The sequence below is a fragment of the Knoellia sinensis KCTC 19936 genome, from assembly GCF_000768705.1.
GTDB classification, from domain to species: domain Bacteria; phylum Actinomycetota; class Actinomycetes; order Actinomycetales; family Dermatophilaceae; genus Knoellia; species Knoellia sinensis.
In genome coordinates, this window is sequence record NZ_AVPJ01000003.1 from 167,993 (window position 1) to 281,106 (window position 113,114).

General features: G+C 68.6%; 113 protein-coding genes, 4 tRNA genes and 1 pseudogene (2 of these 118 running past the window's edge). 28 read left to right on the forward strand and 90 right to left on the reverse strand.

Annotation, left to right across the window (positions count from 1 at the left end; genetic code table 11):
* From N802_RS05495 to N802_RS05550, 12 genes are all read right to left on the reverse strand, one after another.
* A protein-coding gene (locus N802_RS05495; protein WP_035913390.1) for an ABC transporter ATP-binding protein crosses the window boundary here: on the reverse strand, positions 1-63 show its beginning. Its footprint begins 933 nt before the window's first position; 63 of the gene's 996 nt are visible here — the first part of the coding sequence; the start codon lies at positions 61-63; the stop codon falls past the left edge of the window.
* Positions 64-389: 326 nt separating this feature from the next.
* Positions 390-1,112: a 50S ribosomal protein L1 gene (rplA, locus tag N802_RS05500; protein ID WP_035913391.1), complete on the reverse strand. Its 723-nt coding sequence runs from the start codon at positions 1,110-1,112 to the stop codon at positions 390-392.
* Between the two features lie 146 nt (positions 1,113-1,258).
* A complete protein-coding gene (rplK, locus tag N802_RS05505; protein ID WP_035913393.1) occupies positions 1,259-1,693 on the reverse strand; it encodes a 50S ribosomal protein L11 in 435 nt (144 codons plus the stop codon).
* Positions 1,694-1,763: 70 nt separating this feature from the next.
* Positions 1,764-2,696 (reverse strand): transcription termination/antitermination protein NusG, encoded by a 933-nt coding sequence (gene nusG / locus N802_RS05510; protein WP_035913396.1) that lies wholly within the window; start codon positions 2,694-2,696, stop codon positions 1,764-1,766.
* A gap of 73 nt (positions 2,697-2,769) precedes the next feature.
* A complete protein-coding gene (gene secE, locus N802_RS05515; protein ID WP_035913398.1) occupies positions 2,770-3,045 on the reverse strand; it encodes a preprotein translocase subunit SecE in 276 nt (91 codons plus the stop codon).
* Positions 3,046-3,076: 31 nt separating this feature from the next.
* Positions 3,077-3,149: transfer RNA gene (locus N802_RS05520), tRNA-Trp, on the reverse strand.
* Between the two features lie 144 nt (positions 3,150-3,293).
* On the reverse strand, positions 3,294-4,115 hold the full coding sequence (locus tag N802_RS05525) for an alpha/beta fold hydrolase (RefSeq protein WP_035913399.1): 822 nt from the start codon (positions 4,113-4,115) through the stop codon (positions 3,294-3,296).
* A 55-nt stretch (positions 4,116-4,170) separates the two neighbouring features.
* Positions 4,171-4,773 (reverse strand): hypothetical protein, encoded by a 603-nt coding sequence (locus N802_RS05530; protein WP_035913401.1) that lies wholly within the window; start codon positions 4,771-4,773, stop codon positions 4,171-4,173.
* Entirely contained in the window at positions 4,770-5,711 is a 942-nt protein-coding gene (locus N802_RS05535) for a hypothetical protein (protein WP_035913403.1), read from the reverse strand. Before N802_RS05535 ends, N802_RS05530 begins: the two co-directional genes overlap by 4 nt.
* Positions 5,711-6,583, reverse strand: coding sequence for an ATP-binding cassette domain-containing protein (locus N802_RS05540; RefSeq protein ID WP_035913407.1), 873 nt, complete (start codon positions 6,581-6,583; stop codon positions 5,711-5,713). The genes N802_RS05535 and N802_RS05540 overlap by 1 nt, the downstream gene beginning before the upstream one ends.
* Positions 6,580-7,434 carry an anti-sigma factor family protein gene (locus N802_RS05545; RefSeq protein WP_052109462.1) on the reverse strand — a complete coding sequence of 285 codons (855 nt, stop codon included), beginning with the start codon at positions 7,432-7,434 and terminating at the stop codon, positions 6,580-6,582. The genes N802_RS05540 and N802_RS05545 overlap by 4 nt, the downstream gene beginning before the upstream one ends.
* Positions 7,431-7,985: an RNA polymerase sigma factor gene (locus N802_RS05550; protein WP_035913409.1), complete on the reverse strand. Its 555-nt coding sequence runs from the start codon at positions 7,983-7,985 to the stop codon at positions 7,431-7,433. Before N802_RS05550 ends, N802_RS05545 begins: the two co-directional genes overlap by 4 nt.
* A gap of 128 nt (positions 7,986-8,113) precedes the next feature.
* Here N802_RS05550 and N802_RS05555 point away from each other — a divergent pair, with 128 nt between their 5' ends.
* The 4 genes from N802_RS05555 to N802_RS05570 all read left to right on the forward strand — a co-directional run bounded on the left by N802_RS05555 (position 8,114) and on the right by N802_RS05570 (position 11,876).
* Positions 8,114-9,409 carry an aspartate aminotransferase type Ic gene (locus tag N802_RS05555; RefSeq protein WP_035913834.1) on the forward strand — a complete coding sequence of 432 codons (1,296 nt, stop codon included), beginning with the start codon at positions 8,114-8,116 and terminating at the stop codon, positions 9,407-9,409.
* A 31-nt stretch (positions 9,410-9,440) separates the two neighbouring features.
* On the forward strand, positions 9,441-9,944 hold the full coding sequence (locus N802_RS05560; protein WP_035913411.1) for a DUF5709 domain-containing protein: 504 nt from the start codon (positions 9,441-9,443) through the stop codon (positions 9,942-9,944).
* Positions 9,941-10,981: an adenosine deaminase gene (locus N802_RS05565; RefSeq protein ID WP_035913415.1), complete on the forward strand. Its 1,041-nt coding sequence runs from the start codon at positions 9,941-9,943 to the stop codon at positions 10,979-10,981. The genes N802_RS05560 and N802_RS05565 overlap by 4 nt, the downstream gene beginning before the upstream one ends.
* Positions 10,982-11,342: 361 nt before the next feature.
* Positions 11,343-11,876, forward strand: coding sequence for a hypothetical protein (locus N802_RS05570; protein ID WP_156971295.1), 534 nt, complete (start codon positions 11,343-11,345; stop codon positions 11,874-11,876).
* A 111-nt stretch (positions 11,877-11,987) separates the two neighbouring features.
* Here the strand turns inward: N802_RS05570 and N802_RS05575 are convergent, their stop codons facing one another.
* The 7 genes from N802_RS05575 to N802_RS05605 form a co-directional block, all read right to left on the reverse strand.
* Positions 11,988-13,061, reverse strand: coding sequence for a UDP-N-acetylmuramate dehydrogenase (locus N802_RS05575; protein WP_035913422.1), 1,074 nt, complete (start codon positions 13,059-13,061; stop codon positions 11,988-11,990).
* Positions 13,061-13,483 carry a MaoC family dehydratase gene (locus tag N802_RS05580; protein ID WP_035913425.1) on the reverse strand — a complete coding sequence of 141 codons (423 nt, stop codon included), beginning with the start codon at positions 13,481-13,483 and terminating at the stop codon, positions 13,061-13,063. Before N802_RS05580 ends, N802_RS05575 begins: the two co-directional genes overlap by 1 nt.
* Entirely contained in the window at positions 13,480-13,929 is a 450-nt protein-coding gene (locus N802_RS05585; protein WP_035913430.1) for an FAS1-like dehydratase domain-containing protein, read from the reverse strand. The genes N802_RS05580 and N802_RS05585 overlap by 4 nt, the downstream gene beginning before the upstream one ends.
* A 111-nt stretch (positions 13,930-14,040) precedes the next feature.
* On the reverse strand, positions 14,041-14,208 hold the full coding sequence (gene rpmG, locus N802_RS05590; RefSeq protein ID WP_035913435.1) for a 50S ribosomal protein L33: 168 nt from the start codon (positions 14,206-14,208) through the stop codon (positions 14,041-14,043).
* Between the two features lie 124 nt (positions 14,209-14,332).
* Positions 14,333-14,406 (reverse strand) — tRNA-Met (locus tag N802_RS05595).
* Between the two features lie 42 nt (positions 14,407-14,448).
* Positions 14,449-14,521, reverse strand: a tRNA-Thr gene (locus N802_RS05600).
* Positions 14,522-14,637: 116 nt separating this feature from the next.
* Complete coding sequence (locus N802_RS05605) at positions 14,638-15,690, reverse strand: zinc-dependent alcohol dehydrogenase family protein (RefSeq protein ID WP_035913437.1); 1,053 nt, start codon at positions 15,688-15,690, stop codon at positions 14,638-14,640.
* A gap of 33 nt (positions 15,691-15,723) precedes the next feature.
* Between N802_RS05605 and N802_RS05610 the strand changes: the two genes are divergently transcribed.
* The gene (locus N802_RS05610; protein ID WP_035913439.1) at positions 15,724-16,266 is read left to right on the forward strand and encodes an ASCH domain-containing protein; all 543 of its coding nucleotides are present in this window, start codon (positions 15,724-15,726) and stop codon (positions 16,264-16,266) included.
* A gap of 19 nt (positions 16,267-16,285) precedes the next feature.
* Here the strand turns inward: N802_RS05610 and N802_RS05615 are convergent, their stop codons facing one another.
* The 8 genes from N802_RS05615 to N802_RS05650 all read right to left on the reverse strand — a co-directional run bounded on the left by N802_RS05615 (position 16,286) and on the right by N802_RS05650 (position 22,207).
* Positions 16,286-17,899, reverse strand: a complete 1,614-nt coding sequence (locus N802_RS05615; protein ID WP_084071895.1) for a polyamine aminopropyltransferase — start codon at positions 17,897-17,899, stop codon at positions 16,286-16,288.
* Between the two features lie 12 nt (positions 17,900-17,911).
* Positions 17,912-18,343 carry a DUF350 domain-containing protein gene (locus N802_RS05620; protein WP_245613840.1) on the reverse strand — a complete coding sequence of 144 codons (432 nt, stop codon included), beginning with the start codon at positions 18,341-18,343 and terminating at the stop codon, positions 17,912-17,914.
* A 66-nt stretch (positions 18,344-18,409) separates the two neighbouring features.
* Entirely contained in the window at positions 18,410-18,643 is a 234-nt protein-coding gene (locus N802_RS05625; protein ID WP_035913443.1) for a hypothetical protein, read from the reverse strand.
* Complete coding sequence (locus N802_RS05630; protein WP_052109463.1) at positions 18,640-19,200, reverse strand: DUF2617 family protein; 561 nt, start codon at positions 19,198-19,200, stop codon at positions 18,640-18,642. Before N802_RS05630 ends, N802_RS05625 begins: the two co-directional genes overlap by 4 nt.
* Positions 19,184-19,675, reverse strand: a complete 492-nt coding sequence (locus tag N802_RS05635; RefSeq protein ID WP_052109464.1) for a DUF4178 domain-containing protein — start codon at positions 19,673-19,675, stop codon at positions 19,184-19,186. Before N802_RS05635 ends, N802_RS05630 begins: the two co-directional genes overlap by 17 nt.
* Positions 19,676-19,855: 180 nt before the next feature.
* Positions 19,856-20,614 (reverse strand): helical backbone metal receptor, encoded by a 759-nt coding sequence (locus tag N802_RS05640; protein ID WP_084071897.1) that lies wholly within the window; start codon positions 20,612-20,614, stop codon positions 19,856-19,858.
* Positions 20,611-21,426: a serine hydrolase gene (locus N802_RS05645; protein ID WP_035913445.1), complete on the reverse strand. Its 816-nt coding sequence runs from the start codon at positions 21,424-21,426 to the stop codon at positions 20,611-20,613. The genes N802_RS05640 and N802_RS05645 overlap by 4 nt, the downstream gene beginning before the upstream one ends.
* Before the next feature lie 19 nt (positions 21,427-21,445).
* On the reverse strand, positions 21,446-22,207 hold the full coding sequence (locus N802_RS05650) for an SDR family NAD(P)-dependent oxidoreductase (protein ID WP_035913447.1): 762 nt from the start codon (positions 22,205-22,207) through the stop codon (positions 21,446-21,448).
* Positions 22,208-22,533: 326 nt separating this feature from the next.
* On the opposite strand from N802_RS05650, the gene N802_RS05655 reads away from it, so the two are divergent.
* From N802_RS05655 to N802_RS05660, 3 genes are read left to right on the forward strand one after another with little or no spacing between them, the layout of a single operon-like run.
* Complete coding sequence (locus N802_RS05655) at positions 22,534-24,720, forward strand: DEAD/DEAH box helicase (RefSeq protein ID WP_035913448.1); 2,187 nt, start codon at positions 22,534-22,536, stop codon at positions 24,718-24,720.
* 33 nt (positions 24,721-24,753) lie between these two features.
* The gene (locus tag N802_RS20175; protein WP_156971296.1) at positions 24,754-24,900 is read left to right on the forward strand and encodes a hypothetical protein; all 147 of its coding nucleotides are present in this window, start codon (positions 24,754-24,756) and stop codon (positions 24,898-24,900) included.
* 50 nt (positions 24,901-24,950) lie between these two features.
* On the forward strand, positions 24,951-25,172 hold the full coding sequence (locus N802_RS05660; protein WP_035913450.1) for a hypothetical protein: 222 nt from the start codon (positions 24,951-24,953) through the stop codon (positions 25,170-25,172).
* 128 nt (positions 25,173-25,300) lie between these two features.
* Here the strand turns inward: N802_RS05660 and icmF are convergent, their stop codons facing one another.
* From icmF to N802_RS05685, 7 genes are all read right to left on the reverse strand, one after another.
* The gene (icmF, locus tag N802_RS05665) at positions 25,301-28,543 is read right to left on the reverse strand and encodes a fused isobutyryl-CoA mutase/GTPase IcmF (RefSeq protein WP_035913453.1); all 3,243 of its coding nucleotides are present in this window, start codon (positions 28,541-28,543) and stop codon (positions 25,301-25,303) included.
* A gap of 54 nt (positions 28,544-28,597) precedes the next feature.
* A complete protein-coding gene (locus tag N802_RS20180) occupies positions 28,598-28,762 on the reverse strand; it encodes a hypothetical protein (RefSeq protein WP_156971297.1) in 165 nt (54 codons plus the stop codon).
* Between the two features lie 2 nt (positions 28,763-28,764).
* Positions 28,765-28,935, reverse strand: a complete 171-nt coding sequence (locus tag N802_RS20185; RefSeq protein WP_156971298.1) for a hypothetical protein — start codon at positions 28,933-28,935, stop codon at positions 28,765-28,767.
* An 80-nt stretch (positions 28,936-29,015) separates the two neighbouring features.
* Positions 29,016-30,032, reverse strand: a complete 1,017-nt coding sequence (locus N802_RS05670) for a phosphotransferase (protein ID WP_035913456.1) — start codon at positions 30,030-30,032, stop codon at positions 29,016-29,018.
* A complete protein-coding gene (gene aroQ / locus N802_RS05675; protein ID WP_035913459.1) occupies positions 30,025-30,480 on the reverse strand; it encodes a type II 3-dehydroquinate dehydratase in 456 nt (151 codons plus the stop codon). The genes N802_RS05670 and aroQ overlap by 8 nt, the downstream gene beginning before the upstream one ends.
* 136 nt (positions 30,481-30,616) lie before the next feature.
* Positions 30,617-33,286, reverse strand: a complete 2,670-nt coding sequence (locus N802_RS05680; RefSeq protein WP_035913462.1) for a DUF4153 domain-containing protein — start codon at positions 33,284-33,286, stop codon at positions 30,617-30,619.
* On the reverse strand, positions 33,283-33,993 hold the full coding sequence (locus N802_RS05685; RefSeq protein WP_035913465.1) for a response regulator transcription factor: 711 nt from the start codon (positions 33,991-33,993) through the stop codon (positions 33,283-33,285). Before N802_RS05685 ends, N802_RS05680 begins: the two co-directional genes overlap by 4 nt.
* A gap of 223 nt (positions 33,994-34,216) precedes the next feature.
* Here N802_RS05685 and N802_RS05690 point away from each other — a divergent pair, with 223 nt between their 5' ends.
* Positions 34,217-35,986, forward strand: coding sequence for a vWA domain-containing protein (locus tag N802_RS05690; RefSeq protein WP_035913469.1), 1,770 nt, complete (start codon positions 34,217-34,219; stop codon positions 35,984-35,986).
* A gap of 45 nt (positions 35,987-36,031) precedes the next feature.
* Here N802_RS05690 and N802_RS05695 read toward each other — a convergent pair whose 3' ends face one another.
* The gene (locus N802_RS05695; protein ID WP_035913841.1) at positions 36,032-36,988 is read right to left on the reverse strand and encodes a GlxA family transcriptional regulator; all 957 of its coding nucleotides are present in this window, start codon (positions 36,986-36,988) and stop codon (positions 36,032-36,034) included.
* 90 nt (positions 36,989-37,078) lie between these two features.
* On the opposite strand from N802_RS05695, the gene N802_RS05700 reads away from it, so the two are divergent.
* Positions 37,079-37,279, forward strand: a complete 201-nt coding sequence (locus N802_RS05700) for a hypothetical protein (protein ID WP_035913472.1) — start codon at positions 37,079-37,081, stop codon at positions 37,277-37,279.
* 119 nt (positions 37,280-37,398) lie between these two features.
* Here N802_RS05700 and N802_RS05705 read toward each other — a convergent pair whose 3' ends face one another.
* The 9 genes from N802_RS05705 to N802_RS05745 all read right to left on the reverse strand — a co-directional run bounded on the left by N802_RS05705 (position 37,399) and on the right by N802_RS05745 (position 46,726).
* Complete coding sequence (locus N802_RS05705) at positions 37,399-38,097, reverse strand: SRPBCC family protein (protein ID WP_035913477.1); 699 nt, start codon at positions 38,095-38,097, stop codon at positions 37,399-37,401.
* Positions 38,098-38,104: 7 nt separating this feature from the next.
* On the reverse strand, positions 38,105-38,959 hold the full coding sequence (locus N802_RS05710) for an FAD binding domain-containing protein (RefSeq protein WP_035913482.1): 855 nt from the start codon (positions 38,957-38,959) through the stop codon (positions 38,105-38,107).
* Positions 38,956-41,445, reverse strand: coding sequence for a xanthine dehydrogenase family protein molybdopterin-binding subunit (locus N802_RS05715; RefSeq protein ID WP_035913486.1), 2,490 nt, complete (start codon positions 41,443-41,445; stop codon positions 38,956-38,958). Before N802_RS05715 ends, N802_RS05710 begins: the two co-directional genes overlap by 4 nt.
* The gene (locus tag N802_RS05720; protein WP_035913489.1) at positions 41,442-41,924 is read right to left on the reverse strand and encodes a (2Fe-2S)-binding protein; all 483 of its coding nucleotides are present in this window, start codon (positions 41,922-41,924) and stop codon (positions 41,442-41,444) included. Before N802_RS05720 ends, N802_RS05715 begins: the two co-directional genes overlap by 4 nt.
* Positions 41,925-42,027: 103 nt before the next feature.
* Positions 42,028-43,143: an XdhC family protein gene (locus N802_RS05725; RefSeq protein ID WP_035913491.1), complete on the reverse strand. Its 1,116-nt coding sequence runs from the start codon at positions 43,141-43,143 to the stop codon at positions 42,028-42,030.
* Positions 43,136-44,245 carry a vWA domain-containing protein gene (locus tag N802_RS05730; protein ID WP_035913493.1) on the reverse strand — a complete coding sequence of 370 codons (1,110 nt, stop codon included), beginning with the start codon at positions 44,243-44,245 and terminating at the stop codon, positions 43,136-43,138. The genes N802_RS05725 and N802_RS05730 overlap by 8 nt, the downstream gene beginning before the upstream one ends.
* 7 nt (positions 44,246-44,252) lie before the next feature.
* Positions 44,253-45,128, reverse strand: a complete 876-nt coding sequence (locus N802_RS05735; RefSeq protein ID WP_035913495.1) for an AAA family ATPase — start codon at positions 45,126-45,128, stop codon at positions 44,253-44,255.
* A gap of 24 nt (positions 45,129-45,152) precedes the next feature.
* Positions 45,153-45,737 carry a nucleotidyltransferase family protein gene (locus N802_RS05740; protein WP_035913498.1) on the reverse strand — a complete coding sequence of 195 codons (585 nt, stop codon included), beginning with the start codon at positions 45,735-45,737 and terminating at the stop codon, positions 45,153-45,155.
* A gap of 266 nt (positions 45,738-46,003) precedes the next feature.
* Positions 46,004-46,726, reverse strand: coding sequence for a hypothetical protein (locus N802_RS05745; RefSeq protein WP_035913501.1), 723 nt, complete (start codon positions 46,724-46,726; stop codon positions 46,004-46,006).
* A 202-nt stretch (positions 46,727-46,928) separates the two neighbouring features.
* On the opposite strand from N802_RS05745, the gene N802_RS05750 reads away from it, so the two are divergent.
* The 3 genes from N802_RS05750 to N802_RS05760 are packed head-to-tail and all read left to right on the forward strand — an operon-like array spanning position 46,929 to position 50,703.
* Positions 46,929-48,929: a sensor histidine kinase gene (locus N802_RS05750; protein WP_035913503.1), complete on the forward strand. Its 2,001-nt coding sequence runs from the start codon at positions 46,929-46,931 to the stop codon at positions 48,927-48,929.
* Entirely contained in the window at positions 48,929-49,567 is a 639-nt protein-coding gene (locus N802_RS05755; protein WP_035913507.1) for a response regulator transcription factor, read from the forward strand. Before N802_RS05750 ends, N802_RS05755 begins: the two co-directional genes overlap by 1 nt.
* On the forward strand, positions 49,564-50,703 hold the full coding sequence (locus tag N802_RS05760; protein ID WP_156971300.1) for a zinc-binding dehydrogenase: 1,140 nt from the start codon (positions 49,564-49,566) through the stop codon (positions 50,701-50,703). Before N802_RS05755 ends, N802_RS05760 begins: the two co-directional genes overlap by 4 nt.
* A gap of 24 nt (positions 50,704-50,727) precedes the next feature.
* Here the strand turns inward: N802_RS05760 and N802_RS05765 are convergent, their stop codons facing one another.
* A complete protein-coding gene (locus N802_RS05765) occupies positions 50,728-51,210 on the reverse strand; it encodes a hypothetical protein (protein WP_156971301.1) in 483 nt (160 codons plus the stop codon).
* A 174-nt stretch (positions 51,211-51,384) separates the two neighbouring features.
* Between N802_RS05765 and N802_RS05770 the strand changes: the two genes are divergently transcribed.
* Positions 51,385-52,542: a sensor histidine kinase gene (locus N802_RS05770; RefSeq protein ID WP_052109466.1), complete on the forward strand. Its 1,158-nt coding sequence runs from the start codon at positions 51,385-51,387 to the stop codon at positions 52,540-52,542.
* Complete coding sequence (locus N802_RS05775) at positions 52,539-53,186, forward strand: response regulator (protein WP_035913513.1); 648 nt, start codon at positions 52,539-52,541, stop codon at positions 53,184-53,186. The genes N802_RS05770 and N802_RS05775 overlap by 4 nt, the downstream gene beginning before the upstream one ends.
* A gap of 41 nt (positions 53,187-53,227) precedes the next feature.
* Here N802_RS05775 and N802_RS05780 read toward each other — a convergent pair whose 3' ends face one another.
* The 5 genes from N802_RS05780 to N802_RS05800 form a co-directional block, all read right to left on the reverse strand.
* Complete coding sequence (locus N802_RS05780; RefSeq protein ID WP_035913516.1) at positions 53,228-54,511, reverse strand: sugar ABC transporter permease; 1,284 nt, start codon at positions 54,509-54,511, stop codon at positions 53,228-53,230.
* Positions 54,508-55,305, reverse strand: a complete 798-nt coding sequence (locus tag N802_RS05785; RefSeq protein WP_035913519.1) for an ATP-binding cassette domain-containing protein — start codon at positions 55,303-55,305, stop codon at positions 54,508-54,510. The genes N802_RS05780 and N802_RS05785 overlap by 4 nt, the downstream gene beginning before the upstream one ends.
* Before the next feature lie 94 nt (positions 55,306-55,399).
* On the reverse strand, positions 55,400-56,491 hold the full coding sequence (locus N802_RS05790; protein ID WP_035913523.1) for a substrate-binding domain-containing protein: 1,092 nt from the start codon (positions 56,489-56,491) through the stop codon (positions 55,400-55,402).
* Positions 56,492-56,603: 112 nt separating this feature from the next.
* A complete protein-coding gene (locus N802_RS05795) occupies positions 56,604-57,788 on the reverse strand; it encodes an ROK family transcriptional regulator (RefSeq protein ID WP_035913525.1) in 1,185 nt (394 codons plus the stop codon).
* A gap of 408 nt (positions 57,789-58,196) precedes the next feature.
* A tRNA-Tyr gene (locus N802_RS05800) sits at positions 58,197-58,280 on the reverse strand.
* 95 nt (positions 58,281-58,375) lie between these two features.
* Between N802_RS05800 and N802_RS05805 the strand changes: the two genes are divergently transcribed.
* A complete protein-coding gene (locus N802_RS05805) occupies positions 58,376-58,870 on the forward strand; it encodes a YajQ family cyclic di-GMP-binding protein (protein ID WP_035913528.1) in 495 nt (164 codons plus the stop codon).
* Between the two features lie 129 nt (positions 58,871-58,999).
* Positions 59,000-59,431, forward strand: a complete 432-nt coding sequence (locus N802_RS05810) for a nuclear transport factor 2 family protein (protein WP_035913531.1) — start codon at positions 59,000-59,002, stop codon at positions 59,429-59,431.
* On the opposite strand, the gene pepN is transcribed toward N802_RS05810, so the two are convergent.
* From pepN to N802_RS05860, 10 genes are all read right to left on the reverse strand, one after another.
* A complete protein-coding gene (gene pepN / locus N802_RS05815) occupies positions 59,411-61,870 on the reverse strand; it encodes an aminopeptidase N (RefSeq protein ID WP_035913534.1) in 2,460 nt (819 codons plus the stop codon). The two genes, N802_RS05810 and pepN, sit on opposite strands and share 21 nt — an antisense overlap.
* 45 nt (positions 61,871-61,915) lie before the next feature.
* Positions 61,916-62,482 (reverse strand): NADPH-dependent FMN reductase, encoded by a 567-nt coding sequence (locus tag N802_RS05820; protein ID WP_035913846.1) that lies wholly within the window; start codon positions 62,480-62,482, stop codon positions 61,916-61,918.
* Positions 62,483-62,670: 188 nt separating this feature from the next.
* Entirely contained in the window at positions 62,671-63,561 is an 891-nt protein-coding gene (gene htpX, locus N802_RS05825; protein ID WP_035913537.1) for a zinc metalloprotease HtpX, read from the reverse strand.
* A gap of 57 nt (positions 63,562-63,618) precedes the next feature.
* Positions 63,619-65,070, reverse strand: a complete 1,452-nt coding sequence (locus N802_RS05830; RefSeq protein WP_035913540.1) for an NADH-quinone oxidoreductase subunit N — start codon at positions 65,068-65,070, stop codon at positions 63,619-63,621.
* The gene (locus N802_RS05835; protein ID WP_035913543.1) at positions 65,067-66,557 is read right to left on the reverse strand and encodes a complex I subunit 4 family protein; all 1,491 of its coding nucleotides are present in this window, start codon (positions 66,555-66,557) and stop codon (positions 65,067-65,069) included. The genes N802_RS05830 and N802_RS05835 overlap by 4 nt, the downstream gene beginning before the upstream one ends.
* The gene (locus N802_RS05840) at positions 66,548-68,479 is read right to left on the reverse strand and encodes an NADH-quinone oxidoreductase subunit 5 family protein (RefSeq protein ID WP_035913545.1); all 1,932 of its coding nucleotides are present in this window, start codon (positions 68,477-68,479) and stop codon (positions 66,548-66,550) included. The genes N802_RS05835 and N802_RS05840 overlap by 10 nt, the downstream gene beginning before the upstream one ends.
* Positions 68,476-68,811, reverse strand: coding sequence for an NADH-quinone oxidoreductase subunit NuoK (gene nuoK / locus N802_RS05845; protein ID WP_052109468.1), 336 nt, complete (start codon positions 68,809-68,811; stop codon positions 68,476-68,478). Before nuoK (N802_RS05845) ends, N802_RS05840 begins: the two co-directional genes overlap by 4 nt.
* Positions 68,808-69,323 carry an NADH-quinone oxidoreductase subunit J family protein gene (locus N802_RS05850; RefSeq protein ID WP_035913550.1) on the reverse strand — a complete coding sequence of 172 codons (516 nt, stop codon included), beginning with the start codon at positions 69,321-69,323 and terminating at the stop codon, positions 68,808-68,810. Before N802_RS05850 ends, nuoK (N802_RS05845) begins: the two co-directional genes overlap by 4 nt.
* On the reverse strand, positions 69,320-69,961 hold the full coding sequence (locus N802_RS05855) for a 4Fe-4S binding protein (RefSeq protein WP_084071901.1): 642 nt from the start codon (positions 69,959-69,961) through the stop codon (positions 69,320-69,322). Before N802_RS05855 ends, N802_RS05850 begins: the two co-directional genes overlap by 4 nt.
* Complete coding sequence (locus N802_RS05860) at positions 69,958-70,914, reverse strand: complex I subunit 1/NuoH family protein (protein WP_035913552.1); 957 nt, start codon at positions 70,912-70,914, stop codon at positions 69,958-69,960. The genes N802_RS05855 and N802_RS05860 overlap by 4 nt, the downstream gene beginning before the upstream one ends.
* A gap of 226 nt (positions 70,915-71,140) precedes the next feature.
* Between N802_RS05860 and N802_RS05865 the strand changes: the two genes are divergently transcribed.
* Together N802_RS05865 and N802_RS05870 are read left to right on the forward strand one after the other, a co-directional pair.
* Entirely contained in the window at positions 71,141-71,626 is a 486-nt protein-coding gene (locus tag N802_RS05865; RefSeq protein ID WP_035913555.1) for a DUF6220 domain-containing protein, read from the forward strand.
* Positions 71,613-73,169, forward strand: coding sequence for a multicopper oxidase family protein (locus N802_RS05870; RefSeq protein WP_245613841.1), 1,557 nt, complete (start codon positions 71,613-71,615; stop codon positions 73,167-73,169). The genes N802_RS05865 and N802_RS05870 overlap by 14 nt, the downstream gene beginning before the upstream one ends.
* Before the next feature lie 138 nt (positions 73,170-73,307).
* Here the strand turns inward: N802_RS05870 and N802_RS05875 are convergent, their stop codons facing one another.
* Complete coding sequence (locus tag N802_RS05875) at positions 73,308-73,838, reverse strand: STM3941 family protein (protein ID WP_156971302.1); 531 nt, start codon at positions 73,836-73,838, stop codon at positions 73,308-73,310.
* The gene (locus tag N802_RS05880; RefSeq protein ID WP_035913563.1) at positions 73,835-74,386 is read right to left on the reverse strand and encodes an NADH-quinone oxidoreductase subunit C; all 552 of its coding nucleotides are present in this window, start codon (positions 74,384-74,386) and stop codon (positions 73,835-73,837) included. The genes N802_RS05875 and N802_RS05880 overlap by 4 nt, the downstream gene beginning before the upstream one ends.
* A gap of 38 nt (positions 74,387-74,424) precedes the next feature.
* Here N802_RS05880 and N802_RS05885 point away from each other — a divergent pair, with 38 nt between their 5' ends.
* Positions 74,425-75,504: an aminotransferase class V-fold PLP-dependent enzyme gene (locus N802_RS05885; RefSeq protein ID WP_084071903.1), complete on the forward strand. Its 1,080-nt coding sequence runs from the start codon at positions 74,425-74,427 to the stop codon at positions 75,502-75,504.
* Positions 75,505-75,568: 64 nt separating this feature from the next.
* Here N802_RS05885 and N802_RS05890 read toward each other — a convergent pair whose 3' ends face one another.
* From N802_RS05890 to N802_RS05905, 4 genes are all read right to left on the reverse strand, one after another.
* Positions 75,569-76,603 carry an SGNH/GDSL hydrolase family protein gene (locus tag N802_RS05890; RefSeq protein WP_035913566.1) on the reverse strand — a complete coding sequence of 345 codons (1,035 nt, stop codon included), beginning with the start codon at positions 76,601-76,603 and terminating at the stop codon, positions 75,569-75,571.
* A 172-nt stretch (positions 76,604-76,775) separates the two neighbouring features.
* Positions 76,776-77,330, reverse strand: a complete 555-nt coding sequence (locus tag N802_RS19345) for a DUF2568 domain-containing protein (RefSeq protein WP_052109473.1) — start codon at positions 77,328-77,330, stop codon at positions 76,776-76,778.
* Positions 77,330-77,932: an NADH-quinone oxidoreductase subunit B gene (locus N802_RS05900; RefSeq protein WP_035913855.1), complete on the reverse strand. Its 603-nt coding sequence runs from the start codon at positions 77,930-77,932 to the stop codon at positions 77,330-77,332. Before N802_RS05900 ends, N802_RS19345 begins: the two co-directional genes overlap by 1 nt.
* Before the next feature lie 131 nt (positions 77,933-78,063).
* Complete coding sequence (locus N802_RS05905) at positions 78,064-78,423, reverse strand: NADH-quinone oxidoreductase subunit A (protein WP_035913569.1); 360 nt, start codon at positions 78,421-78,423, stop codon at positions 78,064-78,066.
* Between the two features lie 242 nt (positions 78,424-78,665).
* Between N802_RS05905 and N802_RS05910 the strand changes: the two genes are divergently transcribed.
* The 3 genes from N802_RS05910 to rarD are packed head-to-tail and all read left to right on the forward strand — an operon-like array spanning position 78,666 to position 82,649.
* Complete coding sequence (locus N802_RS05910) at positions 78,666-80,534, forward strand: 2-oxoacid:acceptor oxidoreductase subunit alpha (protein ID WP_035913857.1); 1,869 nt, start codon at positions 78,666-78,668, stop codon at positions 80,532-80,534.
* A gap of 26 nt (positions 80,535-80,560) precedes the next feature.
* Positions 80,561-81,673, forward strand: a complete 1,113-nt coding sequence (locus N802_RS05915) for a 2-oxoacid:ferredoxin oxidoreductase subunit beta (RefSeq protein WP_035913858.1) — start codon at positions 80,561-80,563, stop codon at positions 81,671-81,673.
* A gap of 13 nt (positions 81,674-81,686) precedes the next feature.
* Positions 81,687-82,649, forward strand: coding sequence for an EamA family transporter RarD (gene rarD / locus N802_RS05920; protein ID WP_035913859.1), 963 nt, complete (start codon positions 81,687-81,689; stop codon positions 82,647-82,649).
* A gap of 19 nt (positions 82,650-82,668) precedes the next feature.
* Here rarD and N802_RS05925 read toward each other — a convergent pair whose 3' ends face one another.
* The 10 genes from N802_RS05925 to N802_RS05965 form a co-directional block, all read right to left on the reverse strand.
* Positions 82,669-83,124 (reverse strand): hypothetical protein, encoded by a 456-nt coding sequence (locus N802_RS05925; protein ID WP_035913571.1) that lies wholly within the window; start codon positions 83,122-83,124, stop codon positions 82,669-82,671.
* Between the two features lie 25 nt (positions 83,125-83,149).
* Positions 83,150-83,578: a PIN domain-containing protein gene (locus tag N802_RS05930; RefSeq protein WP_035913572.1), complete on the reverse strand. Its 429-nt coding sequence runs from the start codon at positions 83,576-83,578 to the stop codon at positions 83,150-83,152.
* Complete coding sequence (locus N802_RS05935) at positions 83,575-83,802, reverse strand: FitA-like ribbon-helix-helix domain-containing protein (protein ID WP_035913574.1); 228 nt, start codon at positions 83,800-83,802, stop codon at positions 83,575-83,577. Before N802_RS05935 ends, N802_RS05930 begins: the two co-directional genes overlap by 4 nt.
* Before the next feature lie 69 nt (positions 83,803-83,871).
* Complete coding sequence (locus tag N802_RS19860) at positions 83,872-84,114, reverse strand: DUF1272 domain-containing protein (protein ID WP_084071904.1); 243 nt, start codon at positions 84,112-84,114, stop codon at positions 83,872-83,874.
* A 69-nt stretch (positions 84,115-84,183) separates the two neighbouring features.
* Positions 84,184-84,450 (reverse strand): hypothetical protein, encoded by a 267-nt coding sequence (locus N802_RS05940; protein ID WP_035913575.1) that lies wholly within the window; start codon positions 84,448-84,450, stop codon positions 84,184-84,186.
* A gap of 4 nt (positions 84,451-84,454) precedes the next feature.
* Positions 84,455-84,631 (reverse strand): hypothetical protein, encoded by a 177-nt coding sequence (locus tag N802_RS20445; RefSeq protein WP_169743394.1) that lies wholly within the window; start codon positions 84,629-84,631, stop codon positions 84,455-84,457.
* Positions 84,632-84,882: 251 nt separating this feature from the next.
* Entirely contained in the window at positions 84,883-85,272 is a 390-nt protein-coding gene (locus N802_RS05950; RefSeq protein WP_035913578.1) for a hypothetical protein, read from the reverse strand.
* Positions 85,273-85,275: 3 nt separating this feature from the next.
* On the reverse strand, positions 85,276-86,604 hold the full coding sequence (locus N802_RS05955) for a D-arabinono-1,4-lactone oxidase (protein WP_035913580.1): 1,329 nt from the start codon (positions 86,602-86,604) through the stop codon (positions 85,276-85,278).
* Positions 86,601-87,773, reverse strand: coding sequence for an amino acid deaminase/aldolase (locus tag N802_RS05960; RefSeq protein ID WP_211254344.1), 1,173 nt, complete (start codon positions 87,771-87,773; stop codon positions 86,601-86,603). Before N802_RS05960 ends, N802_RS05955 begins: the two co-directional genes overlap by 4 nt.
* The gene (locus N802_RS05965; RefSeq protein WP_035913582.1) at positions 87,770-88,768 is read right to left on the reverse strand and encodes a GlxA family transcriptional regulator; all 999 of its coding nucleotides are present in this window, start codon (positions 88,766-88,768) and stop codon (positions 87,770-87,772) included. Before N802_RS05965 ends, N802_RS05960 begins: the two co-directional genes overlap by 4 nt.
* A 71-nt stretch (positions 88,769-88,839) precedes the next feature.
* Between N802_RS05965 and N802_RS05970 the strand changes: the two genes are divergently transcribed.
* The 5 genes from N802_RS05970 to ilvA all read left to right on the forward strand — a co-directional run bounded on the left by N802_RS05970 (position 88,840) and on the right by ilvA (position 96,677).
* A complete protein-coding gene (locus N802_RS05970) occupies positions 88,840-90,174 on the forward strand; it encodes an MFS transporter (protein WP_084071906.1) in 1,335 nt (444 codons plus the stop codon).
* Between the two features lie 120 nt (positions 90,175-90,294).
* Positions 90,295-92,424 carry a P-loop NTPase family protein gene (locus N802_RS05975; RefSeq protein ID WP_035913583.1) on the forward strand — a complete coding sequence of 710 codons (2,130 nt, stop codon included), beginning with the start codon at positions 90,295-90,297 and terminating at the stop codon, positions 92,422-92,424.
* A gap of 114 nt (positions 92,425-92,538) precedes the next feature.
* Positions 92,539-94,125 (forward strand): NAD(P)/FAD-dependent oxidoreductase, encoded by a 1,587-nt coding sequence (locus N802_RS05980; RefSeq protein WP_035913585.1) that lies wholly within the window; start codon positions 92,539-92,541, stop codon positions 94,123-94,125.
* Positions 94,122-95,015 carry an alpha/beta fold hydrolase gene (locus N802_RS05985; RefSeq protein ID WP_035913588.1) on the forward strand — a complete coding sequence of 298 codons (894 nt, stop codon included), beginning with the start codon at positions 94,122-94,124 and terminating at the stop codon, positions 95,013-95,015. Before N802_RS05980 ends, N802_RS05985 begins: the two co-directional genes overlap by 4 nt.
* Positions 95,016-95,138: 123 nt before the next feature.
* Positions 95,139-96,677, forward strand: coding sequence for a threonine ammonia-lyase, biosynthetic (gene ilvA / locus N802_RS05990; protein ID WP_035913591.1), 1,539 nt, complete (start codon positions 95,139-95,141; stop codon positions 96,675-96,677).
* A 76-nt stretch (positions 96,678-96,753) separates the two neighbouring features.
* Here the strand turns inward: ilvA and N802_RS05995 are convergent, their stop codons facing one another.
* From N802_RS05995 to N802_RS06055, 14 genes and pseudogenes are all read right to left on the reverse strand, one after another.
* Positions 96,754-97,398 carry a hypothetical protein gene (locus tag N802_RS05995; RefSeq protein ID WP_035913594.1) on the reverse strand — a complete coding sequence of 215 codons (645 nt, stop codon included), beginning with the start codon at positions 97,396-97,398 and terminating at the stop codon, positions 96,754-96,756.
* Between the two features lie 7 nt (positions 97,399-97,405).
* On the reverse strand, positions 97,406-98,392 hold the full coding sequence (locus tag N802_RS06000) for a polyprenyl synthetase family protein (protein ID WP_035913597.1): 987 nt from the start codon (positions 98,390-98,392) through the stop codon (positions 97,406-97,408).
* Complete coding sequence (gene nuoN, locus N802_RS06005; RefSeq protein ID WP_035913863.1) at positions 98,389-99,954, reverse strand: NADH-quinone oxidoreductase subunit NuoN; 1,566 nt, start codon at positions 99,952-99,954, stop codon at positions 98,389-98,391. Before nuoN ends, N802_RS06000 begins: the two co-directional genes overlap by 4 nt.
* 11 nt (positions 99,955-99,965) lie before the next feature.
* Positions 99,966-101,504, reverse strand: a complete 1,539-nt coding sequence (locus N802_RS06010) for an NADH-quinone oxidoreductase subunit M (protein WP_035913864.1) — start codon at positions 101,502-101,504, stop codon at positions 99,966-99,968.
* A complete protein-coding gene (gene nuoL, locus N802_RS06015) occupies positions 101,504-103,456 on the reverse strand; it encodes an NADH-quinone oxidoreductase subunit L (RefSeq protein WP_035913599.1) in 1,953 nt (650 codons plus the stop codon). Before nuoL ends, N802_RS06010 begins: the two co-directional genes overlap by 1 nt.
* A 12-nt stretch (positions 103,457-103,468) precedes the next feature.
* Entirely contained in the window at positions 103,469-103,768 is a 300-nt protein-coding gene (gene nuoK, locus N802_RS06020; protein ID WP_035903805.1) for an NADH-quinone oxidoreductase subunit NuoK, read from the reverse strand.
* Positions 103,765-104,661: an NADH-quinone oxidoreductase subunit J gene (locus N802_RS06025; RefSeq protein ID WP_084071908.1), complete on the reverse strand. Its 897-nt coding sequence runs from the start codon at positions 104,659-104,661 to the stop codon at positions 103,765-103,767. Before N802_RS06025 ends, nuoK (N802_RS06020) begins: the two co-directional genes overlap by 4 nt.
* The gene (gene nuoI / locus N802_RS06030) at positions 104,658-105,266 is read right to left on the reverse strand and encodes an NADH-quinone oxidoreductase subunit NuoI (RefSeq protein ID WP_035913603.1); all 609 of its coding nucleotides are present in this window, start codon (positions 105,264-105,266) and stop codon (positions 104,658-104,660) included. The genes N802_RS06025 and nuoI overlap by 4 nt, the downstream gene beginning before the upstream one ends.
* Entirely contained in the window at positions 105,259-106,713 is a 1,455-nt protein-coding gene (gene nuoH / locus N802_RS06035; RefSeq protein ID WP_035913606.1) for an NADH-quinone oxidoreductase subunit NuoH, read from the reverse strand. The genes nuoI and nuoH overlap by 8 nt, the downstream gene beginning before the upstream one ends.
* A complete protein-coding gene (locus N802_RS06040; protein WP_035913608.1) occupies positions 106,713-109,193 on the reverse strand; it encodes an NADH-quinone oxidoreductase subunit G in 2,481 nt (826 codons plus the stop codon). Before N802_RS06040 ends, nuoH begins: the two co-directional genes overlap by 1 nt.
* Positions 109,190-110,503 carry an NADH-quinone oxidoreductase subunit NuoF gene (gene nuoF / locus N802_RS06045; RefSeq protein ID WP_035913610.1) on the reverse strand — a complete coding sequence of 438 codons (1,314 nt, stop codon included), beginning with the start codon at positions 110,501-110,503 and terminating at the stop codon, positions 109,190-109,192. The genes N802_RS06040 and nuoF overlap by 4 nt, the downstream gene beginning before the upstream one ends.
* On the reverse strand, positions 110,500-110,859 hold the full coding sequence (locus N802_RS21150) for a sunset domain-containing protein (protein WP_483790091.1): 360 nt from the start codon (positions 110,857-110,859) through the stop codon (positions 110,500-110,502). Before N802_RS21150 ends, nuoF begins: the two co-directional genes overlap by 4 nt.
* A 327-nt stretch (positions 110,860-111,186) precedes the next feature.
* Positions 111,187-111,951: pseudogene (gene nuoE, locus N802_RS06050) on the reverse strand (NADH-quinone oxidoreductase subunit NuoE); the annotation flags it as partial.
* Positions 111,951-113,114: the 3' portion of an NADH-quinone oxidoreductase subunit D gene (locus tag N802_RS06055; RefSeq protein WP_035913614.1), read on the reverse strand. It continues 264 nt past the right edge of the window; the window shows 1,164 of its 1,428 coding nt (coding positions 265-1,428); the start codon falls outside the window, past its right edge — the gene reads right to left on this strand; the stop codon is at positions 111,951-111,953. The gene N802_RS06055 and the pseudogene nuoE, both read right to left, overlap by 1 nt.

The window sequence follows — 113,114 nt, forward strand, 5'->3', positions numbered from 1 at the left end:
GTTCCAGATCTTTTGCGAGCCAAAGGACTTCGTCAGTCCGGTGACCTCGATGGCGACACCCATGCAGCACTCACTCTCCAGCCCGTTGCGAAGCCGGGGACGCCGCCAGGGCAGGGGACCCGAGGCGGCGGTGCAACTGGGCTCCGGCGAAGTTACCCCGGGTTACTTCCGGGGGCAACCGCTGGGAGGCGAGACGAAGGACACGTCACACCGAGCCAAGCACGACAAGGGCCCTCACCCGAACGGACGAGGGCCTTCCTGACTCGAAATGGTCACATGCAGTCGGCGAATGTGGGCCACGCCCGGCGGCCAGTGGAGCCACGACCCTGGCTGCACACGACAACGGCCCCCGTTCCGGAGAACGGGGGCCGTTGTGCGAGGGGAGAGGATCAGGCGTCAGCCTGAGCGTCGTCCTCGAGGAGGTTGCGGGTCTTGGTGAAGTCCAGCGGGACACCCGGGCCCATCGTCGTCGACATCGTGGCCTTGCTGATGTAGCGGCCCTTCGACGACGCCGGCTTGAGACGGAGGATCTCCTCCAGAGCCGCGGCGTAGTTCTCGACCAGGGCCTTCTCGTCGAAGGAGGCCTTGCCGATGATGAAGTGGAGGTTCGAGTGCTTGTCGACGCGGAACTCGATCTTGCCGCCCTTGATGTCGGAGACGGCCTTGGCCGTGTCCATCGTGACCGTGCCGGTCTTCGGGTTCGGCATGAGGCCGCGGGGGCCGAGGACCTTTCCGAGGCGACCAACCTTGCCCATGAGGTCAGGCGTGGCAACGATCGCGTCGAAGTCGAGCCAGCCGCCGGCGACCTTCTCGAGGAGGTCGTCGGAGCCGACGAAGTCCGCACCGGCAGCGCGGGCGGCCTCGGCCTTGTCGCCGTTGGCGAACACGAGGACGCGGGCCGTCTTGCCCGTGCCGTGGGGCAGGTTCACGGTGCCGCGGACCATCTGGTCGGCCTTGCGGGGGTCGACGCCGAGTCGCATCGCGACCTCGACGGTCTCGTCGTACTTGGCCTTGGCGCCGGCCTTCGCGAGGCGGACGGCCTCGAGGGGGCTGTAGACCTTGTCGGCCGCGATCTTCTCGGCGGACGCGCGGTAGCTCTTGCTGCGCTTCATTTCTGCTCCTGGTGATTCAGGGGTGGAGTTGTGGTCCGGGCCTGCGCTGGCCCTCCCACGCGCTTCGCTCAGGTGAGAGAAGCTTTTCGGTATGCCGTCCGCTCAGCCGAGCGGACGGCATACCGAACGTTGTTGGTGACCGAAGGTCACTTGAGGTCGGTCGTGATGCCCATCTGGCGCGCGGTGCCGGCGATGATCTTCATCGCGGCCTCGACGTCGTTGGCGTTGAGGTCGGGCATCTTCTGCTCGGCGATCTCGCGGACCTGGTCGACCGTGAGGTTGGCGACCTTGGTCTTGTGCGGCTCGCCGGAGCCCTTCTGGACGCCCGCGGCCTTCTTGATCAGCTCGGACGCCGGCGGCGTCTTGGTGATGAAGGTGAAGGAGCGGTCTTCGAAGACGGTGATGACGACGGGGATGATGTTGCCCCGCTGGTGCTCGGTCGCAGCGTTGTACGCCTTGACGAACTCCATGATGTTGACGCCGTGCTGACCGAGGGCGGGACCGACGGGCGGAGCCGGGGTGGCCGCACCGGCCTGGATCTGCAGGTTGATGTAACCCGCGACCTTCTTCTTGGGAGGCATGCTCTGTGTTTCCTAACTTGGTGGTGGGCCTACGCCGTGGGCGATGACCCGGTTGCAGCGCCGACGAGCGTCAGATCTTGGCGACCTGGCTGAACGACAGCTCGACCGGGGTCTCCCGGCCGAAGATGGAGACGAGAACCTTGAGCTTCTGGCTCTCGGCGTTGATCTCGGAGATCGTCGCCGGAAGGGTCTCGAAGGGGCCGTCCATGACGGTGACCGACTCGCCGACCTCGAAGTCGACGACGGGAGCAGCCGAGGCAGCATCGCCGGCGGCGGGCGTCGTGCCGGGCGCGGCGGCGGCGGCCGCGGCGATCTCGAGGTCAGCAGGCTTGATCATGGTGTAGACCTCGTCGAGGCTCAGCGGCACCGGCTGGTGCGCGTTGCCGACGAAGCCCGTGACACCGGGCGTGTGGCGCACGGCGCCCCACGACTCGTCGGTGAGGTCCATGCGGACGAGGACGTATCCGGGCATCCGGACCCGGCGGACCAGCTTGCGCTGACCGCTCTTGATCTCGGTGACCTCCTCCATGGGGACCTCGATCTCGAAGATGTAGTCCTCCATGTTGAGGGACTGGATCCGAGTCTCGAGGTTGGTCTTCACGCGGTTCTCGTAGCCCGCGTAGGAGTGGATGACGTACCAGTCACCGAACTTGGAGGCGAGGTCGTCCTTGAACGCCTGGATCGGATCGACGTCGGTGGGGACGACGTCGCCGTCCTCGTCGGACTGGGTCGTCGCGGCGGCGAGAACACCCTCGCTGGGGGCCTCGTCCTCGTCGTCCTCGTCACCGGCGTCGTGCTCGGCGGCCGCGTCGTCGGCGGCTGCGTCGTCGGCGGCCTCGTCGGACGTGGAGTCCGCGGCCTCATCCGCCTCGGCGGTCTCGCCAGACTCAGTGGCCTCGCTGGTCTCTTCGGTCTCAACCTCCGCGTCGAGCACCTCGATCTCGGGGTCGCCAGAGGCTGACTCGGCGACGGAGTTGCCGTTGGACGTCCACTGGTCGGACACGTGCAGACCTACTTCCTGTGCAGCGTTTGTTTCAACGTGGTGCGGGGGCGACCTCGATGGAGGCAGCTGTCGTTCAGTCGCCGCCGTTGCCGAAGACGAGAGCGACGAGCTTCTGGAACCCGAAGTCCAGGCCGGAGACGAGCGCCATCATCACGGAGACGAACACGATGACCACGATCGTGTAGTTCCACAGCTCGGAGCGCGTGGGACGAACCACCTTGCGGAGCTCGGCCAGGATCTCGCTGATGAACACAGCCAAGGACCGGAAGAGCCGCGAAACGGGGTTGCCGCTCTTGCCGGCCGACTTGTTCGTCTGCCGCGAGCGGCGGGACTCGCCCACTTCCGTCACGATTCCTCTTCTCCGAAATGATCTGAACTTGCAGGGCAGGAGGGACTCGAACCCCCAACCGCCGGTTTTGGAGACCGGTGCTCTACCAATTGAGCCACTGCCCTAGGAACGCACCCGTTGGGTGGGAGGTTCCGCGGCGACCACAGGCATGACGAATCATGGTGCGTTCACCGAGGGAACAGCATACGTGACGCCCCGGCCCGACGCGAAACCGCGACGGGCAGGGCGCCGGCCGGCGCCTCAGCGCGTCAGCCCGGCTCGCCCGCCTCTGCCTCCACACGCTGCAGCCAGTCGCGGAAGAGGGACTCCGTCAGTCCACGCAGTTCGAACTGCGCGTTGTGCCCGGCCCGGTCGAGCACCGCGAAAGTCGCTCGCGGGTAGTGCTCGATGAGCTCCCACTGGTCGCGATACCCGACCGACGAGTCCTGGCGCCCGAGCAGCCACAACGTCGGACGGTCGAAGGTGCGCCCCTCCTCGGGAAGGTGGCCCAGATCCCATCGTTCGGCAATGCGCGCCATTCCCTGCTCGTCCGCGAGCGCGAGGCCAGGTGCCACGTCAGCGGCGAACGCGGCATACGTCTCTGGGGTCTGGATGACCGCGTTGTCCTCGAACTCGCGGCGGCTCTGCGCGTCGAGGGTGTCCAAGAAGACCTCGTCCCGCTCGAGCACGACTCCGGGCGCCCTGGAGCGGGAAGCACGCTCCACCACCGGTCCCACGGGGCACACGAGCGCGAGGCCGCGCACCTGCCCGGGGCGGCGACGCACGATTTCACGAGCGACGTAGCCGCCGTACGACTCCCCGACGAGGAGGAAGGTCGCGTCGCCCAGCCGCTCGTCGAGCATGGCCTCGACGCGGTCCACGACGTCCGCGCTCGAAGCCGCGTCACCAACGGGTGAGCGGCCCATCGCCGGAAGGTCCGGGTAGATGCGGCGGTAGCCGGACACCTGCGCAAACAGGGGCTCGAGGAAGCCGGTCATGATCCGGTGGTCCGGAGTCCAGCCATGGATTGCGACGACGGGGATGCCCTGAGCGGGGCCGCGCTCGACGACGTGAAGGGCCGGTGTTGACATGGGTCGATCCTCACATCGGGGATCGGGAGCCCAGAGGCCGGTGGCTACACGTGCCTCATGACCTGTCGCTGGCACCCCACAGGAGGGCCGCGAGACCCACACCGGCGACGACCAACCAGAACACGGTCGTCGACGCCTGCGTGCCCGACAGGTCGAAGGCCTCCACCCGCCACGGGAGTGGGACCACTCCGAGGCCCATGACGCTCAGCACCAGACCCGCTGTGACGCCGCCTGCCGGCTCGAGTTGTCCCCGCCGAACGAGCACCGCGGACAGCCCCACTCCGGCGAGGACCAGGCTGCACCCCACCAGCGCCTGGGCCCACCAGAGCGGGACTGCCACGGTCGGTTGGGAACGCCACACCACGGCATACGCCATCCAGACGGTCACCAGGACGAGGCCGAGAGTGGCGCGCACAGCCGTCCGCCGCGCATGACCGGTCGGCGTCGCGGCGACCACGATGGCCGCCGGCTGGTCCATCGCGAAGCACGCTGCGCCGGCCAGCAGCGCCGCGCCCAGCCAGCCCGGAAGGGCCCCGGGCCCGCGCGGCCACAGCGTGAGGTCGAGCGCGAGGAGGAGGGCTGCCGCGCCAGCCGCGACCGACAACGGCCCCCATGCCACCGCCCTCAACTCGGCCCGCGCTGCGTCGAGCGGGATCACGAGAGGGTCCAACGCGGATCCCACGGACCGTAGTGGCCCACCTGGCCGGTCAGGACCGTGAGGGCCAAGGCCAGGATGGTGAGGCCCCCCACGATCAGAGCTGCCCTGACGAGGGTTCGGCGCAGCTCACCCGTTGAGCCGTGCGCGCAGGCCGCGATCGCGGCGAGCAGGCACAGACCGACGAGGTAGGCGAAACGCCAGTAGTGGTTCCCGCCCTGGGTCCACGAGACGCCCTCGGTGTTGTAGGCCACCAAGGTGAAGGGTGCCGTGTGGTGGAGCAACCGCTCCCACACGGAGGTGTCCCGCACCACGCCGCTGAGGACCGACCACAGGATCAGACCGACGGCCGTGATGGCGCCGGCGGTCGGCCACCGCCACCAACGAGCCACGGCCACGCCGAGGAGGGGGCCACCGAGAGCAGCAAGGACACCCTGCAGGACGATCGCGGCCAGTTCGCCGCTGGTGAACTCGCCCCAACTCATGCTCTGAACCGGCGGGTCGACCATCCAGCGGGTGAACTCGAAAACACCTGCGAGCAGGGCGATCCCCGCGGGAACGAGACAGGCGAGGCACAAGGCCAGGCTGCGCTGGAAGGCGCTGGCCGGGGCGGCGAGCACCACGTCACCGGCGCGCGATGCCCCCTTGGTGACGCGGTTCATCGCGATGAGCCCTCCCAATCCGAGCATGAACGCCGGAAGTACCGGCCAGTCGAGGTTGGACTCGGTCCCGCCCCCCTCGGTGATGACGTAATCGGCGTTCGCGTACTCGTTGACGGAGCCCATCACCGCGGTGAGCACGAACAGGAGGACGGCGATGATGAACACCGGCTGCCGGAGCAGTCGACCGACCTCGATGCGCGTGAGGGTGCGCACCACGCCCTGCGCGCCCGCGGCCGGTTGCGGAACGGCGTCCAAGACGGGGGCGGATGCAGCAGACATCACGCCACCTCCATGTCGACGCTGTCGCGCTCTCCGCCGCGCAGCAGCAGATAGGCGTCCTCGAGCGTCGGCTCGGCGAGTTCGACACCCTGGGGTGCGTCCATGGCCACGTGGCGGAACCGACCCGTGCCAGTGCGCCAGGAACTGAGCGCATTCGGCGACTCGACATCGGCCAGCCAGACCCGACCGGCAGCCTGCGCCACCAGGTCTCGGACCGACCCGTCGTAGCGGATCCGCCCCGAGTCGAGCACGATGACCCGCTCGCACAGCGCCGCCACGTCCTCCGTCTGGTGCGTCGCGAGCAGAATCGTGGACCGCTGACCGGCCGAGGACAGCACCCCGCGCAGCGAGGCCCGCTGCTCCGGGTCGAGGCCGTTCGTGGGTTCGTCGAGGATGAGCAACTCAGGAGAGCCGATGAGCGACTGCGCCAGAGCGACTCGGCGGCGCTGCCCTCCCGAGAGACGCCGCATCTTCTTGCCCGCCAGATCAGCCATCCCCACCAGATCGAGGACGCGCCTGACCTCGGCGTGACGGCCGGGGCGGTCGCTCCACTCCTTGAGCGCGGCGACGTAGTCGACGAACTCGAACGCCGTGAAGCCCCTCGGATACCCCACCTCCTGCGGGAGGTATCCGAGCCGGCGACGGATCTCGATCCGATCGTCGGACGAGTCGGGGTCGAGGCCCAGGATGCGGCACCGCCCCTCGGTCGGGGGCAGGACGGTGGCGAGGAGCCGCAACAACGTGGTCTTGCCAGCACCGTTGGGGCCGAGGAGCCCGGTGACTCCGGGTTCGAGGGCCACGTCGACTCGGTCAAGGGCAATGCCCTTCCCATGGCGCCGGGTGACTCCTGTGAACGTGACGGTGGTACTCATGCCGTTCCTCCCATCTGGGACAAGCGATCCGACCGGAGTGCGACGACGACTGCCGCCGCGAGAGCGATGAGGACATAGATGGGGAGCACGCCCCCGGCCAGGAGGTCGATGGTGGCCTGACCCCCCGATGCGCGACGCCCCTGCGCGACGACCGTTCCGCTGACGACGATCCACGCGATGGCCACCCCAGCAGCCGCGCGCGCCACCGGCCACCATGTGGCAAGTGCGAGGGTCAGGGCGACACCCGCGAGCGACGGCACCAACCACGCGACCGCCTGCCACGCAGGACCCGGCAGCAACGCGCCGGCGAGGGCAGACAAAGGCAGTGCGGTCGCGATCACGGCCACGGACCTGAGCAGGACGAGTCGGAGCGGTGAGAACGGGCTCGCGACGACGATCTCCCAGCTCGGGTCAGCGTCCTGGCCGAACGCCGTCGACACTGCGAGGACGGGCACCAACGGTGCGGTCCAGAGGAAGAGCAGGGTCGCGCCTTCCCCGCCCGCTGCCGCAGCCAGGATCGCGAAGACCAGGCACAGCAGGATGCCGAGCAACCATGCGCCGCGCGCCGTCGGCGCCGATCGCACGAGGACGGCATCACGGTCGGTCAGGCCCAGCCGAATGAGGACGCGCTCGGCAAGCGACGTCGACGGCGCCGACACTTCGGTCGCGATGCGGTCCCAGACGCCCCTCAGGGGCTCGGGGTCGGTCAGCGTGGCCACGACTTCACGGCACTCCGCACACCGCACGAGATGCTGCTCGATCGACGCAGCGACGGTGGGCGTGCCCCTGCCTTCCATGTATGCCGTGAGCAGCTCTTCGTTCGCGTGCCACGTCCGCTGGTCCTGGCTCATGGAGTTCCTCCCGCGAGGTCGGCTCGTAGCTGCGCCTTGGCGCGGTGCAAGCGTGTCTTGACGGTGTTCTGGGGGATGCCCAGGAGGCTGGCGGCCTCACGGCTGGTGAGCCCGTCGAGGACTGTTGCTTCGACGACTGCGCGCATCTCGGGACTCAGCCGGTCCAGTGCTCCGCCGAGGTCGCCGTACTCGATGCCGAGGAGGACGCGTTCCTCGGCACTCTCTGTGACCCCCGACTCGGCCACGTCGTCGAAACCGCCCTGTCGCACTGCGCTCGGCGAGCGGAGCCGGGACACGAGTCGACGAATCGCGATCCCCCACAGCCACGCAGCCACCTCTCCGTCTCCACGCCAGGACCCGCTCGAGCGCCAGACCGCGGTGAAGCAGTCCTGGAGCGCGTCGGCCACGACGTCCGGGTCGCTGCACCGCCGGTGGAGCCGTGCGGAGAGCCAGGGGGCGTGCCGGTCGTACAACAGGCGCAGCGAGTCGAGGTCCCCCGACTGGAGGGCCCGGATCAGCTCCGCATCCGCGGGCCCGTCACCGTGCGCCATACAAAGACTGTCGCAGTGTCCGACACCAAGGGTTCCCTTCTCCGGAACTTTCCTTCGTGGACGACGCCACGAGTCTCGGAGGGTGGGGAGCCCTGTCCAGCCGATCCGAGGTCTGGGACGATGGCGCGGTGACCGAGCAGACCACCGTTGCCCCCCTGTCGTCCCTCTCCCCCGCTGAACTCGAGGCGTTCCTCGCAAGCCAGCGCACGGCATACACGGATCTTCAGAATCGCGGACTCAAGCTCGACCTGACGCGCGGGAAGCCGTCGGCCGAGCAGCTCGACCTCTGCAACGAGCTCCTCAGCCTGCCCAAGGGCCACAAGGACGCGAGCGGAACCGACGTCCGCAACTACGGCGGGCTCTCAGGTCTCCCAGAACTGCGTGCCATGTTTGCCGACCTCCTGTGGGTCGAGCCCGAGCAGGTCATCGCCGGCGGCAACTCCAGCCTGACGATGATGCACGACTGCCTCGTCCAGCTGCTGCTCCACGGCGGACCCGACTCCCCGCGGCCGTGGTCGCAGGAGGAGACGGTGAAGTTCGTCTGCCCCGTACCGGGCTACGACCGGCACTTCACGATGCTGGCGTCCTACGGCATCGAGATGGTCCCCGTCGCGATGCATGAGGACGGGCCCGACATGGCGGCCGTGCGCGAGCTCGTCAAGGACCCCTCGGTCAAGGGCATCTGGGTCGTCCCGACCTATGCGAACCCGTCCGGCGCGGTGTGCTCGCAGGAGGTCGCCAGCGAGCTGGCGTCGATGGAGACGGCGGCACCGGACTTCCGCATCTTCTGGGACAACGCCTACGCCTTCCACCACCTCACCGAGGACGAGGCCAAGAGCGCCGACATCATCACCCTGGCATCGGGGTCGGGGCACCCCAACCGCCCGCTGATGTTCGCGTCCACGTCCAAGATCACCTTCGCCGGTGCAGGCGTGGCGTTCTTCGCGGCGTCGAAGGCCAACGTCGACTGGTACCTCGGTCACCAGCAGTTCGCCTCGATCGGGCCCGACAAGGTCAACCAGCTGCGCCACATCCAGTTCTTCGGTTCGGCCGACGGCGTGCGCGAGCACATGGCACGGCACCGCGCGATCCTCGCTCCGAAGTTCGCTGCGGTCGACGATGCCCTGACGTCCGCCCTGTCCGGGCGCGACGTCGCGACGTGGTCAAAGCCGTCGGGTGGCTACTTCGTCAACCTCGACGTGCTGGACGGGACGGCATCGCGTGTGGTCGAGCTCGCCAAGGGCGCGGGCATCGCGTTGACGCCGGCCGGTGCGTCGTACCCCCACGGCAACGACCCGGACGACCGCAACATCCGCCTGGCGCCGTCGTTCCCCGTCCTCGACGAGGTCGAGACGGCCATGGCGGGGGTCGCGACATGCGTGCTCCTTGCTGCTGCCGAGAAGCTGTCCGGCACGCAGGGCTGACCTGACGGGTCGGTCCGTGCAAGGCTGGGGCATGAGCGATCAGTCCGAGCACTCCGGAACCGAGAACTTCGACACCGAACTGGGCTCGATGAGCCTGGATGACGCCGTGGATGCTGGCGACGGTCAGCCAGACCTCCTCGACTCGAGCGAGGGCGACAGCCTGCCCGTGAGCCCACCGGACCGCCAGCCGCGCGCCACCGAGTGGGGCACGACCGCGTCCGAGCAGGCGCAGGAGGAGACGATCGACCAGCGCATCGCGCAGGAGGAGCCGGATCCGGCCTCGGCCTACGGCGCGCCCGACAACGAGTCCGGGCTGGACGACGGCCCACGGGTCGGCGGTGACGACGAGGACGCGATCTCCGCGGACGACGACTTCCTCGGGGAGCCGAGCGAGGACCTCGATGGTGGTTCCCTGACCACCCCGGACGAGGGCGTCCGTCCTGATGACGAGGGTGCCCTCGTGGGCGACGAAGGCACCGGATCCGGCGGGGCCGAGACGGCCGAGGAGTCGGCCATGCGCGTCGTCGAGGAGTGAGCGAGCGCGACACCGCAGCGCTGCCCAAGGCGCACCTGCACCTGCACTTCACCGGCTCGATGCGCGTCGAGACCGTCCGCGAGATGGCGCGCGCCCACGGGCTCCGGCTGCCGTCCGCCCTGGAGGCCGACTGGCCGGTGACGTTCGAGACCCGCGACGAACGTGGCTGGTTCCGGTTCCAGAGCCTCTATGACGCCGCCCGACACTGCGTGCGAGGAGAGGCCGACATGCGTCGAATCGTGCGGGAGGCCGCACTCGACGATGGCGCCGAGGGGTCGCGCTGGCTGGAGCTGCAGGTCGACCCCACGTCCTATGCACCCTTCGTGGGTGGCATCACCCCGGCGATCGAGATCGTGCTCGACGAAGCCGCTGAGATATCCCGCGAGGCAGGGGCGGCGCAGGTGGGCATCATCGTCGCGGCTTCGCGGATGCGCCACGAACTGGAGGCGCGCACCTTGGCGCGGCTGGCGGTGCGGTATGCCGGTGAAGGAGCGGGTGCCGTCGTCGGCTTCGGTCTGAGCAACGATGAGCGGCGCGGGGAGACGGAGGCCTTCGCGCCCGCCTTCGCGATCGCGCGCCGGGCCGGGCTGGCCTTGGTGCCGCACGCCGGTGAACTGCTGGGACCGGACGCGGTGGACCGGACACTCACGTCCTTGGTCCCGGACCGGTTGGGCCACGGGGTGCGGTCGGTGGAGGACCCGCGGACCCTGGACCGGCTGGTCGCCGATGGGGTGGCACTCGAGGTCTGCCCCGGGAGCAACATCTCCCTCGGCGTCTACGACGAGATCGAGGAGGTCCCGTTGCGGCGCTTGGTCGACGCGGGTGCGACCGTGGCGCTGGGGGCGGATGACCCGCTGATCTTCGGATCGCGTTTGCAGGCGCAGTACGAAGTGGCGCGCTTGCTCGAGTTCTCCGACGCCGAGCTGGCCGAGCTCGCGCGTGGCTCGCTGCGCGCGTCGCGTGCGCCGGCAGAGGTGCGCGACACGGCATACGCGGACATCGACGCCTGGTTGGGCGAAGAGGCGACCGTCGGCTGAGAGGCACGCGGCGGACGCGCGATCGGTCGGCGGACGCGGTCGGGCGGACGGGCGGGCGCGGTCGGGCGGACGGGCGGGCGGACGGGCGGGCGGACGGGCGGGCGGACGGACTCGAATCCATGTCGGCCCAGGACGTGTCTTTGCTCCCGCTGGCGATGCAAAGACACGTTCGTTGCTCTGGAGTCCGGACGCAATCGCACGTTGCCCGTCCGAGCCGCAGCGAATGGGGGTGTCTTTGCTCCAGCACGGCGGGGCAAGGAGGGCTGTGCGTTGTCCACAGGAGCCGGCGGGGGCGAGGGGTCGTCCACAGATGTGTCCAGTGCTCTGGTGCGACGCCGGACGGATGGCCGAGCGTCGGTGCATGACACCGGAACAGAGAGCAGAACAGGATCTGGCCGACCATGCGGCCGCAGCCAGGGAGTTGACGGTCGCGGGCGCGGTCGGTCTGGCGTTGCGTGACCACCGACGGCGGCTCGGGCTGTCGCAACGGGCCTACGCAGCGGTGCGACATCGCGCACCCAGCCTCATCGCCCGCCTCGAGACGGCTGCGGGGCGCTTCCGGCTCGATGATGTCGTCGAGGCGCTGGCGGGGACGGGATTCGCACTGGCGGTGGTCCGGCTCGCGGAGACCGAGGGCGCGGTCAGTTCAGCGACGATCGTCGACCCCATGGACTGGCCGCTCACCGAGCTCATCGCACGAGTCCGCGACGGCAGCAGGCGATTCCCCGCCCACCACGAGACCCGCTCGGTCATCAATCCGCCCGCATGGTGGTGGCATCGGGAGTTCTTCGTCGGGAAGGGGCCGGAACCGCGGTGGTATGCGCCGCGGACGGCATCCCCGCAGTCGACGTCTGGGCCCTCTCCGGACCAGGACGCGAGAGACGAGGCAGCCTGAGCCGACGGGCAACCCGAGTTTCCGTCAGCCCTCTTGCGTCACCTCATGAGGCAAAGACACTCCGCCGCATGGAGGATGCAGAGGGCCGGCCACCCGGCAACGGGCGCGACGTCAGAGTTCGTGGCCGACGAACACCGGCTCGTTGACCAACGTCACCCCGAAGCGGTCGTGCACCCCGTCGCGCACCTGGCGGGCCAACGCAGCCACATCGGAAGCAGCCGCCGAGCCACGGTTCGTCACGGCCAACGTGTGCTTCGTGGAGAGCGCCGCCGGTCCCGGCATCCCGAAGCCCTTGCCGAAGCCGGCCTTGTCGATGAGCCACGCAGCGCTCGTCTTGACGTCCCCGCTGGCATCCGCGAACCGCGGAGGGGTCGGTCCGTCCTCGCCGAGTTCGGCGCGCACCCGCTCGGTCAACGCCTCGAAGCGCACCGACGACATGATCGGGTTGGTGAAGAACGAACCACAGCTCCACGTGTCGTGATCGCTGGCGTCGAGCACCATTCCGCGACGACGCCGTTGCTCGAGCACGCCCTCGCGCGCCTGAGCGAGTGGCACCCGCTTCCCCACCTCGACGCCCAACCCCGACGCGAGATCGGCATAGGCAATGGGCTGCGAGAGCTCACTCAGAGCGAACTGGAACGTCACGTCGAGGACCACGAAGTCCGAACCGGCCTTGAAGATCGAGTGGCGATAGGTGAAGGCGCACTCCGCGGCCGTGAACGTCCGCACGTCCTGCGATCGGCGGTCGAAGACGCGCACGCGCGCGATGGTCTGCGCGACCTCCTGGCCATAGGCGCCGACGTTCTGCACCGGCGTCGCACCCGCAGATCCCGGTATGCCGGAGAGCGCCTCGATTCCCGACCAGCCTTCGTCGACCGCCCGGCTCACGACGTCGTCCCACACCTCGCCGGCGGCGACCCGGACCATCACACCGCCGCACGCATCGTCGGACTCCACCTCGATGCCGGACGTCGCGACCTTGAGCACCGTTCCGGCGAAGCCGCTGTCGGCGATGACGAGGTTGGACCCGCCACCGAGCACGAGCAGCGGCTCCTCGGCGTCGTCGACCTCGCGAACGGTGTCGACGATCTCGTCGATGGTCTCGGCGACGACGAGGCGCTGGGCGGGACCGCCGACTCGCATCGTCGTGTGCTCCGCCAAGGGTGCGTCGTGGAACTCCTGCATCAGTCGAGCTGGACGATCGCCGTGCACCGACCGAGGACCTTGTCGCCGCCTGCGGTGGCCGTGAGGTCGACGGTCGCACGGCGCGATTCCGGGTCCACACTCTTGACGACCCCGTCGATGACGACGTCGGCTCCGGTGGTCGGCACGACGACCGGCTTGGTGAACCGGGTGCCGAACTCGATGACGCGTCCAGCGCCGCCCACCCACTCGGACACGACCGAGCCTGCCGCACCCAGCGTCCACATGCCGTGCGCGATGACATCGGGCAGGCCGACGGACTTCGCGAACTCCTCGTCCTGGTGGATGGGGTTCTGGTCGCCCGACGCATGCGCGTAGGCCACGAGCGTCTCCCGGGAGACGGGAACCGTCACCGGTGCGATCACGTCGCCGGCCTCGGTCTCTGCTGCGGTGCGGACAGTCACTGGTCCTCCCCTCCCCGAACGACGATGGTGCTGGTCGAGGTGCACACCGGCTCCCCGTCCGCCGTCAGCTCCGTGCGGGTCGTGATCATCGCGTGCCCACCCGCCATGCGGATCGAGTCGATCGTCAGCTCACCCATGAGTGCGTCGCCTGCGGTGATCGGCCGGTGGTGGACGAACCGCTGCTCGCCGTGCACGACCCGGCCGTAGTCGATGCCCGCTTCGGGGTCCTGGACGTAGGCGCGGTCGCACTGCTGCGCGATCGTCACGGCGAACGTCGGCGGCGCGATGACATCCGCATACCCCGCCGCGCGCGCCACCTCGGCGTCGCGGTGCAGGGGGTCATCCGAGCCCACCGCGTCGGCGAAGGCGGCAATCTGATCGGCGCTCACGGCATACGGGCCGCTCGGCGGATAGGACCGACCCTGGAAGTCTGCGTTCACGGGCATGCGCACACTCTTTCAGATTGCGGAACGACGAACAGACCCGGGAACGACGAAGCCGCCCGGCACCGTGAGGTGGGGCGGCTTCGTCGAAACGAGGCGTGCGAAGCGCTGGGGTCAGCGGGTCTCGCGGTGCTCGGTGTGCTTCTTGCAGCGGGGGCAGAACTTCGCCAGCTCGAGCCGGTCGGGGTCGTTCCGACGGTTCTTCTTGGTGATGTAGTTGCGCTCCTTGCACTCCGTGCACGCCATGGTGATCTTGGGGCGGACGTCAGTGGCCTTGGCCATCGGGGCAACCTGCTCTCGGGAAAGTCGATCTGAAGTGGTCAGTCGCGCCAGCTCGCGAAGAGATTCGCGCGACGCCAGCACAACAGAGTACGCGACTTCGGGTATTCCCCGAAATCGCGCTGAGTAGCGGGAGCGGGGCTCGATCCCGCGACCTCACGATTATGAGTCGTGCGCTCTAACCAGCTGAGCTACCCCGCCTTGGGGGCCGTAGGTCATCGCTCACGCGATGGCCTGGACCAGAGCCCCCTGTCGGAATCGAACCGACGACCTTTTCCTTACCATGGAAACGCTCTGCCGACTGAGCTAAGGGGGCGTTTCAGGCACCGGGTCAGACCCGGGCTGAGTGCGTCGGGAATGCTACACGGACTCTGGCGCGAGGACGAAATCCGACCCCTCACGGTCCCGAACCACGCGGTTTCGCAGCGCCGCTCACGCCTCTGAGGTCTGCAGGTCGATGACCGTGAGCCCCGCAGTCTGGGCCGGGCCGTCCATGGCCGCGAGCGCTTCACCTGCCTGCTCCAACGTCACGACGGCGCCGACGAGTCGCTCGGGTCGCAGCGTGCCGTCCGCGATGAGCTCCAGCATGGCGGGGTACTCATGTGCGGCCATTCCGTGGGACCCGAAGATCTCCAACTCCTGCGCGACGACCTGGTCCATCGGCAGGGGTGCGGAGGCCGCTTCACCGAGGAGCAGCCCGATCTGGACGTGCCGGCCGCGCCGTCGCAGCGATGCGACCGAGGCCGCCGCGGTCACGGGGCTACCGAGCGCATCCACCGACACGTGGGCACCCCCACCCGTGAGTTCCTGCACGGCGGCCGCCGGGTCAGCACTGGACCCGGCATCCACGACATGTTCGGCACCCAACTCGCGCGCCCGTTCCAGGGCCGCTGCGGCAACGTCAACTGCGACGACGCGGGCGCCGAGCGCCCTGCCGATCATCACCGCTGACAGGCCCACGCCGCCACAACCATGGACGGCGAGCCAGTCGCCCGGACGCAACCGGCCATGGGCCGTGAGCGCCCGGAACGCGGTGGCGAACGGGCAGCCGAGCGACGCCGCTGTCACGAAGTCGATCGAGTCCGGCAGCGCCACGAGATTGACGTCGGCCGCGCGAATGGCCACTCGCTCTGCGAAGGACCCCGGGTCGGTGAACCCGGGCTGGGTCTGGTCGGGACACACCTGCGCCTCTCCTGCCAGACAGAACTCGCACACACCGCAGCCGCACACGAACGGCACCGTGACCCGATCCCCACGGTGCCAGCGCGTGACGTCGGCGCCGACCTCGACCACCGTCCCGGCAAACTCGTGGCCCGGGATGTTCGGGAGCGGGACGGGGTCATGGCCCTTCCACGCATGCCAGTCCGAGCGGCACACCCCGGTTGCACCGACCGCGACGATCGCGCCGTCCGGCGGGCAGTGGGGTTCGGGCACGTCTGTCACGGCCGGGAATTCGCCGATGGCGGAGTAGACGACGGCTTTCATGCCCACAGTCTGATCTCGTGGCAGTCTGGCGACATGACCGACTCCCAGGATGCGCGCCCGGAGACAGAGCTGGCCGACACGACCGAGGCGGACGAACGAGTTCTGGCGTTCTGGGAACGTGCCCGGCCACACGCGATCCGCGGTGTCGTCCCGGCCTACATGGGACCGTCACCGCTGGAGTCGGTGACACCGCCCGCGTGGTCGTTCGGAGCGACCCCGGAGCACGCCGACGAGCTGCTCGATCTCGTGCTCGCCGGGACCAAGACCGCCACGTCCGGAGCCCTGTGGGACTACGAAGCCGAGGACGAGCCCCTGCCCGAGGTGGGGACCCTGAGCATCGTCCTCGATGCTTCCGGGACACCCCGTGCACTCCTCGAGACGACCGACGTGCAGGTCGTGCCCTTCGACGAGGTGGACGAGGAGTTCGCCCGCCTCGAGGGTGAGGGCGACCTGTCCCTGGCCCACTGGCGTCGAGTGCACGAGGAGTTCTTCACCGAGGTGGCCGACCACGACCGCGGCTTCGCCCAGGACATGCCCGTGGTCTGCGAGCAGTTCCGCGTGGTCTACACGGACTGAGCGCGCCGAGCTGGTTGGCTCAGTAGCCCTGCCAGTTGCCCTGTCGCTCAAGGATGGTCGGCTCGAGCAGCGTCGAGGGCGAGAGCGGCATGGCGGCGCGGTCCTTCGGGAAGGTCTGGGCCGCCTCGAGAGTGTCCGCATCGAGGAACCGCGTGGTGGGTGCGTCCGCCGGCATCCGCAGCTCCGGGGCCGGTCCGTGCGTCGCGAGGAAGAATCCCCAGTCACCGAACGACGGAACGTCCACGTGGTATGCCGTGGGGCTCAGTCCCGCTGCCCGCAGCGACGCCGCTGTGGTCCAGTACGCCTCGGGCGCGAAGTAGGGCGACCCCGCCTGGACGACGACGCGACCGCCGGGGGCGAGTGCCCGCCGGACGAGCCCGTAGGTCTCGACCGAGTACAGCTTCGCGGTCGCCACGTCGTCGGCGTCGGGCATGTCGGCGATGACGACATCGAACTCTTGCTGGTTCGCGCGGAGCCACGCGAAGGCGTCGGCGTGGACCACGTGCAGGCGCGGGTCGGCGAACGCGTCGTCGTTGAGAGTGCGCAGGGTCGGGTCCTGACGGGCGAGTCGGACGACGGCCGGGTCGAGGTCGACCAGCGTCACGGACGCCACATCGTCGTAGCCCAGGAGTTCACGGGCAGCCAGGCCGTCTCCGCCGCCGAGCACGAGGGCCCTCTGCCGCCGCCCGGACATCGCCGGGTGCACGAGTGCCTCGTGATAGCGGTATTCGTCCACCGAGGAGAACTGCAGGTCGCCGTTCAGGAACAGCCGGGTGTCCTTGCCCTTCATGCTGCGCGTCACGACGATCTCCTGGTACGCGCTGCGCTCCGAGTGCACGACCGGGTCTCGGAAGATGCGCTGCCGAGCCGTCGCCTCGAACGTCGACGCCAGACCGGCGAGGGCGAGCAGGGTCGCAAGGGTCAGGACCAGTGCGCCGGCCACAAGCACGCGGGCCCGCCGACCTATGGACGTCCGAAAGAGGCCCAAGGTGACCGCGGCGCCGGCGGCTGCGTTGACCGCCCCGACCACGAGAGTGCCCTCGAGCAACCCGAGCCATGGCAGCAGGACGAAGGGGAAGGCCATTCCGCCCACGAGCGCCCCGACGTAGTCCGCCGCGAAGAGGTCGGCCACCGCCGACGAGGCTTCCTGACGTCGGATCCGCTGGAGCAGGGTCATGAGCAGCGGAATCTCGGCACCGATGAGGAGGCCGATCGCGAGCGCAAGAACGACGAGCATCGGCTGGTAGAGCGACCACCACGCGAACGCGGCATAGAGGACCAGGACGCTGGTGCCACCGACCAGGGCAAGCACGATCTCGACGGCGGCGAAAGCGACCGCAGCATGCCGGGTCAGCGGCTTGGCAGCCAGGGATCCGATGCCCATCGCGAAGACCATGAGCGCCAGGACGACCGACGCCTGCGTGATGGTGTTGCCGAGCAGGTAGGACCCGAGCGCAACGAGCGCCAACTCGTAGACGAGGCCACAGGCGGCGCAGACGAACACCGCCGCGAGCACCAGTGAGCGCCGCAGCCGTGCGCGACCGCTGAGCCGACCGCCCGCGGGGCCGCCAGGGGCTTCCGGGGCGTCGTCGTTGTGCGCGTCGGCGCGGTCGTTGACGAGGTTGGCGCTCACGGCAAGGACTCGTCAGCTGATCGCGGCGGCGACGATCAGCGCGACCGAGATGTGTGAGCTCGCGCCCACGATCGCCGCAGGGTGCCGTTCGTGGTCGGTGACCAGGTCGCCGAGTCGGCCGGGCGTGAACGCGTCGATGACGAGGAAGCAGACAGCCATGAGCGCGAGGCCGATCAGCCCGTAGACACCCGTCGAGATGAGGCCTTCGGCGAGCCCGTCATAGCTGGATCGGATTGCAGTCACGACGATGATGGCGACCGCGAGCATGTTCGACGCGAGCAGGACGGCTGCGTTGTTGTTGCGCTTGTCCCAGATGAGCTCGCGCAGGCTGCCGGGCGTCAGGGCGTCCACCACGCCATACCCGGCGGCCATCAGCAGCAGGCCGATCGCGCCGAATGCAGCGATCGCTCCGGCGTCGTACAGCAGATCTCCAGCGTCCATCATGTGCGTGCCTCTCAGGTGTGTCGTGCGGTGTCGAAGGGTTGACGAAAAGGTGTGGGGAGCGGCGAACTACTTGCCGAAGCCGGAGCCGCCACCGCGAATCCGGCTGCCGCCGGAGCCGTAGTAGCTCCTGCTGCCGTCGCGGTCGCAGGCCTCACGCGCCTGCGCGTCGGACGGCGTGACGCCCGTGAGGGTGCGTTGGTGCTCTTTGTAGCCCTGCATGCATTCCTCGTCGTCGCCACACCCCGTGAGCAGGGTCGCCGTGGTGAGGGCGACGAGCAGGGTGGTCAGCGGGCGTCTCATGAGGACTCCTCCGGGTGAGTGGGGTGGTTGGGGTGCGCCTCGTGGCCGACGGGTCGGACACGAGTGCGGGTCTGCACGACTTGGCCGTGCTGGGGGTAGACGTGCCAGGTGGTCCATCGAGCCCCGCCGTCGGGTGTCGGCTCGGCGTGCAGTGCGGTGACTGCGTGGTGGTCGCCGGGGAAGCACGCTGTGAGCGCGCCGGGGCGGCCCCGGAGGCCTTCCATGAGGGCGTCGACGCGGGCGCGCAGGGGCCCTGCCGCGAGTTCCTCCACTTGCGTCGTCAACTCGTACACCCACGGCGCGCCGGCAACCTGGGTACGCACCCCTGGCCTGGGCAGGGGCTCCCCCCGGCCGGGCACGTACGCCACCGTTTCGATCAGGGCGGGCATTCCGGGTCCGTCGAGCACCACTTGGTGAGAGGCACCGAGAATGCGCATTTCCAGCGGTAGGCCGACGGGACGGCGGGTCGCGACGGCCGGCAGTTCGCCGTGTGCGAGGGACCAGCGCAGGTCCTCGGCGCGGGTGTCGAGGTAGGGCAGGTCAAGATCGTGGTGCATCGTCGCCCTCCCGGAAGGCCCTGACCGCCGCGGCCGGCAGAGCGCGACCCGTGCTGACGTCCCACGGGAGCGTCCCGAACCGCTCGAACGACAGACGGTCGTCCTTGTGGCGGTAGTCCGCGTACTCACACCGCCCGGATGGCCCGTAGGGCGTACGCCCCTCGGTCAGGTACTCGGCCTCCCCCTTCTCGCGCCGCGTCCAGCGCCGCCCATCGACCCGCATCCAGCGGCCGTCCGGCTGCGTCACCTGCACGGTGAGGTCCGGGCGCGGAGTCCACAGCCTGACGGTGAGCTGACCCTCGTCGTCCTCGACCGACAGCCACTGACCGCCGAGTCCGGCGCCCTGGAGCAGGTGCTCGGACCACACGAAGCCGTCCTGCCTGAGCCATACGGAGCCGACGACAGTGGCCGAGGTCTCGGCCACGTGGACGACGAAACCGGGCTCGAGGTCGACGAGGGGCACAGTGGTGCGCATGGTTCCTTCGCTGGTCGGTGGGGAGGGCCAGGGGTCAGACCCCTCCACCAGCAGGTGGCGCCTCCCCCGGCCCGGAATACTAGACGGGAACCGTCACCGACCCGCGAGGTTGTCCCCAACCACCGCTCGGGAACGTCACAGGACGCAGGGAAGCTTCGCTGCGTTGTGTGAAGTGTGCGATCACAGGTCGGCCAGCGCGGTCCAGGCTTCCACGAGCGATGGCCCGTACCACGTGATCAAGCGTCCGTTGACCAAGCGAGTTGCGGTGCGGGAGAACGCTTCTGGCCCGTCACCCTCCGTGAAGACATACGGCTCGTCGGGCAGCAGCACGAGGTCAACGCCGGCGCCATCCAGCCGCTCGACGTCGACGTGGGGGTAGCGCCCCTCCTCCCCCGCCGTATCGACGCCGAGACCCAGTCGCGCCAGGAGGTCGGCGGTGAAGGTCGGGCGCCCGACGACCATCCACGGATCGCGCCAGATCGGCACGACGACGCGAGCGCGCGCCTCGGGCACCGGTCCGGCCCAGAGTCGCTCGGCCTCGACCAGCCAGCGGGGCTCGTCCCAGCCGGCAACCTCCACCAGGAGCCGCCTCATCGATGCGAGCGCCTGCGGCACCGTCTCGATGTCGGTGACCCACACCGGTATGCCGTCCGCGCGCAGCCGTCGTACGTCGAGTTCGCGGTTCTCCTCCTTGTTGGCGATCACGAGATCGGGCCGGAGCGCGGCGATGGCAGATCGGTCGGGGTTCTTGGTCCCCCGCACGCGGGTCACGTCGAGGTCCGCCGGGCGAGTACACCAGTCCGTCGCCCCGACCAGCACCTCGGGTGCAGTCTCAGCCACAGCCTCGGTGAGGGAGGGCACGAGGGAGACGACACGGCATACGGGATCGTCTGGAAGGACGACCTCGTGACCGAGGTCGTCGCGCAGTGTCCGAGTCACGCGCCCTCCTCGAGGTGCGCGCGGAGCGCTGCGCCGATGGCGCGCAGCGCATCCATGACGGCATCGCGACCGTGTCCCGGTGGGTTCTCGGTCCAGTTGGCGATGATCGCGTATGCCGTGGCGCGGCTGCCGCTGTCGACGATCCCCACGTCCGCGCGGACGCCGAGGTTCGTGCCGGTCTTGTTGGTGATGATCGGCCCGGCGTACTCCTCGGCGTGGGACAGCGGGTCCTGCTGCCAGGCCGACGCCACCATCGAGAGGTCCACGCCCGGCGCGAGCCAGCGGAGGACCTGCTCGCCGGTGGAGCCGGGGGTGGCGCGCTCGGCCCAGAGCCGACTCAGGACGGCGATGTGGTCGGAAGCGCATCCGAGGCTGAGGTGCGGTGGGTCCTCGGGACCTCGAAGGCCACGGACGACGTCGACGAGGTCTGAGCCGCCGGGTGCCCACTCGGCGGCCCGGGCGCGGATCGCGTCGAGCCCCAGGAGGTCGATGAGGACATTGGTCGCCCAGTTGTCACTCGTCGCGCCGACGAGGGCGGCGACATCGGCGAGTGGGAGGACATCAGTGGCAAGGTGCTGCCACAGACCGGAGTCAGCGACGGGCGGGACGTCGCGGCGGTCGAGGGGCTGGGCTGCCGTCAGGGAGCCGTCACGGAGTCGTTCGGCGAGCTCGATGAGCGCGAAGACCTTGCCGACACTCGCTGTCGACAACAACCGATCAAGATTGTGGTGCGCGAGAACCTCGCCGCCACCGAGGTCGACGATCGCAAGGGACCAGTCGACCTCGGGCGGCAGAGCGAGGTTCAGACGCACGGCGGTGGGCAGGCCTGGGTCAGCGCGGGGCCATGCGGAGAGCGCCGTCCATGCGGATCGTCTCTCCGTTGAGGTAGTCGTGGTCGATGATCGACAGCGCGAGCTTGGCGTACTCCTCCGGACGTGCGAGGCGCTGCGGGAAGGGCACCCCGGCGGCGAGTGCGGCGCGGAACTCTTCGGCCACCGTCGCGAGCATCGGGGTTTCGACGATGCCGGGGGCGATGGTGCAGACCCGGATGCCGTACTGCGCGAGGTCACGAGCTGCCGGGAGCGTCAGGCCCACGATGCCTCCCTTGGAGGAGCTGTAGGCAGCTTGGCCGACCTGGCCGTCGTAGGCCGCGATGCTCGCGGTGTTGATGACGACGCCGCGCTGGCCGTTCTCGTCGGCGTCGGTGGTCGCGATGGCTTCGGCGGCGATGGCCATGACGGTGAACGAGCCGATGAGGTTGATCTCGATGATCTTGCGATAGAGCGCGAGGTCGTGGACGCCCTTCTTGCCGAGGATGCGGGCGCTGGGGCCGATGCCGGCGCAGTTGACGACGATGCGCAGCGGGGCCGCGGCGTCGGCGTTCGCCTGCGTGACGGCGGCACGCACCTGCTCCTCGTCGGTGACATCGGTCGCGACGTAGGTGACGCCGTCCACCTGCGGAGCCTGCTCGATGCTCTGGGCCAGGTCGAGGGCGTGGACGTGGGCACCCTTGGCGGCGAGGGCGGCGGCCGTCGCGGCACCCAGGCCGGAGGCGCCGCCGGTGACGATGGCGGAGGTCTTGTCGATCTGCATGGGCGTCATCCTGTCACTGCCCGACCGCGCGCTGGTCTGGAGTTCCGCGACACTGTCCAGTCCGTGATCACGCCGCTCCTGCTGCCCTTCGGAGGCGCGGTTCAGGCGTGCAGTACCACTTTTCGGGCCCCAGCGCGTAACCTTGTGGTGCGTCCCGTCGTTCGGCGTGGGCGCTCAGCGACATGGGGCGCGGGATTTCGATCCCGGCGCGCGTCCGCCTTTCGAGCCGGTATGCCGTTCTCTCGGCTCGGCGGTGCGTCGCCCCGACACGGTGGCTCGGTGCCCCTCTGCGCGCCTTCCGTGTCCGAGAAGAAGAAGGTTCTCGCTTGGCTCAGCGATCCCGACGTGGTGGCACGACCCACACGCCGTCACGCGACCGACGCCGTTCGCAACCCCGCGATGGCGAGGGGATCATCCCTGTCCTCGCGAAGGCTGTCCGGCAGGTCGAGGCCGCAGCGCAACGCGGGAAGATCCGCCCAAGCCAGCGGACGGCATACCAGGTCGTGGCCTTGCTGGTGCGGGAGGAACGCGCACGGATCAAGGCCGACGCGACCATCTCGGAAGCGGAGCGCACCAACGGCCTGACGCGCCTCGATGGCATCGCGACGATCCTCGCGAAGACGGCTGCCCGTGACACGTCCCTGCTGGCGCTCCTGGCGGACGGCGCTGTGGTCTCGCCCATGGCGGCGAGCCTGAGGAACGACATGCTCCAGGCGGCCGGGCGCGAGGTCGAAGCCGAGCCGGAGGAGGTCATCGAGGCCGAACCTGCCGAGAGCGCGGCCGCGGCGTCGCGACGCGTCGTGCCGCAGACCGTCATCCAGCGCCAACTGGCGAACCCGTTCCTCGCGCCGGACTTCTCCGCAGCGCGCGCCCCCCGGCCCAAGACCAACCGCCTCGTGGGCTGGGAGTTGTTGTCGCCGCTGTTCCGGTCGTTCGAGTACGGCGGCGAGTCGGCCTCCATGCCGCTCCCCGAGCCGTCGGAGATCGTCCACGGCATCAAGGACCTCGAGCTCATGCACCACCAGGGGCAAGTGGTCGCGGCCGCCGCTGAGGGGCATCGCACCTTCCTCCTCGCCGACGAGCCCGGGCTCGGCAAGACGGCGCAGGCGCTGCTCGCGGCCGATGCCGCACACGCGTTCCCGCTGCTCGTTGTCGTGCCCAACGTCGTCAAGGCGAATTGGGCCCACGAGGCCGAACTGTGGACCCCGCGGCGCACTGCGACGGTCGTCCACGGCGACGGCGAGACGATCGACGGGTTCGCCGACATCGTCATCGTGAACTACGAGATCCTCGACCGGCACGTGGAGTGGCTCGGAGCGCACGGCTTCCGCGGCATGGTCGTGGACGAGGCGCACTTCATCAAGAACAAGTCGTCGCAGCGCTCGCGCAACGTCCTGTCGCTGTCGGCACGGATTCGCGAGCGGCACCACAACGCGCTGTTCATGGCGCTGACGGGTACGCCGTTGATCAACGACATCGAGGACTTCCGGGCGATCTGGCAGTTCCTCGGGTGGATCGACGACGAGAAGCCGCGCCCGGAGCTCATGGCCGCGTTGGAGGAGACGGGGCTCGTGCCGTCGTCGCCGGGGTTCTATGCGGCAGCGCGGACGGCGGTCATCAACATGGGGATCGTGCGGCGCCGCAAGGTTGATGTTGCTGCGGACATTCCTGCTCGTCGTGTTGCCGACCTGCCGGTGGAGTTGGATGACGCCGTCGGGCGTTCGATCCGCGCTGCAGAGGCGGAGCTGGCGGCTCGGCTGGTGGAGCGCTATCGCTACACGATGTCGACGCGTTCAGAGTCGGGTGTGGGTGGCGGCGAACTCGTCAGCGGGATCGACCTGGAGCTGGTCCGCCGCGTGGCGGCCGCCGAGCTCAAGAACACCGGCACGGGATCCGACAAGGGCGACAACGTCTTCACCCTCATGCGCAAGATCGGGCAGGCCAAGGCCGGTCTGGCTGCGGACTACGCGGCCCAGCTGTCGCGCAACGTCGGCAAGGTCGTCTTCTTCGCCAAGCACCTCGACGTCATGGACGTGGCCGAGGAGACGTTCGCCAAGCGCGGGATCGGCTACTCGTCGATCCGCGGTGACCAGACGCCCAAGGTGCGCAAGGAGAACATCGCCGCGTTCCTGGAGGATCCCGCGGTCGAGATCATCGTGTGTTCGTTGACGGCGGCCGGTGTGGGCCTGAACCTGCAGGTCGCGTCCAACGTCGTCCTGGCCGAACTGTCCTGGACATCGGCCGAGCAGACCCAGGCGATCGACCGCGTGCACCGCATCGGTCAGACCGAGCCGGTCACCGCGTGGCGGATCATCGCGGCCCAGACGATCGACTCGCAGTTGGCGCAGCTGATCGACGACAAGGCCGGACTCGCGGCTCGTGCTCTGGACGGGTCCGACGAGGAAGTGGGCTCGTCGGCGGACGTCCAGCTCGAGGCTCTCGTCGCGCTCCTGACCGACGCCCTCAAACAGGCCGACGCCGGGGTTGCTACAGACTCAATGTCCGTCGACTGAGCCTGGCGGATCGACTGGCGCCACGACCTCGATGTGAGCACCGAGTTCTCGAAGCACTTCGACGAGCCGGCCGCCGTAGAGATTCGGGCGGCCGCTCTCGAGCTCGTAGATATATCGGCGGCTGATGCCCAAGGTCTCGGCGAAGAGAGAGGCGCGAATATCCACCCGTTGCCCACTTGAGTCCCAAGCGCGGGTCGCCACCGACGGCGCGAGAGCGCATACTTCAAGCAATGGCCACTTCAGCTGCACACCCGCGCCCTCGTCACTCCAACAGCCCGTTCGCACCTCGACCCGAGCCCGAAGTCGAGCTGTTCGAGACGAACGACCGCGTCTGCCACGACTCCTACGGGCTCGGACGCGTCGTGAGCGTCGACCTCGGCGGGGCGACGGTCGACTTCACCAGCAGGACGGTTCGGATCGAAACGCCGTTCCGCAGGATGACCAAGCTCTAGCTCGGTTTCTGCGCGGCCCTACCCGCCGACTATCAGCTGAGCCGATCGACGCCCTCTGCCGTGCTCAGCGGGTTTGGGCAACGAGCGAGCTGATCGTCCGGCGGTAGGTCCGTGACCGACGGGGTAGCTCAGACGTTGCGGCGGTACTGGCCTCCGACCTCGAAGAAGGCGTCCGTCACCTGCTGGAGGGTGCACACCCGCGCCGCGTCCATGAGGACGGCGAACACGTTGTCGCCGTTCATCGCGGCCTCACGCAGGCGCTGGAGCTGGACCTCGGCCTCGTCGCGGTGCTCGTCCCGGTAGGCGCGGACGCGCTCGAGTTGGGACTCCTTCTCGGACTCCGACGCGCGTGCCAGTTCGATGTGCTGCGGTGTCCCGTCCTCGGCGTCAGCCTTGCGGAACGTGTTGACACCGATGATCGGCAGCGACCCGTCGTGCTTGCGGTGCTCATAGAGCATCGACTCGTCCTGGATCTTGCCGCGCTGGTATCCGGTCTCCATCGCACCCAGCACGCCGCCACGCTCCGAGATCCGGTCGAATTCGGCCAGCACAGCAGCCTCGACCATGTCGGTGAGCTCGTCGATGATGAACGACCCCTGGAGCGGGTTCTCGTTCATCGCCAGGCCCCACTCGCGGTTGATGATCATCTGGATCGCCAGCGCCCGACGCACGGAGTCGGGGCTCGGCGTCGTCACGGCCTCGTCGAAGGCGTTGGTGTGCAGCGAGTTCGCGTTGTCATAGATCGCGATGAGCGCCTGCAGCGTCGTGCGGATGTCGTTGAAGTCCATCTCCTGCGCGTGCAGCGACCGACCCGACGTCTGGACGTGGTACTTCAGCTTCTGCGACCGCTCGTTCGCGCCATACTTCTCGCGCATCGCCACCGCCCAGATCCGCCGAGCGACTCGACCGATGACGGAGTACTCCGGGTCCATGCCGTTGGAGAAGAAGAACGACAGGTTCGGCGCGAAGTCGTTGATGTCCATGCCGCGCGCGAGGTACGCCTCGACATAGGTGAACCCGTTGGCGAGGGTGAACGCGAGCTGACTGATGGGGTTCGCCCCGGCCTCGGCGATGTGATAGCCCGAGATCGACACCGAATAGAAGTTGCGCACCTGCTGCTCGATGAACCACTCCTGGATGTCGGCCATCATCCGAAGCGAGAACTCTGTCGAGAACAGGCAGGTGTTCTGCCCTTGGTCCTCCTTGAGAATGTCCGCCTGGACCGTGCCGCGCACCGACGACAGAGCAGACGCCCGTATGCCGTCCGCTTCCTCTGCGTTCGGCTCCCGTCCGTTCTCGGTCGCGAACTTCTCGAGCTCCCGGTCGATCACGGTGTTGAGGAAGAACGCGAGGATCGTCGGCGCCGGGCCGTTGATCGTCATCGAGACACTCGTCGACGGCGACGTGAGGTCGAAGCCGTCGTAGAGCGCCTTCATGTCGTCGAGCGTCGCGATCGAGACACCGGACGTGCCGACCTTGCCGTAGATGTCAGGACGCGGGTCGGGGTCACGGCCATAGAGCGTCACCGAGTCGAACGCGGTCGACAGGCGCGTCGCCGGCTGCCCCTCGGAGAGCAACTTGAAGCGGCGGTTGGTGCGGAACGGGTCGCCCTCACCGGCGAACATCCGCGCCGGGTCCTCGTTGTCGCGCTTGAACGGGAAGACACCGGCCGTGAAGGGGAAGTAGCCAGGAAGGTTCTCGCGACGAAGGAACGACACAAGGTCGCCGTTGTCCGCGAACTTCGGCACGGCGACGCGGCGAACCTTGTTGCCGGACAGCGATTCCTTCACGAGTGACGTGTGGAGTTCCTTGTCGCGGATACGCACGACCTGCTCGTCACCGGAGTAGGCCTCGACGGTCGCCGGCCATTTCTCGATGGCCTCACCGACCGCCGTCGGGAGCTCCTTGCGGGCCTCCCCGAGCAACTGGTCGACCGCGTGGTCCTCATGACCGGCGGCCGCCAACTCGTCATCCACGAACTCGAGCCGCTGCACGCGACGGGCCTGGACGGCATACGCCTCGGTTTGCTGGTGATAGCCGCGGACGGTGTCGGTGATCTCCGAGAGATAGCGCACGCGCGCGGCCGGGACGATCTGGCGCAGCACCGACGAGTGGCGCACGTCGACATGCGGCAGCGCACCCTCGGCGAGCTCAAGACCCTTCTCGGACAACAGGTTTCGCAGCTCCTGGTAGAGCGCGGTGACGCCGTCGTCGTTGAACGTCGCGGCCGAAGTGCCGAAGACCGGCATGTCCTCGGGCTTCTTGCCGAAGGCGCCGCGGTTGCGGACGAGCTGGCGCCCGACGTCGCGCAGCGCGTCCATGGCGCCGCGGCGCTCAAACTTGTTGATCGCGACGATGTCGGCGAAGTCGAGCATGTCGATCTTCTCGAGCTGGGACTGGGCGCCGAACTCTGGCGTCATGACATACATCGACACGTCGGCGAACGGCACGATCGCCGCGTCACCCTGACCGATCCCCGGCGTCTCGATGACGATGAGGTCGTATGCCGCGGCCTTGAGGATCGTGATGACGTCCTCGAGCGCTTCGGGCACCTCGCGACCACCGCGGGTCGCCAGGGAGCGGAAGAAGATGCAGTCCCCGTCCAGGGCATTCATCCGAATGCGGTCGCCCAGCAGCGCGCCACCCCCCTTGCGTCGGGTCGGGTCCACCGCGACGACGGCGACGCGCAGCTTGTCCTGCTGGTCGACGCGAAGGCGACGGACCAGTTCGTCGGTGAGGCTCGACTTGCCGGAGCCACCGGTGCCGGTGATGCCGACGACGGGCACGTGGCGGCTGGCTGCGGCCTTCTCGAGTTCGGCACGGAGGTCGGCGCTGAGCGCGGCGCGCTCGGCGCCGGTGATGGCGCGCGCAACGGCGGCGCGCTCCCCCGACAGGACGGCGGCAGCGTCAGCCGGCCCAGCGGCATACAGGTCGGTGTCGCACGCCTCGATGACGGTGTTGATCATCCCGACGAGGCCCATGCGCTGGCCGTCCTCGGGGCTGAAGATCGTCACGCCAGCCTCGCGCAGTCGGGCGATCTCGTCGGCGACGATGACGCCGCCGCCACCCCCGACGACCTTGACGTGACCGGCGCCGGCTTCGCGGAGGAGCTCGACGAGGTACTCGAAGTACTCGACGTGGCCACCCTGGTAGGACGAGACGGCGACACCCTGGACGTCCTCCTCGATCGCCGCGTCGACGACCTCCTGGACGGAGCGGTTGTGCCCAAGGTGGATGACCTCGGCGCCCTGGCTCTGCATGATGCGCCGCATGATGTTGATCGACGCGTCGTGGCCGTCGAAGAGGCTCGACGCGGTGACGATGCGAACCGGGTTCTGGGGCACGTGGAGCTCGGGCGACGTCTGTGTCATACCGAAATAGTAGGACGTCCTACTAAATCTGGGAAGTCACGCCGGTGCCGGCCATCACCGCTTCTTCTTGATCTCGGTGAACTCTTTGGGCATGTAGGGGAGCATGTCCGCCTCGTGCCGGGCGCGCGCGAAGTGGTCCCCTGCCCCCGTCGCCCCGCGACGGTGCAGGTAGATGACCAAAAGGGCGATGACAGCGAGGAAGGTGATGAAGAACCACACCGTCAGGCGCCTCCGCCGTAGCCACCGGAGCCGTCGCCCCGGTGTGCCTGCCCGCCGAGCGTCCCGGCCGTGGTGTCCGTGGAGCCGTTCTGGGACATGCCCGAGGAGCCGCGGCGGTTCAGGATGAAGGCCAGGACTGCGATCACTGCAATGAGGATGATGAGGAACTTCATGAACTGCCTCCCCTGCCGCTGGCGGATCCAGCTGATCGCATCACCCTACCTGCCCACCTGCGTGAAATCGCGGGTCGAGGTCAGCGCACGACTGCAGATGCGTACGGGTCTGGCGCAGTCGCATCCACCAGCCATTCGGTGGCCGCGCGGACGAAGTCGTCGCCGACTCGCGACAGCGGGACGTCGGCGATGAGACGCCGCCACGACTCGGCCCGGTGCAGGCACGAGAGACGGTCGGCTGCGGGCAGGAGAGCATGCAGCGCCGCTCGGTCGGCGAGGTCGGTCCACGGCTCGACGAACACTTCAGCCACACGAGCAAGATTGGGGTCGTCGGCTGCGAGGTTCCCGCGATTGCGAAGGATCCACATCGGGATGCGGGCGACCGTGAGCGGGTGCGTCCAGAGTGCGTCGCCCAGGTCGATGAACGCCGCTCCGTCGCCCAGTCGGAAGGCGTTGCCGAGGTGGAGGTCGTTGTGTTGGAGCGATTCCGGCAGTCCGCTCTCCGCGAGCACCGCGGCGGCCTCGGCCACGTGATCGAGGCCAGCTCGTATGCCGTCCGCCTCCAGTGCGCTCGGGCGCCGCGGGTCCTCACCCGGCAGGTCGAGAAGCTCGGCCAGAAGCCGCTCCACCCATGACACGACGTCATCGGGGTCCTTCGGGAACCGGCTCAGGCCAGTCGCCAACAGCGCGCCCTCGTGTGCGGCGAGCACCCGCTGCGCTTCGGCGTACTGCTTCGCGACCGCGATCCAGTCTGCGGCTGGCGGCATCTCGTCGTCCCACAACGGCATACCGAGGTCGGCCGTTGCCAGCCATCCTCGGGACGGTTCGGCGGCGACGATGGGGGCAACCATTCCGGGCAGGATGTCTTCCACAACGGAGGCGAGCGCAGCCTCGAACGCCTGCGATGGCGCGTTCTCCTTGACCCAGACCTTGCCCTGGTCGGTCTCGATGCTCAGCACGGTCGACCAGAACCGGACGCGTTCCTGGACAAGGGGACCAGTGACCGCGCGGCCGGTCTGCTCGATCGCCGGTCGCAGCCACGCGTCGAGCTCTGCGTGCCAGGCGTCGCTGCTCCACTGCTCCATGAGGTCAGTCACGCGAGGTCGCCACCCATTGGATCGCCTCGGCGTAGCCCGCCACACCGCGCCCGATGACCTGGTGGTCGGTGACATCGGTGAGGTAGCTGTGGTGTCGGAACTCCTCGCGCGCGTGGATGTCACTGATGTGCACCTCGACCCGCGGCACGGTCACTGCCGAGACCGCGTCGCGCAGCGCGACCGAGGTGTGGGTGTAGCCGGCTGCGTTGATGACGAGACCGGCGATGCCTCGACGGCCCTCCTGAACCCAGTCGATGAGCACGCCCTCGTGGTTGCTCTGCCGGAACTCGAGAGTCAGACCAGCTGCCTCGCATGCCACCCGGCACAGCGCCTCGACGTCGGCGAGGGTGTCGCTTCCGTAGATCTCGGGCTCTCGCTCCCCCAGCAGGTTGAGATTGGGGCCGTTGATGACGAGCACCGTGGTCGGCTCCAGTCGGCGAGATTCCATACGCCGAGTATGCCGTCCGCCCACCTCCCGCTCCCCCACGTCGACTTATTGCCCGAATGGGACACGCGGCGGAGGCCTTCGGCCGACAACGCGTGTCCCATTCGGGCAATAAGTCGGGTTGTTGGGTCAGCGGGAGTCAGTCGAAGACCTCGGAGCCGGAACCAGTGGGGACGAAGCCGTCGCCGAACTGGCTGCAGAACGACGAATCGACGGTGAGGTCCTTGCTCTCGGCGGCGTCGAAGGCTCGTGCCCGTCCGAAGTTCCACGACAGCAGGTCGTCGTCGCGGTCCCGGCTCTTCTCCATGTTCCAGGTGACGACACAGGCAGCCTGCTTCTCGTCGAGGCCCGCGATCTTGGCCGGGGTCGAGTCGACGCCCAGCCCGGCGAGGTAGAAGGTGTCGAGTTTGCCGGTCTCGTGGAAGCGCTCGATATTGCGGGATGCCACCCAGCCGTCGGGGTTCATCAACCCGAAGCCGAGGAAGAACAATGCACCGGACAGCAGCGCGGCCCGAGGCAGCCACGTGCCCTTGAGTCGCACGATCGCCACCATCATGAGGACGATGAGCAGTCCCAGCCAGAGTTCGAACCCGTCGACGAAGACCCGCATGACCGTGTAGCCGTAGGCCTCCTGGTAGAGGCTCATCCGATACAGCGCCGACGCCACCACGGCGAGCGTGAGCACGCAGAGCGTCAGGAGCGTGCCGCGCAGCCACAGCCGGTCGGAGCCCGACTCCTGTGCTGCCTTCCGAGTCGCGATGCCGACCACGACGAGAGTGAGGAAGGTTGCTGTGGTCAACTGGCCGAACCCTTGGTGAACGTACTCGGCATAGGTCAGACCCGTTGTCTCACGCAGGTATTCGTGACCACCCCACATCGCCGTGGCCTGCGCAATGAGGAACAGCGCGAAGAGCGCGATGACAACACCGAGCGGCACGAGCCATTCCCAGCGGTGCCGCACCGGAGCACCTCGCGGGACGTCCAGGTCGGCGATGCGCGGCGGGTTGAGCGCGAGGTAGGCACCGGCCAGCGCGACACCCGCCACGAACACGAAGACGAAGATCCGCGCGATGATCGAGTCCCAGCGCAGGTCGGGGATGAGCGACTGCGCCCACGAGCCGAAGATCGCGTCACCGGAGGCGAAGAGACCTCCGAAGAGGACCAGCCCCAAGGCTGCGATGGCGGCCGTGCGCAGGACGGGCCAGAGGAGCGGCATCCGACTCGTCGCCGTGAGCGTCCGCCCCAGGAGCGGCAACCCGCGCAAGCCGGCCAGGACCCACGACATCGCCGAGAGCGGGATGCTCACGAACGACCTGGCGTGCGTCACCGTGGCAGCGAGGAGTAGCGCCGCGAGCATCACCGACAGGATGGCGATCCACTCGGTCGCGCGCAGCACCGTCATGGCCGTCAACCCGACACCGACGGCAACGCACGCGATCGTCCACGGACTCCGCTTCTGGCTCGCCGGCTTGAGGATGATGAGCGCAGCCAACAACGCCACCAATCCGGCTGCGAGGCCAATTCGCCTGTCCGGCAACGTGATCGACGCCAGTAGACCAAGCCCCAGCGCACCCAGGAGCAATGCCGGTTGCGGGCCGAATCCGCTCTCGGGCCAGAACTTCCCGAACAGCTGGTCCGTGAACGGCAGCACGGCTGGGTGTGCTGCGGGTGTCGAGGGCGACTGAGCCGCGACGGCCGCACCCGGGGTGGGTTGCGGTTGGGCGGGCGGGGGGGCGGGTGTGGCAGTCATCGTGACCTCCGTGGTCGGCTGGGGGGGCGGCGCGCTCGCCGCTCGCGCGTGGGATCGCGTATGCCGTGGGAGCACCGCGCGCAGTCGCGCACCGTGTCCGCCGGCTGGAGTGGGAACGACGTGGATGGAGCCTCCGTGGAGCTCGCAGACCCAGGACGCGATGGCGAGGCCAAGGCCCGTCCCCCCACCGGAGTCGTCACCGGTCCCGAAGCGGCTGAGCACCGTGGCGGCCTTCTCGGCGGGAATCCCGGGGCCTTCGTCGAGGACCTCGAGCGACCACTGCTCGTCTTCGAGCGCCGTGGCCACGACCTGGATCTCGCCGCCGGGCGGGCTGTGCCGAGCCGCGTTGTCGAGGAGGTTCGCGACCAACTGCGCGAGGCGAGCGGGGTCGGCGGTGACGCGCAGGGCTTCGGGGAACACACGGCATACGTGATGGACGTTGCGGGAGCCGAGCTCGGCTTCGGCGACCGCGCGACGCAACACGTCCGCAACCGCGACCTCCTCGAGGCGCAGGGGGAGCACGCCGGCGTCGATCCGGGAGAGGTCGAGCAGGTCACCGACAAGGTCACTCAAGCGTTCGGACTGGGTGAGTGCCCCACGCAGAGCGGCGTCGTCGGGCTGGACGACCCCGTCGACGAGGTTCTCGAGCAGGGCCCGCTGCGCGGTGAGAGGCGTCCGAAGCTCGTGCGAGACCGTCGCGATGAGCTGCCGCCGCTGGTGGTCGGCGTCGGCGAGGTCGGACGCCATCGCGTTGAAGGCGCGCGACAGTTGGCCGACCTCGTCGGTGGACGCGGTGGAAACACGCTGGCCGTAGTCCCCCGAAGCCATGCGACTGGCCGCGTGGGTCATCTCGCGCAGGGGTGCGGTCATGCCCCGGGCCAACCACTGCGTCACGAGCAGCGCGGCGGCGACGGTGACCGGGAGGGTGAGCCAGAGGGGCATCCCCGCTCGGGCGCCGATCGTCGCGAACAGCGCTGCGACGACGACGGTCGCGCCGACGAGGAGCCCGAGCTTGACCTTGATCGAGCCGACCTTCTCGAGAGGCTCCTCGGTGATCACGGAGACTCCAGGGCGTAGCCGACGCCGTGCACGGTGCGAACGCGCGCCGCACCGATCTTGGCGCGCAGGGACTTCACGTGACTGTCGAGGGTTCGGGTGCCGGAGGCGTCGGACCACCCCCACACCTCGGCCATGAGCTGCTCGCGCGAACGGACCGTGCCGGGCGTTGCGGCCAGCGCGGTCAACAGGTCGAATTCGAGTGGGGTGAGATGAACCTCGGCTCCGTCGACAGTGACTCGTCGGGCCGGGCCGTCGATCTGGAGCGCCCCGAGGGCAGTCGTCCGGGCTGGCGTGGCTGCGAGTTCGGCCGCGCGCTCGACGCGACGGAGCAGCGCGTGGGTGCGCGCGACGACCTCACGCATCCGGAACGGCTTGGTGACGTAGTCGTCGGCACCCACGCCGAGGCCCACGAGGATGTCGGTCTCGTCGTCACGAGCGGTGAGCATGAGCACGGGTACGGGGCGCACGGCCTGGATGCGGCGGCAGACCTCGAGCCCGTCGAACCCCGGGAGCATGACGTCGAGCACGACGAGATCCGGATTGTGCGTGTTGAACGCCTCGACCGCGCCGGGGCCGTCGTGGGCCTGGTGGACCTGATAGCCCTCCGCACGCAGTCGATCGGTGACGGCTTGATTGATGGTCGGCTCGTCCTCTACGACGAGCACTGTCGCACCCGACCCGTTCGCGCCCACACCCGTTTCGCTCATGACACCGACAGTAGGAGCCTGCCCGTGCGGCGCGTGGGCACGACCTGTGCAGATCTCGTGAAGATGGCACCGCGGGTCAGGGGACGCGGCACCGAATGGGGCGGACGGCATACACAGGGATGTATCTGGCGGGTAGCCAAGGCCTCCTTCCCTTCAGCGACCGCGATACGCGCCTGCCGGGGGGCGACTCATGAGGCGATCGCACAACCAGGAGGGAATCATCATGAAGTCAGCAGCACGGGCGCGTCGTCGCGCCTGTCTCACGAGCGGCGCCGCTCTCGCGGTAGCCGCTCTCGTTGCGCCTGCCGCGATGGCGGGAACCCAGTCGGGGAACCTCCCCAACGGCGCCGAGATCACCGTGGGCGTCACGTCCCCGGTGGACGGCGACTCCTTCATCGTGCCTGCGGGTGACACGACCGTCGACGTGCCCCTGTCGGGGACGGCGAGCATCGCCACGGGCGCGCCCAACACGAGTTGGATCTATGTCGTCGACATCTCCGGTAGCACCGTCAACCTGATGTGCGATTCGACCCGGACCATCCTTGCGTGCGAGCAGGTGGCCGTGAAGGGACTCAACGACCTCGTGGTCACCGATGGCTCGGCGCTCGAGAGTGCTGTCGTGGCGTTTGGGACCTCCGCTGAACCGGCGGACATGGACCCCGCCGCCGGAGAGCAGCGCTTCACGCCGCCCTCGGGATCCAACGTCGACACCGTGATCGACTCGCTCACGCCGGGCACCATCGGTCAGTTCACCGCGAAGAACGTCGGCACGAGCACGAACTTCGCCGCGGCACTGGCAGCGGCCGACACCGCAGTCCAGGCAGCGACTGGCACCCAGGTCAACGTCGTGTTCCTGTCCGACGGCATCTCCGAGGCAGGGTCGCTGGCCGCGTTCAACACCGCTCTGAACTCCGTCGCTGCAGGCGCAACCATCTATCCGTTCGCGGTTGGTGCCGCAGCCTCCTGCACCGTCGGCACCCTGGGCAACCTCCAGGCCATGGCGACCGCCAGTGGGACCACGTGTGAGCACGTGACCAACCCCGCGAACCTGCCGGACGTCATCAAGAACGTGACCGCGACGTCGCTCACCGGGCTCACCGTGACGCTCGACGGCAACCCCGTCGCGGCCACCACGAGCACCGCCCTCCCCACTGCGGGGCCGGCGGACATCACGTGGACGGCACCGGGCAACGACCTGGCACCGGGCACCCACGAGGTGTGCGCGACGGCGTCCGGGCTCGGCCCGGCAAGTGACGACACCGCCACGGGGTCGGTCACGCGTTGCGAGTCCTTCTCGGTCTTCGGCTTCGCACTCACGCCGCCGACGGCGACCAATGAGTTGGGCTCGGACGACACCCACACGGTGACGGCGACGGTCACCGGACCGGCCTCTGATCTGGGTGGTCACAAGGTCGACTTCTCGATCTCGGCCGGTCCGAACGCCGGTGACTCCGGGACCTGTGCCCCGGCGTCCTGCGAGACCAACGCCTCGGGTGTCGTGACCTTCACCTACACGGTTCCGGTGGAGCCGGACTCGCTCGGCACCGACACGATCACCGCCGTCGGCCACATCGACGGACACGACGCCACTCGCACGGCGTCCAAGCTGTGGCAGGACACCACGCCGCCGGTCGCCCAGTGCGTCCCGTCGACGAACCCGGGCGGCAACGAGCCGCAGGCACCGGGCAACGGCGGCCAGGGTCAGAACCAGGACGGCTTCTATCGTCTCGTCGCCACCGATGACGTGTGGCCTGCCTCTGACCTCGACCTCTTCGTCAAGGACGACGGCAGCTCCACGACCTGGGGTCCCTTCGCCGTCGACACCGACATCAAGTACGTCGAGGCCAACGGTGCGAACCCCAGTCAGAAGCCCGGCAGCGGCGCTGTCGAGTGGAACCTCAAGGGCAAGGGTGACGCCGAGGTCTACGCCATCGACGGGTCGGGGAACCGCTCCGCGTCGGTGAAGTGCCTCGTGCCGAACGCCCCGCAGTGATCCCACCGCAAGGCTGAATCACTCACTCGCACACCGCTCCTCGGCTCAGGCCGGGGAGCGGTGTCGCGTCCGGAACACAGTGGGGGTGAGCCCGGTGCCCTGGGAGAAGTGGTGACGCAGAAGTGCTGCGCTACCGAAGCCGACGTCGCCGGCGATCTGCTCGATCGACAGGTCCGTCTCCTCGAGGAGTTCGCGAGCCCTCAGCACCCGCTGATCGGTCACCCATTGGTGAGGTGTCGTGCCGGTCTCGGCGACGAACCTCCGCGCGAACGTGCGCGATGACATCGCTGCCCGTCGGGCCAGTTGGGGCACCGTGTGCGTCTCATCGAGGTGCTCCACGAGCCACTCGAGCGTCGGCCCCAGACTCTCGCATTCGGTGATGGGAACGGGACGATCGATGAATTGGCGCTGGCCACCGTCTCGGTGGGGTGAGACGACCATCCGGCGGGCGATGCGGTTCGCCACCGCGGCCCCGTGCTCGGCGCGCACGAGGTGCAGGCAAGCGTCGATCCCGGCCGCGGTGCCCGCGCTCGTGATCACGGTGCCGTCGTGCGCATAGAGCACGTCCGGGTTGACCTTGGCCAGCGGGTACGCCGCGGCGAGCGCATCGGAGTGCAGCCAGTGCGTCGTGCACTCACGCCCATCCAGGACACCGGCGGCACCGAGGGTGAAGGCACCCGAACAGACCGACAGGACATACGCCCCGCGATCGACAGCGTCCCTCACCACCTGCTTCACGGCCTCGGACGGTGCGTATGCCGTGGGGCTGGCCGGGATGGCGACGAGGTCTGCGTCGCTGGTCGCCTCCAACCCGTGGGGCGCGGTCAGGACGACACCGGAGTCGGTACTCAACGGCATACCCGGCCTCTCGGAGCAGACCCGGAAGTCGATCGGCGGCACACCCTCAGCGGTCCGGTCGATGCCGAACACCTCGTTGAGGACACCGAACTCGAAGAGCGCGACGGGATCCTGGAGGACGACGGCGACGGAACGGAGGGCCATCTCTGCAGCATGACACTGTGGCAGCATTTTGTGCAAGAGGGGCAGTTCTGCCACTCGTGGCAGGATGTGGTCGGGCATCAAACTTATGCCATGAGCACATACATCGCAGACCTGGCCCCCATCGTCTTCTCCCTCGTCCTCGTCGCGCTGTTCGTCTGGGCGCTCGAGCGCAGCAACCGTCGCCACCCCACCGCCCCGTGGGCCGACGAATGGCGCCACCACGTCGACCAGGACGCCGACCACCGGCGCAGCGAGCACGACTGGGACGCGTACTACCACCGCACGGCCTGACCGCCCGCGCTCGTCAACTCGGCTCGGGAGCCGGGTTACCCCTCCAGAGCCGGGTTGACGAGGCTCGGGAGCGGCAGCCCGGCTCCCGAGCCGACTGTGCGCGAGGTGGGACTCGTCAGTCAGTTGCGGTCGCGACCGAAGGCGTATCCGATGAGGACACCGATGAGGCCGGCGACGGCATACGGGCCCCACTGCTTGACCGCCGAGGGCATCGCCACGGCACCGAGGTCGATGGCGTCGTCAACGGGTCTGGCCCGCGGCCGACCGCGTGGGTCGGGCCCAGACGACATCGCTGCCGCCGGCCAGGCGTCAGGGTCAGCGCCCGCCGGCGCAGGAACGTCACTGGCTCCGGCAGCGGCGGCACTCTCCTCCTGCGGGGCATTGAACTGGTCCTCGATGCACTCGACGAACTGGCGGAGCAACTTGTCCGACACGTCCTGCATCACCCCGCGACCGAACTGCGCGGGCTTGCCGGTGATGGCGAGATCCGTGGCGACATCGACGCGCGTCTGGTCGCCCTCGGACGTCAACTGCATCGTCACCGTTGCGCCGGCGGTGCCGTTGCCGCGCTTGTCCTTGCCCTTCGCGTCGATGACCGCTCGATGGGCTTCGGGGTCGCGCTCGAGGAAGGTCCCGGAGCCGGCGTAGACAAGAGCAATGGGTCCGAGCTTGACCTTGACCGTCCCGGAGAAGCCGTCGTCGGTGACGTCGGTGACCGTTGCGCCCGGGAAGCAGCCACCGACCCGCTCCAGGTCCAGCAGGCCCTCCCACACCGCGTCGATGCCGGCCGGAACGGTGAAGGTGTGCGTCAGCTCCACGACGGCCTCAGCCCCCAGCGGCGGCGAGGACCGCGCGCCGAGTGAGCACCGGCGCCAGGGCCCGGCGATAGTCGGCGCTGCCGTTGAGATCGCTCGGCGGATCGGTGCCCTCGGCGGCCGCGGCGCAGGCCTCACGGATTGCCTCGTCCGAGGCCGACGCACCCACGAGAGCCGCCTCGACAGCCGTCGCACGCAGTGGCGTGGAGCCCATGTTGGTCAGCCCGATGGCGGCCTCCGCGATCGTGCCGCCGTCCACCCGGACCGTGGCCGCGACGGCGACGATCGACCACTGGTGGGCGACTCGGACGAACTTCTCGTAGTGGCCGCCCCAACCGGTGTGCTTCGGGATGCGGATCGCGGTCAGCAGTTCCCCCTCGGCAACGGCCGTCTCGAAGAGGTCTTGGAAGAAGTCGGACGCTGCAACGGTGCGCTCTCCCCCACTTCCGGTGATGACGAACTCCGTGCCCAGGGCGAGGGCCGGCGCGCCGACATCGCCCGCCGGGTCGGCGTGCACGAGTGCTCCGCCAACCGTGCCGCGGTGCCGGATCTGGGGATCGGCGACCTCCTTGAGGGCGGCGTGCAGAACAGCCGCGTGCTCGCTCACAGCGGCGGATGCGAGGGCGTCGGCATAGGTCGTCATGGCGCCGATGACGAGGTGGTCACCGTCCTCACGGACCCCGCGCAACTCCTCGATGCGGCCCAGATCGACGACCTTCTCGGGTGCGTTGAGCCGCATCCGGAGGATCGGCAGGAGACTCTGCCCACCGGCCAGCACCTTGGCGTCGTCGCCGGCCTCGGCGAGGGCCGTGAGTGCCTCTGCCACCGACGTCGGAGCGACGTAGTCAAACGATGCGGGGATCATCGGTCCGCTCCTTCGGCCGAGGAGCCGGGATCATCCTGATTGGCTGCGCCGGACTCGAAGTGCGGCTGGGCGTTGTCGGTGGTGGACCCTGCCGTGTCCGACCCGGCCGTCTGGATCGCGCTCCACACCCGCTCCGGCGTGCACGGCATGACGATGTCGTTGACTCCCATGGGGCGCAGGGCATCCACGATGGCGTTGACGACTGCCGGGGTCGAGGCGATCGTGCCCGCCTCCCCAACCCCCTTGGTGCCAAGGGTGTTCGTCGTGGACGGCGTCGTGGTGTGGTCGGTGACGTACGAGATGGTGTCGGCCGCCGTGGGCAAGGTGTAGTCGACGAACGACCCGGTCACGAGCGTGCCGTTCTCGTCGAACACTGCTTCCTCCCAGAGTGCCTGGGCCACGCCCTGGACGATGCCGCCATGTTCTTGCCCGGCCACGATGAGCGGGTTGATGACGGTGCCGATGTCGTCGACCGCGACATAGGCACGCATCGTGCTCGCGCCGGTCTCGGTGTCGACCTCCATGGCGCACAGGTGGGTGCCATGCGGGAACGAGAACGTGTTCGCGTCGAACGTCGCCTCGGAGTCGATGATCGGTTCGATGTCCTCCGGGAAGACGTGCGAGGTCCACGTCGCCATCGCGATCTCTCCGAGAGTCAGGCCCTTGTCCGTGCCCTTGACCCCGAACCGACCTGCCATGAATTCGAGGTCGTCGGCGTTGGCCTCGAGCAGGTGTGCCGCAATGGGTTTGGCCTTCTCGATGACCTTGTCTGCGGCGCGCACGAGGGCCTCGCCCCCGAGGACGAGGGACCGAGAGCCGTAGGTGTCCAGACCTCTGGGCGCAACGAGTGTGTCGCCATGGAGCACCTCGACGTCCTCGAAGGCCACACCGAGGCGATCAGCGACGATCTGGCTCCACGCCGTCTCGTGCCCCTGACCGTGGGCCGACGCGCCGGTCACGACCTCGACCTTGCCCGTCGCGAGCATCCTGATGGCGGCGTGCTCCCAGCCGCCCGCGCCGTAGTTGAGGGCGCCAAGAATTCGTGAGGGCGCGAGTCCGCACATCTCGGTGAAGGTCGACACGCCAATGCCGAGCTGCACCGGATCCTTGCGATCGCGGCGTTCCTGCTGCTCCCGCCGCAACCCGTCGTAGCCGAACAGTTCCTTGGCACGTGCTGTCGCCGCTTCGTAGTTGCCCGAGTCGTAGGTCATGCCCGCGACGGAGGTGAACGGGAACTCCTCGTGGGTGATCCAGTTCTTCTCCCGGATCTCGAGCGGATCAACGCCGACCTCGGCGGCGAGTTCGTCCATGATTCGTTCGATCCCGAAGGTCGCCTCGGGGCGCCCGGCTCCGCGATAGGCGTCCACCCAGGTCTTGTTCGTGTAGACCGTCTGACAGTTGAACTGGTAGGCGGGGAACTTGTAGATCGCGTTGAACATCCACGCCCCGAGGACGGGCACACCTCCACCGAGGATCGCCGCGTAGGCCCCGAGGTCCGCGAGCAACTCGACCTTGAGCCCCGTGACCGCGCCATCCTTCGTCGCAGCGAGGGTGAGCTTCTGCCACTGGTCGCGACCGTGGTGGCAGGAGACCATCGTCTCGGACCGCGTCTCGGTGTACTTGCACGGCTTGCCCAGGCGTCGGGCCGCGGCAAGCGTGATGAACTCCTCCGGAGTGGTCTGGAGCTTGCCGCCGAAGCCACCCCCGACGTCGGGAGCGATGACCCGGATCTTCGCCTCGGAGATGCCCGTGGTCGCTGCAATGAGGAACCGGAGGATGTGCGGGATCTGGGTCGCGGTCCAGATGGTGATCTGCTCCCCTGTGGGGTCGACCACGGTGGATCGAGGCTCCATGAACGCCGGGATGAGCCGCTGGTTGCGGTATTCGCGTTCGATGACGATGCCGCTCTCGCGCGCTGTCGCGATCGCCTCGTCGACGTTGCCACCGGTCCCGGCCTCGGCTGAGTCGAGCTTCCAGAAGTCGGACTTGTTGGTGCCGAGGTCCGGGTGGACCAGAACCGTGTCCTTCATCGCTTCCCGGGCGTCGAAGACCGCTGGCAGCTCGTCATAATCCACGTCGACGAGTTCCGCGGCATCACGCGCCTCCGCCGCCGAACGCGCCACCACGCACGCGACGATCTCGCCGGTGCAGGCGACCCGGTCCACGGCCATGGGCAAGTGGCCGGGCGTCTTCTGCTCGGCCGACAGCGGCCAGGCGTTGGCGATCGCGCCCTGCGTGTCCTTGATGTCGGCGCCGGTGATGACGGCGACGACACCAGAGGCTGCCTTCGCCTCCTCGACGTCGATGTTGCTGATCGTCGCGTGCGCGACCGGACTGCGCACCATCGCCAGGTGCAGCATCCCCGGGAGGACGATGTTGTCGGTCCACTTCGTGCGACCCGTGATGAGCCGTTGGTCCTCCTTGCGCCGCCTGTCCCGCCCGATCTCGGGCGCGGCCCCGGCCGGGCGATCGTCGACGGCGGTCATGACCGCGCTCCCGAGGTCTCGCCCTGACCGGCAACCTGTTGCACGGCGCGGACGATGTTGTGGTAGCCCGTGCACCGACAGAGGTTGCCCTCGAGCCCCACCCGGATCTCCTCTTCGGAGGGGTCCGGGTTGTCGTTCAGGACATCGATGGCCTGCATGATCATGCCGGGTGTGCAGTAGCCGCACTGGAGTGCGTGGCACTCGTGGAACGCCTGCTGCATGGGGTGCAGTTCACCGTTCTGCGACAGGCCCTCGATGGTCGTCACCTCGTGACCATCAGCCTGGACGGCAAGAACGTTGCAGGACTTGACGCTACGACCGTCGAGATGGACGGTGCACGCGCCACAGTTGCTCGTATCGCAGCCGATCACGGTCCCTGTCTTCCCCACCACCTCCCGCAGGTAGTGGACGAGGAGCATGCGTGGCTCCACCTCGTCGCTGTAGGACGTGCCGTCGACCGTGACCGTGATCCGAGTCATCGTTGACTCTCCTCGCCGGGGGGATGCGGATGTGACTGATCTTTCACTGATCGGAGGACCGCGACAAGGGTTCGCCGAGATTCACAGCCGCAGACCCATGGCCTCACGAGTGGATGGGGCCGTCCCTCTCCACGAGTCGGTCGCCGCGACCACCCCAACGCAGGGCGATGATCTCCGCGGCAATCGACACAGCAGTCTCCTGCGGGGTCCGACCGCCGAGATCGAGCCCGATCGGGGACGACAGGCGGACCAGCTCGTCGTCTGTCAGACCAGCCTCCCGCAGCCGCTCCAGTCGCTCGTCGTGAGTGCGACGGGAGCCCATCGCTCCGATATAGGCCACCTCGGGCAGCCGCAGCGCCACCTCGAGCAACGGAACGTCGAACTTCGGGTCATGGGTGAGGACGCACAGGACCGTCCGGCCATCGATGCGACCGGCGTCAGCCTCGGCAGTCAGATAGGTGTGCGGCCACGAGACGACCACTTCGTCAGCCGCCGGCAACCTGACTGCGGTCGCGAACACCGGCCGCGCATCGCACACCGTCACGGCATACCCGAGGAAGTGGCCCACCTCCGCGACCGCCGCCGCGAAGTCGATGGCGCCGAAGACGATCATCCGCGGCTTGGGCGCATACGACGCGACGAAGACGCGCATCCCCTCACCGCGACGTTCGCCGTCGGGTCCGTAGGTCAGCGTCTCGGTCGTGCCCGACGCCAGCGCACCGCGAGTGTCATCGGTGACTGCTGCGTCCGCCCGCTCGCTGCCGAGTTCCCCCGTGGCCGAGTCGGGTCGCACGACGAGCCGGCGCCCCACCCAGGCCGGGTCGGGGTGCGCGACGACGGTCGCCACGGCCACCGGGCGCCCCGCGGCGATGTCGTCGGCGACTCCACCGAGTTCGGGGAAGGAGGCACGGTCCACCTTCTCGACGAAGACGTCGAGTTCGCCGCCGCACGTCAAACCGACCGTGTATGCCGTGTCGTCCGAGATGCCGTAGTGCACGAGTTCCGGTGTTGCCGAGTTGAGCACCTCCTGACCGAGGTCGAAGACGGCACCCTCGACGCACCCACCCGACACCGACCCGACCGCGGTGCCATCAGACCCGACGAGCATCGATGCCCCTGCAGGGCGTGGTGATGAGCGGAAAGTGTCAACCACGGTGGCCATCGCCACCGGCTCGTCGGCGTCCCACCAGGCGCGCAGTTCGCTCAACACGTCACGCATGCTCGACAACCTCCATCAGCTCGGCGAACGCAGCCATCGAGTGGCCGGCCACAAAGGAGTCAACGTACGGAAGGGCCGCGACGATCCCGACTTGCACAGGCTCGTAGGCGTCGTGGCCACGATGCGGGTTGGCCCAGACGACATGATGCGCGAGCCCGTGCAGGCGGCGCATCTGCACGGCGAGACCCGCCGGGTCCTCCCGCTCCCACCCGTCGCTGACGAGCACGACGACTGCTCCTCGAGCCATGCCGCGCCGCCCCCAGCGATCGAGGAACGCCTTGAGTCCGTGGGCCAGTCGCGTGCCACCCGACCAGTCGGGAATCGTTCGACCCGCAGCGACCAGGGCCCGGTCCGGGTCAGGGTGCTGCAGGCCGGCCGTCACGTGGGTGAGCCGTGTCCCGAGGGTGAAGACCTCGACGTGACCAGTGCTGCGCACCCACACGTGCCCCAACCGCAGCAACGAATCGGCGTAGGCGCTCATGGATCCGGAGACGTCGATCAGCAGGACGACCCGACGGGGACGCTCCGCGCGCCGACGCCACTTGATCGGTCCGGGCTCACCGTGCCGGCGCAGCATCTCGCGCAGGGTCGCACGGGCGTCCACGCGTCCTTTGGCAGCGGCCGCGAGGCGATGCGTTCGCCGTCGCGGTGGTCGCGGGCGGAGATCGGCGAACATCCGCGCGAGCGTCGCCCGCTCAATCGCCGAAAGTGACGCGATATCCCTGTGCCGCAGCACTTCCATGGCACTCGCCCGCGCTCGGACCTCGTCGAGACTCTCGTCGTCGCCACCCTCCTGCGACGACTCCGCGTCACCGAGGTCGGCCATCGCTTCGGGCGGTCGCGATGGTCGGCGGCGCACTGCTGCCGGTCGTTCGGCACCGAACCACGCGGCATACACGAGGTCGTATCTCTCGAGATCGGAAGGTGAGCCGCAGAGCGTGGCCCGCCCAGCGGCATACACGCCGGCCTGATCCTCGAGGCCGACGGTCGCGGCGGCGAGCAGGAAGGTGCGTTCCCGGTCGGCTGTGACCGGCACGCCCGCTGCTCGGAGAGCGCGCGCGAACCCGAGGAGGATCTCCTCGGGAGGACGGACCCGGATCACCGCGGACTCACCGCGCGAGGATGCGATCGAGAGCGGCGCGGACGCGTTCGAAGTCCTCGCGATACTTCACCGCGACGCCGAGAGATGCCGCAGCCGAGGCAGTGTCGAGGTCGCGCACGCCCAACTCGTGAAGGGCGCGCGCCCAGTCCAGGGTCTCGGCGACGCCGGGCGGCTTGAGCAACTCGGTGTCGACGCGGATGGCGTGGATGGTGCGGACCGCCTGCTCCGCGAGAGCGTGCGGAACCTCGGGCGCACGGGATCGAACAATTGCGAGTTCGCGCTCGAGAGAAGGGTGTTCGAGCCAGTGATAGAGGCAGCGCCGCTTGAGGGCGTCATGCACCTCGCGCGTGCGGTTGGAGGTGAGCACGACCAGCGGGGGCGTCTCCGCCCGAACCGTGCCGAGCTCCGGGATGCTCACCTGCCACGTGGACAGGACCTCGAGAAGGAACGCCTCGAACTCGTCGTCAGCACGATCGATCTCGTCGACGAGCAGGACAGCCGGTGCCTCTCGCAGGGCCCGGAGAATGGGGCGAGCGACGAGGAAGCGTTCATCGAACAGACCAGACTCGATCTCCTCGAGGGACGCGGCGCCCTCGACCGCCTCCACTGCGCGCAGGTGGAGAATCTGGCGCGGGAAGTCCCAGTCATAGAGCGCCTGGGACGCGTCGATGCCCTCGTGGCACTGCAGCCGGATGAGGGGCACCCCGCCGGCTTCGGCCAACGCCTCCGCCAACGAGGTCTTGCCTGTGCCCGGTTCCCCTTCGAGGAGCAATGGCCGGTGCAGCCGGGTCGCGAGCCACGCGACCGTGGCCAAGGCCTCGTCAGCGAGGTAGCCGGTGCCGTCGAGGGCCGCGCTCAGATCCGCTGCCGAGGAGAACTCCATCGGCTCATCATGTCCTGCGCACGGTCACACGTCACAGGGACGGTCGATGTCGCGCCCGGTCGCGAGGTCCCCGCACTCCACCAAGTGCGGCCGGTGACGGTCGAGGTAGTCGCGTGCGCCATGGTCGCCCGTGGCGTGCATTCTCACTGGCGCCCAGTGGTCACGGCCGATGAGGACCGGGTGACCGGCCCGACCGTCGTAGGCCGCGCGGGCCAGCACTCCGTCGAGGTCCCCGTCGACGGCGCCCAAGAGGCGCTCATGCACCTCGACACCGACATCGGGAAGGTCGACCAGCATCAGCAGCACAGCGCGAGCATCGGTGTCCTGCAACACATCCAGCCCCGCCCGAAGAGACGCGCCCATCCCCTCATCCCAATTGGGCGCCTCAACGACGTGACCGCCCGCGCGTTCGGCGCGGGCGGTCACGTTCGGTGCAGCGGAGCCGACGACGACATGCACGTCAGCGACCCCAGCAACTTGGAGGCGTTCGACAGCCATCTCGACAAGAGAGGGTCCCGTCGGGGACAGCCGAAGCAGCGCCTTGGGTCCTCCCATACGCCGCCCGGCTCCCGCCGCGAGAACGAGTCCTACGACCCGCGCATCCGCCATTGGGCCACTGTGCCAGTTGAAAGGGCCTCAGCGTGTCCCAACAGCCCACAGAGTCGTCGTACCTGACACTTCGTTGCCGACCGCGATCGCGCTGGGCACGCCCCCGTTCTCTCCCGCAACGTCAGTGGGAACGGTCGCTAGAGGTGCCGTTGACGCTGACGCTACGGGGTAGCTCTCCCGCAACGTCAGTGGGAACGGTCGCTAGAGGTGCCGTTGACGCTGACGTTGCGGAGGGGGCGGGGCCAGCGATCGTGCCGAGACCGTGCTCAGGCGTGGCGGCTTCGGAAGGCGCGCACGCCAAGGTCAGCGCCGACGATGACCGGCCAGAAGAACCACCCGAAGAGGGCGACGTGCAGTGGAACCTGCGCCGCGTCACTGCCCATGACCAACAAGGGGATCGTGACGAACTCGGCCCCCGCGATGACGAGCCCGAGCAGGGCCACCGGGCGGCTGAGGAAGCGGTCCCTCAGAGCGATGAGGGACACGAGTCCCACCATCGAGCAGGTGACAACGAGGGTCAACGTCCCCAACATGTCGGCGACGAGCCCGACGTTGAACAGCGTCTGGACCGCAGAGTCGCTGAGGGCCGTGATCGGCTGGAGAACCCACGCCGAATAGACGCTGGCGAAGAACAGCATCTGCACCGCCGCGAGCGCCCCCGCGAGAGTGACGAAGCGAGCAGCGAGGTTCCGTGACCGGACCGATCCGACGAGTTCGGCGAGCACCCCCACGAGCGTGAGGAGGGCGATGACACCGATCAGGCCGCTCAGGGCATTCACGGTCAAGGTTCCGGTGTTCACGGCGGCGTAGTTGCGGATCTCCGCCACGGTGGCGTTGCCTGTGACGGGCCCCTCAGGTGTCGTGGCGCCGAACGCGGCCACGAGCCAGGCGAGGCCGGCGAGCGCGCCCGTGCGATGGAGCGATCGCCTCCTGGCGATCCCTGTGCCCGGTGTGGCTTCGGTAGCGCTGACTGAGGTTGCGGTGCTCATGGGAGGTCCTTTCCTGGGGGTTCTGGGTCTGCCCTTTCAGCGTCGGGCGGCTCCCGTCCCCCGCACGAGTGACGATCGCCCTCGTGCCGCCCGTCCCTGCGCCCGCTCGGCAAAGGACGGATGTCCCTGTCAGGCGGGACCCCGAGTCGCTAGCGTCGATGCATTGCAGCGTCCACGCGCGACGGGCATCGAGGAGGTGAGCGTGTCGACCCCCACCGATCCTCGGCGCACCGCCGGAACCCTCGTCGCAGCAGGGGTCGGCGCCACCGTCGCGGTCAGCGCCGCTCTGGCCGGACGCCTGTCCGGCACGACGCCCCTCTCGGCAACCGACACGGTGTGGTTCCTCAGCTTCATGGCCTTCCCGCTCGTGGGCGCGTTCCTCGTGCGGCGCCGTCCCGAACTCGCCATCGGCTGGGTCTATCTCGGCGTGGGCGTCGCGCAGGCGGCGGCGGGCGCCTTCCAACTCGTCAGCGGGCACGTGCTCGCCCGTGGTGAGACGTCGGGCGCGGCATGGACCCATCTGCTCGCCAACGCCGCGTTCGGGACGGCGTGGATGCTCGCGACCACGGTGGCGCTGTTGGTCTTCCCCTTGGGTGATCGGGCGCCACGAGGCCGACGCACCTTGGTCGCCGCGGCACTCGTGGGCTTCATCGTGACGATTGTCGGCTACGCCCTGGCGATCGGCCCCTTGGACGGGGACACCACCCTCGAGAGTCCGCTCGCGATCCCGGCCCTCGGGCCGTGGCCGCGGCGCATCTCGGACACCGCCGTCCTCGCCATGCTCCTGGTGACCGTGGCCGCCCTGGTTCGTCTCGTCGTGGCTTGGCGACGTGCGGTGGAGCCGACCCGCACGCGCCTCATGTGGCTCGCCTTCGGCGCTCTCGTTGCTCTCCTCGCGGCAGCGGTCGGGAGTCTTCTGCTGCCCTTCGGGCCGAGTTGGGTGGGCACGATCACCGAGGCCGTGGTGGTCGCGGCATTGCCCATCGCGACCGGCATCGCGCTATTGCGTGGCGGACTTTTCGACGTCGCGGTGGTTCTCGACCGGACGATCGTGTATGCCGTCCTCACCGGTCTCGTGCTCGCCACCTATTTCGCCTCGCTCGCCATCGCGACCAACCTCCTCGGCGAGGAGGCCGGGCGCGGGGCCTCACTGCTCGCGAGCGCGGCGGTGGCAGTGTTCCTCGGTCCGGTGAAGGGGTGGCTGCACCGCCGGGTCGAGCGTCTCCTCTATGGCGACTGGGCCCAGCCCTATCGGGTCCTCGCAAACCTCGCCGAGAAGCTCGAACGGAGCACCGCCGTCGACGACCTCATCGCGACCGTGACCGACACGATCAAGCACACGCTGCGCCTCCCCTTCGTCGAGGTTGCCCTCGGCGCACCGCGAGCGGCGCTCCCGCCAGGAGTCGTGAGCCTTCCCCTCGTGACGCATGGCCGCCAGGAGGGACAGCTGCTGGTCGGACGCCGGAGCGGGCAGGCCGCCTTCGACCCGCGCGAGCTGCAGTTGCTCGAGGACCTTGCCCGGCAAGTGGCGCGAGAGGTGCGGGTCGCCCGCCTCGCGACCGACCTCCAGGAGTCACGCGAGCGCCTCGTCCGGGCACGTGAGGACGAGCGCCTTCGAGTGCGGCGCGACCTTCATGACGGCATAGGACCGACTCTTGCAGCGGCGAGCCTCCAGGTGGATGCCCTCCGGGAGCTGTGGCAACCCGAGGAGCCGCGCGCTCAGGAACTCCTCGACCGGGTCAAGGACGAGATCGCCCAGTCGGTCCAGGACGTCCGGCATGTCGTCGAGGGGCTTCGGCCGCCGGCACTCGATGATCTCGGGCTGTCCGGCGTGGTCCGGGAACACGCTCGCACCCTCGCCGCAGCGGGGCTGGTCGTCGACGTCGACTGTCCTGACACCCTGTCCGTGCCCGGAGCAGCAGCCGAGGTGGCGGCCTACCGCATCGTCACCGAATCGCTCACGAACGTTGTCCGGCATTCGGGCGCCACGCGGTGCCGCGTCACGCTCGACGTGAAGCAGGGATGGCTGATCCTCGAGGTCGTCGACAACGGGGCGAGCCGGGTGGACACCCGTTCCGGCACGGGCGTCGGACTCGAGTCGATGCGCGAGCGAGCCGCCGAACTCGGCGGAAGCCTCACGGTCGCATCCCGTCCCGGAGGCGGCACTGTCGTCTCGGGGCGCATCCCTGTCGGAGGTGCCTGATGGCCGTGCGCGTCCTCATCGTCGATGACCATCCGATCTTCCGCGACGGCCTGCGAGCCGCACTGGAGGGCGAACCCACGATCGAGGTCGTGGGCGACGCCGAGGACGGGGACCAGGCCTTGGTGCGGATTCGCGAACTGCGCCCCGACGTCGCCCTGATGGACCTCAACATGCCCGGCCGGTCCGGGATCGAGGTGACCCGAGCGCTCGCCTCGACCCACCCTGACGTCAGAGTCCTCGTCCTCACGATGCAGGCGGACGACGAATCGGTCTTCGCCGCGGTGAGGGCGGGTGCCGCGGGGTACCTCCTCAAGGGCGCCGGCCGGCAGGACGTCATCCGGGCGATCGTGGGAGTTTCGGAGGGCGAAGCGATCTTCGGCCCGGCCGTGGCGGCACGCATCCTCGACCACTTCGCGGGTCGGACCCCCGCCACGCCCTTCCCCGAGTTGACCGACCGCGAGCGCGAGATCCTCGACCTCGTCGCCGCGGGCCTCGGAAACCAGGCCATTGGAGCGCGAATGCACCTTGCGCCCAAGACCATTCGCAACAATGTCTCGACGATCCTTCAGAAGTTGCACGCCGCCGACCGCGGCGAGGCGATCGCGAAGGCACGCGGACAAGGACTGGGACACACATGACGATCACGACGAAGGCCGCGGTGCTGCGGCATGCCACAGACTCACATCCGTTCGCCGAGTCGTCCCCCTTGCGCGTTGAGGAGGTCACCCTCGACGGCCCCGGTCCGGGCGAGGTGCTCGTTCGGATCACCGCCGCCGGCCTGTGCCACTCGGACTTGTCCGTGGTCAATGGTGACCGGCCGCGCCCGCTGCCGATGGTGCTCGGCCACGAGGCTGCCGGGGTCGTCGAGGAGGTCGGCGCCGGCGTCACGGAGGTCGCGGTCGGCGATCGCGTCGTCTGCTCCTACGTCCCTTCGTGCGGCACCTGTGCCGAGTGCGCCGGTGGGCACCCTGTGCGGTGCGCGGACGCCCAGGCAGCGAACCGGGAGGCGCGTCTCGTCAGCGGTCGGCGACCGTTCCGCGACGCGACCGGTGCCGAACTGCACCATCACCTTGGCGTCTCCGCGTTCTCAGAGCTCACCGTGCTCTCCCCCCGCTCCCTCGTCCCCGTCCCGGACGAGGTCCCGCTCGACGTCGCCGCCGTCTTCGGATGCGCGGTGCTCACCGGTGCCGGCGCCGTCCTCAACACCGCGCAGGTCCGCCCGGGCGAGCCCGTGGCCGTCATCGGACTCGGCGGGGTGGGGATCTCGGCGGTCATGGCCGCAGCCTTGGCGGGCGCCCACCCCGTCATCGCCGTCGACACCGTCGAGTCCAAGCTCGCCTCCGCCAAGGAGGTCGGCGCCACCCACGGTGTCCTCGCCGGCCAGAGCGCCGCCGACGAGATCCGCGACCTCACCGGCGGTGGCGTTGCCGCGGCGATCGAAGCCGCAGGGCACCCAGCGGCCCTTGCCACGGCATACGCCGCGACGAAGGTGGGCGGACGAGTCGTCGTCGCCGGACTCCCCCACCCCAAACACACCATCGACGTCCCGATCGCCGCGCTCGTCGGGGAGGAGAAGGCCATCCTCGGGTCCTACATGGGGTCGTCCGTTCCCCGGCGCGACCTCCCGCGACTCTTCGATCTGTATGCCGCTGGGTTGCTTCGCGCGGACGCGCTCGTCACCGCGAACCACGTGCCTCTGGACGACATCAATACCGCCCTCGACCGTCTCCACGACGGCACCGAGGTCCGCCAGATCATCACGCCAAACGGGTGAGCCTGGGGCGCTGCCAGCACTCTGTCAGTAGTCGATCGGCCAGTCGCCGGTGAGGACGGCAAAGAGGACGAAGGCGACCCACGCGGCGATGACGGCGAGCCCGCTCGCGACGACGAAGGCTGCTGCGGGACTGGTCGTTCGCTCGCGAGCGGCGACACCGAGGGTGAGCACAGCCGCCCCGAGAATGAGCTGGTGAGCAGAGTACGGAACGGCGAGGCCCAAGAAGGCGACGAGTGCCAGCACCACGCTGGCCCGAACGACATTCGGACCTCGAAGCGCACGCCGCACCACGAGGGCGAAGACGAGCAACCCGAGCACGATGCCCTCGACCACGGCGGCGACGGCGTTCTCGAGGAACATCTGCCAACCGGGCCACTCGTTGACGACGAGGTTGCCCAACAGAGCCCTGGTGACCACGGTGACCGTGACCGCGGCGAGGCCGACGGATCGTGCGGACGGACTCCGCGAAACGACGGTGCTCGGGTCGGCCGAGAGAGTGTGCGACATGACGGGCGGCCTTTCTGGGAGGACTTCGACCCCCGCCACGCTCCTCTGCTCGGCGGTCGCCGTCGTCACGACTCGGAGCGAATCGGCGTCGTCCGCTCGAGCGACCGATCCACCGCGGTGGTGTCATTCCTGTGAGTGACGTCGCGGCACGGTCGCCGTGAGTACCGTTGTCATGTGCGGCTGTACGACGAGCTGAAGCGGCACGGCGACGTGGTCGTCGCCGTCGGTCTCGCCGCAGTGATGGTTGCCGAGTTCTCGGCGCTCGGCGGCGACGCGGGGAAGCCGGTCGCACTCGTCCTCGGACTCCTTGCCGGCCTGTCGTTGGCGCTGCGGCGGCGCTCTGCGTTCCTGGGCTTCCTGACGACCATGACCCTTCTGGGCGCACTTCTGTGGCTCGTCGGCCACCAGGTGACGGAGTCGATGGCCGTCCTGGCCGTCTTGTTCATTTCCCTCTACTCCGTGGGTGCGCACACGACGGGTCGCCTCGTCTGGGTATCGGCGGGACTGGTGCTGGTCGGCATCGTGCTGTTCGTCGCCAGCGATGGCGACCGGCTGAAGTACGTCGATGTGCTGTTCGGCGGCGCCATCGTGGGTGGTCCGTTCGCGGCGGGAGTGGCCATGCGGTTGCGCCGCGATCGCGAGTCCGAACTGTCGGCCCAGAAGGTCGACCTCGAACGGGAGCGAGACGCGGTCACGAAGCAAGCCGTGACCGAGGAGCGGGCCCGGATCGCCCGTGAACTGCACGACGTCGTGGCGCACGCCATCTCGGTCACCGTCCTCCAGGCACGTGGAGGTCGACGGATGCTGGACGAGGACCTCGACGAGTCGCGTCGTGCGTTCGACGCCATCGAGCACACCAACGCCCAGGCGCTGGCAGACATGCGTCGGCTGCTTCAGCTCCTGCGTGACACCGACACTCGTGCCGACAGCGAGCCACAGCCCTCCCTGTCCCGTGTCACGGACCTCACCGAGACGATGCGCACCTCGGGAGTGACAGTCGCCCTGGAGGTGACGGGAGACCCGTCCGCACTCCCCCCGGGACTGGACGCCACGGCATACCGGATTGTCCAGGAAGCGCTCACGAACGTGGCCAAGCACGCGAATGAGGCACAGGCCTGGGTCTCCTTGACCTACGGCGCCGAGGAACTCTGGCTGACCGTCCGCGACAACGGAACTCACTCGGGAGTCACGGGCGCTCGAACCACTGCGGGCCATGGCCTCGTGGGAATCCGCGAACGCGTCGCGGTCGCTGGCGGCGAGGTCGAGGTCGGGCCCCAACCCGAGGGCGGGTTCCTCGTGCGGGCCCGCATTCCCTACGCGGTCACGTCGTGATCCGGGTCCTCCTGGCCGATGACCAGCACCTGGTGCGGGCCGGCTTCCGGATGATCCTCCGCGCCGAACCGGACATCGACGTGGTCGCCGAGGCCGGCGATGGGGCCGCCGCGATTCGGCTCGCTGAGGAGTTCGGCCCCGATGTCGTCCTGATGGACGTCAGGATGCCCGTCCTCGACGGGATCGCGGCGACGGAGACGATCACTGCGGGACCGTCGGGCACGCGAGTCATCGTGCTGACGACGTTCGACCTCGATGGGGTGGTCTACGACGCCTTGCGTGCCGGGGCCAGTGGCTTCCTCCTCAAGGACGCCTCAGAGGACAGGCTGATCACCGCGATCCGGGTCGTGGCCGACGGCGGATCCCTCTTCGCGCCGAGTGTGACGCGGCGACTCGTCTCCGAGTTCGCTGCCAGAGCTCCGAAGCCCGCGCCCCTCGGGATGGCATCGCTGACGGAACGCGAGGTCGAGGTGGTGCGCCTGATCGCGCGTGGTCACAGCAACCAGGAGGTCGCATCCAGCCTGTTCGTCACGGAGAACACCGTGAAGACCCACGTGGCGCGAATCCTCGCCAAGCTCGACCTGCGTGATCGCACTCAGGTCGTCGTCATGGCCTACGAATCCGGGCTCGTCCGCCCGGGCTGAGTTCGCCCGACTGTCGACTTCGAGCGCCCATTGGGTCCAGCTCAGGCGCGTCCATGGGCCGCGCGTGAGCGGCGGCTGAGGCTGTCGATGATGACGGCGAGGAGGAGCACCGCACCAGTCACCATGAACTTGACGTTCGATTCCACTGCCAAGAGGTCGAGGCCGTTGGAGATCGACTGAATCACGAGGATCCCCAAGAGAGCTGAGTAGGCCGAGCCGCGCCCACCGAACAGGCTCGTCCCGCCGATGACCGCAGCGGCAATGGCATTGAGGTTCGTGTCCGCACCGCCGCTGCTCTGATTGGCCGACGCCAGACGCGAAGCGGCGAAAATGCCGCCGAGCGCGGCGAAGGTGGAACACAGGGTGAAGACCGACAGGTAGACGCGCTTGACGTTGATGCCTGCTCGGCGAGCAGCCTCGACGTTGCCACCGATGGCGAGGACCGAGCGCCCCCAGGTGGTTCGGCGAATCGCGAGATCCATGATGACGACCAGCACCAGGAACGTCAGGAACATCACCGAGACCCCACGGTCCCGGGTGAGCACGGCCACGGCGATCACAAGAATCGCGGCGAGACCACCGGCGCGCAAGGCGAGCCGGCTGATGGGGGTCGTCGACAACCCGGCCGCGGAGCGACGCGCGTTGCGTCGCAGCGTGCTAAGGGCATAGAGAGCCGGAGCGAGGAGGGCGAGCGAATAGGCCAGCCACGGAGGCAGGAACTGCTGGGACGCGAAGCGCACGAGGGTCGACTCGAACGGGAGGTTGATCGTGCCTTGGTTGCCGAGCACCCTCAGCTGGAGGCCGAGAAGCGCCAACAGGCCGGCAAGGGTGATGACGAAGCTCGGCACCCCGAAGCGATTGAACAATGTCCCGTAGAGCAGGCCGACCAGAGCGGCGACGCCAAGTGCGGCGAGGATCGCGAGGGCCACTGGTACGCCGTTGTTGACGAACATCACCGCGAGCACGGCTGCGGACAAGCCAGACATCGACCCGACCGACAGATCGATCTCTCCAAGGAGGAGGACGAGAACCACTCCGATCGCGATCGTCCCCACCGCCACCATCTGGAGGCTGAGGTTGACGAGGTTGCGACTTGAGAGGAACGCGGGATTCAAGGCGTAGAAGACACCCCAGATCAGGACCAGACCAACGACCACTGGCAGCGACCCGAGGTCGCCTGAGCGCAAGCGACTCCAGAAGGCCGATGCCCAGCCGGTCAGGCCTTGACTGGCGATCAGCCGCTCGTCCTGCAGGTCCGCAGGAAGGCTCGACTGGTCGGGCGTGGGGCCGTTGTTCGTCGAAGTCTGCGTCTCGGGGGTGCTCACGGCTGATCCTCCTGGTGGGCCTTGCGTGCGGCTCGCGCAGAAACGGCGTTTGTCGTCGCCCCCGTGATGGCGGCGATGATCTCCTGGTTGGTCGTCTCGGCAACCCGGAAAACGCCGTTGTTGCGGCCGAGCCGTAGGACGACGACGCGGTCGGCGACGGCCATGACGTCCGACATGTTGTGGCTGATGAGGATGACACCGAGCCCGTTCTCGCGAAGCCTTTCGACGAGGTTGAGCACCTCCGCCGTCTGGGCCACGCCGAGGGCTGCCGTGGGCTCGTCGAGCATCACGACCTTCGGCTTTCCCAAGAGCGAGCGGGCGATGGCCACGGTCTGCCTCTGGCCACCCGAGAGACTCGCGACCGCTATGCGGACGCTGGGAATCTTGGCGGACAGCTCACGAAGGAGTCGCCATGACTCCTTCTCCATGGTCACCTCGTCCAGAGCCCCCTTGTGCAGCAGCTCGCTGCCGAGAAAGAGGTTGCCGACGACGTCGAGGTTGTCGCACAGGGCAAGGTCCTGGAACACCGTCGCGATGCCGAGCTCCTGCGCCTCGGCCGGCGAGCCGATCGAGACGGGGGACCCGGCGAAGTTCACCTGCCCTTCGTCCGGGGTATAGACCCCGGCGATCGTCTTCACGAGGGTCGACTTGCCGGCACCGTTGTCGCCCACGAGGGCCACGACCTCACCGGCGTCGACACTGAACTCGATGTCCTTGAGGGCCTGAACGGCCCCGAACCGCTTGGACACACCAGTCATCGACAGCACCGGGGCTGCCGTTGTGGTCGTGGTCATGCTCGGCCTCACTCCTTCGTGGGGGCATGTCGTGCGAAGTGCCGGGTGGTCGGTGCCTGACCGACCACCCGGCGCTCGCGCTCACAGGGCTGGATCAGCTGATGCCCAGCTCGGTGCACTTGGCTGCGTACTCGGCAGTGCAGATGTCGGCCACGTCATAGAACTTGTCGGCGACAATGGTGTCCTTGATGTTCGCCTTGGTCACGACGACCGGGTCGAGCAGGGTCGCGGGGACACCCTCCTTGTCGGCGGAGGCGGTCGGCTTCTGCTTGTTCGCCAAGGCGATGGCGTTCTTCGCGGCGTCCTCGGCCTGCGGCTTGATGGCCTTGTAGATCGTCAGCGCTTGGTCGCCCGAGATGATCCGCTGGATCGCAGCGAGTTCAGCGTCCTGACCGGTGACGGGAGGGAGTGGGTTGACGCCGCCACCCTTGAGGGCTGCGATCGCGCCACCGGCAGTGCCGTCATTTGCGGCATAGACGCCGACGAGGTTGGCCTGCACCGCGCCGATCTGGCTCTCCATCCACTCCTGGGCGTTGTCCGGGCTCCAGTCCGGGGTGTCGAACTCGGCCTTGACGGTGTAGCCACTCGAGTCGAGCACGCTGTGGGCGCCGGCCTTGAAGTCCGCGGCATTGGCGTCGGTGGGAGAGCCGTTGATCATGACGATGTCGCCGGAGGTCTTGCCTGCGGCCTTCAGCGCCTCGACGAGCCCGGTGCCCTGGAGCTCTCCGACCTTCTTGTTGTCGAAGGAGACGTAGTAGTCGGAGCCGGCGATGAACCGGTCGTACGCGATCACAGGAACACCCTGAGCCTTGGCGTTCTGCACGATCGTCACCGCGGACTTGCCGTCGACAGCACTCATGACCAGAACCTCGGCACCCTGGGTGATCGCGGCCTCGGCCTGCTGCTGCTGCTTGGCGGCGTCCTGGTTCGCGTTGCTGTAGATGACCTCGCAGTCCGCGCAGTCCGCCTTGACGGCAGCCTCGAACAGCGGCTTGTCGAACGCCTCGTACCGGGCGGTCTTGTTCTCGGGCAGAAGCAGCGCGATCTTCTTGGCGCTGTCACCGGAGCCTCCGGTGGCGCCGGACGAGCCGGCGTCAGAGCCGTTGTCGCCGCAGGCGGCGAGTCCCGTGACGGTGAGACCGAGAGCGAGCGCGGCCCCGACGATGCGGATCGGTCGAGTCTTCATGCGATTCTCCTGAGGCTTGTCCGCAACCTCTCTGGTGCGGTCATTGGGATTCAACTCCGCCTCGACGGTTGTCGTCAAGGCTTGAATGCAAGCAATTGAGACAACGAAATGGTTACGGCTGCCCCACGAGGAGAGCCGCGCGGTCCGCGTCTTCGCGCACCTGGTCGGCCAGGGCGAGCGCGCCCACGGCGTCTGCCACGTCAGGATCCAGCACGCCGACGCGCACATCGACGGTTGCCGCTGCGCTGGGAATCGCGCAGCGCTCGATGGCCTCTCTCATCGGCTGAAGGACGATCTCGCCGAGTCTGGAGACCTGACCGCCGAGGACGACGACCTCCGGGTTGAGCAGATTCACCACACCTGCAACGGCCACTCCGACGTGCCGGCCGGAGTCCTCGAGAACGCGGCGGCAACCCGCGTCGCCGTCGAGCGCCCGAGAGATGACGTCCCTGAGCGTGAGCGACCCGTGCGTCGCGCGCAGCGCGGTCAGCACGGCCTGCGCGCCGACAAACGTGTCGAGACAACCGCGATTGCCGCACCTGCACACCGGGCCGTTCTCGTCGATCGTCACGTGCCCGATCTCTCCGGCGGTGCCCGCGCTGCCTCGGAAGACCTCGCCCCCCAGGATCAGCCCAGCCCCCACTCCGTAGGACGCTTTGATGAAGACACCGGTCGAAACACCCTGCAGCGCACCGAATTTCGCCTCCCCGAGAGCAGCGAGGTTGGCAGTGTTGTCGAGGAGCACCTGAGTGCCCAAGGCCTCCTGCATCACCGCCCGGACGTCGACGCCACGCCAACCGGGGAGGATGCCGTTGGAGCCAACGAGACCTGTCACGGTGTCGATGGGGGCTGGAAGTCCGACCCCCACCGCCCGCACGTCGCTGGGCATGTGCCCGCTGTGCGCGATGAGCTCGTGGATGAGTCGGGCGCCTCGATCGATGCCTTCGTCGGCGGCATGGTCGGCAGGCAAAGGCATCCGCTTCTGGGCAACGATCTCCTTGCCGCCGGTTCCGATGACCACGCGCACGTCACGGTCTCCGAACACCACCGCACCGATGAGGCCCGTTGATGCGGCCAACGACACCCGCACGGCGCGTCGCCCATTGCGGATGCTGGGCGAGAGGATGACGGCGCCCGCCGAGTCAAGCTCTTTGACCACATTCGACACCGTGGCGGCCGACAGCCCAGTCACTCCCGCGATCTCGACCTGGGTCAGCGCGCCATGCTCGCGCACGGTGTCGAGGACGCGCAGGCGGTTCATCTCACGCAGAGACGCCTGGGAACCCGGTGCGGGCATTGAGTTCACCGAGTCAACATAAGGGTTCGGCTCGGGTTTCGGAAGTAGGAACCCTCCCACACCCTGAGGTAGCAGGACATGGCACCTCCGCCGTGGCAGCCACGTGAGCCGAGCAGTGCGCTGCATTCCTTCCTTGAGTTCAGGTCTTGGCAGCTATCCCGCCGACCCCTCGCCCACTGTCAGCGTGTTGTGCGGCCTTCGCGGTCGTCGAGCACGAGCTCGCGGAGTGGTCATTCCGGCTTCTCGAACGCTCGTCGAGCAGCGTGGCCGCCGAGCTGACATGGTCCCCGGACGATGAGGGCCCCTGAGCGAGCGCGATGCCGGGCTGGTCGAACTGAACGTGAACGCACGGTGAGGTGCATGACGAAGGCCCCTGACCGGCATACCGATCAAGGGCCTTCGTGCACGTGGTGGCAGGTGAAGGATTCGAACCTTCGAAGCTTTCGCGACGGATTTACAGTCCGCTCCCATTGGCCGCTCGGGCAACCTGCCGTGCGCGTGGAAGGATAGCAAGCCAACCACCCAACAACGAAACCGTGCCCTCGGACGGCCCACGCGGCCGTCCGGCACACGACCGAGGAGGACCCGTGGCGGACAGCTCCATGGACATCGTCAGCAACTACGACAAGCAGGAGATCGCCAACGCCGTCAACGCTGCAGCCAAGGAGGTCGCCAACCGCTACGACTTCAAGAACGTCGGCGCCAAGGTGGAACTCTCCGGCGAGTCGATCTCCATGCAGGCCAATTCCGAGGAGCGCTGCCTCGCCGTGCTCGACGTCGTCCAGACCTGGCTCGTCAAGCGCAAGGTGTCGCTCAAGCACCTCGACGTGCCCGAGGCCGGACCGCGCCTGTCGGGCAAGGAATACAAGCTCGACGTCCCGCTCAAGCAGGGCATCTCGCAGGAGAACGCCAAGAAGATCAACAAGCTCATCCGCGACGAGGGCCCCAAGGGCGTGAAGTCCCAGATCCAGGGCGACGAGCTGCGCGTGTCGAGCAAGTCCCGCGACGACCTGCAGGCCGTGCAGCGGATGCTCAGCGGCGCCGACCTCGACGTGGCGCTGCAGTACACCAACTACCGCTGACCCGCCCCAACTTTCGCTCCCCATGAGGGGACGTCCGGGGTCCGGAGGGTTCATTTTCCTCCGGACCCCACACCTTTCCTCCGGTCGCCAAACGGAAGACGAAACGACGCGGCGGCGGGAACATGAGGCATGACCGCCACTGATCGCGAGGAGTTCCTCAGGTGGTTCAGGACGACCCTGGACGAGGCTGAGCGTGCACTGCACAACGGCGCCCCTGAGCCACGCCGCGCACTGTGGTCGCGCGCTGAGCCGGTGAGCGTCCTCGGCGCATGGAGGAATGCCATCGGGCAGCAGGAGGTCAACGACCTCTTCACCTACCTGGGGGCGAGCTTCAGCGATTGCGCCTCCTGGACCACGGAGCTGCTGGCCTGCGACGTTGTGGGCGACATGGCGTTCACGGCCGCCCTAGAGCACACCAGCGTCTCCGTGGACGGCCAGCCGCGGATCTACACCCTGCGGGCGACGCAGGTCTATCGCAGGGAAGACGGCCAATGGCGGGTCGCCCATCGCCACGGCGACACCGTCGTCGAGCAGCTGGATTCAGGCCCAGCGGGCGCGTGACGCAAGCGCCTCTTCGAGCTTGCTCAACTCGTCGCCCATCGCGCGCCGCACACCGGCCGTGATGTCCGGGCGGGCGATCGCCTCGTGCACCACCTCAACGGTCTCCGGCTCGACGATCAGCGACGGAAACGCCAGCGTCGCAACGCGATCCAGTGCGTCGGCGCCGACCCACTCGGCCAGGTGCGGGATGTCGGAGACATAGCGCGCGGCATACGGACGAAGGTCGTCGACGGAGCCGCTCGACCAGAAGCCGGTGGCCAGCGCGTTGAGTTCGTAGTTGCTGCGCTCACGGTTCGTCGTGATCTCGCCCCACGCCCATTCCTTGTCCCGTATGCCGGGTCGCGCGGCGCGCGTGGTGAGCGCGGCCAACCGCCCCGAGAGAGTCGTGTCGTCGGCGCTGACACGGTCGATGAGGTCGTCGGGGGCGAGGTCGAGCCGGGCCATCCTCTGGAGCACGAGCCACCGGAAGTCGGAGTCGCCCTCGAGTCCGACCGGCAGGGACGCACCGGACACCCAGCCTGTGAGCCGGTCGTCGTCGTCAGTCGTCCCAGCGAGCACGCGCGCTGCGACGAGTGCCCGGTCCGAACCCGGCTCCGCGCCCTGGAGCGCCATGAGCGCTGCGCCGGCAATCCGGCCCCGGGCCTCGGCAACGCCGTCGGGCACGATGAACTGCGGCACGATCCGCTCCGTGAAGGCGAGCGCCACGCGGGCCATGAGCGCGTCGTGCGGCTCCCCATGCCACGTGGCAGTGAGGATGTCGAGGGCAACGCGCGGGTCGAGGTTCCCGCGGTAGACACCGGTCAGCACCGATCCCCACACGACCGACCGGGCCACGGGGTCGCCGATCGCCGGGAGCTCGTGAGGCAGGCCAGCAAGCGTCGCCTCGTCGAGGTCGATCTGGGCCCAGGTGAGGTCACTGGCGTTGGGCACGACCACGATCGCACCTCCGAGGCCGTCGACACTGACCTCGGGCTCGTCCAGGGTGACAGGAATCCGGAACACCTCGGCTCCGTCAGTGAATCCCGCGACGTCGAGTGCGTGGGTGCGATCAGCCGGGTAGTTCTCCGGCGTCGTGCGCGTCATGGCGCCGTCCCGATCGAGCGCGATGACGTCGACCCCCGCGGTCTCGAGCCAGGCCTGACTCCACATGTCGAGCGACGAGCCGTGCGCCTCCTCCATCGCAGCGAGGAACTCGGACAGCTCACCGTTGCCGTGCTCGTGCGAACGCAGGTATGCCGTGACGCCGGCGTTGAACGCCTCCTCACCCATGTGCGCCACCAGTTGACGCAGGACGGACGCGCCCTTCGCGTAGGAAATGCCGTCGAAGTTCTCCAGCGCGCTCTGCGCATCGGGAGCGGGCGACCCGGCAACAGGATGGGTCGACGGCGCGCGCTCAGCGGCGTAGCCCCACTGCTTGCGCGAGATCCCGAACTCGACCCAGGCGTCCGTGAACTCAGTCGCGGCGCTCGTGCAGGTGTAGGCCATGAACTCGGCGAAGGACTCGTTGAGCCAGAGGTCGTCCCACCAGCGCATCGTCACGAGGTCGCCGAACCACACGTGCGCCATCTCGTGGGCGATGGTGTTGCTGCGCTGGAGTACCTGCTCGCGCGTCGCCGCGCCCCGGAAGAGCATCGTGTCGCGGAAGGTCACGCACCCCGGGTTCTCCATGGCGCCAGCGTTGAACTCCGGGACGAAGACCTGGTCGTAGTCGCCGAACGGATAGCGCACCCCGAAGGTCCGGTGGTAGTGGTCGAAGGACTGCTTCGTCACCTCGAGCATCTGCGGTGCGTGACGCTCGAGAACCTCCTGAAGTGAGCGTCGCGCGTGAATGCCGAGCGGAATGCCGTCGTGCTCGTCACGGACGGACACGTAGGGGCCGGCACACACGGTGACGAAGTACGTTGCGAGCGGCAGGGTTTCGCTGAGCTGCCACACGTTGTCGTCACCGCGGGTGGCACGCCCATTGCCGAGGACGACCCACGACTCGGGAGCGCGGACGGTCACGACATAGGGCGCCTTGAGGTCGGGCTGGTCGAAGCAGGCGAAGACCTTCGGCGCAGCGTCGAGGAAGAGGTGTCCGTAGACGTAGTCCTCGCCGTCGGCCGGGTCGGTGCTCCGGTGCAGACCCTGCCCGTCGCGCGAGTAGTCCATGGTCGTGACGACCTCGACGACGTTGTCCGCAGCGAGTCCCGTGAGCGGCAGGCGCCCGTCGACGATCGCGCCGGGATCAACGTGTATGCCGTTCAGCTCGATCCGCTCGCAGCTCACCGCGCGCACGTCCAAGAAGGTCGACTCACCGGGAGCCCTGCAGGAGAAGCGGATTCGCGTCGTCGACCCGAAGAGCTCCCCTCCTCTATCGAGGTCGAGGTCCACCTCCATGCGGTCGACGGAGATGAGGTGCGCCCGCTGCCGGGCTTCGTCGCGAGTCAGGGATGGCACGCCGCGATCGTGTCACACCGCGGCGGCCGCCTCTTCGCGATTGCCTCAGTTGCGTGGCAGAACCGTGAGAACCCGTTCGACGTGCTCCTGGAACTCCTGCATGTAGCTCGCGAGGACCTCCTTGGACTCGGCATCGGTGACCTCACCCGTCGGAAGGTAGATCTCGGGGTCGAACTGGATGTAGGCCTCGGGAGCCGTCATCTGGCGCGCATTCACGAAGCTGAGGCAGAGCCGGAGGGTCTGCTGCCCGACCGCAGTGCCGATGTTGCCAGGCGAGGTGCCGATGACACCCGCCGGGACGTGGTCGAAGGAGTTCTGCCCCCAGGGACGTGATGCCCAGTCGATGGCGTTCTTGAGGGCACCCGGGATCGAGCGGTTGTATTCAGGGGTGATGAAGAGCAGGGCATCGGATGAGGCAATGGCGTCCTTGAGGGCCGTCGCCGATGCGGGGTAGTCGTTGTCGAGGTCACGGTTGTAGAGCGGCAGGTCGCCGATGGGGATCTCGGTGAACTCGAGACCGTCGGGAGCCACCGCGATGAGGCAGGTGCTCAGGATCCGATTGATGGAGTCCTTGGACAGGCTTCCGACGATGTATCCGACCTTGCGCGCCACGCTGACCTCCGGGTGATCGAACGACGGTCCGGGTTCGGACCACGAGCACCAGCGTGGCACCGCCTCGTTCACTCCACCAGAGGAGAGAGACGGAGTCCATGCGCGACCGCTGCTGCAATGACGGGGAAGTCGTCGGGTGACGCGGCAATATCCGCGTCACCCGACGACTTCCGGGTCGTGCTCGGGCGTCAGTTGGGGCGGTAGCCCGTCGCCATGCCCTGGAGTCGCGCGATGCGGTCTGCCATCGGCGGGTGGGTCGCCATGAGACGCGAGATGTCCTGCGCGCGGAAGGGGTTGGCGATCATCATGTGGCTCGCGTTCACGAGGTCCTTCGTCGGAGCCAGCGGCGCCTGTGACACCCCAGCCTCGAGCTTGGCCAGGGCGGACGCCAGCGCCAGCGGGTCGCCGGTGAGGTTCGCCCCGTCCTCGTCGGCGTCGTACTCACGGGTCCGCGAGATCGCGAGCTGGATGAACATCGCAGCGATAGGTGCAAGGAACGCCATCGCGAGACCCGCGATCATGCCGCCTGGGTTGTTGCTGTCGCGGTTGCCACCGCCGAACATCGCGCCGAACGAGAGCACCTGCCCGATGGTGCTGATGACGCCGGCGATCGCAGCCGCGACGGATCCGGTGAGGATGTCGCGGTTGTAGACGTGCATGAGCTCGTGTCCGAGCACGCCGCGCAGCTCACGCTCGTCGAGGAGCCGCAGGATGCCCTGGGTGCAGCAGACGGCCGCGTGCTGCGGGTTGCGGCCCGTCGCGAACGCGTTGGGCGCCTCGGTCGGGGAGATGTAGAGCGCGGGCATCGGCTGACCGGCCTTGGTCGAGAGTTCGCGGACGATGCGATACATCGCCGGCGCCTCGGCCTCGCTCACGGGGAACGCGTGCATCGCCTTGATGGCGAGCTTGTCGCTGTTCCAGTACGAGTAGAACGTCGTCGCGAGGCCGATGAAGCCGAACACCCAGATGAGGATGGGCATGTTGAACGCGTTCGCCGCGATCCAGCCGAGCCCGAGCAGAAGCGCCCAGATGAGTCCGAAGAGGCCAGCGGTCTTCAGGCCGTTGAAATGGTTGTGCATGTCATCTCCAACGCGTGAGTGAGCACGGATCGTTCCGACAGGGCGCGGGGGCGCTGGTCAGGAGACTAGCCCGAGGAGGACCTGCGGGAGCACGCTCGTGACGACGAGGACGGCCGTGCCGGCCACCGCGACCGCCACACTTGCCCGGCGACGCCCGGGTCGCTTCGGCGCCGACGCGTCCGGATCACCGAACATCACCGCGAACCACCGCACATAGACGGCGATGCCGAGCACTGCCGCGACCACGGCCACGACCGCCACCGGCCACAGCCCCGCGTCGACGACCGGTCGGATCGTCATGACCTTGGCAACCAGTCCGATGATGCCCGGCGGCAGTCCGGCCAGGACGAGGAGTGCGACAGCGAGCGTCCCTCCCGCGATCGGGTCGCGTCGCAGAAGACCCTTGTATGCCGTGAGCTCCCGTCCGTCTTCGACGTGCTGTCCGTGGATGGCTCGGACCGCAGCGAACGCGACGAGGCTGGCGACGGCATACACGAGGACGTAGATCGCGGCAGCCTGACGGCCGGCGACGGACAACGCGGTGAGCGGCAGGAGGACCCAGCCCGCCTGGGCGATCGTCGACCACGCGAGGAGGCGGACGACCTCGGTCTGGCGCAGGGCCATGACGGTGCCGGTGAGCATCGACGCGACGGTGACGATCACGAGGGCGGCGACGACGGTGTGGGGACCGGGCGACAGGTCGAGGACGGACTCATAGGGCGCGAGGACGACGAGCAGCGCGCCGACTGCCGCGATCTTCGAGGCGGACGCGAGGAGTGCCGAGATGGGCAGCGGACCTGACGTGAGGGTCGTCGGCGTCCAGGCATGGAACGGCACGGCCGAGATCTTGAACGCCAGCCCGGCGATGAGCACGACGGTCGCGAGGCTCGCGAGGACGCGCTGCTCGGGCACGGCCCATGCGGTGGCCAAGGACGGGCCGGTGAGCGTCGGGTCTCCGGTGGCAGTGACCCAGAGGGCGGCACCGAGGACGAGGAGGCCGAACGACACCAGTGAGGTTGTGAGGAGGGTGAGGGCGCCGTGAGCAGCAGCACGTCGGTCGCGCCAGGCGACGAGCGCGATCACCGGCAGAGTGGCGAGCTCGAGCGCGATGAGCCAGGTGCCGAGGTCGGTGGCCGCGACGACGGCCACGGCGCCGCTCGCCGACGCGAGCAACATGACGACGTCGACGACACCGGCCTTGCGCCACGACATGAGCGCGAGCACACCGAGCGTGGCGAGGAGTGCCGCGATCTGCAGGGTGCTCGCGAGGGGGCTGCCGTCCCACATGCACCGCCCGTCCGGGGCCGGCGTGCACAGGGTGAGGCGAGGGTCGCCGGCGTCGAGACCGGGCACGGCGGCGACCGCGCCACCCAGGAGGCCCAGCGCACCGATGACCGGCGCGGCCAGTGAGGCACGAGGAACCACCGCGTCGACGACGAGCACGAGCAGCATCGCGGCCACGGGAATGAGGGCGGGGAGGAGCAGGGCCCACGAGATCTGCAGGGTCATCGGGCTCCTCCGACGAGGGTGGCCACGGCGTCGGCGGTGACGTCCAGGACGAGGAAGGGTCCGACGCCGATGGCGACGACCGCGACCGCAAGGGTGGCGATCACGGCGAGTTCGATCCCACGGGTGTCTGCAGCCTGATCGACAGCGTCGGCCGTCACCTCGTCGCCGACCCAGACGATGCGCGCCACTCGGAGCGCATAAGCGGCGGCGAGCGCGGCACCCACGGCCGCGATGACGGCGCACGTGCGCAGGATCCCGGTGTGGTGCACCGGGTTCCATGCCGCCACGAGGGCGAGGAACTCACCCCAGAAGCCAGCGAGCCCGGGCAGGCCGAGACCAGCCGCGAGTCCGAGGACGAGGGCGAAGCCGAGACGCGGGGACACCTCGCGCAGAGCCGGTCGCACGACGGCCAGGTCGACCGAGCCCCACCGCTGCTTGAGCCCACCGACGATGACGAAGAGGAGCGCCGAGATCACCCCGTGGGCGATGTTGCCGAGGAGGGCCGCCTGGAGCCCGATCTCGGACCCGGAAGTGAGCGCGAGGACGACGAAGCCCATGTGCGCGACCGACGAGAAGGCGATGAGTCGCTTGAGGTCGCGTTCGACGAGGCAGATGAGACCACCCCAGATGACGCCGATGGCGCCGGCGATCGCGAGGACCGGTGCGATGCGCCCGAAGCCGTCGGGAACGGTGGCGACGGGCAGCCGCACGAGTCCGTAGGTGCCCAGCTTCAGGAGCACGGCGGCCAGCAGCACTGACCCAGCCGTGGGGGCCGTGGTGTGGGCTGCCGGAAGCCACGTGTGCAGGGGGAACACTGGCACCTTGACGGCGAGGCCGATCGTGAGCAGCAGGGCAATGAGGACCTGCTCGCCGGAACCGAGGCCGGCGGCCGCCCGCGGGAGGGCACCGAGGTCTGCCGTCCCGGCACGGGCCACGAGGAGCAGGATCCCGACCAGCATGAGGGTCGAGCCGATGGCGGTGTAGAGGATGAACCGGGCCGAGGCGTCCGCCCGCTTCGCGGCGCTGTGCGGGTCGCCGTAGCGGCCGATGAGCACCCACATCGGCACGAGGACGACCTCGAACGCGATGAAGAAGAGGACTGCATCACGTGCGGCAAAGGCCGCGAGCGCTCCGGTGATGACGAGGAGCAACGAGCCGAGATAGGTCGCGGCACTCCCGGCACCGGGCGACTCCCACGGCCGCTCGACCCACGCGTGGCCGACGACGAGGATTCCGATCACGGCCGTGAGGACGATGAGCGGTGCGCTGATCCCGTCGATCTCGAAGTGCCAGCGCACGCCGAGGTCGGTGATCCAGGCGCGGTCGATGACGGGCCGCATCACGCTCGCGACGACTGCGGCGCCTCCCCCGATGGCAGCGGCCACGAGGGCGACGACCCGAGCGGTCGCCGGCGCGAGCGCACGACCACCGGTGACGAGCCAGAGTCCGACGGCTCCGGGGGCGAGAAGCATGAGGATCAACGCCATGTGAGCACCGCCGTCCCGGCCGCGACGATGAGTCCGAGGGCGACGAGTCCGACTCCTGCGGACGGCGCCTCACGTCGGTGGCCTCGGTCGGTGAGCCAGCCCGCGATGCCCGCCGAGGCCGCAGCTCCACGCACGTAGCCGTCGACGACCTCACGGTCGAGGAACTCCACGATCCGCGCGAGCCAGAGGACCGGTCCGGCGACAAGACGCCGGTATGCCGTGTCGAACCCGAATCCGTTGTCAGCCAGGGTGCGCTGGCGCACAGTGCGGACGAACGCGTTGCGCGGGTCGCCGTAGCCACGGGCGAGCCAGACCACTCCCGCGCCGATGCCGATGAGGAGCGCGGTGAGGAGCATCCACCACATCGACGCCCGGTGGAGGTTGAAGAGGCCGGTGAGCATGACCAGCCCGCCGACGACGGTGAGCACAGTGAGAAGGGCGAGGGAGGCGAGGACGGGGGCGGACGGCATACCGGAGTGGTCGTGCTGCTCCTCAAGAACGGCCGTCTCGTCGAGCTCGTGAGCCGCCGTCTCGTCCCCGACCGCGTGTGACCGCGTGGACACGGATCGTTCTCCGTCGGGGGCCGCGACGACCAGGTAGGCCCGGGTGGCGTAGGCCGCGGTGAGGACCACGGTCACGAGCAGGGCCGCCAGCACGACGACGCCTGGCCCGCCCGAGCCGATCGCGCCTTCGTAGGCCGTGACGATGACGTGCTCCTTCGAGAGCCCGCCCACCACGAACGGAGCCCCGGCCAGTGCGAGGAGGCCGAACAGCCAGGCGACCAGCGCGAGCTGGTGCACGTGGCCGGACCCACGCAGGGCCATGGCGAGGGTCGAGCCAGCGACGACCGAGAGCCACCCGATCGTCAGGAAGAGGAGGGACTTGAAGATCGCGTGCGACCAGAGGTGGAACAGGCCCGGGTCAGGACCGATCGCCTCCGTGGCCGTCGCCAGGGCGGAGAGCATGATCGCCACCTGGCTCACCGTCGACCACGCGAGCAGGCGCTTGAGGTCGGATTGTCCGAGGGCGAGCGCGGCCGCCCCCACCATCGTCATGGCCACGGCGATGCCGAGCAGCCAGCGGGCACCGTCAGCCAGGACGAGGACCGGGAAGAGCTGCGCCAGGACGACCGTGCCCGCAGCAACCATGGTGGCTGCGTGGATCAGCGCAGAGGCCGGGGTGGGGCCCTCCATCGCGTCGGGCAGCCAGTCCTGGAAGGGGAACTGCGCCGACTTGCCGAGGACGCCGATCACGACGAGGGCGAGCAGGACGGAGCGCGTCCAGGGCTCGGGAACAGCGCCGCCCTCACCTGTCCAGTGGGAGACGACCGCATCGAGCCCGGTCGAGCCCGCGCCGGCGCTCAGGCCCACGATGCCGAGGACGAAGCCGATGTCGGCGACGCGTGTGACGATGAAGGACTTGTAGGCCGCGCGGCGAGCGCTCTCCTTGCGGGACCAGTGGCCGATGAGCAGGTAGGAGCACCAGCCCATGACCTCCCAGCCGATGAGGGTGAGCACGAGGTCGCGGGCGTGGACGACGAGCATCATCGCGGCCGTGAAGAGCGACACGGTCGCGGCGAACTGGGCGAGCCGGTCGTCGTCGTCGAGATACCACTGGGTGAAGACCAGCACGACCGCCGCGACGAGGGCGACGATCGCGGCGACCGCGGCCGTCGTGGGACCAGAGCCGAGTGCGAGCGGCATCTCGAGGTCGCCGACGTGGAAGGTGTCGGACGGTTGCGCCGTGCGTTGGTTCCGGGTCGGAGCGACCGCCATCCCGATGATCCCCACGACGACCGACACGATGGCTGCGCCCGACGCGACCCGAGCCGCGAGGTGAGGCGTGCGCCGCAGGCCCAGGGTCAGCAGGGCCGCGAGCACGGGAATGAGGACGAGGAGGGAGGACACCCAGAGCGCGCTCACACCTGCTCACCTCCTCCTGCCCCGACCTCCGCCTTGGAGTGCGGTTCATCGAGATCGATCGAGCTGCGGTGCCGGAAGGCGGCGAGGATGACCGCGAGCGCCACGACGACCTCGGCTGCGGCGATCGTGATGACGAACAGCGGGAGGACGCTCGACGCCTCCCAGCGTGAGGGGCTCGTGGCACCGGATGCGACGAGGAGGACGAGGGACCCCGAGAGGATCAGCTCGACGCCGATCAGGAGCAGGACGGCGTTGCGGCGGACGGTGACGCCCATGACGCCGAGGCCGACGAGAAGTGCGGCGAGGATGTAGGGACCCGCGAGGTGGATCACTCCCCCGACACCTCCTCGGCGCGGCGACCGCGGGACACTGCGAGCGCGGCGATGAGCGCGGCGAGCAGGAGCACGGACAGTGCCTCGAACGGCCACACCCACGTCCCGAAGATCTCGGTCGCGACGGCCTGGTTCGAGATCTCACGCCGCTCGACGGCGCCGCCGGCCAGGGGCAGGAGCGCTGCGAGCAACAGCGCCGTGGTCGCAGCGCCCGCCGCTCCGGCCAGCATGCGTCGCCACCACGGCACGTCGTGGACGAGGTCCGGCCCGATCGGCGCGCGCGTCAGCATGAGCGCAAAGAGCACGAGCACGACGATCGCGCCCACATAGACGAGCACGAGCACCAGCGCCACGAGCTCATGTCCCAGCACGAGCAGACATCCGGCGACGCCGAGCAGGGCAACGACGAGCCACAGTGCGGCATGCACCACGTGGCGGGTCGTCACGGCCAGCAGCCCACCCACGACGGCCAGTGCCCCACACGCCGCAAAAGCCAGGTCGAGTCCCGTCATGCGTCCGGTCCTGCAGCAGGGCGTGGCTCGCGTGGCTCCCGCGGCTCCCGCGCTGCCCTCGTCGGGCGAGCGGGCTTGTTGGCGGCCGTCACCTCGGCCGGCTCGGCGGAGCGCTCGTCGAGCGCGGGCGGCGGCGGGACGGTCTCCATCCACCCGCCGAGCCGCTCCTTGTCGTGGAGGAGGTCGCGGATGTCGGTCTCGGCGTACTCGAACTGCGGACTCCAGAACAGCGCGTCGAAGGGGCAGACCTCGATGCAGATCCCGCAATACATGCACAGCGAGAAGTCGATGGAGAAGTTGTCGAGGACGTTGCGCTGGCGGTCACGACCACCCTCGGTCGTCGCCGGGATCGTCTCCTTGTGCGAGTCGATGTAGATGCACCAGTCAGGGCACTCACGCGCGCAGAGCATGCAGCTCGTGCAGTTCTCCTCGAGCAGCGCGATGACGCCCCGGCTGCGCGGGGGAAGGTCAGGCGCGACATCGGGGTATTCGTGCGTGTGCGCCTTCTTCGTGGCTGTCTTGGCCGTGGTCGCCAAACCCTTGAGTATGCCGGGCAGCAGGCCCTTCGTGCTGGCCTTGCTGCCGCTCGGGCTGGGCTTCTGCTGGCCGCCCTTCGCGTTGCTCTTCGCGCCACTCATTGCGTCATCACCACGCCAATTCCGGTGAGCGCCAACTGGATCAGCGCCATGGGTAGGAGTCGGAGCCAAGCGAGCCGTTGCAGCTGGTCCTCACGCATGCGGGGCCAGGCCACCCGGAACCAGATGACGAGAATCGCGACGCCGAAGCCCTTGAGCAGGGTCCACAGCCACCCCAGTTGCTCGTCGAAGGGCCCTCGCCACCCGCCGAGGTAGAGCACGGCGAAGAGGAGGGAGAAGACCACGATTCCGGCGTACTCGGCGAGGAGGAAGAAGGCGAACCGGAGTCCGGTGTATTCGGTCCACGGCCCCATGACGAGCTCGGCGTCGGCGATCGGCATGTCGAACGGCGGGCGTTGCAGCTCGGCGAGGGCCGCGACGAGGAAGACGATCGCGCCGGGCAGCTGCCAGATCAGCCACCAAGGCGTCCAGGCCTCGACCACGCCAGACAGGCTCAGCGTTCCGGCGGCCAAACAGGCCGACGCCACCGCGAGCACCAGCGGCAGTTCGTAGGACACGAGCTGGGCGGCAGAACGCAGCGCTCCCAGCAACGCGTACTTGTTGGCGCTCGCCCAGCCCGCCATGAGCGTGCCGAGCGCCCCGACGCTCGTCGAGGCAAGGACGAGCACGGCGCTGCCCGGAACGTCGACGGCAGCCACGCCGGACTGCAGCGGCAGGGCCGCCATCGCCAGGAGATAGGGCACGAGCGCCACGAACGGGGCGACCCTGAAGATCCAGCGGTCAGCCGCGCGTGGAGTGATGTCCTCCTTCTGCGCGAACTTCACCCCGTCCGCCACGAGCTGGGCCCACCCATGGAAGCCACCGGCATACATCGGTCCGAGACGGCCCTGCATGTGTGCCATGAGTTTGTGCTCGGTCTGGCCGACGAGCAGGGGAAACACGAGGAAGGCGGCCAGCACGGCCACCGACCTCACCACCACTTCGAGCACGCTCATCGTGACGCAGCCTAGACGGCGCCGACTCCGCACGGTGCCTGCCGCCCACCGGTGGCATTTTCCGTAATTCGCAGGACAGCGGGAAGTTCTGCGCGGGACGATGTATCTGGGGCCAAGCCGGAGACCTCTTTCATTTCGCAGGGACATTCCCCTGCGAACTTCCCGGCGCGGCCGCCGGTGCCTCTCTGGCACCCCTCGGTCGGGCCCTGTTCAGAGAGGCTCCACCATGCGGACTGTCTACCGCGTCCTCGCCGGCCTGGTGGCCGTCGAGGTCATGCTTCAAGCGGCGTTCGTCGTCTATGGCGACGCCGGACTGGGGATCTACGTCGAAGAGGGCGGCGTCATCGACAAGGCGGGGATGGAGGCGGCGTTCGAGTCCGGCGAGGCTCCGTTCCCCGAGTTCATCGGCCTGATGCTCCACGGCATGAACGGGATGATGGTCATCCCGATCATCGCCCTCCTGCTCCTGATCTCGTCGTTCTTCTCCAAGGTTCCCGGGGGCAGCAAGTGGGCCGGCATCGTGCTCGGCCTCGTCGTTCTCCAAGTGACGCTCGGGATCCTGGGGCACAGCTTCCCGATCCTCGGGGCGCTGCACGGGATCAACGCGCTGCTCCTCTTCTCGGCAGCGGTCTGGACGTTCTACCGTTCGCGCCGACTGTCCGGTGAGGCTTCAGCGACGCCGGACGTCCCGCTCGACCGTGTCGCTGTCTGAGGAGACGGCGGCCACTCGGGGTCGCGGCAGAGGGCGAGTGGCACTGCTGCTCGCCCTGGCCGCGACCCTGGCCATCACCCTGCCGCTCGGCTGGATGTGGAACGCGAGCCGGATGCCCGACACCTATTCGGTCATGGACATGGGGGTCCACGACCCAGGACTCACCGTCGCTGCCGCAGGTCACGTGTCGGGCGGGCCGGGCGCCCACCAGAGCGGGCCCCCCGTCGGGTCGGCCGGAAACGGCGCACCGATCTCGGTCAGGGACCTCACGGAGAAGGAGGGTGGGACGCCGGACGTCAGGGTGCGGCTCGTGGCCGCGGAGGGGTCGGTCACGATCGGACCCGGCGTCTCGGTGCCCGGCTACACGCTCAACGGCACGTCGCCGGGGCCGACGATCAGCGCCACTCAGGGGGACCTCGTGGAGGTGACGCTGGTCAACGAATCGGTGCCCGGCGGGACGACGCTGCACTGGCACGGCCTCGACGTGCCCAATGCCGAAGACGGGGTCGCAGGCGTGACCCAGGATGCCGTGGGTGTCGGCCAGTCGCACACCTACCGCTTCGTCCTGCGCCAGGTCGGCACCTACTGGTACCACTCCCACCAGGTCTCCCACGAGCAGGTGCGCAAGGGCCTCCTCGGGGCGATCGTCGTGGCGCCCAAAGCTGCGACGGCGGCCACCACCGCGGCGGATCTGACGTTGCTGTCGCACACCTACGGCGGCAAGCGCACGCTCAACGGGAAGGTTGGTGAACAGCGCCTCGACGCGGCGGCCGGGGACCGGGTCCGGGTGCGTGTCATCAACACCGATCCCGGCGTCGCGCCCGCGTGGGTGAGCGGGACGGCATACAGGCTCGTCGCCATCGACGGAACGGACGTCAACGAGCCCACACCCATCGAGGGGAAGTCGATCATCGTCCCGGCGGGAGGGCGCGCCGACCTCGAGCTCGAGGTCCCCGCGTCGGGTGCGGCGCGGGTGCAGCTGAGCGGGGTGTCGCTCGTCATCGGGCCGACGGGATCAACCGCACCCACGACCCGAGCGCCGGGACAGTCCGTCGACTTCCTGACCTACGGAACGCCGACTCCGCTCGCCTTCGACCCGGACACGGCCGATCGTCGGTTCGTCTACTCCATGGGCCGCCGGCCGGGCTTCGTCAAGGGACGCCCGGGGATCTGGTGGTCGATCAACGGCAAGCTCTATCCCAACGTCCCGATGTATACCGTCTCCGAGGGCGACGTCGTCCGGATGAAGATCAGCAACCACAGCAACGAGACCCACCCGATGCACCTGCACGGGCATCACGTGGTCGTGCTCGCTCGGGACGGGAAGCCGGCCACGGGCAGTCCCTGGTGGACCGATTCTCTTGAGGTACCGGTGGGACGCACGTTCGACGTCGCGTTCGTCGCGGACAACCCCGGCATCTGGTCCGACCACTGCCACAACCTGCCCCACGCCCAGGAGGGTCTCATCGCGCACGTCATGTACGAAGGGGTGACGACGCCCTATCGCGTGGGCGGCTCGTCCACGCACAACGAACCCGACTGAACCCGGCTCCGCCCACTCACTGCCCGTCCCGAACTCACCCAATTGGACGGTTGGGCACACAACCCGCCCGTATGCCGTCCGCCCACCGCCCGTCCCGAACTCACCGAATTCCTCGGTTCGGGACAGAACACCAACGCGTCAGGTGCGAGGTGGATTCGAGTCGAGGCGAAGGCGGGAACGTTCGAGCCGCTCGTTCATGAGGGCGAACAGGGAGTCGTAGTCCGTCTTCAGCCCCGTCGAGGCGATCGTCACGGGCGTCCCCATCATCGACAGGTTGACCCGGGCATACCGCCGCGACACCGCACTGAGCCGCGCCACGTAGTCCTCAGGATTGCGCAGCCCGACCACCAACACGTTGGCGCCCTGATGGCTCCACGTCCCCAACTCCGTGACGTCGGCCCACAGGACGCGCCCGACCGCCCCGGCTGAGGACTGATCGGTGAACCCTTCGTCGTCCACAACCAGGCCCGGTCCGCTCCGGAAGAGCGCGTGCAGGATGTATGCCCCAAAGACGCCGAAGGTCACGAGCCCAAGAATGCCGATGACGGGACTCTCCGCTCGCCAGATCGCCACCGAGCCCACCACGAAGAGCACGCAGCCACCGAGGGCCAGCAACGTCTTGACCCGACTCCGCTCGATCACCACCGACTCGGCCCCACCCAGCGTCACGAGCGCGGACCCCACTCGGGACCGGGAACTCCGGGCGCCTGGACCCGACGCCGCGATGGCGACTTGGACGAGTCGTGCCCCTCGCCGGGCTCCTTGCCTCCGGGCCACTGCTTGGAAGCCCGTGCTGCCAGGACGAAGGACTTGCGCAGGGGCGTGCCCTCGAAACCCTCCGGGAGGAGCAAGGGTCGCAGCCCTCCTTCCGACCCGTCGTCGAAGCCGGAGAACTCCACCCCGAACATCTCGTGCGTCTCACGCTCGTGCCAGGCGGCACCGGCATACACATCGGTGACGGACGCGAGCGCGACGCCGTCGGGGACGCGTGTCGTGAGCCGCATGGCGCGCAGCCCTTCGAGCGCCTCGCCCACGACAGGGTCGATGCGGGGCAGCGCCAACGCGCGCAGGACGACGTCGTAGCCCGGGTTGGCCTCGTCATAGGTCCGGTCGACCGCGCTGAGCCAGTCGAAGAACGTGAACCCGGTCGCGTGGGCCGCCGAGACGGCCTCGTGCCACTCGCCGGGCGCGACGTCGTGCAGCTCATCGGTGCTCACCCGCGCAGCGTATCCGCAGTGTCCGCTAACGTCGCTGGATGACCGCACCGGACACCCCAGGGCCAGCCACGGGCTGGCCGTGGGCCGAGCACTTCGACGCTGCCATGCCCTACTTCGGGACCGCGACGGCAGGGCTCCCCCCGCGGGAGACCAGCGAGGCCATGACGGCCGTACTCGACCAGTGGCGCACCGGGCGCATCGACGGGCCGGGATTCGACCCAGCCGTGACGCGCGCCCGGGAGTCCTACGCCCGTCTCGTCGGGGTGGACGCCGGGGCGGTCGCCATCGGACATCAGGTCTCACCCTTGGTCGGGCTGATCGCGAGCAGCGTCCCGGACGGCGCGGAAGTGTTGGTGCCCGAGGGGGAATTCACGAGTGTCACGTTCCCCTTCGCGGCACACGAGGCGCGTGGGGTGCGGATCGTTGAGGCACCGTTGTCGAACCTGGCCGAGCATGTGACCGAGCGGACGGCGATCGTGGCCGTCGCTGCAGTGCAATCCGCAGACGGTGCCGTCGTCGACCTCGACGCCATCGAGGCATCGGCCCGCGCCCACGGAGTCGATGTCCTCGTCGACCTCACCCAGGCGGCGGGGTGGCTCGAGGTCGATGCGAGTCGCTTCGCCTACACGGTGTGTGGCACCTACAAGTGGCTGCTGTCACCGCGCGGGACGGCCTTCCTCACGGTGCGACCTGATCGCTGGGAGACGTTGGTGCCCGAGCACGCCAATTGGTATGCCGGCGAGTCGCCATGGGAGTCGATCTACGGCTTGCCGTTGCGGCTGGCCAGGGATGCGCGGCGCTTCGACGTGTCGCCCGGGTGGTTCTCCTGGGTGGGGACGGCGGCGTCGTTGGACTTCCTCGAGCGCGTCGGTGTCGCGGAGTTGCAGCAGCATGCGCGCGCCGTTGAAGCCGCGTTCGCGCACGCGGCGGGGTTGCCACCGGGGACCAGCGCCATCCGGTCGCTCGAGGCCGACGACGCCGTGGCCGGGCTCATGGCCGAGGCCGGAGCCGTGGCCAGCGTTCGGGCGGGCCGACTGCGACTGTCGTTCCACGTGAACAACACGATTCAAGAGGCCGAGCAGCTCGGCCGACTCCTCGCCGGTCACGTCGCCGACTGACTGCAACCTGCCTTGTGTGCCCCAGCGCTCGCCATGGGCAGTGCTGGGGCACACAAGGCGAGGGTCAGCGAGCCTGGCGGGCCGACCAGACGCGGTCGGCGGCGTCGATGCTCGCCCGGGACGACAGGTCGACGCCGGCTCGGGCAGCCGCCGCCTTGACCTCCGGGGTGGAAAGGTCAGGAGCGCGGAACTCCTTCGGCGTGATCGAGGCGTCCTGGACGGCATACGTCCGCTGTTGTGCCGCAAGCCGCTCGGCGCTTGCCCTCGCCTTCTTCGCCGTGGCGGCCGTGAGCTTGAACGCGCTGCCGGTGAGCGGCGGGCTCACCGTCGGCGCGTAGCCACCGCTCTGGCCGGCCACGTTGGGGTGATAGCTCTCGTCGATCGGGCTGGACAGCCCGTTGATCCACTCGGGTGAGTCGCAGACGGCGTGGCCGAGGAAGCGCGACGTCGGGTTGGCAAACGTGAAGCCCTTCGCGCCCGCTGCCGCCGACGTCTTGCTGTTGAGCAGGTCTGCCGTCTGGTTGAGCCGCGTCTGCTCACTCGGCGAGAACCAGGTGAAGGCGTTGCAGTCCTCACCCATGAAGACGCGCGGGTATCCGACGACGACGACCTTGGCATTCGGCGCCTTGGAGCGGATCGACGTGTAGAGCGTCGAGAGCTGACCCGACAGAACGTTGTTGATGTAGTTCTGCGCTCCGTCGATCGCGCCGTTGCAGTTGCTCGCCCAACCCGGCATCGCGCATTCGGTGAGGACGTCGGCGAACCCTGCGTCGTTGCCGCCGATGGAGATGCTCACGTGCGTCGTCGACGCCGACAGCGCACTGAGCTGGGTGTTCGTGACGTCGGGGATCTTGGCCCCGGAGCAGGCCCGGAAGTTGAGCGTGAGTCCCTTCGCGGCTGCGATGAGCGACGGGTAGGCGTGGGTGGACCGCTTGCACGCCGTCCCGTCGTTGATGTAGCTGCGGGTTCCGGTGCCCGAGGAGTACGAGTCACCGAGGGCCACATAGGACGTCGCTGCCTGTGCGGGTGCTGCGCTGATCACAAGGCTCGTCGCGGCGGCTGCGGCCGCGAGAAGCCCCAAGGAACGGACTGTCGCCATTGACATCTCCATTGCTGGCAGGGGTAGGTGAGGGGAAACCTAGGGCCACCGAGACGCTCGCACGTGACTTTCGTCACGGGATTTTGCCAAGTCCTTACCAACGGGTATGCCGTCCGCCCCCGTTCACGAGCTCGGTCGCCTTTTCGGCACCGCCCGTGCGAACCAGCCGGGGTCAGCGGCGACGGTGACGGGACCTGCGCGTCTCGCCCCGGCCCTCGGTCTCGGCCCCGGCCCGGGGTGCGGAGTCCCGTGGGGGTGCGGAGTCACGTGGGGGTACGGACTCACGCGAAGGTGCCGATTCGCGTGAGGGCGTCGCCGGCTTGCGGCGCGAGCGACTGCGTCTGGAGTCACCCTGGCGCGCCTGCTCGCGTCGTTCGCGGGCTCGCGGGTCGGTCAGCCCGTCGTCGAGCGCGACCTGCGCCAGCACGAGGACGAGGCCGGAGCCGATGAGCACGAGGCCAAAACGTTGATGGCCGAGTCCGAGGAGGCCCGCCCCGACCACGGCCACTGCGGCACCCGCGGCGAGCGCCCTCGGCACCTTGGGGATACGGCGGCGCGCCTTGGGCGCGACGAACATCCCCCAGAGGGCGGCCACGAGCACGACCGCGAGGACGCCGACGACCACCCCACCGAAGCCACCACCAACCAAGCCGGACGCCAGGAGGTAGACGCCGACCATGAAGGCGAACTCGATGACGAACGCGAGGAGGCCGAAGACGATGAGCATCAGGACGGCCTCTCGACCCGTCCGCGCGTCACCTCGCCCGCTGCCGCAGTGCGGTGTGCCGTGTAGCGGGGTGCGGAATCGGTGGGGCCGTGACCCCCGCCGAGTCGCTCGGCAATGGCGCGTCCGGTCAGGCGCTCACCCGCGATCTGCTCCTGCAGCCGGATGATCCCGTGGAGCAGCGCCTCGGGCCGCGGGGGGCAACCGGGCACGTAGACGTCGACGGGGATGAGCTGGTCGACACCCTTGGTCACGGAGTACGAATCCCAGTACGGCCCACCGGAATTGGAGCAGGCGCCGAACGAGATGACGTACTTCGGCTCGGGCATCTGGTCATAGAGGCGGCGGATCGCCGGCGCCATCTTGTCCGTCACCGTGCCGGACACGACCATGAGGTCCGCCTGGCGCGGCCCGGGCGCGAAGGGGATGACACCCAGCCGGATGAAGTCATGGCGCCCCATCGACGCGGCGATGAACTCGATCGCGCAGCAGGCCAGACCGAAGTTGAAGACCCACAGCGAGTAGCGGCGGCCCCAGTTGAGGACGACCCGGATGGGCTTGGGGGCGTGCTCGGCGACCGGTCCGACGCGCGGCATCGGCAGCATCACGGGCTGGTCTGCGGTCACGTGCTCACCTTAGGTGAGCGGCCGGCATACGGGCAGGGTGGTGTGCCCAACCGTCCAATTGGGTGAGTTCGGTACGCAACCCTCCAATGGGGAGCGTTCGCTGCGCGCCGTCAGGTCCAGCGCAGGAGGCCACGGCGGGCCGCGTGGAGCAGCCCGATGACGATGATGCCGATGAAGATCGCGATCTCGACGAGCGAGGCCATCCCCAGATTCGAGTCGCGCAGGACGTAGGCCCACGGGAAGAGATAGACGGCATCGACGGCGAAGACGACATAGAGGAAGGCGTAGGCGAGGTAGCGCACCTGGCTCTGCGCCCATCCCTCGCCGACCGGGTCGACGCCGGACTCGTAGGTCGTGAGCTTGGCGGGCGTGGCTGCCCGGGGGGCCAGGAGATGACGGGCCCCCGACGCGGCGATGACGAGCAGCAGGCCGGTCGCCAGCACTGCCGCTGCAACCACGTATCCGGTCATGGGCCGAAGCCTAATGGCGCCACGCGGGGCGAAGGGCTCCCGCCGGGTCGAGATAGTAGGAAACGCCGGTGGAGCCTGCCCGCACTCGGCGTTTCCTACCATCTCGACCTTTCTCGGGTCCGCCACGGCTCTCATCTCACCGTGGACACGTCCAAAGTGTTGCCTTACCTGAGTCGTACGATGGGTGGAACGCCGGGTATCACACATTCGGGCCCGACGGACGTCTCTCGAGTCAGGTGTTCATGTCCAGCAAGACCGTGCAGAAACTCGATCGTGTCGTCATCCGTTTCGCGGGGGACTCCGGCGACGGCATGCAACTCACCGGAGACCGGTTCACCTCGGAGACCGCAGCGATGGGCAACGACCTGTCGACGCTGCCCAACTTCCCGGCCGAGATCCGCGCACCCCAGGGCACGCTGCCCGGAGTGTCGAGCTTCCAGCTCCACTTCGCCGACCATGAGGTCCTCACGCCCGGTGACGCCCCAGACGTCCTCGTCGCGATGAACCCGGCCGCCCTCATGGCCAATCTCGCCGACGTGCCCCGCGGCGCGACGATCATCATCAACACCGACGAGTTCACCAAGCGCGCGCTGGCCAAGGTCGGCTACGCCGAGAACCCGGTCGATGACGGCACGCTCGAGTCCTTCCACGTCCACCCCGTGCCACTCACGTCGATCACCGTCGAGGCGCTCGCCGCCTTTGACGGCCTGACCCGCAAGGAGAAGGAGCGCGCCAAGAACATGTTCGCGCTCGGGCTCCTGTCGTGGATGTACACGCGGCCCACCGCCGGCACCGAGGCGTTCCTCGCCAAGAAGTTCGGCGCCCACCCCGAGATCCTCGAGGCCAACCTCACCGCCCTCAAGGCGGGCTGGAACTACGGCGAGACGACCGAGGACTTCGCGTCGAGCTACGAGATCGCCCCGGCCGTGATGCCCCCGGGCACCTATCGCAACATCACGGGCAACACGGCCCTGGCGCACGGTCTCGTCGCCGCTGCCCACCAGGCCAAGTTGCCGCTCGTGCTCGGGTCCTACCCGATCACCCCGGCCTCCGACATCCTCCACGCTCTCTCCGCACTCAAGCGCCACAACATCACGACGATGCAGGCCGAGGACGAGATCGCCGGCATCGGCATCGCTCTCGGCGCGAGCTTCGGCGGCGCCATCGGTGTGACGACGACGTCCGGTCCGGGTGTCGCGCTGAAGTCCGAGATGATCGGCCTCGCCGTCTCGCTCGAACTGCCGCTGATCATCGTCGACGTCCAGCGGGGCGGGCCCTCGACCGGCCTGCCGACCAAGACCGAGCAGTCCGACCTCCTCCAGGCGATGTTCGGCCGCAACGGTGAGTCGCCCGTCCCGATCATCGCGCCGTCGACCCCCGCCGACTGCTTCGACGCAGCCTTCGAAGCGGTCCGGATCGCGACGGCATACCGGACTCCTGTCTTCCTGCTCAGTGACGGCTACCTCGCCAACGGTTCCGAGCCATGGGCCGTGCCGGAGGTCGCCGACCTCCCCGACCTGCAGGTCGAGTTCGCGAGCGAGCCCAACGGTGTCGACGACAAGGGTGAGCCGGTCTTCCACCCGTTCCTGCGCGACCCCGAGACGCTCGCCCGCCCGTGGGCCATTCCGGGCACGCCCGGCCTCGAGCACCGCATCGGCGGCATCGAGAAGGCCGACGTCACCGGCAACATCTCCTACGATCCCGACAACCACGACAAGATGACGCGCCTGCGCGCCGCCAAGGTCGCCGGCATCGCGGGCATTCCCGACCTCGCGGTCGAGGACCCGTCGGGTGACGCGCGCGTGCTCATCCTCGGGTGGGGTTCAACCCAGGGACCGATCGCCGCTGCTGTCAGGGCTGTTCGCAACGCCGGCCACTCCGTCGCCAGCGCGCACCTGCGCAACCTCAACCCCTTCCCCGCCAACCTCGGCGAGGTCCTGCGGTCCTACGACCGCGTCGTCGTCCCCGAGATGAACCTTGGCCAGCTGTCGATGCTGCTGCGCGCCGAGTTCCTCGTCGACGTCCGCCCCCACACCTCCGTGCGAGGCCTGCCGTTCTCCACGGTCGATCTCGCCGACGTCATCCTCACCCACCTCGAGGAGCTCAAGTGACCGCCATCGACAACAGCCGCGACGCCCTGAACGCGACGGCTGGTGGAGTCGCCGCGAGCAACGGCGCACCGACGCGCCCGAGCGGACTGGCCGGCATACCTCTGCTTGCTCCGGACGCGGCGAAGCAGACCAAGAAGGAGTTCACCTCCGACCAGGAGGTGCGCTGGTGCCCGGGCTGCGGGGACTACGCGATCCTCGCGGCGGTGCAGTCGTTCCTGCCCGAGCTGGGACTCAAGCGCGAGAACATCACGTTCGTCTCCGGCATTGGTTGCTCGAGCCGCTTCCCCTACTACCTCGACACCTATGGCATGCACTCGATCCACGGGCGTGCACCGTCGATCGCGACCGGCCTCGCCACGTCGCGGCCGGACCAGAACGTGTGGGTCGTGACGGGTGACGGTGACGCGCTGTCGATCGGTGGCAACCACCTCATCCACGCGCTGCGCCGCAACGTCAACATGACGATCCTGCTGTTCAACAACGAGATCTACGGCCTGACCAAGGGTCAGTACTCCCCCACCTCGCGCGTCGGCCAGGTGACGAAGTCGACGCCGATGGGGTCGGTCGACCAGCCGTTCAACCCGGTGTCGTTGGCGCTCGGTGCGGAGGCGACCTTCGTCGCGCGCACCACGGACACTGATCGCAAGCACCTCACGGGCATCCTGCAGGCCGCCGCAGAGCACCGGGGGACCTCGCTCGTCGAGATCTATCAGAACTGCCCGATCTTCAACGACGGCGCGTTCGACCTCATCAAGGACCGCACTCAGCAGGAGGCGCGGCTCGTGCACCTCCTCGACGGCGAGCCGGTGCAGGTCGGCCCAGAGGACGACCGCAAGACCTTGGTCCGTATGCCGGGTGGTGGCCTCGAGTTCGTCCCTGCGGCTTCCGCAGAGGGCGCGGATGTCGTCGTGCACGACGCGGGTGCCGACGACCCGAGTCAGGCGTTCGCGTTGTCACGGCTCGACTCCCCCGAGATGACGCACGTGCCGATGGGCATCTTCCGATCGGTGTCGCGTCCGACCTATGACGACGGGGTGCGCGCGCAGGTCGAGGCTGCGGTCACCACTGCTGGCGGTCCGGCGACGGACGACGACCTGGCCGCGCTGCTCCGTGGGCGTGACACCTGGACGGTGGCGTGACGTTGGCGTCGAGATGACGCCATTGGACGGCGACCACGAAGTCAGGCGCGGGACTGCCTTTGGCTTTGCGGCCTATGGCATCTGGGGCCTGTTCCCGCTCTATTTCCACGCCCTCAAGCCGTCGGGTGCGTTCGAGATCCTCGCGCACCGGATCCTGTGGACGCTGGCGTTCTGTGCCCTGGTCCTCATGGTGCGCCGGGACTGGGCGTGGCTGCGGACTGTGGTGGCTCGCCCGCGGCTGCTCGGCGGGCTGACGCTCGCAGCGCTGCTCATCGCGGTCAACTGGGTCATCTATGTGTTGGCCGTCATCACGGGGCGGACGTATGCCGCTGCGCTGGGCTACTTCCTGAACCCCATCGTGACGGTGGGGCTCGGGGTGGTGGTGCTGCGCGAGCGGCTGCGACCGCTTCAGTGGGCTGCGGTGGCGGTCGCTGCTGTCGCGGCCGTGTATCTCACCGTTGCCGGCGGCGAGTTCCCGTGGATCGCACTGTCGTTGGCGTTCTCGTTCGCGTTCTACGGGTTGGTCAAGAAGAAGGTCGGCGCGACGCTCGACGCGATGCACTCGCTGACTGTCGAGACGCTGGTGCTCGCACCCGTGGCCGTCGGGGTGCTGGTGTGGTTGGGCTCGCAGGGCTCCCTCACCTTCGGCGGCGAGGGCCCGTGGCACACGGGACTGCTCGTGGCCGCTGGCGTGGTGACGGCGATCCCGTTGCTGTTCTTTGCTGCAGCCGCCCGGCGGGTCCCGCTGGTGACGATCGGTCTCATCCAGTTCATCACGCCGATGCTGCAGCTGGTCATCGGAGTCGTGCTGCTCAGGGAAAACGTGTCGGGCGCCCTGTGGGTCGGGTTCGGGATCGTCTGGGTGGCGTTGGTGCTGCTGTCCATCGACTCACTCCGCCAGGCTCACCGGACACGCCGCGCCCGCCGCGTGGCCGAGCGTGACCCCGCCTTCGCCACGACCGAGCCCTGCCCCTGATGTCAGGCCGTGGCAGCGATCAGACGGTTCCGGTGACGTAGAAGACCCGGCACTGGCCGCTCGCGGTTTCGGTCACCGCCAGCTCGCGGTAGCGAGAGTCATCGGACAACTCCTGGCTGAGGAAGGGCGTGTCACCGTCGACCGCCCAGTCGCGCTCGCCTGCCAGCCCCCACATCAGGGCGGCCGGCGACAGTTCCGTAGAACCGAGCTTTTCCGTCACGCCTGCAGACCTGAGGAAATCCGGAATGTCCTGACACCCCGTGACAAAGGTCAGGTCGAGGGAGACCTCACGGTTGGCGTCAGCCGAGTACCGAACGTCTGACGCGTCGGCCGGGAGGGCAACGTGATTCAGCCGTAGCGCCTCGTCGAGGGTGATGCCGGTTTGGGAGTCGGGGTACGCCCGTGGATCCGCCGCCCCCGGGACCCCGCACGACACGAGGAGACCCACCAACGCCATCAGGAGCATCGAGGTCATCAGTGTCGAACCCTTGAACCAGCGTTCAGTCACGAGCGGCCTTGGTTCGCCATGGGTCGAGGCAGGCGACGCCCAGCGGTGTGAAGTGCTTGACGTTGCGGGTCACGACAGTCATCTCGGCTGCCTCAGCGATCGCGGCGATGAGCGCGTCGTCGAAGGGTGCGTGTTCGGGAACCCGGTAGGCGGCGAGGAGCCGCGCAGCCGCTAGGTCGAACGACAGCACGCGGTCGGCGAACGCCGGCAGGACGTTGCCCTCGAACCAACGGCGCAGCACCGCCCCCTGCACCGCGTCGGACCGCTCCTTCGCGACGACTCCTCGTTCGATCTCGGCGATGGTCGTCGCGGCGACGAACTGGTCCGCGATCGGCACAGACACCGCCCAGGCCTCGACGGCCGGGTGCCTCCCGCGGATACGTAGGGCTGACACCACGTTGGTGTCGAGGACATAACTCACAGGTCAGCGCTGCGCGCGTTGAGCCCCAGTCGCTCAGGCTCGAACTCGATCTCCACACCCAGGTCGGTGCTCAGGAGATCCACGATCGTCGGCTCGTCACCCTCAAGGGCGCGGGCCAGCAGTTCGCGAGCTTCGGCCTCCACCGAGCGGTGGTGCCGCTTGGCGCGCGCCTTGATTGCCGCCTTGGTCCCGGCGGGCAGATTGCGGATGAGGATCTGTTCCACGACAACCCCTCCTCCTGATATCAGGACAATGATATCAAGAGGCATTGATTCTGTCCCTGGCCCTCCGCGCTACGTGCGGTGCAGACCCTTCTGGACCACTCGTGTGGTCGATGCCGGGGACGCCGCAAGTTTGTCAACCGGCCGGACAGGCCTGGGCTGAAGGTCGCCCCCGCAGTTCGGGCACCCACCACCCAAGCACGAGTCGACGCAGGAAGTGCACCACGTGCACTCGAAGGTGCAGATCATCGCGTCCGGTGACTCCGGCGCAAGGTCGACATCACAGCACTCGCAGTTCGGACGAATCTCCAGCACGGCGTCAAGGTATCGGCCGGCCCCGCGTGCTTCGCGACGGCGTGGCTCACCGAGGAACCGCTGACAGGATCACGATGCTGCGTAGCGCTGGCGCACAGCCTCACCGCTCGTGCCGATGGCCTCACCGAGTTCACGCCATGAGACGTGAGCTGCGCGCGCTTGCTGAATGGCTTCGGCCAACTCCTTCTCGGCGGCTGCCCGCCGGAACGCGGCGAGCTTGACTGCCATGAGCGGCGAAAGCGGCGCGTCAAGGTCTCCCGCTTTGGGTTGGTAGTTCTCGAAGACATCCGCCAGCTGGTCAGCGTGCTCGATGAGATCCTTCAGCGAACGTCGCATGGGATCACCTCAGGTACTTGGTTCGGGCAGGGCGCAGGGCGTGCACGACGGCGAGTTCTCCACCCCACCAGGCGACGACACCGACCTCAACGGGCGCTCCGGTCGCGTCCGGCCCGATGAACATCACCAGGTCGTCGGACTGACTCACGTGGTGGGTGGCGAATCGGAGCGCGTGGAGCATGTCGGCCTCCGAAGCTCCGTGACGATGGGCTGATTCCAAGATGATGGGCTCGTCGTTGACCACGCCCACTCACCTTCTTTCGCAAAGTTACTTGCGACAAGATTCCTTGTCAACGGCACGCCGACACGACGTCAAGCGGCCCGTCGTTGCTCACGAACGGAGGACGCCTATCCCATCGCAGAGCACCGACAGAAGGTGGCCACGCCGCCCTCTCGCTCCGGCGCAACGACCTCAGTCACATCACGCGCGCGTCACTCGACGTCACTCCGGGTGAACGTGACCGAGTCGTCGCCACCTCCGACGAGATCCCAATCCGGTCCCGATCGCCTCAGCTGCATGAGGAACCCCGCCCCGTCGAGGTCCGGGGAATCCGCAGAGTCGAGCGTGAAGAACAGGCCCTCGTCACCGACGCGCTCCCAGGTTCCACGGCCGTCCAACTCGGACGCGTCTCCGGCCCCAACCAGGCCCCTGGGGAAGTCAACGATCTCGAACGAGCCACTCTCCACGATCGTCACCGATGCTCGGTCGTTCGACTGCCACACACCCGGGAGGTCCGCATCGTTTGGCGTTCCCGAGCAGCCAACCAGCACGAGCAGAAGTCCGACGCCCATGATGCGGAGAGCCGCCGCGAGAAGACCCATGGTTCAGGCGCCCAGCACGTGGGTGAGGTGGTCGTTGGCGAAGCGGCGGTCGGGGTCGACCCGGTCCCGGACTCGCAGCACGTCCCCGAACCTCGGATACAGCCGCGCGAAGTCCTCCGCGCCCAACGTGTGCAGCTTCCCCCAGTGCGGCCGCCCATCGTGCTCGCGCACGATCGACTCGAACGCCGCAAAGATCCCTCCGTCGTCCATCCGGTGGTACTGCTGCACCGCGACATAGGCACTTTCCCGCTCGTATGCCGTCGACAGCCACACGTCGTCGGCTCCGAGTGAGCGGATCTCGGCCGGGAACGGGTAGGCCGTGCCGTGCTTGTCGATCCACGCGCGCAGCTCGCCGATGACGGCGGGCAGGGAGGCGAGCGGGACGGCATACTCGCTCTCCTTGAAGCGAACCTTCCGCGAACTGCAGAAGACCTTCCACGAGACGTCCGTGTGGTCCTTGTTGCCGATCGCCCGGCCGCTGATCTCGTTGATGACGGGGGCCAGACGGGGTGCCGCGGCAGCAAGACGATTGACCGCCTCCAACGTCCTGTTGCCGAGGAGTTCGTCGTCAAGCCACGCCTGCCAGCGTGGTTGCGACTCCCCTGCGTCAGACGAATCGACCCGCGAATTCCGCTTCAGGAGAACGCGATCCGAGTGCTTGAACCACAGGACGTCAACATGGTCGTGTTCAGCGACCATCTGCTCATAGTTGGCGAGGACGTCCGACAACCGCGCCTGCGTCTCCAGCGCACGCAGCCGGAACGCCGGCACGCACTGCAGTTCCACCTCGGTCACGACGCCGAACGCTCCCAGCCCCACCCGTGCCGCTTCGAACAGCTCGACATCGTGCGCATCATCAACGGACACAACCGATCCATCAGCCAACACGAGAGTCAGCCCCACCACGGCCGAGGCGATGCCCTGATGCCGCACCCCCGTCCCGTGCGTCCCTGTCGCGATGGCACCCGCGATCGTCTGGCGGTCGATGTCACCGAGATTGGGCAGGGCCAACCCCAGCCCCTCGAGGATGGGGTTGAGCACGTGCAGCGGGGTGCCGCCGGCGACTCGAACCCGACCGAGCGCTCGGTCGACGTCGAGGATGCCGCTGAGGTGAGTCAGCCGCACATGCGTCCCGTCGGTGGCGCACAACGGCGTGAACGAGTGCCCCGACCCCACGACCCTGACCTTCTCGCCGCGCGCAGCCGCGCTCACCACAACGTCGGCCACCTCGTCCGAGCAGCGCGGCTCCACTACGCGCGCCGGCGACGCCGAAGCAGTGCCGGCCCAGTTGGTCCACGTCGGCGTCCGTTCGCGCCCCGTCGTGGTCGTCATCCGAAGTTCTGCCCTTCTCCGCGATAGCTCGGGACGGTCTCGACGAGACGGCCCTGCTGGACGAGGTGCACGTGGTCGAACCGCTCGAGCAACTCCCCAGCCTTGGCGCCGCGCATCCACACACGGTCGCCGAGGCGCAGCCGATCCGCGGCTCTGCCCCGCAGGGGAGTCTGCACCTCGCCGGCCCCTTCCGTACGCAGCAGTGACAGGGCTCGCCCGATCGGGCTGGGAAGCCGGGACCACCCCGGCTCGCCGCTCGCGACATAACCGCCGCCGTATGCCGTGACGATCCCCTTCCCGGGCCGCCTCACCACCGGGAGCGCAAAGACCATTGCCGGCCGTGGCGTGAAGTCGTCGTAGGCGTCGAAGAGCGCCGGGCCGTAGAGGCCCGAGCCCGCAGCGAACTCCGTCAGGGTGTCGGCCGCAGCGAGACGGGAGAGGCTGCCAGTGCCGCCGCCGTTGACGAACTCGAGGTCTGTGAGCGCGCGGACCGCCTCGACCAAGGGCGCCCGTCGCTCGGCGAGATCGCTCAGGGACCTCTTCTTGAGGGCCGCGAGATGAGGGCCCCGATCGGGCAGCCCGGCGACCTGGGCGTCATAGAACATGACGCCCACGACGCGCAGTCCGACGTCCAGAGCCGCCCGCGTCACGGCGAGCGCGTCGGCGGGCGTCCGCAGGGGCGACCGCCGCACCCCGAGGTGCAACCGCCCCACCCGCAGCGAGCTGTCGACGTCGAGCGCGACACGCACCCCACTCCGGACGCCCACGACATCGGCCAGGAAGCGCACCTGCTCGACACTGTCGATCGTCAACGTGATCTCGTCACGCAGCTGCTCGTCCTCGGCGACGACGCGGATCCACTCGACGTCCACGCTCGGGTAGGCCACGAAGACGTCCGTGAAGCCCTGGCGAGCGAGCCACACGGCCTCGGGGACGGCATACGCCATGATCCCGGCGAAGCCGGGTCGGTCGAGGACTCGACGCAGCAGCGAGCGGCAGCGCACCGACTTGCTCGCGACCCGAATCGGTCGGCCTGCCGCCCGCCGCACGAGGTCATCGGCGTTGACGTCGAACGCGTCAAGATCGACGGTCACCAGGGGCGCCGGCAACCCGGCGGTCGCGGTCTCGAGCGCGTCGATGTCGACGAACGGTTCGGGTCTGCGACTCATGCGCTCCTGCTCTCGCGGCCGCGGAAGGTGCGGCGATAGGCGTGCGGTGACACCCCCAGCGTCGCAGCAGTGTGCTTGCGAAGTGACGCCCCGGTCCCGAATCCGGCCCGTGTCGCAATGACATCGACGGTGAGATCGGTTGTCTCGAGCAGGTGCTGGGCGTGACGCACGCGTTGCTGCGTCACCCACGAAGCGGGCGTCAGGCCGGTCTCGTCGCGGAAGCGACGGGCGAACGTTCGCTCCGACATCCGAGCCCGCCTGGCCAGCACGGGGACCGAGAGGTCCTTGTCCAAGTGGCCCAGGGCCCACGCCCGGACCGTGGAGGTCGAGGCGTCGTCCACCACCGGGACCGGTCGTTCGATGAACTGTGCCTGCCCACCGTCACGCCACGGCGGGACGACGCAGTAGCGCGCCACGTCGTTGGCCACGACCGCCCCGTGGTCCCGCCGGAGCAGGTGCAGGCAGAGGTCGACGCCAGCGGACAACCCCGCCGACGTGAGCACATCGCCGTCGTCCGTGAAGAGGACGTCCTCATCGAGGTCGACCTGCGGATAGAGCGAGCGGAACGTCTCGGTGTGCTGCCAGTGAGTCGTTGCGCGACGGCCGTCGAGGAACCCGGCGGCAGCCAACACATAGGCACCGGTGCAGATCGACACAATGCGCGCGTCCTTGCGGCTGCGCCCCAGAGCGATCGCCAGTTCATCCGACACGACCCCGTCGAAGCGCGGACCGGGCACGCGAGTGCCCGGCACGATCACCGTGTCGGCCTCCGCAAGAAGAGCCGAATCACCGTGTGGCACAACGGCATACCCCGTCGTTGTTTGAACGGGACCACCGTCGAGGGACGCCATTCGCACGTCATAGAGGTGACGCCCCTCGGAGTCCTGGGCAGAGCCGAGGACGGCACTCGGAATCGTCGCGTCGTATCCCACGAGCGGTTCGAGGAGCAGGACGACGACACGATGCGGTCGGGGCTTTCGGCGAGAGGAGGACATGGCGGAATCTTTGCACATTGTGGCATTTCTGCCACTAGCCCACTCGGGTCATCGCACGCGAAGATCTCAGGGTGACCGACGACCTCACCGCGACCCGCGACACCTTCATCGGCGATCCTCCCCGCCGACCCATCCATCGTGCGTGGATCGTCGCTGCCGTGACCTTGGGGGCTCTCGTTGCAGCGGCGGCGTTCCGCTCCTCGACCGGCGTGCTTCTCGAGCCGGTGGAGCAGGAGTTCGGCTGGTCCCGCGCGACGACGTCCGGCGCCGTGAGCCTCAACCTCGTGCTCTACGGCCTGACGGCTCCGTTCGCCGCAGCCCTCATGGAGCGTTGGGGCGTGCGCCGGATCGTCACCATCGCCCTGATCGCAGTGGGCCTCGCGAGCGCCGCCACGATGTTCATGACCTCGGCGTGGCAACTGTGGCTGCTGTGGGGCTTCGTCATCGGCATCGGGACCGGCTCGATGGCGCTCGTCTTCGGTGCGATCGTCGCGAACCGGTGGTTCGTCTCGCACCGCGGCCTGGTGATGGGCGTCTTCGCTGCCGCAAACGCCACCGGCCAGCTGATCTTCCTCCCCGCCATCGCCTGGGCAGCGACCCAGCACGGGTGGCGCTCCGCGGCACTCATCGTGGCCGCGCTGGCGCTGCTGATCGCCGTCCTCACGGGGCTGTTCCTCGTCGACCGCCCGGCGGACCGCGGTTTGCTGCCCTTCGGGGCAGCCGAGGGGTATGCCGTGGAGTCGACTTCCGTCACCCGCGATGGTGACGCTCCCACCCAGTCCCCCGCCCGATTGCCCGTGTCGGTGCTGGCGCGGGTGTCGAGGACTTGGACGTTCTGGGCGCTGATGCTGACCTTCTGGGTGTGCGGATGGTCGACGAACGGCCTCATGCAGACCCACTTCATCCCGGCCGCGCACGACCACGGGATGGGGACCCAGACTGCTGCCGGCCTGCTCGCCCTCGTCGGGATCTTCGACATCGCCGGGACCATCGCGTCAGGCTGGCTCACCGACCGGGTCGATTCCCGGATCCTGCTCGCGATCTACTACGGCGGGCGCGGGCTGTCGCTGCTGGCGATCGACGCCGTCCTCGGGCCGAATGTCCAGCCGGGCCTGTGGGTGTTCATCGTCTTCTATGGCCTGGACTGGGTGGCGACCGTGCCGCCGACGGTGGCGTTGTGTCGACAGCACTTCGGTATCGAGGACTCGGGCATCGTCTTCGGCTGGGTCTTCGCGGCGCACATGGTTGGTGCCGGCGTCGGGGCGTCGATCGCCGGCTGGGTGCGGACGGAGTCGGGCAGCTACAGCTCGGCGTGGCTGCTGGCGGCGGTGCTGTGCTTCGCGAGCGTCGTCATCGCCCTCTCCATCCCCAAGCGCGCCAAGGTCCTCTCCCCACAGACCCACTGATTGCCCACCGCTGCAGCCTTGGCCGTGCGCACCGGGGCAATCAGTCGGGGTGACCCGAGAGCCGGATTCGGACCTGACCAAACGGCATACCGGCTCTGTGCTCGGTGGGACGATGGGTGGATGAGGCCGACCGTGGCCGATCGGCTTCGCGCAGGCGGTAGCCGTGTCATCGGACGGGACGACGAGATTCGCCTCGCCCGGGAGTTTCTTCGCGCTGACGGCACCGCGAGCGCCCTCCACGTCCACGGTCCGGGGGGCGTGGGCAAGACGTGCTTCCTCCGCGAGGTGGAGCGTGTGGCCTACGAGGCCGACCGACCAACGGTCTGGCTCGACTGCGCGGATCTCGACGGCGGGCAGGACGGGCTGCTCGACGCCCTCGGCACCGACGACCCGACGACGCTGCGGGACACCCTCCCCACCGGTTCCGTCGTCTTCATCGACCGCTTCGAGGTCGTGCGCACGCTTGAGCCCTGGTTCTGGAGCGACGTCGTGCCTTCCCTGCCGACGGACACCCGCGTCATCATCGCCTCGCGACACCGTCCCCGTGAGATCGACGTTCGGCTGCGGGTCGCCGGTGTCGTCGACGTCCTTCCCCTGCGCAACCTTGACCGGATGGCTGCCGCCGATCTCCTGCACTCTCGCGGGGTGCCGGGCTTTGTCGACGTCGAACCCATCGTCACTTCGACGTACGGGCATCCGCTGGCCCTCGTCATCGCGGCCGACGCCTACGTGAGCGCCCTGCATGACGGCGATGGCACCCCGACCCCACCCGACGCGGATCCGTCGGGGACGATCCCAGAACTCACCCTTCCCACCGGTGACGCGGCTGATGTCCACCTCGACCCAGCCGGCCAGCTGCTCCGGGCCTTCGTCGACGACGTGGAGGACCCTCTCCACCGGCACGCCCTCAACGCGGCCGCCCACGCCCGGCGCGTCGACCGGAGCCTGCTTCGCCGGGTGCTCCAGGTCGACTCGGTCACGGCCGACGACGTGTTGCAGTGGTTGCGTGATCGCCCCTACGCGGAGCTCCACCCCGACGGGCTCGCCCTGCACGACATCGTCAGGGACGCCCTCGACTTTGACCTCCGATGGCGCGACCCGGAGGCCTATCGCAGTCTCCATGCCGCATTGCGCAAGGCCATCGGGAGTCGGTTCCAGCACGGTGACGACGTGATGCGGCAACGCGCAGCGACCGACCTCGTCTACCTCAGCCGTCCTCATCCCGCAGCCCGACTGGCCATGGACTTCTCGTCGCTCGGTCACTCCAGCATGCGTCCGGTGCGCCCTGACGAACACGACGCCGTGCTCGCGATGGTCACCGCCGTCGAAGGACCGGCCCGTGCCGCCGGACGCCGCGCGTGGCTCGCGGCGCAGCCGGGGAGCCACTTCGCCATCGACGACGACGAGGGCACCCTCATCGGCTGCGCCGCGTTGATCCGCCTCGACCTCGCATCCGAGTCCGAGCGACAGGCCGACCCTGTGACCGCGGCCGCGTGGTCCACCATCAAGGCGTTGCGGCCGCCGGAGCCGGGCGAGCGGGTCCTCTACGAGATCGCCGTGAGTGCCGACCGGAGCCACCAGGGCACGGTCATCGACGTCATGTCCATCGAGTCCCTCAAGGAGTGGAGCACGCCGGGCCTGGGTTGGGTGGTCACCGCCACGACCCGGATCGACGAATGGAGCACGGTCCTCGCGTTCGTGGGGATGTCCGAGATCGCCACGCAACCCCTTGCCGACGGTCGGACCGCGAGCATCTGGGCACGCGACTTCGGCCGGAGCCCGTTTGCGGTCTGGAGCGCCGAGATGGCGATCCGGGAGACCGACGAGTCCGGTGCTGTCGGCCCGTTTGCCGCCCCCATCGCGTGGTCACGTTCCGACTTCGACACCCACGTGCGCCAAGCATTGCGTGACCTCGACACCCCACATTCGCTGGTCAGCAACCCCCTGACCCATTCCTCACTCGTACCCCGCGAGACCGCCGATCCCGACCGCCCGGCGGCTCTGCGCGAGGCGATCATCGACGCGGTTGCGGTGGTCGAGGACGACCCCGCGACAGAGCGTGCTGCGCGCGCAGTGGACCGGACCTTCGTGCGCCGCGCACCCACCCATGAGGCCGCTGCTGAAGTTCTCGGTATGCCGTTCAGCACGTATCGCCGTCACCTCACCAAGGGCATCGATCGGGTCATTGAGGTCCTGTGGGGGTGGGAGATCCACGGCGACCGCCAGGTCACGCGAGCCCGGGTGGAGTGAGCACAGGTCGTGGAGCGCAGGGAGTCGGCCTGAGCACGTGAGCACCAGATGGTCTGTCCAGTGAGCACCCGACAGGAGGACTGTCTGAGGCGAACCGCGACGAGAGGACCTGCCATGTTCGCCACCCCCGCGTTCCCGACGCACGACCCAGATCACGGTGCACCGATTCACCCGCGGCACCTGGGCACCGTGCTCGTCCTTGGCGGGAGCATCGCTGGGCTTCTCGCCGCCGCTGCGGTGGCGCCGTTCGCGGATCGAGTCGTCGTCGTCGAACGCGACCCGCTCCCCGATCAGCCCGGTCCCCGCCCCGGCACACCTCAGGCCCAGCAGAGCCACGCCCTGCTCGCCTCTGGATGTGCCGCCATCGACGAACTCCTGCCGGGCGCGAGCCATGACCTCGTCGTGCTGGGAGCACACAAGGGCGACAGCGCCGCGGAGGTCCACACCTTCGCCGGCGGCGGGCGCCTGACCGCCACCGTGGCTGGCGCTGACAGCCTCGCAGTCTCGCGGCTGATGCTCGAGGCCTACCTGCGATCTCGTGTCCGCGAACTCGCCGTGGTCACCCTTCTCGACAACACGGACGTTCGCGGGCTGCGCGGCGAGCTCACGATGGGACGACCCCGGGTGTCCGGCGCGCACATTCACGATCCCGGTGATCAGGAGGGCGAGGACGAATCCCTCGACGCCGACCTGGTCGTGGACGCCACGGGAAGCCCGGGACGGGCCGCCGCATGGTTCGCGCGCGAGGGTTGGGATGTCCCGGAGCACGAAGCCTTCGCCGTGGGTGTCCGCTGCGCAACCACACACCTTGCCCGCTCATCCGGCGATGTCGGGGGCCGCACAGGCGTGCTGTCCCTGGCGACGCGGCAGACCCCACGCCAAGGCCTCGCACTCGCCCAGGAGGACGGGGCCTGGACCCTCACCCTGACCAGCTACGAGGACCGCCCGCCACCCGCCGATCCAGAGGGGTTCCGCGCCTTCGGACACTCCGTCGATGCCCCCGAGATCGGAGAGCTCCTCGACACACATGAGGTCTTGGAGCCGCCGCGGCCGTATCGCCTCCCGCACAGCACCCGACGTCGGATCGAGCGAACGACACTGCCGTCCGGGTACGCCGTCATCGGGGATGCCCTCTGCAGCCTCGACCCCAACTTCCGTCAGGGCATGAGCGTCGCGGCACTCCAGGCCGTCGCCCTGCACGACGAGCTCGCCCAGTCGGGGGCTCGAGACAAGCGGGTGGACGCCTACCATCGCCGCGCCGTAGCCATCGTCGACCAGGCATGGGACATGGTCGTGACAGCCGTCCATGGCATCCGCGGCACAGGTGAGGGCCGGAGCGAGAAGGCGTTCGTCAGCTACGTCGCCGCGGTCCAACACGGTGCCAGATCGGACCCCGAACTCGCGCGGGCGTTCCTGCGCGTCGTCAACATGCTCGACCCTCCGCAGGCCCTCATGCGCCCGGGCATCGTCGTGCGGGTGGCGGGCGCGGCGGCCCATCTCCCACCCACGCACCTGCCGTCGGTCCATCTCCCGGTCCACCTGCCCAAGGTTCCCCTGCCGGAGGTTCACCTCCCATCGCCCCCTCTCCCAGAAATCCTCATGCCCGTGCAGATCGCGGCACGGAGGACGAAGGCGAGGCGAGCGGCCCGCAAGGGTGGGCGGACGGCATACAAGATCAAGGATCAGGGGTCGGTGTCATGACAGATCTCGTCACGCCCGCGCCGCGCTCCCCAGAGAAGGCTCCGGCCTACTACCCGGCACCGGTGAGGGTGGTCTTCGGGATCGCCGAAAGATGGGCGCCCGCGGTCGGCGCGCGTCTCGCGCACAGCGTGGCGGGCAATCCGCCTCGACCGCCCGAACGGGTGCGGGCACGACGGCCGGAGGGTTTCACGCCGGGTCGTGCCGTCAGCGTCTCGGTCGAAGGTGGTCGCGTCGCCGCGTGGGAGTGGGGTGCCGGAGACCGCACGGTCTACCTGACACACGGCGCGCTCGGATGGGGCCACCAGTTCGCATGGTTCGTCGGACCACTCGCCGAACGAGGCTTCCGTGTGGTCACCTTCGACTGGTTGGGTCACGGTGAGTCGGCCCGCGTCCCGCGGCGGATGGGCGGGTTCGAGGCCGCCACGAAATGGACCCAGCTTCTCGACGCTCTGGGACCGGCATATGCCGTCGTCGCTCACTCGGTCGGTGCGCTGCCGACCTACCACGCGCTCGGGCACGGACTCAGCGTGGATAAGTGCGTCCTCCTCGCCCCACGCGCCACCATCAACACCGCAGTCGAGGGGATGACCCGTCAGATCGGCGCCGGTCCCAAGGTCCTCGCGCGGCTCCTGTCGGCCATCGGCAAAGAGCGCAACGTGTCCCTGGGTGACTTCGATGGTCCGGCCCAGGCCCATGAGTGGATCGACATCGATGCGCTCATCGTTCACGGACGTCACGACGCCGAGGTTCCTGTCCACGAAGGAGTCGCAGTCGCGCACGCGTGGCACGGCAGCCACCTCTCGATCATTGAGCGTGAACTCGGCCACCGCTCCATCCTGCGCGACCCCGAGGTCATCGCGTCCGTCGTCGAGTTCCTGGAGGACGACTGAGTGCGATGGCCATGGACCCACTGATGGCCCCGCACCGCACCGGCCTCACGTGTTGGCCGTCTCGCTTGTCTCGCCTGATGGTCAGCCTGTCCCTGTTGCTGTTGTCGGGGTTTGCTTGTCCTCATGTCCATCCCTGTGCACGCTGGACCGGGCAACGGCTCGGAGCACCTGAGAGCGGTGCTGCGAGCTCCCGTCTACGAAGCTGCGGTGGTGAGCCCGCTCGAGCCCATGGAGTCACTCTCGGCACGCCTCGACAACACCGTCTCGGTGAAGCGAGAGGACCGGCAGCCCATCCACTCCTTCAAGATCCGGGGTGCCTACACGCGGATGCGGGCGCTCGGAGACGAGGAACGCGCGCGCGGGGTCATCACGGCGTCGGCCGGCAACCACGCCCAGGGCGTCGCCCTCTCGGCGTCCCTCCTCGGCGTTCACGCCGTCGTCGTCATGCCCGTGACCACGGCTCCCATCAAGGTCGGCGCGGTCCGCGGCCACGGAGCCGAGGTTCTCCTCGTCGGGGACACCTTCGACACCGCCAAGGCAGAGGCTCTGCGACTGGCCGACGAACGGGGTCTGACCTACGTCGCCCCCTTCGACGATCCCCTCGTCATCGCCGGGCAGGGCACGATCGGCCTCGAGCTGATCCAGCAGGACGCCCACCTCGACCGGGTCTTTGTGCCCGTCGGGGGCGGTGGTCTCGCCGCCGGAGTCGCCGTTCTCATCAAGAACCTCATGCCGGCCATCAAGGTCATCGGTGTCGAGCCGGCCGACGCGGCGTGCCTCACCGCCGCTCTGGGTGCCGGCGAGCCCATGGAGCTGCCGGAGGTCAGCCGCTTCGCCGAGGGGGTCGCCGTCAAGCGGATCGGAGACCTCACGTTCGACCTCTGTCGGCGCTACCTCGACGACGTGATCACCGTTGATTCCGACGAGATCTGCGCGGCTGTCAAGGACATCTTCGAGGACGTCCGCGCTGTCGCCGAGCCGGCAGGTGCCGTGGCGCTCGCAGGACTGAAGAAGTACGCGGAAGCACACGGCATACAGGGAGAAAGGTTGGCGCACATCCTCTCCGGTGCCAACGTCCCCTTCGACACGCTGCGCTACATCAGCGAGCGGGCCGAGATCGGCGAGCACCGTGAGGCGCTGTTCGGTGTGACGATCCCCGACCGCGCTGGCGCCTTCCTCGCGTTCGTCGACGTCCTGGCCGGCCGCTCGGTCACGGAGTTCAACTACCGCAGTGACGGCTCCGATCGGGCCCGCATCTTCGTCGGTGTCCAGCTCACCGGCGGTGCGGCCGAGGGGCGCGAGATCCACGAGAACCTCACCGCCGCGGGCTACGAGTCCGTTGACCTGTCGACCGACGACACCGCCAAGACGCACGTGCGCTACATGATCGGCGGCCGCTCCCCCGGCGTCGACGAGGAGGTCTACAGCTTCGAGTTTCCCGAGCACCCGGGGGCACTGAGCCGGTTCCTCACCGAACTCGGGACACGCTGGAACATCACGATGTTCCACTACCGCAGCCACGGAACCGACTACGGGCGCGTGCTGTGCGCGTTCGAGGGCGTGGCCGGCGACGAGGACTTCGCGGCCCACGTGACGACGCTCGGCTACCCCTGCCAGGACGTGTCAGCGTCCCCGGCTCTGGAGTACTTCCTCCTCCGCTGACGCCCACCATCGTCGTGGTGTCCAGTCAGGCGCGCGCCAGAGCCCGGGCCTGACTGGACACTGGGCGCAAGGGCGTTCAGAGCAGGTCGAGCGCGTGCGCGACCGCGGCCGGCGGACTCGCCAGCACCGGCGTCACCACCTCGGCAAGGAGGTCGAGAGCACCCATCATGCTGGCCTGAGCCAACACGACGACATCGGCCCTCATCGCCATGGAACGCGCCGACGCGGCAACGACAGCGAGGTATGCCGCGTGGTCACCTGCCTCGAAATGCGCCCATGCGCCCTCGGCCACCTCCACGACGACGTCGATCTCACGGTCCGCGGCAGCAGCCTCCTCACGGAGGAGTTCCACGGTCGGCTGGACGGTGGACTCGAGCGCCGCGACGACACCAACGCGGGAGCCCTGAGCAACCGCGCGTCTGGCCATCGGTCGGTCGACACGCAGCACTGAACCCGAGAACACCTGTGGCCCCACGGATTCCGCGACCCCACCGATCGTCGAACACGTGCAGACGATGACCTCCGCGCCCCCGTCGGCCAAGTTCTTCACCTGTCGGGCGACGAGCTCGGCTACATCCTGCGGGTCACCCGCCCGAGCCGTCGCCAACGCGCCCTCGTCGACGAGATGGAGCGCCTTCACCGCCGCGTCGGCACCGCGGGTGAGACGGTCGAAGGTCGGGACGTGGACCGGAGAGGTGTGCAGGTAGCCGATCGTGCCCATCGATCGGTCAGGAGGCGCGGTGCGTGACCGAGGTGGCGAGTGCGAGGAGGGCTGTCTTTGCCTCGCTGTCCGGGAGCTCGACGAGAGCAGCCTGGGCTTCCTCGCCGACGGCGCGGGTCTCCTGGCGGGCCCGGTCAAGCGCAGGGTGGGCGCGCAACAGTTCCAGCGCCTCGCCGAGTTCGGCGTCCCCCGAGAGATCCGAGTTCAAGAGTTCATGGAGGCGGGCGTCGTCCGGTGACGTCGAGGCAAGGGCGTGCAGCACCGCCAACGTCCGCTTGCCCTCGCGCAGGTCGATGCCCGGCGTCTTGCCGAGTTCCTCGGCCGAGGACTCGATGTCGATGAGGTCGTCGGCGAGCTGGAAGGCCATGCCGAGTCGCTCGCCATAAACCCGCATCGTCTCGACGACCTCGGTCGAGCAACCCGAGAACATCGCGCCGTAGCGAGCCGCCGTCGCGATGAGGACTCCGGTCTTGTCCTGAAGCACGCGGAGGTAGTAGGCCCCCGCGTCCTCGCCCTCCGGCGCCTGTCGGTCGTCGCGGATCTGGCCCGTGCAGAGTCGGATGAAGGTCTCGGCTTGGATGCGGACGGCCTCCGGGCCCAGCTCGGAGACCAGCGCGGACGCGTGGCCGAAGAGCAAGTCACCCACGAGGATGGCCGTGGAGTTGTCGTATGCCGTGTTGGCCGTCGGTGTGCCTCGCCGCAGTTCTGCCTCGTCCATGACGTCGTCGTGATACAGCGACGCGAGGTGGGTCAGTTCAACGGCCGCGGCCGCCGTGATGACGTCGTCGTTGATGCCGTCACCGAGTTCGGCCGCCAGGATCGTGAGCATCGGCCTGAAGCGCTTGCCACCGGCACGCAGCAGGTGGACGTTGGCCTCGGCGATGAACGGGTCCTCGTGGTCGATGCGCTCCTCGATGAGGGCCTCGACCCGAGCGAGTCCGTCCGTGAGGCGTTCCTGCAACCCTGCCGACACCTCCGGGAGGGCGAGGGTCACAGGAGGAACTTCGAGACGTCTTCGGCCAGCTGGAGGACCGGGCCCGGGACCACGCCGAGGATGACGGTGCCGACAGCCCCGACGGTGATGGCGATGGTCGAGGCGATCGACGGGGTCAGCGCGACGACGTCGTCACCGGTGGGCTCGGTGAAGTACATGAGCACGATGAGCCGGAAGTAGACGAAGGCCGTGACTGCCGAGGCGAGCACACCGACGACGACCATGAGGATGCCCGCGAGCCCACCGTGTGCCACCGCCGGAGCGAACGCCGCGAACTTCGCCGTGAAGCCCGACGTCAGCGGGATGCCGGCAAAGGCGAGGAGCAGGAGCACGAAGATGCCCGCGATGACCGGGTGCTTGCGACCCAGACCCGCCCACTGCGACAGGTGCGTCGCCTCGGAGCCGCCGGAGCGCACGAGCGCGATGATCGCGAACGCGGCGATGGTCGCGAGTCCGTAGGCGACGAGATAGAACAAGACGCCCGACACGCCTGTGCTGTCGAAGGCCAGGACGCCGACGAGGATGAAGCCCGCATGGGCGATCGACGAGTAGGCGAGCAGTCGCTTCATGTCGGTCTGCGTCACGGACAGGACGGCGCCGACCACCATCGTCAGCACAGCAATGGCGGCAACACCGAGGCGCCACTCGAGACGCGAGGCCTCGACGCCGACGTAGGCCAGGCGCAGGATCGCACCGAAGGCGGCCACCTTGGTCGCCGCAGCCATGAAGCCCGTGACCGGGGTCGGCGCGCCTTGGTAGGCGTCCGGGGTCCACGAGTGGAACGGCACCGCGCCGACCTTGAAGAGCAGACCAATGAGCGCGAGGACGACACCGGGGAGGAGCAGGCCCTCATAGGCGCTGTTCCCGGCCCGGATCGCGGCCGCGATGGCCCCGAGGTCGGAGGAACCGGCGTACCCATAGAGCAGTGCGGCACCGAAGAGGAAGAACGCCGACGAGAACGCCCCGAGCAGGAAGTACTTGAGCGAGGCCTCCTGCGAGAGGAGACGTCGGCGTCGGGCCAAACCGGTCAGCACGTAGAGCGGCAGCGACAGCACCTCGAGCGCGACGAACATCGTGATGAGGTCGTTCGAGGCGACGAACATGAGCATGCCGAACACCGCGAAGAGCGTCAGCGGGAACGCCTCGGACGTCGCGAAGCCGGCCCGCTCGGCAGCGGCCTCGGCCGGCGAACCCGGAGTCGCCGCACCCATCGGGGTGAAGGCATCGGCCGACCGACCGCCGAAGCGCTCGGACATCGTCAGCACCCCGAGGATCGCGAAGATCAGGAGCGTGCCCTGGAGGAACAGCGCCGGTCCGTCGATGGCGAGGGATCCGCCGAGGGTCACCGCATGGTGGTTCACGGAGATCAGGACGAGCACGACGAACGCCGCGATCAGGCCGACGAGCGTGAGCCCGACCTGGATCGTGTGGCGCGCGAGCCGTGGTGCGAACGCCTCGACGAGGACGCCCACGAGGGCGGTGCCCACGACGATGAGCATCGGCGCGACGGCGGCGTAGTCGACCTTGACGGCCTCGAAGGCCATGGGGGCGATCGACGGCATGAGGGCGGCGGTCACTGGGCACTCCCGGTGGCGTGGGTCGGCGCCGGATCTGTGGCACCGACGAGCTGGAGCGTCTGCTCCACGGCGGGGTTGACGAGGTCGAGAACGGGCTTCGGATAGAACCCGAGCAGGATGAACGACGCGATGATCGGCGCGATGACGAGCTTCTCGCGCAGGCCGAGGTCACGCGGCTCACTGCCCTCGACGAAGGTCGGTCGAGGTCCGGTGAAGACCCGCTGGTAGGTCAGCAGGATGTAGAGCGCGGCGAGCACGATGCCGACCGTCGCGATGGCGGCAGCCCACTTGTAGCGCTGGAACGTGCCGGCGAGGACGAGGAACTCCGACACATAGGACGACAGCCCCGGCAGGGCCAACGACGACAGGCCCGCCACGAGGAACGACCCGGCCAGGACCGGCGTCACCCGCTGCCAGCCGCCATAGTCCGCGATCCGTTGCGAGCCGTGGCGCGCGATGAGGAACCCGGCGAGCAGGAAGAGCCCGGCCGTCGCGAACCCGTGGTTGACCATGTAGAGCGCGGACCCGGCACCGGCCGTCGACGTCATCGCGAAGATGCCCATGACGATGAAGCCGAAGTGGCTGATCGACGTGAACGCGATGAGGCGCATGATGTCGCGCGACCCGATGGCGAGCAGCGCGCCGTAGATCACCGAGATGACCGCCAGCGTGATGACGACCGGCGTCGCCCACTTCGACGCCTCCGGGAAGAACCCGAGGCAGAAGCGCAGCATGCCGAAGGTGCCGACCTTGTCGAGGACGCCGACGAGGAGCACGGCCGTGGCCGGGCGCGACTCGGCGGCCGCATCCGGCAGCCACGTGTGGACCGGCCACATCGGCGCCTTGATGGCGAACGCGATGAAGAAGCCGAGGAACATCCAGCGCTGCGCCGCGGTGGAGCCACCGACCTGGCCCTCGAGGGACTCGTAGAGGAAGCCCTGTTCTCCGCCGGGTCCGTAGAAGTAGAGCGCGATGACGGCGACGAGCATGATGAGCCCGCCGACGAGCGAGAAGAGGATGAACTTCACGGCGGCGTACTGGCGCCGCGGCCCGCCGAAGAGTCCGATCAGGAAGTAGACCGGGATGAGCATGGCCTCGAAGAAGACGTAGAAGAGGAACACGTCACGGGCCGCGAACACACCCACCATGAAGGTGAGCAGCACGAGCATGAGCGCGAAGTAGGTCTTCTCCCGCTGCGGGTCGGCGTCCTCACCCAAGTCGTTCCACGCTGCGAGGAGGCAGATCGGCGTGAGGATCGTGGCCATGACGATGAGCGACAGGGCGATGCCGTCGACGCCGAGGGCGTAGGACACCCCGAACTGCGGGATCCACGAGTGCGTCTCGGTGAGCTGGTAGCGGTCGCCGCCGTTGTCGAACCGGGCCCACGCGACGAGGGCCAGCGCGAGGGTCAGGAGCGAGGTCGCCAGGGCGATCGGCTTGGCCAGTCGCGACGACGTGGCGGGCAGGAGCCAGACCACCGCCGCGCCGACGAGCGGCACGACCAGCATGAGCGTGAGCAAGGGCAGGCCGGACATCAGTTCATCACCCACAGTGCTCCGAGGACGGCGACGACACCGGTGAGCATCGTCAGTGCATACGACCGGGCGTAGCCGGTCTGGAGGCGGCGCAGTCGCGAGGACAGCCCGCCGATGGACGCGGCGATCGAGCCGGCGACCCCATCGACACCCTTGCCGTCGGTGAAGACGAGCGCGCGGGTGAGGTGGATCCCGGGTCGCATGAAGAGACCCTCGTTGATGGCGTCCTGGTAGAGATCGGCTCGGGCGGCCTGCGTGACCAAGGACCCGCGCGGTGCCGTCACCGGGACTGCGTCACGCACATACAACATCCACGCGTAGAACGCACCGCCGGCGACCAGCAGCAGCGTGAGCCCGATGATGACGGGGACCGCGAGCACCGGGTGCTCGTCACCGTGTCCGCCGACGAGCGGCTCGAGCCAGTGCGTGAACGTGTCGCCGAAGGACAGGACGAGGCCGAGGAGACCCGACCCGACCGCAAGGACGATCATCGGCACGGTCATGGTCAGCGGGGACTCGTGCGGGTGCACGCCGCGCTCTGCGTCCTCGTGCTCATCGACCCAGCGCTCCTTGCCGTGGAACGTCATGAAGAAGAGGCGGGACATGTAGAACGCGGTGATTCCGGCGCCGAGCATCGCGATGCCACCGAAGACCCACGGCCGCCAGCCCTCGCCGATGAACGCGGACTCGATGATCCCGTCCTTGGACCAGTAGCCCGAGAACGGCGGGACACCGAGGATGGCGAGCCAGCCGAGGCCGAACGTGATCCACGTGATCTTCATGTACTTCGACAGTCCGCCGAAGCCACGCATGTCAACGCGGTCCTTCATGCCGTGCATGACCGAGCCGGCGCCCAAGAACATCCCGGCCTTGAAGAAGCCGTGGGTGATGAGGTGGAAGATCGCGAACGCGTAGCCGACCGGGCCGAGGCCTGCGGCGAGCATCATGTAGCCGATCTGGCTCATGGTCGAGGCCGCGAGGGCCTTCTTGATGTCGTCCTTGGCGCAACCGACGATCGCCCCGTAGAGGAGCGTGATCGCACCGACGATGGCGACGGCGAGCTGCGCATTGGGAGCGGCGTTGAAGATCGCGTGCGACCGGACGATGAGGTAGACGCCGGCGGTGACCATGGTCGCCGCGTGGATGAGCGCAGACACCGGCGTCGGGCCGGCCATGGCGTCACCGAGCCAGGACTGGAGCGGGAACTGCGCCGACTTGGCGCAGGCACCGATGAGGAGCAGCAGCCCCAGCGCGGTCATCGCCGTCGAGCCCGCCTCGGGCGCAGCCGCGTGGACGGTGGCGAAGTCGACCGACCCGAAGGTGAAGAACATGAACATGATCGCGATCGACATGCCGACGTCACCGACGCGGTTGACGAAGAACGCCTTGTTGGCCGCGGTCGCGTAGGCCGGGTTGTGGTTCCAGAAGCCGATGAGGAGATAGGACGCGAGACCCACGCCCTCCCAGCCGACGAACAGCAGGAGGTAGGAGTCGGCGAGCACCAGCAGCAGCATCGACGCGACGAAGAGGTTGAGGTACGCGAAGAACTTCCGGCGATCGACGTCGTGCTCCATGTAGCCGATGGAGTAGACGTGGATGAGCGAGCCGACGAACGTGATGAGCAGGACGAACGCGACCGACAGCTGGTCGATCAGCAGCCCCGTCTCGAGCTGGAACTGGCCGGCCGGCACCCAGTTCCATCCGCCCACGTGCGCAGGGCGCTCTTCGGCGCCCCGCCCGATCATGGCAATCCAGATGACGAAGCCGAGGACGAAGCTTCCCCACGACAGTGCGGTCGCGAGCAGGTGGCCCCACGCGTCCGTGGCCTTGCCTCCGAGAAGGAGGATCGCTGCACCCAGGAGCGGGAGCAGGACGAGAAGCCACGCGTATGCCGTGATGCCGGTGGCCGCGGCCACCTCACCTTCCGCGGCGAGCAGTGCGTATGTGTTCACGAGTGCGGCCCCTTAGAGCTTCAACAGGTTGGCATCGTCGACCGAGGCCGAGCGGCGGGCACGGAAGATCGCCATGATGATGGCGAGACCGACGACGACCTCGGCCGCGGCGACCACCATGACGAACAGGGCGATGACCTGCCCGTCGAGGTTGCCGTGCATGCGGGCGAAGGTGACGAACGCGAGGTTGGCGGCGTTGAGCATCAGCTCGACGCCCATGAAGACGACGATCGCGTTGCGCCGGGTCAGGACGGTGGCACCACCGATGACGAAGAGCAGCGTCGCGAGGTAGATGTAGTTGATCAGGCTCACGACTGACCCTCCTGGTCGGTCTCGGCCTCGGTGGCCTGGTCGCGGCGAGTGCTCTCGTCGGTGCGGGCAGCACCGTCCGTGCGGGCGGCTGCACCGTCACCATCGTTGAGAGCGTCGGGTGACCACGCGGCGCTGCCGACCTCGCGCTCGATCTCCTGCTCGGCCTCAACCCACGGGGTGGCCGAACCGACCTGGCCGCGGGCGGTGAGGACACGAGAGACGGACAGTTCGCTCGGGGAACCGTCGGGCAGGAGTGCCGGCGTGTCGACGGCGTTGTGGCGGGCGTAGACGCCGGGCACCGGGAGGCCAGCGAGGTTCTCGCCGGAGCGGATCCTGCGCTCGCTCCAGGTGCGCTGGTCGGGCTTGCTGCCGATGCGCTCACGGTGCGCCAGCACCATCGCGGCAAGGGCGGCGGTGATGAGCAGCGCCGACGTCGTCTCGAAGACCCACACGTAGCGGCCGAAGATCAGTTCAGCGACACCGGAGACGTTGCCGGTCTCCGCGTTGACCGCCTTGAGCCTGTCCGCGGGGGCATCGCCGATCGTGATCCGTCCGAGCGCCGCGGCGAGGAAGACGCCGAGGCCCAGCGAGAGCACGACGGTCGCGGCGCGCTGCCCCTTGAGGGTCTCGATGATGCTGTCCGAGGAGTCGACGCCGACGAGCATGACGACGAAGAGGAAGAGCATCATCACGGCGCCGGTGTAGACGAAGATCTGGATGACGCCGAGGAAGTCCGCGTCCTGGGCGAGGTAGAACACGCCGAGGATGATCATCGTCAGGGCCATGCCGAGGGCTGCGTGAACGGCCTTGCGGGCGAAGATGAGCGCGAGTGCGCCGGCGATGGCGATCGGTGCGCAGATCCAGAAGAGGACTGCTTCTCCGGTCCCGGTCATGCCTTGGCCTCCTGCTCATCCGTGACGTGGTGCGCCTCGACCCATTCCTTCTGGGTGGGCGTCGCGCCCGAGACCTTGCCGAGGTAGTAGTCGCGCTCCTCCATCCCGTGCACCATCGGGTGCGGGGCAGCGACCATGCCGCCCTGGAGCGGAGCGAGCAGCTGCTCCTTGGTGAAGATGAGGTCGGCGCGGTTGTTGTCGGCCAGTTCGTACTCGTTGGTCATCGTCAGCGCGCGCGTCGGGCAGGCCTCGATGCACAGCCCACAGAAGATGCAGCGCAGGTAGTTGATCTGGTAGACGCGGCCGTAGCGCTCACCGGGGCTGAAGCGCTGCCCGGCTGCGTCGTCATTGTTGGCACCTTCGACGAGGATCGCGTCGGCCGGGCAGGCCCAGGCACAGAGCTCGCAGCCGACGCACTTCTCGAGACCGTCGGGGTGACGGTTGAGCTGGTGCCGGCCGTGGAATCGCTGGGCGGTGGGGCGCTTCTCCTCGGGGTACTCGGTCGTGGCGACCTTGCGGAACATCGTCGCGAAGGTCACCCCGAACCCACCCACGGGAGCGAAGAGGTCGGAGAAGAATCCGCCCTTCTGAGACTTTTCAGCCACGAGTGGCCTCCTTGTCGGATGAAGCGGTGTCGGAGCCGGCCTCGCGGACGGGGTCGGCCTCGGGAAGTGCGGGTGCGCCGACGCGAGCGGTCTCGCGCAGTGTCTGGCCCGGCAGCGGCGGGACGACGAACCCTCCCGCATACGGGTCGATCTCTTCCGGCGGAGCCGCCGCCGCTGCAGCTTCCCTGGCCAGAGCGCGGTTGTCCCACCACCAGCCGAAGATCAGCGCGGCGACGGCCACGAGCGCCACGATGGCGAGCGACGACACCGGGAACCGGCGGCCCGCGATCTCGAGCGCAGCGTCACCGAACCAGCCGTTCTGCGCGCCACGGAAGAACGCGACCAGCACGACCCAGCCGAGCGTGGCCGGGATGAGGAACTTCCAGCCGAAGCGCATGAACTGGTCGTAGCGCGTGCGAGGCAGCGAACCACGCAGCCAGACGAAGACGAACATGAACATCCAGAGCTTGATGGTGAACCAGAGCAGGCCCCACCAGCCCTCGTTGAACATGCCGTCGTTGATGGCGGCAATGCCGGGAGGTGCCTGCCATCCGCCGAGGAACATCGTCGTGGCGAGCGCGGCGACGGTGAACATGTTGATGTATTCACCGAGGAAGAACATGGCGAAGCGCATCGAGCCGTACTCGGTGTGGAAGCCACCGGTGAGCTCACCCTCACCCTCGGCGAGGTCGAACGGCAAACGGTTGGTCTCGCCGACCATCGTGATGACGTAGACGAAGAAGCTGAAGAACGCCGGGATGATGTACCAGACGTTGGACTGCGCGCCGACGATCTGCGAGGTCGACATCGAGCCGCTGTAGAGGAAGACGGCGACGAGCGACAGTCCCATCGCGATCTCGTAGGAGATCATCTGCGCCGACGAGCGGAGTCCACCCATGAGCGGGTAGGGCGAGCCCGAGGACCAGCCGGCGAGCACGACGCCATAGATGCCGATTCCCGCGATGGCGAGCACGAACAACACCGCGATCGACGAGTCGGCGAGCTGGAGAGGCGTGCGATGCCCGAACATGCTCACCTCACCGGCGAGCGGGATGATCGCAAACCCGATGAAGCACATCGTCGCCGTGATGAGCGGCGCCAGGGTGAAGACGAACTTGTCCGCCTTGGCGGGCGTGTTGTCCTCCTTGAGCATCGACTTCATGCCATCGGCCAGGGTCTGGAGCAGACCGAACGGGCCGTTGCGGTTGGGGCCCGGTCGCTGCTGCATGCGGCCGATCACGCGGCGCTCGAACCAGATGACGAGCAGCGTCGAGAGCAGCAGGTAGACGAAGATCAGCAGCGCCTTGACGAGCGAGAGCCACCACGGGGTGTCGGAGAAGTCCGCCCTCGGGTTGTCCTTGCCTTCGGCAGGAAGCGCCTGTATGCCGGCCAGTGCAGTGTCCGCGAACGTCGCCGTCGCGTGTTGCAGAGTCAGAAGAGTGCTCATCAGGAATCCACCTTGGTGACGGAGACGCGGATGCCCGGGGCGTCGCCGAGGGTGCTCCGCAGGTCACACCCGTCGGAGTTCGTCGGGAGCCAGACGACATGGTCGGCCATCTGGACGATCGCCACGGGGACGGTGACGGTGACGTTGCCGGCCACGACGTTGACGACGTCGCCGGCAGCGACGCCGAGCGACTCCGCGGTCGCGGCCGAGACCTTTGCCGCGGCCTTGGGCGCGGTTCCGGCCAGGAACGGCTCGCCGTCCTGGAGGGAGCCCTGGTCGAGCAGGTGGCGCCAGGTCGCGAGGACCAGGTGACCGTCCTCGGCGCTCGGCACCTCGCCGGCCTCCACGGTGGGAGCCGAGACGCGCTCGCCCGTGTCCGGGCCAAGACGCTCCATCTCCGCGCGGACCTCGGCGACCGTCCGGCAGCCCAGGAACTCGCCCATCTCGTCGGCGAGCATGTCCAGGGCGCGGTGGTCACTGACGTAGCCGGTCTCGAGGGCACGCTCGAAGGTGCGGACGCGTCCCTCCCAGTCGACGAAGGTTCCGGCCTTCTCGGCGTGGACCGCCACGGGCAGGACGACGTCGGCCACGGCAGTCACGGCGGACTCACGAACCTCGAGCGACACGACGAAGGGTGCATCGAAGGCGGCAGCGGCGCTGGCACGACCGAAGTCGAGTGGATCGACGCCACCCACGACGAGTGCTCCGATGTCACCGGTGCGGGCTGCTTCGAGGATCGCCGCACCGTCACGCCCGGCAACGTCCGGAAGACCGATGACGCCCCAGGCCGAGGCGACCTCGGCGCGAGCCGTGGCATCGGCGACCGAGCGTCCTCCCGGGAGGAGGCCAGGCAGCGCTCCGGCTTCCAGCGCACCGCGTTCACCCGCACGACGCGGGATCCAGGCGAGGCGTGCACCGGTGGTCTCGGCGAGTCGAGCGGCCGCACTGAGCGCGCCGGGAACGGTCGCGAGGCGCTCGCCGACGAGGATGATCGCCCCTTCAGCGCGCAGTGCCTCGGCGGCGTCCCGCACGGTGTCGGGGCCTTCGCCCGCCGCACCGCTGGCGGAGCCGAGCGCGAGCGCGTCGAGCACCTCGGGCTCGGTCCCCGGAGCGGTGGGGATGAGGTGACCGGAGACCTTGGCGAGCCCGCGAGTCGCGACGGGCGACACGGCATACACGGCCGTCTTGTTCTTGCGCGACGCCTTGCGAAGACGAAGGAAGACGATCGGGCTCTCGTCCTCGGGCTCGAAGCCCGCGAGGACAACGGTCTTGGCCTTCTCGAGGTCGTCGTAGGTGACTGATCCACCCTGGGGGCCGGTGCCGACGACGTGCGATGCGAGGAACTCGGCCTCCTCGGCCGAGTGCGGGCGCGAGCGGAAGTCGATGTCGTTGGTGCCGAGCACGGCGCGCGCGAACTTGCCGTAGGCGTAGGCGTCCTCGGCGCTGACCCGGCCACCGACGAGCACACCGACACCGTGGGCGCCGCGGAGGCCCCTGGCGGCGAACTCGAGAGCCTCGCGCCACGAGACGACCCGGAGGTCGCCGTTGTCGCGAATCATCGGGAGCTCGAGTCGATCCGGCGTCGTGGCGTACTGGAAGGCCCAGCGGCCCTTGTCGCAGTTCCACTCCTCGTTGACCGCCGGGTCGTTGGCCGCCATGCGGCGCAGGACCGAGCCACGACGGTGGTCGGTGCGCGTCGCACAGCCTGCGGCGCAGTGCTCGCAGACGCTCGGGGTGGAGACGAGGTCGAACGGACGGGCACGGAAGCGGTAGGCCGCGCCGGTGAGCGCACCGACCGGGCAGATCTGGACCGTGTTGCCCGAGAAGTAGGACTCGAAGGGCTTCTCCTCGTAGATGCCGACCTGCTGGAGGGCGCCGCGCTCGACGAGGGCGATGAACGGGTCACCCGCGACCTGCTCGGAGAAGCGCGTGCAACGCGCACAGAGGACGCAGCGCTCGCGGTCGAGGAGGACCTGGCTCGAGATGTTGATGGGCTTCGGGTAGGTCCGCTTGATGTCGTCGAAGCGGCTCACCGGGCGGCCGTTGCTCATCGCCTGGTTCTGCAGGGGGCACTCGCCACCCTTGTCGCAGACCGGGCAGTCGAGCGGGTGGTTGATGAGGAGCAGCTCCATGACACCCTGCTGCGCCTTGTCCGCCACCGGCGAGCTGTGCTGGGTCTTGACCTCCATGCCGGGCGAGACCGCCATGGTGCACGAGGCCTGGGGCTTCGGCATGGGGCGGAGCTGGCCGTCGGGGCCGGGCGTCGCGACCTCGACGAGGCACTGGCGGCAGGCGCCGACCGGCTCGAGGAGCGGGTGGTCGCAGAAGCGCGGGATCTCGATCCCCGCCTCTTCGGCGGCGCGGATGACGAGGGTGTTCTTGGGAACGGACACGTCGATGCCGTCGATGGTGAGATCCACCATCTCGACGGCGGGCTTCTCGTCCACCGTCTTGGTCTTGTCGTTCGAGGTCACAGTCATGCGGTCACTCGGTCCTTGTGGAAGAGCGTGGACTCTTTCCGGTCGAAGGGGCAGTGGCCCTGCGTGAGGTGCGCGATGTATTCGTCGCGGAAGTACTGGATCGAGCTCGTGATCGGGCTCGTCGCTCCATCGCCGAGCGCACAGAAGCTGCGGCCCAGGATGTTGTCGCAGATGTCGAGGAGCTTGTCGAGGTCCTCCTCGGACCCCTGCCCGTGCTCGAGCCGACCGAGGATCTGCTTGAGCCACCACGTGCCCTCACGGCACGGGGTGCACTTGCCGCAGGACTCGTGCTTGTAGAAGTCGGTCCAGCGGTCGACGGCGCGCACGACACAGGTCGTCTCGTCGAAGATCTGCAGGGCGCGGGTGCCGAGCATGGACCCCGCCGCCGCGACGGACTCGAAGTCCAGCGGGGTGTCGAGGTGCTCGGCCGTGAAGAGCGGCGTCGACGAGCCACCGGGCGTCCAGAACTTCAGCGCCTTGTTCTCGTCGCGCATGCCACCGGCCATGTCGAGCAGCTCGCGCAGCGTGATACCGAGGGGTGCTTCGTACTGGCCGGGGTTCTTGACGTGACCCGACAGGCTGAAGATGCCGAAGCCCTGGGACTTCTCGGTGCCCATGTCACCGAACCAGTCTGAGCCGTGGAGCAGGATCGGCGGGACCGACGCAATGGACTCGACGTTGTTGACGACCGTCGGGCGCGCGTAGAGACCGGCAACAGCAGGGAACGGCGGCTTGAGGCGCGGTTGGCCGCGGCGGCCTTCGAGGCTGTCGAGGAGCGCGGTCTCCTCACCACAGATGTAGGCGCCGGCGCCGGCGTGCACGGTGACGTCGAGGTCGAAGCCCGACCCGTGGATGTTCTTGCCCAGGTGACCGGCGGCGTAGGCCTCCTCGACCGCACGCAGCAGTCGGCGGTAGACGTGGACGACCTCACCGCGGAGGTAGATGAAGGCGTGGTTGCAGCCGATCGCGAAGGACGTGATCGCCACGCCCTCGATGAGGAACTGCGGCGCCGCCATCATGAGCGGGATGTCCTTGCACGTGCCCGGCTCCGACTCGTCGGCGTTGACCACGAGGTAGCGGGGGCCACCGTCCGGCGGGGGCAGGAAGCCCCACTTCATGCCCGTGGGGAAGCCGGCGCCGCCACGGCCACGCAGGCCGGAGTCCTTGGTCATCTGGACCAGATCAGCCGGGGCCATACCGAGCGCCTTCTTGAGCGCCTGGTAGCCCTCGTTGCGCTCGTAGGTCTCGAGCGTCCAGCTCTGCGGGTCGTCCCAGAACTTCGTGAGGATCGGCGTCAGCGTGGTGCTCATGCTTCGTCGCCCTTCTTCTTGCGGTCGAGCGCATTGGTGAAGCCGGCCGCCGCGGCCGACTCCTCGTCACGGAACCACACTTCGGCCTTGGTGCGGCCGTACCACGGCGACTTCGGCGTGTGGAAGAGCATCGAGTTGGCGTTGCCCTTGATGTCCCAGCCGTCGGGACCCGAGCCGTCGGGTCCGGCTTCCACCGTGCCGGCGCCGAAGGAGGACGTCGAGAAGCCGGCCGGCGCAGCACCGTCGGTCTGCACGACGGGTCCAGTGGACGTGGGCGACGCGGGTGTCCCGGTCGGCGCCGCGTCACCCGAGGGCTCTGCCTCCGCAGTGGAGGAGCCGTCGTCAAAGAGCGTCACGGGGGTGGGCTCCGCGGGCGCGCTCGAGGCGGCCTTGTCGTCAGCCTTGCCCTCGGCCGCCTTGTCGTCAGCCTTGCCATCGGCCTTGTCGTCAGCCTTGTCCCGGGCCCCGGCTTCCGCAGGTGCCTTGTCGTCGGCCTTACCCGCAGCCTTGTCGTCGGCCTTGGTGGGGGTCGTCTCGGTCGCTGCGGCAGAGCCGGGCTTGCTGGCGGACGAGTGCTCGTCGCCGGTCTTGGGCTCACCGGCCTTGGGCTCACCGGCCTTGGGCTCACCGGCCTTGGGCTCACCGGCCTTGGGCTCGGACTCACCCTTCGCGGGCGCGGCCGGGCTTGCGTCCGCACCGTTGGTCGCCCCGGCAGCCGCATCCGCGGACGCAGCGCCAGCGGGAGCCTCCCAACCGTTCTCCTTGGCGACCTCGAGGCCGCGGACCGACGCCGGTCCCGCCCCGACGCCCTCGTCCGCAAGACCGTCCGGGAAGCCCGCGAGGACGCGCGACATCTGCTTGAACGTGCACACGCTGTTGGGGCCACGGGTCGGCTTGACCGGGGCACCCGAGCGCAGGTCGTCGACGAGCTGGTTCGTGGACTCCGGCGTCTGGTTGTCGAAGAACTCCCAGTTGGCCATGACGACGGGTGCGTAGTCGCACGCCGCATTGCACTCGATGCGCTCGAGGGTGACCTTGCCGTCGGCCGTGGTCTCGTCGTGACCGATGCCCAGGTGCTGGGAGACCGACTCCCAGATCTCGTCGCCACCCATGACGGCGCACAGCGTGTTGGTGCAGACCCCGACGGTGTATTCGCCGTTGGGGTGGCGCTTGTATTGCGTGTAGAACGTCGCCACACCCGAGACCTCGGCGCGGCTCAGCTCCAGGACCTCGGCGCAGAAGTCGATGCCGCGACCGGTGACGTAGCCGTCGACCGACTGCACGAGGTGCAGCAGGGGCAGGAGCGCCGAGCGTTTCTGCGGGTAGCGCGAGATGACCTCGGTCGCGTCCGCATGCATCGACGCAAGGACGTCAGCGGCATACGGCTCCTTGGACTCGGCCGGCACCGTGAGGTGACCGGCCGCTGTCTGCAATCCGTAGTGCTCCATCAGCGGTCCACGCCTCCCATCACCGGGTCGATGGACGCGACGGCAACGATGACGTCGGCCACCTGACCCCCCTCGGACAAGGCCGCAACGGCCTGCAGGTTGTTGAAGCTCGGGTCGCGGAAGTGCGCCCGGTAGGGGCGCGTGCCACCGTCGGAGACGACGTGGCAGCCGAGCTCACCCTTGGGCGACTCGACCGCGACGTAGGCCTGACCGGCCGGGACCCGGAAGCCCTCGGTGACGAGCTTGAAGTGGTGGATCAGGGACTCCATCGAGGTGCCCATGATCTCGCGGATGTGGTCGAGGCTGTTGCCCTGGCCGTCGCTGCCGACCGACAGCTGCGCCGGCCACGCGATCTTCTTGTCCTCGATCATGACCGGGCCGTTGACCTTCTTGAGCCGCTCGACGCACTGCTCGACGATCCGGAGCGACTGATACATCTCGTCGAGACGGATCCGGATGCGGTCGTACGCGTCGGCGTTGGTGCGCGTCACGACCTCGAAGTCATAGGTCTCGTAGCCGCAGTAGGGCTGGCTCTTGCGCAGGTCGTGCGGGAGGCCGGTCGAGCGGAGCATCGGCCCAGTGATCCCCAGAGCCATGCAGCCTGCGAGGTCGAGGTAGCCGACGTTGACGGTGCGGCCCTTGAGGATCGGGTTCTCGTTGAGGAGCAGCTCGAGCTCACGCAGTCCCTTGCGCAGCTCACCGACAGTGCTGGAGACGAGGTCGAGGCACCCGTGCGGGAGATCCTGCGCCACACCGCCGGGGCGGATGTAGGCGTTGTTCATGCGCAGGCCGGTGACGGCCTCGAAGATCCGCAGGATGCGCTCGCGCTCCCGGAAGCCCACGGTCATGACGGTCGTCGCGCCGAGCTCCATGCCACCGGTGCCGAGGCACACGAGGTGGGAGTTGATCCGGGTCAGCTCCATCATGAGGACGCGGATGATGCTCGCGCGCTCCGGGATCTGGTCCTCGATGCCGAGGAGTCGCTCGATGCCCAGGCAGTAGGTCGCCTCCTGGAACATCGGCGTGAGGTAGTCCATGCGCGTGCAGAAGGTCACGCCCTGCACCCAGTTGCGGAACTCCATGTTCTTCTCGATGCCGGTGTGCAGGTAGCCGATGCCCGCGCGGGCCTCGGTCACCGTCTCACCGTCGAGCTCGAGGATGAG

Coding starts and splice junctions, on each gene's coding strand:
- N802_RS05740 (WP_035913498.1), bottom strand. CDS start 45,737: ATGGCGGATGCGCGGGTCGTAGGACTCGTTCTCGCGGCGGGAGCCGGG.
- N802_RS05685 (WP_035913465.1), bottom strand. CDS start 33,993: ATGAGCGAAACGGGTGTGGGCGCGAACGGGTCGGGTGCGACAGTGCTC.
- N802_RS05900 (WP_035913855.1), bottom strand. CDS start 77,932: ATGCTGCCGATGCCGCGCGTCGGACCGGTCGCCGAGCACGCCCCCAAG.
- N802_RS05860 (WP_035913552.1), bottom strand. CDS start 70,914: ATGAGCGTGCTCGAAGTGGTGGTGAGGTCGGTGGCCGTGCTGGCCGCC.
- N802_RS05720 (WP_035913489.1), bottom strand. CDS start 41,924: ATGACTCGGATCACGGTCACGGTCGACGGCACGTCCTACAGCGACGAG.
- N802_RS05735 (WP_035913495.1), bottom strand. CDS start 45,128: ATGGAGTTCTCCTCGGCAGCGGATCTGAGCGCGGCCCTCGACGGCACC.
- N802_RS05940 (WP_035913575.1), bottom strand. CDS start 84,450: ATGCGACGTTCGCTGAAGGATCTCATCGAGCACGCTGACCAGCTGGCG.
- N802_RS05795 (WP_035913525.1), bottom strand. CDS start 57,788: ATGCCCGCACCGGGTTCCCAGGCGTCTCTGCGTGAGATGAACCGCCTG.
- N802_RS05605 (WP_035913437.1), bottom strand. CDS start 15,690: ATGAAAGCCGTCGTCTACTCCGCCATCGGCGAATTCCCGGCCGTGACA.
- N802_RS05950 (WP_035913578.1), bottom strand. CDS start 85,272: ATGGGTCTTCTCGCGGCGGCTCTCCGCATCATGGGCGTCGGACTTCTG.
- N802_RS05980 (WP_035913585.1), top strand. CDS start 92,539: ATGTTCGCCACCCCCGCGTTCCCGACGCACGACCCAGATCACGGTGCA.
- nuoF (WP_035913610.1), bottom strand. CDS start 110,503: ATGAGCACCACGCTGACGCCGATCCTCACGAAGTTCTGGGACGACCCG.
- N802_RS05695 (WP_035913841.1), bottom strand. CDS start 36,988: ATGGCCCTCCGTTCCGTCGCCGTCGTCCTCCAGGATCCCGTCGCGCTC.
- N802_RS19345 (WP_052109473.1), bottom strand. CDS start 77,330: ATGCTCATCGTCTTCGGCCTCCTCGCGTTCGTCATCGAGTTCGCCTTC.
- htpX (WP_035913537.1), bottom strand. CDS start 63,561: ATGCACAACCATTTCAACGGCCTGAAGACCGCTGGCCTCTTCGGACTC.
- N802_RS05865 (WP_035913555.1), top strand. CDS start 71,141: ATGCGGACTGTCTACCGCGTCCTCGCCGGCCTGGTGGCCGTCGAGGTC.
- rplK (WP_035913393.1), bottom strand. CDS start 1,693: ATGCCTCCCAAGAAGAAGGTCGCGGGTTACATCAACCTGCAGATCCAG.
- N802_RS05765 (WP_156971301.1), bottom strand. CDS start 51,210: ATGTCGCACACTCTCTCGGCCGACCCGAGCACCGTCGTTTCGCGGAGT.
- N802_RS05960 (WP_211254344.1), bottom strand. CDS start 87,773: ATGAGTCGCAGACCCGAACCGTTCGTCGACATCGACGCGCTCGAGACC.
- N802_RS05560 (WP_035913411.1), top strand. CDS start 9,441: ATGAGCGATCAGTCCGAGCACTCCGGAACCGAGAACTTCGACACCGAA.
- N802_RS05575 (WP_035913422.1), bottom strand. CDS start 13,061: ATGCAGGAGTTCCACGACGCACCCTTGGCGGAGCACACGACGATGCGA.
- N802_RS05830 (WP_035913540.1), bottom strand. CDS start 65,070: ATGACCCTGCAGATCTCGTGGGCCCTGCTCCTCCCCGCCCTCATTCCC.
- N802_RS05755 (WP_035913507.1), top strand. CDS start 48,929: ATGGCCGTGCGCGTCCTCATCGTCGATGACCATCCGATCTTCCGCGAC.
- N802_RS05635 (WP_052109464.1), bottom strand. CDS start 19,675: ATGCGCACCACTGTGCCCCTCGTCGACCTCGAGCCCGGTTTCGTCGTC.
- N802_RS05570 (WP_156971295.1), top strand. CDS start 11,343: ATGACACCGGAACAGAGAGCAGAACAGGATCTGGCCGACCATGCGGCC.
- N802_RS05835 (WP_035913543.1), bottom strand. CDS start 66,557: ATGGCGTTGATCCTCATGCTTCTCGCCCCCGGAGCCGTCGGACTCTGG.
- N802_RS05660 (WP_035913450.1), top strand. CDS start 24,951: ATGGCCACTTCAGCTGCACACCCGCGCCCTCGTCACTCCAACAGCCCG.
- N802_RS05745 (WP_035913501.1), bottom strand. CDS start 46,726: ATGAGCACCGCAACCTCAGTCAGCGCTACCGAAGCCACACCGGGCACA.
- N802_RS05610 (WP_035913439.1), top strand. CDS start 15,724: ATGACCGACTCCCAGGATGCGCGCCCGGAGACAGAGCTGGCCGACACG.
- N802_RS05855 (WP_084071901.1), bottom strand. CDS start 69,961: ATGAGTGGCGCGAAGAGCAACGCGAAGGGCGGCCAGCAGAAGCCCAGC.
- N802_RS05850 (WP_035913550.1), bottom strand. CDS start 69,323: ATGACGGGACTCGACCTGGCTTTTGCGGCGTGTGGGGCACTGGCCGTC.
- N802_RS05810 (WP_035913531.1), top strand. CDS start 59,000: ATGACCGCCACTGATCGCGAGGAGTTCCTCAGGTGGTTCAGGACGACC.
- rplA (WP_035913391.1), bottom strand. CDS start 1,112: ATGAAGCGCAGCAAGAGCTACCGCGCGTCCGCCGAGAAGATCGCGGCC.
- N802_RS05885 (WP_084071903.1), top strand. CDS start 74,425: ATGACCGCACCGGACACCCCAGGGCCAGCCACGGGCTGGCCGTGGGCC.
- N802_RS20185 (WP_156971298.1), bottom strand. CDS start 28,935: ATGAAGTTCCTCATCATCCTCATTGCAGTGATCGCAGTCCTGGCCTTC.
- N802_RS05525 (WP_035913399.1), bottom strand. CDS start 4,115: ATGTCAACACCGGCCCTTCACGTCGTCGAGCGCGGCCCCGCTCAGGGC.
- N802_RS05725 (WP_035913491.1), bottom strand. CDS start 43,143: ATGCGTGACGTGTTGAGCGAACTGCGCGCCTGGTGGGACGCCGACGAG.
- N802_RS05790 (WP_035913523.1), bottom strand. CDS start 56,491: ATGAAGACTCGACCGATCCGCATCGTCGGGGCCGCGCTCGCTCTCGGT.
- N802_RS05535 (WP_035913403.1), bottom strand. CDS start 5,711: ATGTCTGCTGCATCCGCCCCCGTCTTGGACGCCGTTCCGCAACCGGCC.
- N802_RS06040 (WP_035913608.1), bottom strand. CDS start 109,193: ATGACTGTGACCTCGAACGACAAGACCAAGACGGTGGACGAGAAGCCC.
- N802_RS05995 (WP_035913594.1), bottom strand. CDS start 97,398: ATGGGCACGATCGGCTACCTGCACACCTCTCCGGTCCACGTCCCGACC.
- N802_RS05890 (WP_035913566.1), bottom strand. CDS start 76,603: ATGGCGACAGTCCGTTCCTTGGGGCTTCTCGCGGCCGCAGCCGCCGCG.
- N802_RS05910 (WP_035913857.1), top strand. CDS start 78,666: ATGTCCAGCAAGACCGTGCAGAAACTCGATCGTGTCGTCATCCGTTTC.
- N802_RS05700 (WP_035913472.1), top strand. CDS start 37,079: ATGAGCACATACATCGCAGACCTGGCCCCCATCGTCTTCTCCCTCGTC.
- N802_RS05650 (WP_035913447.1), bottom strand. CDS start 22,207: ATGCAGATCGACAAGACCTCCGCCATCGTCACCGGCGGCGCCTCCGGC.
- rpmG (WP_035913435.1), bottom strand. CDS start 14,208: ATGGCCAAGGCCACTGACGTCCGCCCCAAGATCACCATGGCGTGCACG.
- rarD (WP_035913859.1), top strand. CDS start 81,687: ATGACGCCATTGGACGGCGACCACGAAGTCAGGCGCGGGACTGCCTTT.
- aroQ (WP_035913459.1), bottom strand. CDS start 30,480: ATGGAATCTCGCCGACTGGAGCCGACCACGGTGCTCGTCATCAACGGC.
- N802_RS05540 (WP_035913407.1), bottom strand. CDS start 6,583: ATGAGTACCACCGTCACGTTCACAGGAGTCACCCGGCGCCATGGGAAG.
- N802_RS05925 (WP_035913571.1), bottom strand. CDS start 83,124: ATGACCTCGATGCTCCTGATGGCGTTGGTGGGTCTCCTCGTGTCGTGC.
- N802_RS05620 (WP_245613840.1), bottom strand. CDS start 18,343: ATGATGGACGCTGGAGATCTGCTGTACGACGCCGGAGCGATCGCTGCA.
- N802_RS05965 (WP_035913582.1), bottom strand. CDS start 88,768: ATGTCCTCCTCTCGCCGAAAGCCCCGACCGCATCGTGTCGTCGTCCTG.
- N802_RS05710 (WP_035913482.1), bottom strand. CDS start 38,959: ATGATCCCCGCATCGTTTGACTACGTCGCTCCGACGTCGGTGGCAGAG.
- nuoH (WP_035913606.1), bottom strand. CDS start 106,713: ATGAGCACTCTTCTGACTCTGCAACACGCGACGGCGACGTTCGCGGAC.
- N802_RS05985 (WP_035913588.1), top strand. CDS start 94,122: ATGACAGATCTCGTCACGCCCGCGCCGCGCTCCCCAGAGAAGGCTCCG.
- N802_RS06025 (WP_084071908.1), bottom strand. CDS start 104,661: ATGACCGGGACCGGAGAAGCAGTCCTCTTCTGGATCTGCGCACCGATC.
- N802_RS05625 (WP_035913443.1), bottom strand. CDS start 18,643: ATGAGACGCCCGCTGACCACCCTGCTCGTCGCCCTCACCACGGCGACC.
- N802_RS05715 (WP_035913486.1), bottom strand. CDS start 41,445: ATGACCGCCGTCGACGATCGCCCGGCCGGGGCCGCGCCCGAGATCGGG.
- N802_RS05760 (WP_156971300.1), top strand. CDS start 49,564: ATGACGATCACGACGAAGGCCGCGGTGCTGCGGCATGCCACAGACTCA.
- nuoN (WP_035913863.1), bottom strand. CDS start 99,954: ATGCCGTCGATCGCCCCCATGGCCTTCGAGGCCGTCAAGGTCGACTAC.
- N802_RS05975 (WP_035913583.1), top strand. CDS start 90,295: ATGAGGCCGACCGTGGCCGATCGGCTTCGCGCAGGCGGTAGCCGTGTC.
- N802_RS05955 (WP_035913580.1), bottom strand. CDS start 86,604: ATGACGACCACGACGGGGCGCGAACGGACGCCGACGTGGACCAACTGG.
- N802_RS05545 (WP_052109462.1), bottom strand. CDS start 7,434: ATGAGCCAGGACCAGCGGACGTGGCACGCGAACGAAGAGCTGCTCACG.
- N802_RS05585 (WP_035913430.1), bottom strand. CDS start 13,929: ATGCCCGTGAACGCAGACTTCCAGGGTCGGTCCTATCCGCCGAGCGGC.
- N802_RS06010 (WP_035913864.1), bottom strand. CDS start 101,504: ATGTCCGGCCTGCCCTTGCTCACGCTCATGCTGGTCGTGCCGCTCGTC.
- icmF (WP_035913453.1), bottom strand. CDS start 28,543: ATGACACAGACGTCGCCCGAGCTCCACGTGCCCCAGAACCCGGTTCGC.
- N802_RS05550 (WP_035913409.1), bottom strand. CDS start 7,985: ATGGCGCACGGTGACGGGCCCGCGGATGCGGAGCTGATCCGGGCCCTC.
- N802_RS05785 (WP_035913519.1), bottom strand. CDS start 55,305: ATGACCACGACCACAACGGCAGCCCCGGTGCTGTCGATGACTGGTGTG.
- N802_RS05630 (WP_052109463.1), bottom strand. CDS start 19,200: ATGCACCACGATCTTGACCTGCCCTACCTCGACACCCGCGCCGAGGAC.
- N802_RS05905 (WP_035913569.1), bottom strand. CDS start 78,423: ATGACCGGATACGTGGTTGCAGCGGCAGTGCTGGCGACCGGCCTGCTG.
- ilvA (WP_035913591.1), top strand. CDS start 95,139: ATGTCCATCCCTGTGCACGCTGGACCGGGCAACGGCTCGGAGCACCTG.
- N802_RS05690 (WP_035913469.1), top strand. CDS start 34,217: ATGAAGTCAGCAGCACGGGCGCGTCGTCGCGCCTGTCTCACGAGCGGC.
- N802_RS20445 (WP_169743394.1), bottom strand. CDS start 84,631: ATGCTCCACGCGCTCCGATTCGCCACCCACCACGTGAGTCAGTCCGAC.